Source organism: Nocardia thraciensis (assembly GCF_054782435.1).
In genome coordinates, this window is the sequence record NZ_BAAGSM010000051.1 from 1 (window position 1) to 111,638 (window position 111,638).

The window sequence follows — 111,638 nt, forward strand, 5'->3', positions numbered from 1 at the left end:
CCGGATTGCCCTCGACCTTCCAGCCCGCCTTGGCCACCCAGCCGAGATGGGTTTCCAGGATCTGGCCGATGTTCATACGACGCGGCACACCATGGGTGTTCAAAATAATGTCCACCGGCGTGCCGTCGGGCATGAACGGCATGTCCTCCTTCGGCAGGATCTTCCCGATCACACCCTTGTTACCGTGCCGACCGGCGAGCTTGTCACCATCCTGGATCTTGCGCTTCTGCGCCACATACACACGCACCAACTCGTTCACACCCGGCGGCAGATCATCGTCGTCCTCGCGGGAGAACACGCGGATACCGATGACCTTGCCCGACTCACCGTGCGGCACCTTCAACGACGTATCACGCACCTCGCGCGCCTTCTCACCGAAGATCGCGCGCAGCAGCCGCTCCTCCGGGGTCAGCTCGGTCTCACCCTTCGGAGTGACCTTGCCGACCAGGATGTCACCGTCGCGGACCTCCGCACCGATACGCACAATGCCCCGCTCGTCGAGGTCGGCGAGGACCTCGTCGGAGACGTTCGGGATATCCCGGGTGATCTCCTCGGCACCGAGCTTCGTATCGCGAGCATCGATCTCGTGCTCCTCGATATGGATCGAGGTGAGGACATCCTCCTCCACGAGACGCTGCGACAGAATGATCGCGTCCTCGTAGTTGTGGCCCTCCCACGGCATCACCGCGACGAGGAGGTTCTTACCGAGGGCCATCTCACCGTTGTCGGTGGACGGACCATCGGCCAACACCTGACCGACCTCGACCCGCTGCCCCTCGTCCACGATCGGACGCTGGTTGGCGCAGGTGCCCTGATTGGAACGCGAGAACTTACGCATCCGATAAGACTTACGAGTACCATCATCGTGCATCACAGTGATGTAGTCAGCCGAAACCTCCTCCACCACACCAGCTTTCTCGTTCACGACCATATCGCCCGCGTCCACGGCGGCGCGCAGCTCCATGCCCGTGCCGACCAGCGGCGACTCCGCGCGGATCAGCGGCACCGCCTGCTTCTGCATATTCGCACCCATGAGCGCGCGGTTGGCATCATCGTGCTCGAGGAACGGGATCATGGCCGTCGCCGCCGACACCATCTGGCGCGGCGAGACGTCCATGTAGTCGACCTCGTTCGGGAAGACGAACTCCATCTCCTCGTTGCCGCGGCGAGCCAGCACGCGTTCATCGATGAAGTTGCCGTCGTCGTCGATCGGCGAGTTCGCCTGGGCGCGGACGTGGCGGTCTTCCTCGTCGGCGGTCAGGTAGACAACCTCGTCGGTGACCCGGCCGTTCGCGACCTTGCGGTACGGCGTCTCGATGAAGCCGAACGGGTTGACCCGCGCGAACACCGACAGCGTGCCGATCAGGCCGATGTTCGGGCCTTCCGGCGTCTCGATCGGGCACATGCGGCCGTAGTGCGACGGGTGCACGTCGCGGACCTCCAGGCCCGCGCGCTCACGCGACAGACCACCCGGGCCCAGCGCCGACAGGCGGCGCTTGTGGGTCAGGCCCGACAGCGGGTTGTTCTGGTCCAGGAACTGCGACAGCTGCGAGGTGCCGAAGAACTCCTTGATCGCGGCCACGACGGGACGGATGTTGATCAGGGTCTGCGGCGTGATGGCCTCGACGTCCTGGGTCGTCATGCGCTCGCGCACGACGCGCTCCATGCGGGACAGGCCGACCCGGATCTGGTTCTGGATCAGCTCGCCGACGGTGCGCAGGCGACGGTTGCCGAAGTGGTCGATATCGTCCACCTCGACCCCGACCTCGACGCCGCCCGGAGCCGTCATGACCCGGTCGCCCTGGTGCAGGCGCACCAGGTACTCGATGGTCGCGACGATGTCCTCGCGGGTCAGCACCGAACCGGTGACCGGCTCGCCGGCATTCAGCCCCAGCTTCTTGTTGACCTTGTAGCGGCCGACGCGGGCCAGGTCGTAGCGCTTCTCCTTGAAGAACAGGTTCTCCAGCAGGGTCTGCGCCGACTCCTTCGTCGGCGGCTCGCCCGGACGCAGCTTGCGGTAGATGTCGAGCAGCGCCTCGTCCTGCCCGGCGGTGTTGTCCTTCTCCAGGGTGGACATCATGATCTCGGAGAAGCCGAAGCGCTCGGCGATCTCCTCGGTCGTCATGCCCAGCGCCTTCAGCAGCACGGTGACCGGCTGACGGCGCTTGCGGTCGATGCGCACACCCACGGTGTCGCGCTTGTCGACGTCGAACTCCAGCCACGCGCCCCGGCTCGGGATCACGCGGACGCTGTGCAGCAGCTTCTCCGTGCCCTTGTCGATGGACTCGTCGAAGTACACACCGGGCGAGCGGACCAGCTGCGAGACCACGACGCGCTCGGTGCCGTTGATGATGAACGTGCCCTTGTCGGTCATCATCGGGAAATCGCCCATGAAGACCGTCTGAGACTTGATCTCACCGGTGTTGTTGTTGATGAACTCCGCGGTCACGAACAACGGCGCCGCGTAGGTCATGTCCTTGTCCTTGCACTCCTCGATGGAGGCCTTGACCTCTTCGAAGCGCGGGTCGGAGAAGGACAGAGACATCGAACCCGAGAAATCCTCGATCGGCGAGAGCTCCTCGAGCACCTCCTCGAGGCCACCGACGGGGGTGACGTCGCCGCGGGCACCGGCCCGTTCCCGCCAATCCGGTGCGCCGACCAGCCAATCGAACGATTCGGTTTGTAGATCGAGAAGATCCGGAACCTCCAAGGGTTCGCGGATCTTCGCGAAAGACACCCGCTTCGGGGCTCCGGGGATACCGGCCTTGGTCTGGGTGGAGACTGCCAAGATGCGTCCTTCCAGCACCTCACGCGGGCCGCTGTAGTGCCTGTACGTACGAGGCACCACAACGACCGTCGCTTGTCTTTGCTACGAATTCCGCTGGTCGCGCCCCGAACGAAACCCGAACAGCAAAAGACGGAAGTAACACCAGGACGGTGGAACTCTCGTTGTGCGATCGAGGTATGGACAGGAGGCAGCCAGCGCAACGTCCAAAACTACACCCCTACAGAGGGGGTGTCAAAGTACCATCCGAACCGCGTTTCGGACGGCTGGCGCGCCGGACCCGTTTCCCGCTGGCTGCGTTCGGGCCTTCGGCGGCGAATCCACCCGGGCCCCAAGCCCTGTGACAGCTGCCGCTGTTGTGAATAGCGTGACGGGTCGGACGAAACTCGTCAAGTGTGCACGGGGGCAAATCCGCTGCTGGCCCCGCCGCGAGATCGCCTGCAGCCCTGGTTAATCACCCACTGAGCTGTAGCGATTGCCAGTCGTTTGCTCAGCGGTCGGAGATTTCGGCGGCCAGCCAGGCGCCGTTGACCTTCTCCATGTGCAGCACGATCGGACCCGACGCGCTTTCCTGTGGAACGTTGTTCTTGGTGGAGCTCACGGTCAGGTTGACCAGCAACTCGGCGCGATCCTCGGTGAGCAACGTCACACCGATCGGGTCGGCGGTCGCCTGTGCGGTCGACTGCGCCTGCTGCACGGCCGAGACGGTGGTGTCGGCGAATTTGTCGAAATCGGTGAGCATCTTGCCGGTGACGACCTTGTGCACGGCGTCCTTGTATCCGCCGATGCTCTTCGCGTCGTAGGAGTAGACCGTCTTCAGCGCGTGGTCCGCCGCGGCCGACACCTCCTGGGTCGCCCCGGTGTCCACGAACGCCTCGTTGCCGTCGGCCACGCCGGGCCGGAACGCCGCGATCGCCGCGAAGGCGGTGAGCACCGCGGCGGCCACCAGCATGCCGAGCGCGAGGCCCCACGACGAGCGATTCCGGCCAAAAGCATGCCGGAAAAAAGTAGTGGCGGACCCGCCCGAAGAAGTGTCGGCGGCGGACCGGGACGACGTACCAACAGCAGACCGGGACGACCTACCAGCAGCGGACCCGGACGACGTACCAGCAGCGGACCGGGGCGAGGAACCAGCGGCCGACCGGGGCGAGGAACCAGCGGCCGACCGGGGCGAGGAACCAGCGGCCGACCGGGGCGAGGAACCAGCGGCCGACCGGGGCGAGGAACCAGCGGCCGACCGGGGCGAGGGACCGGCGGCCGACCGAGAGGGCGTATCGGCGGCAGGCAGGGACGAGGTCGCGGCGGACCGGGATGTGGTCCCACTCGTCCGCGCCCCCGGGCGAGCGGTGGTGGAGCGCTTGCGGGCCGGGCGCTCGGCGGGCTCGGACGATTTCGGAGTGCCCTCCGAGGGCTTCATCCGCGGCGAGATCTTGTTGACGGGGCGGCGCGAGTTCATGGCGAATACCTCCTACGATCCGGGCTGGCCCTGCGGCGCGTCACCGGCGGGAGGCGCGGGGGTGTCTCCGGGGGCGGGCTGACCTGGGCCGGACTGTCCGGGAGCGCCCGCGAGATCGGGCGCGTTCAGCGGGACCATCTGACCCAGCGAATTCGCCTGCTCGGTCTTCCAGGTGTCGCCCGCCTCGGCCATGTCCAGCGTCCAGGTGGCCCGGAACGACTGCGCCGGGACGTTCGGCGCGGTCTGGGTCAGCTGCAGCACCACGATCGCGGTGGCCTTGTCGCGTTCGCTGTTGAGCGAGCTCAGCGAGGCGCCGACGACCTTGGCCTCGATCTTGGTCTTGGAGTTCTCGGCGGCCTGCTTGATGCGGTCGCGGTTCTGGTCGAGCTGGGTGAGCATATCGCCGGTCATCGATGACTTCATCAGATCGATCGAGCCGTCGACATTGTCGGGATTCATCGACGACAGGTTGATCGCGGCCTGCCGCGCCGAGTCCAGCGCGGTGTCGCGGGCATCGGCGCGGGGGCCGTCGGTGAACCAGGCCGCGCGCGCCCAGCCGATGCCGAACCAGGCGGTGGCGACCACGGCGACAACCAGCCACACGGCAGCTACCGCGGTGGCCACCGTGCGCAGCGTCGTGGACGGTGCGGCATCGGCCGAGCGCCCGGCCTTCGCCGGCGCGGCTTCGGCGGAAGGCTCCGCCGCGGCTTGCGACGACTCGTCGGTCAGGTCAGAACTCACAGCGACACCCTAGCGTCGTAATTTTCCCAGGCTCATCCGCCCGGGTCGGAGCTGTACCCCCGTCACCGCTTCGGAGTCACCCCGATGAGGGGAGCCAGCTGGGCGGCGACCGGGTTCAGGTTCAGCTTGTCGGGGTCGGTCTTGGGCGTGGCATCCCATGGCTGCGGGATGCTCGGATCGGCCAGGTCGGCGCGTTCGCCGCCGCGCACGGCGGTCGGATTCCCGAACGGCACAGCGCATTTCGCATCCGTATTGAACGGGAAATCGTCGCGGTTGTCGTCGAAGTTCGGGTTCTGCGCCTTCATCTCCTCGAGAATCCGCTGGGTGCCCTCGTAGCCGACGGTGCAGGCGGGCGGATTGTTGGTCTCGAGCACCAGCCCGAAGTGGCTGGTGCTGTCGCCGGGCGCGGTGGCCGAGCCGCCGATCGACAGCAGCGGCAGCATCTGCACCAGCGGCGCCAGCGCGTAGTACTTCGGCGAGACCGCCAGCAGCAGCGACCGCAGGTTGCTCAGATCCTTGGTCAGCGGCTCGGCGGTCTGCGTCAGCAGGTCCCCGATCGATCTGCCCGCGTCGGCGCCCGTGCCGATCAGGCGGCGGATGTCGGGATCGTTGGCGCGCAGCTGCAGCGACAGCTTGTCCAGGCCGTCGCTGAAGCGGCGGATCGACGGCGACTGCTCCGCCTGGGTGCCGAGCACGGTCTGCGCGTCGCGGATCAGGTCGACGGTCTGCGGCAGCGCCTCCACGCCGGTCTGGCTGAACTTGTTCAGCGAGTCGACCAGGATGCGCAGGTTGTCGCCCTGGCCGTCGAAGGCCTTGCCCAGCTCGGTGACGGTGGTGGACAGCGCCTGCAGGTCGGTGGTGCCGGCGAAGCTGTTGACGCTGGCCAGCAGGTCCTCCACGCGGATCGGCACCTCGGCGCCGTCGATCACCGAACCGTCCTTCAGGTACGGGCCGCCGGAGGTGGTGGGCACCAGGTCGACGTACTGCTCGCCGATGGCGGATCGGTTGGCCACCACGGCCTTCGCGGTCTGCGGCACCTTGGGCTTGCCCGAGTCCATCTCCAGGTTGACGACCACGCCGTCGGGGGTGATGTCCTGCGTGCCGACGCGCCCGACCGGCACACCGCGATAGGTGACCTCGGCGCCCTTGGACAGGTTGCCGGTCTCCTTCATCGTCACCCGCACCTGGTACTGGCCGATGCCGAGCATGTGGTCGAGCTTGACGTACTTCGCGCCGACGAAGACGACGCCGAGCACCGCGATCAGCCCGAAGGCGATCAGCTGGTAGCGCACCAACTTACTCATCGCGGCTTCACTCCCAACTGCTCCAGGATCGAGCCGATCGGATCACCCGGGCGACCCGTGGCCGGGGCGACCACGGTGGGCGGCAGCGGCAGCAGCGAGACCGTCGGCCAGCCCGGTCGCGGTCCGTTGCCGTTGTAGTACGGGTTGCTCGGGTTCACCGGCACCGGCGGCCCGTACTTCGGCGGGATGTACACCGGATCGGGCTTGCCCACACCGAGATTCGACAGCGTGGTGCCGATCTGCAGGTCCACCGACAGCCAGGTGTTGACCGAGCCGCCGATCGCGGAATGGATCGCCTCGTCCGGGAACGGGTAGGTCGGGATGAGCGGGAAGGCGGTCACCAGATCCGGCGCCGCGCGGCCCAGCTCCTGCAGCGTCGGCTGCAGGGCCCGCAGGTCGCGGATGAGATTGTCCTTGGACTTGTCGAGCACGTCGAACCCGGCCTGGCCGACCCGGTCCAGCTGTTGCAGCAATCCGATCAGCTGCGGGCGCTGCTCGTCGAGCACCTTGATGCCCGCGGGCAGTTCGTCGAGGATCTTGCCGATCTGCTCGGTCTGCTGGCCGACCCGGGTCGACAGCGTGCCGAGACTGTCCAGCGCCCGCTGGATGTCGTCGACCTGCTGGTTCAATCCGTCGATGAGGGTGTTGGCCTGCTCCAGCAGCGAGCGCGCCTTGTCCTCGCGGCCGCCGAGCGCCTTGTTCAGTTCCACCACGATCGGCTGCAATTGCGCGACACCGCCGCCGTTGAGCAGCAGCGACAGCGCGCCGAGCACCTGCTCGACCTCGGTGGCGTGGCGCGTCCGGTCCACCGGGATGACCGATCCGTCCTTCAGCTTCGAGGTCTCCGGATCCTGCCTGGGCGCGGACAGTTCCACGAACTTCTCGCCCAGCAGATTCGACTGCTTCACCTCGGCGTGCGCGTTGGCGGGCAGCTGTACCGACGAATTGACCAGGGTGCGCACGCTCGCGGTCCAGCCGTCGGGCGCCATCTCGATCTTGTCGACCCGGCCCACGGCGACGCCGTCCACCTTCACCGCCGACTGCGGCACCAGGTCCAGCACGTCGTCGAAGTGCACGTCGATGTGCATCGGATGCGCACCGATATCCGCGCCGCCGGGCAGCGGGACGCTGTAGATGCCGTCGGAGGAGCAGGAAGTCACGAGCGCGGCGGAGAGGCCGATGATCGTTGCGGCGACGAATCCACGTGCGGTGCTACGCGTTCCGCGGCGCGACGTATACACACTGTCATTCCGGCGTGCTTTTGGCCGGAATCCGCTGCGAGATCCCGGCAAAAAGCACGCCGGGATGACGGACGAGGCCCTCATCGCTGCCCACCTTATGGACGAGGCCCTCATCGCTGCCCACCTTCCTGCTGCGACGGCGGCTGCTGATCCGACGGCGTGCCCGGAACGGTGCCCGGGACGGGGGCGCGCTGTTGGTTCTCGCCGCTGAGGATGCCGAACGGCAGGATCAGCGAGGGCGTCACCACGCCCTCTTTCACCTGATCCGTGATCGTCTTGCACTGATCCAGGATCGGGCGGAGCTGGCGGCTGATCGCGTCGAATTTCGGGTCCCCGGGCCGCAATTGACCGAGGTCGAGCATCTTGCAGACGACGCCGAACGGGTTCTGCAGATCGGTGAAATTGGCGCGCATGTCCAGCGTGCCGGACTCGCCGTTGTGCACGTTGATCAGGTTGCTCAGCGCCAGCGGCAGTACGGGCAGCAGGTTCGCGACGTCTTGGCGCTGATCGGCCAGGGTCTGGGTGAGCGTCGTGAGCGCCTCGGCGTTCTGCGCCACCAGCTCTCGGTTGTCATCGATGAACCGGGCCACGTCGCCGAGCCCGATCGACAGCAGGTTCAGCGCCTGGCCCAGATTCTGGCGCTCGTCGGCGAGGAAGCCCGCCAGATCCGCCAGCTGCGCGTTGAATTGCCGCACCTGCTGATCGTTCTCGGCGAGCGTGCGCACGAAGACCTGCAGGTTCTTGATGGTGTCGAAGATGTCGCCGCGCGCGTCGGACAGGTAGCGCGCCGCATGCGACAGCTGCGCCAGGCTGTTCTGCAACGCCTCGCCGTTGCCCGCGAAGTTGGCCGCACCCGTGCGCACCAGCTCGTTCAGGGCGCCGTCCTTGTTGGCGCCGTTGGGGCCCAACGCATCCGAGAGCTGAGTGATCGACTTGTACAGCCGATCGACCTCGACCGGAGTCGCGGTGCGCTCCTTCGGGATGGTCGCGGTGCGGGGCATCTTCGGCCCGCCCTTGTACACCGGGGTGAGCTGGATGTAGCGGTCCGACACCACCGACGGCGTGATCTGGGCGGCCTTCGCATCGGCCGGAATGTCGTACTCGCGACCCACCGACATGGTGACCTTGACCTGGTCACCGACCGGTTCGACGGAATCCACCTTGCCCACCGGCACACCGATGACGCGCACGTCCGAGCCCTGGTAGATGCCGATCGACTTGTCGAAGTACGCGGTGATCTTGGTGGTGTTGAAGTTGTCGAACAACCACCACAGCACACCGGCCAGCACGACCACCACGGCCATGCCACCGGCCACGAGCATCTTGGTGCCGCGCCCGGACTTCCGGAACGCATTCATCCCCATCAGTTGCCTCCCAGGTTCCGGATCGGCGGGCGATCGCCCGGGATCTCCGGCAGCGCGGGCGGCATCAGATTGACGATCACCGCGTCGAACCAGCGGCCGGTGCCCAGCACGTTGGCGTACAGCCCGTAGAACGGTGCCGCGAGCGTCAGCGTCTTGGAGATGTTCTGCTGGTTGTCGTTCAGCATGTCGATGGACGTCTTCAGGTTCGTCAGCGCCGGGCCGATCTGCTCCTCGTTGTCGTGGACCAGCGCGGTCAGCTCGGCGGCCACGGTCTTGGCGCCCGTCAGCAGCTGCGAGATCGCCTGCTGGCGCACGTTCAGCTCGGCCAGCAGCTGCCCGCCGCTGGCGAGCAGCCGCTCGAATTCGGCATTGCGGTCGGCGAGCACCTTGGTGGTCTTGTTGGTCGCCGCGAACAGCTTCTTCAGCTCCTCGTCGCGCTTGGCCAGGGTCTCCGAGAGCCTGCCGATGCCGTCGATGGAGCCGCGGATCTCCGGCGGCGTTCCGGAGAACGCCTCCGACAGCACCCGCATGCTGGTGGCCAGCTGGGCGGTGTCGGTCTGCTCGATATCCGCGGCGACGTCGCTGAACGCCTCCACCACGTCGTAGGGAGAGACGGTGCGCGACAACGGAATCGGCTTACCCGGATCGGCGGGGCCGCTGCCCTTGGGATCGAGCGCCAGGTACTTCTGGCCGAGCAGCGTCTTGATCTGGATCGACGCGGTGGTCGCATCCCCGACCCAGGCGTCCTTGGTGCGGAAATCCACCACGGCCTTGTCGCCGTCGAGATACACGTCCGACACCGTGCCGACCTTGACGCCCGCGATGCGGACCTCGTTGCCCTTCTTCAGCCCGGCGGCCTCGGAGAACTCCGCGGAGTAGTGGGTTCCGGCGCCGATGATCGGCAGCCGGTCCAGGAAGAACACCGATACGGTGATCAGCAGCACCAGGAACAGGCCCAGCCCGCCCATGAACGCCGGGCTGCGCGTACCCATCAGTTGACGGTCGTCCATCAGCGGCCACCCTTCCCGTGACAACGCGGGGCCGGGTTGGTGTACATCGGCTGGTTCACCGTCGGCAGGTCCGCGATGGCGGGCGGGATGTTCAGCTGCGGCGCGTCCTTGGTGCCCGGTCCGGCGACGATGTCGATGCCGCACAGATAGAACTGGAACCACGAGCCGTAGCTGGCGGCGCGGCCCAGCTTCTCCATCTTGATCGGCAGATTCGTCAGCGCCTCGTTCACCTCGGGGGAACGGTCGTTGAGAGTGCCGGTGAGCTGGTTCAAACCGGCGATCGAGCCCTGCAGCGTCGGGCGGACGGGCACCAGCAGGTCGGCCGTGGCCGAGGCCAGGTCACCCAGCGACTGCACCGCGGACCCGATGGTGCCGCGCTCGGCGTTGAGGCCGGTGATCAGCGCCTCGGTGTTGACGATCAGCTCGTTGAGCTGGCCGTCGCGCGAATTGACCGAGTCCAGCACGGCATTGAGGTTCTTCACGATCTCACCGATCACCGCATCCTTGTCGGCGATCTTGTTGGTCAGACCGGCGGTGTTGGACACCAGCTCCTTGATGGTCCCCGACTCGCCCTGGAACACCTGGATGATCTCGTAGGACAGTTTGTTCACGTCGTCGGCGGTGAGCGTCTGGAACAGCGGACGGAATCCGTTGAACAGCGTGGTCAGGTTCAGCGCCGGCGTGGTGCGGTCGAGCGGGATGGTGCCGCCCTTGTTCAGCTTCCGGCCCTGCTGTCCGGTCCCCTGCTCCAGCGCGATGTAGCGCTGGCCGACCAGGTTCCGGTAGCGGATGGTGGCGGTGGTGGAGGCCGGGAGCCAATCCCGGTCGGTCAGCTCGAATTTCACCTCGGCCTGGTTGCGATCGATCACCGCCACCTTGGTCACCTTGCCGACCCGGACGCCCGCGATGCGCACCTCGTCGCCCGGGTTCAGCGACGTCACATCGGTGAACCGGGCCTTGAACGCGGTGCCGCCGCCGGAGTAGTTGGCGATGGTGAGGCCCAACACCGCGGTCGCGAGCAGCGTCACCACGATGAAGATGACGAGTTTGGTCAGCGGGCCGCCGAGGCCGCGTAAACGGCCGCTCATTTCACGCTCACCTCACTTCCACGCATGGCCGGGGCGCCGATCCGGGTTACCCAGCTCGGTACCTGATCTGGCGAAACACCGTTGGCCGCACCATAGATCGCGCCCAGCGTCTGCTGTTCCGCCGGGGAGCCCACCGATGTCGCGGGCTGCGCGCCGTACACCGAGAACTGGGCGGGCGGCAGCTGTCCGATGTTCGGGTCGCCCGGATTGCGGGTCGGCGGCTGATAGGAGCCGTCGTTGGCGGAACCGGTCGGATACTGCCCGGAATCCACACCGGTCGGGAACTCGGGGAAGCACACCGGCGGACGCTGGTCGAACCAGCGCGGCTCGTCCTGATTGGGCAGATACCTGCCGCGGGTGTTGGTCAGCAGGATCGACACCCGCGAACCTGGCATATCCGTGTCCTTGCCGAAGATCTGGTCGATGCGCGGCTTGAGCTGAGCGAAGTTCTTCATCGTGCAGGGGAAGGTGGGCGAATAGGTGCCCAGCAGTTCCAGCGCGGTGCGCGAGTCCGCGGCGACATCGATGATGTTGTCGTGGTTGGCGATCAGGAAGTCGGCCGTCTGCGCCGAGGTGGGCGTCAGCACCGAGTACAGCGTGTCGAGCTGCGACCGCTTCTGCACGATCGTGGCATTGAGCGTGCGCAGATTGTCGAAGGTGTCGACCAGTTGCGGCAGCGCGTCCGAATAGGTGTCGGCCACGGTCGCGAACTGGCGGATGTCCTCCTGCAGCGTCGGCAGCACGCCGTTCAGATCGCGGAAGACGGTGTCCAGCCGGTCGATGGTGTGGCCGAGTTCCTCGCCCTGCCCGCCCAGCGCCTGCGACAGCGCGCCGAGGGTCGAGGCCAGGTACTGCGGCGGAATCGCCTGCAGCAGCGGCAGCACCTTGTCCAGCAACTGACTGACCTCCACGGCATTGCCGCTGGCGTCCTGCTGCAGGGTCATACCTGCCCGCAGCGGCTGTCCGCTCGGCTGTTCGGGCCACACCAGTTCGACGTAGCGCTCACCGAACAGCGTCTTCGGCAGCAGCCGCGCGGTCACATTGGACGGGATCTCCTCGGCCTTGTCCGGGCTCAGCGCCAGGTGCAGCGTCACCTTGCCGCCGGTGGACTCGCTGGAGCGGACCTCACCCACGGTGACGCCGCGAACCTTCACATCCGCGTTGCGCGTCAACGCGTTTCCGACGGTGTCGGTGATCAGGTCGACCTTCGTCGTCTTCACCCACACCTTGTTGTAGGCCGCGATGGTGGTCGCCAGGAACACCGCCATCACCACGAAGAACAGCACGCCGAGCGTCCGCACGCGCAACTTCTCCGTGGAGCGCCAGAACTGCACCCCGTTCATGCTGCGCCTCCCGGGGCTGACCGGAAGCCCTCCGTGGTCACGCAAGCTGCCGCCTCCGGGCCTCGACCGATCATCCCGCCACCCGCACCGTCGTGGTCGTTCCCCAAATCGCAAGGCTGAGGAAGAAGTCCAAGATATTGATCAGCACGATCGACGCGCGCACCGCGCGCCCCACCGCCACGCCGACCCCGGCCGGGCCGCCGGTGGCGGTGAACCCGTAGTAGCAGTGGATCAGGATGATCACGAACGCGAAGACCAGCACCTTGAGGAACGAATACAACACGTCCTCGGGTGGCAGGAACAAACTGAAATAGTGGTCGTAGGACCCCGTCGATTGCCCGTTGAACCACACACTGATCTGCCGTGATGCCAGGAACGTGCCCAGCAGGCCGACGATGTAGAGCGGGATCACCGCGGTGAACCCCGCGATCACGCGCGTGGTCACCAGGAACGGCACGCCCGGCACCGCCATCACCTCGAGCGCGTCGATCTCCTCCGAGATCCGCATCGCACCCAACTGGGCGGTGAAACCGCAGCCCACCGTCGCCGACAGCGCCAGCGCCGCCACCAGCGGGGCCAGCTCGCGGGTGTTGATGTAGCCGGTGAGGAAGCCGGTCAGCACACCGCTGCCCAGCGCGTCGAGGGCTTTGAAGCCCTGCAGGCCGACGACCACACCCACCGAGGCCGACATCATGACGACCACGCCGATGGTGCCGCCGATCACCGCCAGGGCGCCGGAACCGAAGGTGACCTCGGCCAGCAGCCGCATGACCTCCTTGCGGTAGTGCACCGCGGTGCGCGGGATCCACGCGATCGCCTTGGAGTAGAACGACATCTGGTCGCCCGCGCGATCGATGACGTTTACCGGGGCACGCATGGCCCTGCCGACCCGGCGCAGCTGCTTGGCGAAGGCTGGGGAACGCTGTGACACCACCATGATCAGGAGCCCTTGGCGGGGACGACCTGCAGGTACACCAGCGTCAAGATGAGATTGACGAAGAAGAGCACCAGGAAGGTGATCACCACGGACTGGTTCACCGCGTCACCCACTCCTTTCGGCCCCCCTTTCGGATGCAAACCCTTGTAGGCGGCGATCACTCCCGCGATCAGCCCGAAGATGGCCGCCTTGATCTCGCCGATCCACAGGTCCGGCAGTTGGGCCAGCGCGGAGAACGAGGCCAGGTAGGAACCCGGGGTCCCGCCCTGCAGCAGCACGTTGAAACCGTAACCGCCGCAGATGCCCACGACCGACACCAGGCCGTTGAGCAACAGCGCGACCAGGATCATGCCGAGCACCCGCGGCACCACCAGCCGCTGCACCGGATCGATGCCGAGCACCTCCATCGCGTCGATCTCCTCGCGGATGGTCCGGGAGCCGAGATCGGCGGCCACGGCGGAGCCCGCCGCACCGGCGATGATCAACGCGGTCACGACGGGCGCGGCCTGCTGGACGGTAGCCAGCACGCTGGTCGCGCCGGTGAACGACTCGGCGCCGAGCTGCTTGATGAGTGAACCGGTCTGCAACGCCACGACGGCACCGAACGGGATCGCCACCAGCGCGGCGGGCAGCACCGAGACACTCGCGATGAACCACGACTGCTCGACGAACTCACGCCACTGGAACGGCCGCTGGAATGTCTTGCGCGCCACGCTGATGAGCAGCGCAAAGATATTCCCGGCCTGTGCAAACCCCGACTCGACCGGGGTGCGCAGTCGCGTCAGGGTTTGATTCACGGTGGCGTATGTTACCCGTTGGTTGGGTTGTGACGCACGGTGGTGTCGTACGCGCCGCCCTGATATTCCGGCGGGTTGCCGGTGTAGGCGGGCAGAACTTGTGTATCGCCGTTCTCTTCCATGGATTCACGGATGGCGACCTGGGCCGCATGCGGCAGGGTGTGCATGATCTCGCGCACCCGGCGACGGCGGCGCTCCACGGCCTGGCGCACGGGCATGCCGGGGTTGACCTTCACCTGCGGCGGGATGCCCTGGATCTCGTCGATCCCGTTGTCGTAGTGGCCCGCGTCGGCGAGCGCCTGCTCGCGCGCCATCTGCGCCTCGTCCTTCTCCTCGGTCATGCCGATCGGGCCGACCATGCGGCCGTTGAGGAACTGCTTGACGACCGGCTCCTCCGACGTCAGCAGCACCTCGCGCGGGCCGAACATGACCAGCTGGCGGCGGAACAGCATGCCGATGTTGTCGGGGATGGTGCGGGCCACCTGGATGTTGTGGGTCACGATCAGGATCGTGGCGTCGATCTGGGCGTTGATGTCGAGCAGCAGCTGGCTGATGTAGGTGGTGCGCACCGGGTCGAGGCCGGAGTCCGGCTCGTCGACGAGGATGATCTGCGGGTCCAGCACCAGGGCGCGGGCCAGGCCGGCGCGCTTGCGCATACCGCCGGAGATCTCGCCGGGCAGCTTGCCCTCGGCGCCGAGCAGACCGGTCAGCTCGAGCTTCTCCATGACGATCTTCTTGATCTCGGATTCGCTCTTCTTGGTGTGCTCGCGCAGCGGGAAGGCCACATTGTCGAACAGGTTCATCGAGCCGAACAGGGCGCCGTCCTGGAACAGCACGCCGAACAGCTTGCGGATCTCGTAGAGCTCCTTGTTGGAGCAGGTGGTGATGTCGGTGCCGTCGATGTAGATCGAGCCGCGCTCCGGGCGCAGCAAACCGATCAGCGACTTCAGAAATACGGACTTACCGGTACCGGAGGGGCCGAGCAGCGCACTGACTTCCCCCGGGGGCAGGGTCAGGGTGACATCCTGCCAAATACGCTGCGAACCGAAAGACTTGGTTACAGCTTCGGTCCTGACCTCGACGCCCACGCCAACCTCCACAATTCCTACTGACGAGCGCCCATTCGGCCACGCCTGCACCGTTGCAGCGCAATGTGACGCGGCACACTGGGGTGCGGCCACTGTATCGTATGCCGCTGGCCTGGGACACCCTACCTGACTCGCCAGTAGAAACTTTGTCGCACACCACCAAACAAGAGCGACGGGCGGCCCCCGCAGGGAACCGCCCGTCGCGATACGGCGTAAACCGAATTACTTGACCGAGACCTTCGCGCCGGCCTCTTCCAGCTTGGTCTTGGCGGCGTCGGCGGCCTCCTTGGCGACCTTCTCCAGGATCGGCTTCGGGGCGCCCTCGACCAGATCCTTGGCCTCCTTCAGGCCCAGGCCGGAGACGATCTCGCGCACGACCTTGATGACCTGGATCTTCTTGTCGCCGGCGCCCTCGAGGATGACGTCGAACTCGTCCTGCTCCTCGGCGGCCTCGGCCGGGGCACCGGCAGCGGCGCCACCGACGGCGGCGACGGCGACCGGAGCGGCGGCGGTGACCTCGAACTTCTCCTCGAACTTCTTCACGAAGTCCGACAGCTCGAGCAGGGTCATGTTGCCGATGGTCTCGAGCAGCTCGTCAACGTTGGCCATTGTTGTTTCCTTTCGATGGATGTCTGTGGGGTGGGGAAATGGCTTATTCGGCCGGAGCGGCCTCGGCGCCGCCTTCGGCGCGCTTCTTGTCCTCGAGCGCGGCGAACAGGCGGGCAACCTGGCCGGCGGGCGCGGCGAACAGCCCGGCCGCCTTGGTCATGTTGCCCTTCATGGCACCGGCCAGCTTGGACAGCAGGACCTCGCGGGACTCCAGGTCGGCGATGCGCTCGACCTCGGACACGGACAGCGCGGCGCCGTCCATGTAGCCGCCCTTGATGACCAGGGCCTTGTTGTCCTTGGCGAAGGTCTTCAGCGCCTTCGCGGCCTCGACCGGCTCGCCCTTGATGAAGGTGATGGCGGTCGGGCCGACGAACAAGTCATCCAGGCCTTCCACGCCCGCCTCGGCGGCGGCACGCTTGACCAGGGTGTTCTTGGCGACGGTATAGGTCGCACCAGCGCCCAGCGCTCGGCGCAGCTCGGTGAGCTTGCCGACCGACAGACCACGGTATTCCGTGATCACAGTGGCGGTCGATTCCTTGAAATGCTCGGTGATCTGGTCGACCTGGGTGTGCTTCCACTGAATTGCCATACATCGCCTCCTCTCTGGATGTCGGTTCTCATGTACTACCGATTCCGGTGGAGACGCCCCGGCGACAAAGCTGACGCCCCGGACGCAGAGTGTCCCGGGGCGCAGAAGAATCAGCGCAGACTCACGCCGAATACTCGGACTCGGCGGGACTGCGGGTTCCGTCCTCGGTTCTCCCTGCGTGGGCCGCCGGCAATATCGCCGGACCTTCGACTGCCTCGCGGCAGCGACCAACGGTCTTCGGTAGAACTATTGGGGTGGCCATCGAACAGGTCGACGACCGCAGTACAGAATAGCGGACCCCTCCCCCATCTGCCAAAACGCCCCGGCGAAGAGCATGCCGGGGAACGATGGGCGACGCGACGCCGCAGAACGATAGCGACGCGACGCCGGGAACGATAGCGACGCGACGCCGGGGAACGATGGGCGACGCGACCCCGGGAACGATGGGCGACGCGACCCCGGGAACGATGGGCGACGCGACCCCGGGAACGATGGGCGATGCGACGCCGCGGAACGATAGCGACGCGACGCCGCGGAACGATGGGCGGCGCGATGCCGGGAACGATGGGCGGCGGGATTCCGGGGCGAAATACGAAGGGCCGGTACGAATCTCGTACCGGCCCTTCGTTAAACCTCTTGCGCTACTACGCGTCCTCTTCGGTGAGGTTGCGGGTGCGGTTCGGGTCCACCGGGATGCCCGGGCCGGTGTTCGTCGAAATCGTCACCTTCTTGACGTAGCGGCCCTTCGCGGTCGAGGGCTTCAGGCGGAGGATCTCCTCCAGCGCGGCGCTGTAGTTCTCCACCAGGTTCTTCTCGTCGAAGGAGGCCTTGCCGATCACGAAGTGCAGGTTGGCCTGCTTGTCGACGCGGAAGTTGATCTTGCCGCCCTTGATGTCGTTGACGGCCTTGGTCACGTCGGTGGTGACCGTGCCCGTCTTCGGGTTCGGCATCAGGCCGCGGGGGCCCAGCACGCGCGCGATGCGGCCGACCTTGGCCATCTGGTCGGGGGTGGCGATCGCGGCGTCGAAGTCCAGCCAACCACCCTGGATCCGCTCGATCAGATCCTCGGCGCCCACGGCGTCGGCGCCGGCGGCCTCGGCCTCGGCGGCCTTCTCACCGGCGGCGAACACGATGACGCGGGCGGTCTTACCGGTGCCGTGCGGCAGGTTGACGGTGCCGCGGACCATCTGGTCGGCCTTGCGGGGATCGACACCCAGACGGACGGCAACCTCGACGGTCGCGTCGGTCTTCTTGGTGGAGGTGTCCTTCGCCAGCCGGGTGGCGGCCAGCGGGGAGTACAGCTGAGCGCGGTCGACCTTGGCGGCCGCCTCGAGATAAGCCTTGCTTCGTTTTGCCATGATTCTCTGTCCTGTTCGTAGTTCAGACGTGGTTTACGGGACTGGCCGTCCCTCCCACATGAGCTCTTACTCGGAGATGGTGATACCCATCGAGCGAGCGGTGCCCGCGATGATCTTCGCCGCCTGATCGATGTCGTTGGCGTTCAGATCTTCTTGCTTGGTCTTCGCGATTTCCTTGATCTGGTCCATCGTGACCGTGGCGACCTTGTTGCGGTGCGGCTCGGGCGAACCCTTCTGCACACCGGCGGCCTTCAGCAGCAGCTTGGCGGCGGGCGGAGTCTTCAGCTTGAAGTCGAACGAGCGGTCCTCGTAGACCGTGATCTCGACCGGAATGACGTTGCCACGCTGCGACTCGGTCGCGGCGTTGTACGCCTTGCAGAACTCCATGATGTTGACGCCGTGCTGACCCAGCGCGGGACCCACGGGCGGGGCGGGGTTGGCCGCACCGGCCTGGATCTGGAGCTTGATGAGCCCAGCGACCTTCTTCTTCTTGGGGGGCATCTTTCTTCCTTGGTTGGTTTCTTGCCTTATTGCAAGTCTCAGAGTTTCGCGACCTGGGTGAAGGCCAGCTCCACCGGGGTCTCGCGACCGAAGATCGACACCAGCACCTTGAGCTTCTGCTGCTCGGCGTTGATCTCGGAGATGCTGGCCGGCAGCGTCGCGAACGGGCCGTCCATCACGGTCACCGACTCGCCGACCTCGAAGTCGACCTCGAGGGCCGGCTTCGGCGCGGCCTCGCCGGCACCGCTCTCCGCGGTCGCCGCGGCGCTCGCGGCGGCGGGCTTCTTCTGCTGCTGCTCGGCGGGGACCAGGAACTTCACCACGTCGTTGATCGACAGCGGCGACGGCCGGGAGGTGGCGCCGACGAAACCGGTGACGCCCGGGGTGTTGCGCACCGCGCCCCACGACTCGTCGTTGAGGTCCATCCGGACCAGGATGTAACCCGGCAGGATCTTCTGCTGAACCGTCTTGCGCTGGTTGTTCTTGAACTGCGTGACCTGCTCGGTCGGCACCTCGACCTGGAAGATGTAGTCCTCCAGGCCCAGGTTCTGCACGCGGGTCTCGAGGTTGGCCTTCACCTTGTTCTCGTAGCCCGCGTAGGAGTGGACGACATACCAGTCGCCGGGAGCGCGCCGCAGTGCGGCCTTCATCTCCGCGACCGGATCGGCGGGCTCCTCCGCTGCGGGCTCCGCGTCCGGATCCGACGGTGTGTCCGCGGACTCTGCGGGCGCGTCTGTGGGCTCCGCGGTCGGCGCGGAGTCCGCCGAGTCCTCCACGGTCTGCTCGGCGGCGGACTGCTCCGCCGCGTCGTCGACCGGGAACTCTTCGGTTGTGCCGTTCTCCGGGGTGCTCACTGGGCACTCGCTTCCTGTGTCGTCACTAACTTCCTCTGCGTGCCGGAAGGCATCCGGCGGATGGCGCCGCCCTGCCCGGCCGAAATCCGGCCTGCTCCGGGACGGTTACCAGCGCGGGGTCAGCTAGCCGAACAGCCAGTCGACACCCTTGATGAACGCCAGATCCATCCCGTAGATGTACGCGACCAGCACGACCACGAACACCAAGACCACGCTCGTATAGGTGACCATCTGCTTGCGGTTGGGCCAGATCACCTTGCGCAGTTCCGCGATTACCTCGCGCAGGAACTTCACCAGGCGCTTGAACGGATTCGCCGAACCGCGCGCGGACTTCTTGTCTGCCTTGGACGCCTTCGCCGATACCGAGGCGCCGCCTGCCCGCTCGATGGTGGCGATGGCACCCGTATCGGTCGGCGAGGATGCTCCGCGAGCACGCCGAGACGACCGCTTGCCGCTCGGCCGACTCACCGCGGTGTCATCGTCATCGGACGCATCCGCGTCGTGGCGACGGTCCCGCTGCTCGCTCACGTCGATCCTCTCTCGTCGCTGGCATGCTGGTCCTTTCGAGCGACCTGCAAGCAGTCACTACGGAAGGCAGGGGCGACAGGACTTGAACCTGCAACCTGCGGTTTTGGAGACCGCTGCTCTGCCAATTGAGCTACGCCCCTTCGGCTGGACGTTATCCAGCACCGTTTCTATTCAGTTGTACCTGGCCTGTCACACGACACGCGCGCCACTCCGGCGACGGCGGCCCCGACGGTTTCCCGTCCGGAACCAGCCCCTTCAGAGCAGCGCGCAGCGGCTGGCGACCCCAGAATCCCGAGTGTACGTTACCGGCACTGCGGGCCGCCAATCGGGTCCGGCCGCCTCACACCAGTTGCACCGTGGCGGTGGCGCGCCCGAAGATCTTACGCCCCTCGGACTTCGCGACGATCGCCACGACGGCCGTGCGGGTCTCCGGATCCATCGACTTGACCTTGCCGGTGTACTCGATCTCGGCCGGGCGGTCGGCGGGCACGTAGACCGGGCTGGTGAACCGGACGTTGTACTCCTTGACCGCGCCCGGATCGCCCAGCCAGGAGGTGACGAAGCCGCCGCCCAGGCCCATCGTGAGCATGCCGTGCGCCACCACGTTGTCCAGGCCGACGAGTTCGACCACGTCGTCGCTCCAGTGGATCGGGTTGGCGTCGCCGGAAACGCCGGCGTAGTTGACCAGGTCGCCGCGGGTGAGGCGGACGGTGCGCGAGGGCAGCTCGTCGCCGATGGCGACGTCGTCGAATCGGATCGCGTGCTTGCTGGGGGCCGCGGCGGGAACCGTGCCGGCCGGAGCCGGCGCCGCGGCCGTCGACGCGGCGGTGCGCGGATGGTGGCCGGGCGCCTCCCCGATGCCGTGCATGAGCACATTGCGGACGGCGTCACCGATGTTCGGATCGATCTCGGCGCCGCTGCGGCCGACCAGGGTGGTGTAGGTGGTGAGCACCAGCTCGTCGTTCTGGGCCGTGACGATGTTCTTGGTCACGATCATGTCGGCGCCGCCCGGGGCCTGCCGGAACGAGTGCAGGTGCACGTCGCAGATGAGCTGGTCGCCGACCCGGATCGGGCGGTGGAACTCCAGGATCTGATCGGTCTGCATGATCTGGCTCAGGTCGTAGCCGGTGACGACCTGCTCGAACAGCTTGCTCTGCGCCAGGATTCCGACCAGGGAGATGAACGTCAGCGGCGCGACGAGGCTGTCGTGGCCGTACTCCTGGGCGACGTCCTCGTCCCAGTGCACCGGGTGGTAGTCCTGCACGGCGCGCGCGTACTCGCGCACCTTCTCGCGGCCGACCTCGTAGTAGTCGTCGACGCGGTAGTGATGACCGACCATCGCCGCCGCGTGGGCCGCCGGATCTAACGACTTACCGTTCGAATCGGCGAGCTGGTCCATCTCGACTTCGGTACCGGTGTTGATTGTCACGGAAGGCTGTCCCTATCTGACCCCGCTACCGGGAGTCGGCGGAGCGCTCACTACCGCACTTACACCAAGTGCCGGAGCGGGTGAATCCTGCTCCGGCACTTTAGACCAACGCGGCAGCGTGCACGCGTGGAGAAACTAGCGAGACTCGCGGTGGGCCCGATGAGTGCCGCAGTTCGGGCAGAACTTCTTCAGCTCGAGGCGGTCCGGGTCGTTGCGCCGGTTCTTCTTGGTGATGTAGTTGCGGTGCTTGCACTCTTCGCAGGCCAAGGTGATCTTTGGCCGGACATCGGTGGACTTCGCGGCCACGATATGCCTTCTTTCCGGTCAACCTACAAGAGGAGTTGAACAGTATGGGTAGCGATGGCCGGACTCGAACCGGCGACACAACGATTATGAGTCGTTTGCTCTACCGCCTGAGCTACACCGCCATATGCGCGGTAATGCGGAGGTGTTGCCCGGCTCTCGGTTCTACGCCTTCAGAGTGCCGAGTCGGTCACCACCGGCAATCCGGCGAGCCCCCTAACGGAATCGAACCGTTGACCTTTTCCTTACCATGGAAACGCTCTGCCGACTGAGCTAAGGGGGCACAGCTACTCACGCTCCCGTGTCGATCGCTCGCACCGGGGGCGCCGAAGCCTTGAACGAGGTTACACACCCGACCGCGTGGTTACCAAACCGGCTGTTCAGGGCAGTTTTGAGGAACCGAGCAACAGTGAACGGCCTTCGGTTCAGCGACTACACCTCAGAAAGGGGGTCCGGTGGGCGAAGCCCGAACATGACTCAGGCCCTCCCTGAGTAAGGGAGGGCCTGAGGGGGTGGCGGATGAAGGATTCGAACCTCCGAAGCTTTCGCGGCTGATTTACAGTCAGCTCCCTTTGGCCGCTCGGGCAATCCGCCAGGCATGCGCTGTCACAGCGCGCTGAGAAGAATACAACGAGCCTGGCCCTCCCATGCAAACCGGCTGGCCAAGCCCGTGTGCGGCGGACTAGCTTCGAGGCTCCGGGGTACGTAGGGTCCCGACAGTCCGGCAACGATCTCAGACAGGAGCGCAGGGTGGCCGATTCGTCATTCGATGTCGTGAGCAAGGTCGACCGACAGGAGGTCGACAACGCGCTGAATCAGGCGGCGAAGGAGCTCAGCACCCGGTATGACTTCCGCGGCACCGGCGCGGGCATCGAGTGGTCCGGCGAGGAGAAGATCGTCGTGCAGGCCGATTCGGAGGACCGGGTCAAGGCCGCGCTGGAGGTCTTCAAGGAGAAGCTGATCCGCCGCGACATCTCGCTGAAGGCCTTCGACGCCGGGGAGCCGCAGGCCTCCGGAAAGGTGTACAAGATCACAGGCACCCTGGTGCAGGGCATCTCGACGGAGAATGCGAAGAAGATCGCCAAGAAGATCCGCGACGAGGGCCCCAAGGGCGTCAAGGCCCAGATCCAGGGCGACGAGCTGCGCGTGAGCGGCAAGAAGCGCGACGATCTGCAGGCGGTTATCGCGCTGCTCGGGAAGGCGGACCTGGATGTCGCGCTGCAGTTCGTGAATTACCGGTAGAACCCGGCCCACAGCATACCGGCAATGCGGGCGAGGCTCAGCGACCCGCCATCTGCTCCAGGCGGGAGATGCGCTCGTCCATCGGTGGGTGGGTCGAGAACCAGCGGGCCATGCGGTCTCCGGCGCGGAACGGGTTGGCGATCATCAGGTGCGACTGGGAGGTCAGTTGCGGCTCCGGCGGCAGGGGGGCCGCCTGGGTGCCGCGCTCCAGCTTGCGCAGCGCCGAGGCCAGGGCCAGCGGGTCGCCGGTCAGGGCGGCGCCGTCCTGGTCGGCCTGGTACTCGCGGGAGCGCGAGACCGCCAGCTTGATGAGCGTCGCCGCGATCGGACCGAGCAGCGAGACCAGCAGCACGCCGAAGACGTTCGGGCCCTCGCCGTCGCGGTTGCCGCCGAACATGCTCGCGAAGAAGGCCAGGTTGGCCAGGCCGGAGATGACCGCGGCGAGCGCGCCCGCGACCGACGAGATCAGGATGTCGCGGTTGTAGACGTGGGACAGCTCGTGCCCCAGTACCGCCCGCAGCTCCCGTTCGTCGAGGATCTGCAGGATGCCGCTGGTGCAGCAGACCGCCGCGTGCCGCGGATCGCGGCCGGTGGCGAACGCGTTGGGGGCGTTGGTCGGGCTGATGTACAGCCGCGGCATGGGCTGGCGCGCCGCGGTCGCCAGTTCGCGCACGATCTTGTAGATCACCGGCGCCTCCAGCTCGGAGACCGGCTGCGCGTGCATCGCCTTGAGCGCCAGCTTGTCGCTGTTGAAATAGGCGTAGGCATTCATCCCCACGGCCAGCAGGATCGCGATCACCAGGATGGTCGGACTACGGAACATCGCCCCGGCGAACACGATCAACGCCGACATCCCGACCATCAGGCCGAACGTCTTCAGACCGTTCCCGAAACCACCGTGCCCGTGCATCGCACTCCTTTACGCCCCCGTCCAGATAGCGTTACACCAGGTCAACGATAGAAGCCGCGATAAAGGTTCCTGGTTGAGATGTGAGGTTGCATTCAGCCGACGCGCTCGATGGTGTAGCGGACCAGGCGCTCCAGGGCCTCGTTGGCGGGGCCGCCGGGCAGCGCCGACAGTTCGGCGTGGGCTATGTCGGCGTACCCCTGCAGCTTCTCCTTCGCCAGCACCATGCCGCGCGAGCGGGACAGCAGGTCCAGGGCCTCGGTGACCTCGGCGTCGAACTCCAGCGGGCGGGCCAGCAGCTTGCGCAGCCGGTCGCCCTCGTCGCCCTCGTCGCGCAGCGCGTACAGCACCGGCAGCGTGTGCACGCCCTCGCGCAGGTCGGTGCCCGGCGTCTTGCCGGACTGCTCGGAGACCGAGGAGATGTCGATGATGTCGTCGGAGATCTGGAAGGCGGTGCCCACCGCGTCACCGAGTCGCGCCAGCCGCTCCACATGCTCGGGATCGGCGCCGGAGAAGGCGCCGCCGAACCGGCCCGAGGCCGCGATCAGCGATCCGGTCTTCTCCCACACAACCCGCAGATAGTGCTCGACCGGGTCCTGGGATTGCCTGGCGCCCAAGGTTTCTCGCATCTGGCCGGTCACCAGTTCGGCGAACGTCTCGGCGATGATGCGCACCGCGTCGGGACCCAGCGTGGACACCAGCCGGGAGGCGTGGGCGAACAGGTAGTCGCCCGCGAGGATCGCGATGCTGTTTCCCCAGCGGGAATTCACGCTCGGGGCGCCGCGCCGCATCGACGCCTCGTCCATCACGTCGTCGTGGTAGAGCGTGGCCAGGTGCACCAGCTCGATGACGGTCCCGGCGGTGACCAGGTCCGGATCGGTCGGGCGCGGGCCCAGTTGCCCGGTGAGGATGGTGAACAGCGGGCGGAAACGTTTGCCACCGGCCTTGGCCAGGTGTAGCGCCGCCTCCTGCAGGAACTCCTCGCCGTCGGACAGCTCGCTGATCAGCAGCTTCTCGACCTCGTCCAGACCGCTGCGCACGGTCGAGGCGAGCTCGGAATCGCCGAGGTCCACCCCGGCGACCACGGTGGTCTCATCGCTGACAGCCGATGCGCTCATGCCATCTCCCAAAGCCGGTTCCGTCCCCACACCCAAGAACCTAGCGTGTCGGGGATGACCTGCCCATGAACGGAGTCACTCTGGGACTGATCAGACAGTCGGAACGGCAACCTGCGATGCGCATCGACGCGTCTCAGCCAGCATTTCCGCTCGCGCGAGCCGCCCGAACCGGCGGCACCGTCGACACTCCCGGACCGGTGCTGCGAGTATTGAGCCCATGGGTGCAGCGGATGCCAGTACCGCGAGCGGTGATTCAGCAGCGGACGCGCGGGGGCGCTCCCCGGACGCGTTGCCCCGGCATGCCGACGTGCTGGTGGTCGGCGCGGGTCCGGCGGGGTCGGCGGCGGCCGCCTGGGCGGCGCGGTCCGGACGCGACGTACTGCTGATCGACGCCGCGGTGTTCCCGCGCGACAAGACCTGCGGGGACGGTCTGACGCCGCGGGCGACGGCCGAGATGGAACACCTGGGATTGGGCGAATGGGTGCGCGCGCACACGGTCAATCGCGGGCTGCGGATGACCGGATTCGGCCGCGAGGCCCTGCTGACCTGGCCGGACGGCTCGTTTCCGAGCTACGGAAGTGCCGTCGCCCGAACCGAACTCGACGACAAGCTGCGCGAGACCGCGGTGAAGTGGGGTGCCCGGATGGTCGACGGGGTGCGCGTGGTCGACGTGGCGCGCGCCGGGGACCGGGTCACGGGCGTCACCGTGCGCACCGATGCGGGCGCCCGCGAGATCGGCTGCCGGATCCTGATCGTGGCCGACGGGGTCCGCTCCCCCGTCGGCAAGCTGTTGGGACGCACCTGGCATCGCCGATTCGCCTACGGCGTCGCCGCCCGCGCGTACATCAAGTCGGCCCGCAGCGACGACGAATGGATCACCTCCCATCTGGAACTGCGCGACGCCGAGAACACCCTGGTGCCCGGGTACGGATGGGTGTTCCCGCTCGGCAACGGGGAGGTCAATATCGGTGTCGGGTCGCTGGCCACCGAGCGGCGGCCCTCGCGCGTCGCGCTGAAACCGCTGCTGCAACATTATGTTTCGCTGCGGCGCGCGGAGTGGGAGTTCGAGGGCGAGACCCGCGCGGTGGCCTCTGCGCTGCTGCCGATGGGCGGCGCGGTGTCGACGGTCGCCGGTCGCAACTGGGCGCTGGTGGGCGATGCCGCCGGTTGCGTGAACCCGCTCAACGGCGAGGGCATCGACTACGGCCTGGAGGGCGGGCACCTGCTGGCCGGGCTGCTCGACGAGCCGGACCTGACCACCCTGTGGCCGGATCTGCTGCGGGCCCGCTACGGCCGCACGTTCTCGGTCGCGCGCCGGATCGCCGCGCTGGCCACCCATCCGCGCATGGTGCCGACCGGCGGCCCGCCGGTCATGCGGTCGAAGTACCTGCAGCGCACCGCGGTCCGGGTGATGGGCAACCTGGTCACCGAGGAGGACGCCGATCTCACCGCGCGGGCGTGGCGGGCGGCGGGCCGGGCCTCGATGCGCGCCGACGAGTTGCCGCCCTTCACCTGACGGATGCGTGCCGACCAGCGGATTCCGCACACGGGGGCGAAATCTGTCGGCACCTCGAGGGATGATCGAACAGTGACCGATCGTCGGCATTCGGAGACGCCGCCGCTGGATCTGCTGCCGCATCTGCGGCGGGCGCGCGACCTGGCGGACCGCAACTATGCCGAGCCGCTGGATCTGGAGGCGCTGGCCACCGCGGCCGGGGTGTCGAAGTACTACTTCCTGCGCAGTTTCGCGGCCACCTACGGCAAGACCCCGGCGCTGTATCTGGCCGAGCGGCGCATCGAGCGTGCCCAGGACCTGCTGCGCGCCACCAATGTCACCGTCACCGAGGCCTGCATGCTGGTCGGATACACCAGCCTGGGCTCGTTCAGCCGCAAATTCACCGAGCTGGTGGGCATGTCCCCCTCGGCCTACCAGGCCAAGTTCGCCGCAGCGGGCGCACCCCGAATTCCGGGCTGCTACGTCTTCATGCACGGGTTGTCGGACCGCAAGTTCCCGGATTGAGCAATTTCGGAGAAGCGCCCGCCGCATGCCTTCCATAGCCTTACCGCATGGCAACCATCAAGAACGTTTCGCTGGTCACCGTGTACGTGACCGATCAGACCGCGGCCAAGCAGTGGTACATCGACAAGCTGGGATTCGTGGAGTCCGCCGATGTGTCCATGGGCGACAGCGGCTTTCGCTGGGTCACCGTGACGCAGCCGGAGCATCCGGAGTTGGAGGTGACGCTCATGGTGCCGGGCCCGCCGCTGGACGAGACCATGGCCGATGCCATCCGCCGATCGCTCGGCAACGGCACCATGGGCGCGCTCGGCCTGAACACCGACGACTGTCAAAAGGCCTATGAGGAGTTGTCGGCCAAGGGCGTGGAATTCGTGCAGCCGCCGTCCGAGCGTCCCTACGGAGTCGAGGCGGTCATGCGTGACAACTCCGGGAACTGGCTGGTGCTGGTGGAGAAGCGGGAGTTCGATCCCGCGGCGGTGGATTGGTCCCAGGAGTAGGACCCGTGCGGGCCGCGAGCTTCCGCGGGCGATGCCAGCAGCGAGGTTCGCGGCCCTGTTCGTAGGTGCGCTCAGGCGTCGGTCTTGGCTCCGAGCCACTGCTCGATGAACTTGCGCTCGCTGTTGACCACCCGCTGCTGCAGCTGCTCGGCCAGCGGTTCGATGGCGCCGCCGACCAGCGGAACCTTGACCGATACCGTGCCGGAGACCTCGATCTGCGAGCCCTCCGCGGTGGGCCGCAGCTCGTAGGCGCCCGCCATCTCGGTGGTGACGCCCTTCGAGGCGCCGGTGAAGCTGCCCTTGGCGGTGTCGCCCTCGAGCGGGCCCCAGTTGTCGATGCGCTCGAGCTCGAGCTCGCTCTTGAGGACCTTGCGGACGATGGCCGGAATCTTGTCCTGACGTGCGCGTTCGGTCATGTGCACGCGGATGGTGCCCGGACCGTCGGGGTGGGACAGGTCCAGTGTGGCGGTCTCGGCGCCGTCGAACCTGGCCTGCCACATCTCGTCGCTGGTGATCGCCCGGTGAAGCTCTTCTACCGGAACGCTGTAGGACACGGTGAAGCTGAATTTACGGGACATGGGGCACACGCTATCCGAGCCATGCCATAGCCTTGTGCGGTGTCGGAAACCACCCAGTCTGATCAGCGCATCGGGCGTCGCCCGATGCGCTTGCGGCGCACCAGGATCGGCGTCCTGGTGGCCGCGACGGCGGTGAGTGTGCTGGCGGTGCTGCTGGTGCTGGCGGCCTGGCGCGACGACTTGCTGATCAATTCCGACAAGGGCGTCACCAGCGCCGAGGTGTTGTCGGCGGGGCGGCTGCGCTCGGCGGTCACGTACGTGACGCCCGACGGCGTGACGCGCAATCCGAAGGTGGGCGTGCTGTATCCGACGAAGTTGACCGCGGGCGAACGCATCAACGTCGAATACAGCAGGCAGGATCCGGAACTGGTGCGCGTCGCCGGTCGCGACGCGCGGGTCGCGATCATTCCCGCGCTGTCGGTGATCGTGGTGGCCTGGGCCTTGGCGCTGCCGACGCTATGGCTGCTGCGCCGGATGGAGCGCCGCGATCAGGAGTGATCCGGCCGCGCGTCGTGCACTGTTTGCTCGAACTTCGGGTGCGTGTCATGTCGGCGTGGCGGCTCTGCGTCCTGAGGTGATCACACTCGAGGTGTGCGTGTAGCGATTGTCGCGGAGTCGTTTCTGCCGAATATGAACGGCGTCGTCAACTCCGTGCTGCAGGTGCTCGAGCACCTGGATCGCCACGGTCACGAGGCGCTCGTGATCGCGCCGGACACTCCGGGCGGGTTGCCGCCCGCGCCGCGTGAGCACGGGCGGTTCCCGGTGCTGCGGGTCCCGGCGGTGATGGTGCCGAAGGTCAGCTCGCTGCCGGTGGGCCTGCCGCAACCCGGGATCACCGCGGCCATCGACGAATTCGACGCGGATGTCGTGCATCTGGCGTCGCCGTTCCTGCTCGGCGCCGGGGGCCTCGCGGCGGCGCTGCGGCTGGATCTGCCCGCCGTGGCGGTTTTTCAGACCGATGTCGCCGGATTCGCCGCCAGCTATGGGCTCGGTCCCGCGCGGCGGGCGGCGTGGGCATGGACGCGGCGCATCCACACGCGGGCGGCGCGCACCCTGGCGCCGTCCACTGCCGCCGCGGAAGATCTTGCGCGGCATGGCATTCCGCGGGTGCACCGCTGGGCACGCGGGGTGGACACGGTGCGGTTCACCCCGTCCGCGCGGCGCGCGGCATTGCGACGGGAGTGGTCGCCGGACGGCCGGTTGATCGTCGGCTTCGTCGGGCGCCTGGCACCGGAGAAGCATGTGGACCGGCTGGCGGTGCTCGCCGACGATCCGGATATCCGGTTGGTCGTGGTGGGCGACGGACCGGAGCGCGCCCGGCTGGCCCGGCGGCTGCCGTCGGCGGTGTTCACCGGCGAACTCGACGGCGCGGAACTCGCCCAGGCCTACGCCAGCCTCGACGTGATGGTGCATCCCGGCGAGCACGAGACGTTCTGCCAGGGTGTGCAGGAGGCGCTGGCGTGCGGGCTGCCGGTAGTCGGTCCGGACGCGGGCGGCCCCCGGGACCTGATTTCGCACTGCCGCAACGGATATCTGCTGCCGGTGGACCGGTTCACCGAGTTGCTGCCCAGCGCGGTGGCGGCCCTGCGGGATCCGGCGCTGCGATCGCGCTTCTCCGGCTCCGCCCGCAAATCCGTACTGCACCGCACCTGGCCCGCGATCTGCACGGAACTCCTGGGCCACTACGCGGATGTACTCGGCACGGACACGGACAGCCTCTACCGCACCGCCTGACCACTCCCGCCCGGGCACACCGTGTTTCCGGCATGCCGGAAATTCGGTGGCGAGCGGGCGTGGCGCTGTCTAACCTGTCCGGCATGGGAGGTTCAGGCGTGAGCGGCGCATGCGCGGTCGGCGCGTACTTCGTGCGGCTGCGTGATGCGGCCTGGACCCTGCCCGCGCATCGCATCGTTCTCCGCATCCGATAGTCCGGAGAACTCACCGACGGCCGCTCGGCCGATTCTCGTGCGCCTCGGCGTGGGTCCGGGCGAATCAACTCTTCCTGATTCGACCGCTCCGTTCGGAGGACACCCATGTCCCGCCCACTGTCGCGCGTCCGTAGCGCGCGCAAGACGCTGTCCCAGAATTTCCTGATCGACGCCCGCGCCGCGGCGATGATCGTGCGCACCTCCGGCGCCGCGCCCGGCGACCTGATCCTCGAGATCGGTCCCGGCGACGGCATGCTGACCCGGCACATCCTCGCGGCCGGTGCTCGCGTGCTGGCCTACGAGAAGGACGCCCACTACGCCGGGCGACTGCGCCGGCGCTACGCGTCGAACGATCGAACCAGCTTCCACCACGCGGATTTCCGGACCGTGCGCCCGCCGCGCGAACCCTTCGCGGTGGTTGCCAATGTGCCGTTCGGCAGCACCACCGATATCGTCCGCTGGTGCCTGGCCGCGCGCGGCCTCACCGCCGCCACCCTGCTGACCCAGCGTGAGTTCGCTCGCAAGCACTCCGGCGCCTACGGCCGCTGGTCCAAACTCACCGTCGAGCATTGGCCCTGGGTGTCGATGGTGTTGGGAGACGAGGTCGCCCGCACCAGTTTTCATCCGGTGCCCCGGGTCGACGCCGCCGTGCTGCACCTGCGCCGCCGCACCGAGCCGCTGCTCCCCCGCGCCGCCGCCGGGGAGTATCGCCGCATGGTGGAGCTCGGCTTCTCCGGTGTGGGCGGCTCGCTCGCCGCCTCGCTGCGCCGGGAGCACCCGGCAGGCGCCGTTCGAAGGGCTTGCGCCGCAGCGAAAGTCGACCCTGGCCAGGTGGTGGGTCATGTGCCCCCGAACGCCTGGGCCACTCTGTTCCGCGTGCTGTCTCGCTAGCCGGGTGCGACGGAGGTCTCGTGCGGGGGGCGGCCCCTGCACGTTAGTGTCTGAGATCGTGGCGAAAACAGAGTCGTTTCGGGCATCGCTGGACAAGCAGCCGCACGAGGTCGCGTCCATGTTCGACGGGGTGGCGAAGCGGTACGACCTGACCAACACGGTGATGACCGGCGGCCTGGACCGCTACTGGCGCTGGGCGACCCGCCGGGCGCTGGAGCTGCGGCCGGGTGAGCGGGTGCTGGACCTGGCGGCCGGGACGGGCGTGTCCACACTGGAACTGGCCAAGTCCGGCGCCTGGTGCGTCGCCACCGACTTCTCCCAGGGCATGCTCGCCGCGGGACGATTTCGCGAGGTGCCGATGGTGGCGGGCGACGGCACCGCGCTGCCGTTCGCGAACGATTCGTTCGACGCCGTCACCATCTCCTATGGGCTGCGCAATATCGCCGACACCGACGAGGCCCTGCGCGAGCTGCTGCGCGTCACCAAGCCGGGCGGCCGACTGGTGATCGCGGAATTCTCCACACCGGTGTTCGCGCCGTTCCGCACGATCTACATGGAATTCGTGATGCGGGCGCTGCCGCGCGTGGCGCGGACGGTGAGCAGCAATCCGGATGCCTACGTCTATCTCGCCGAGTCGATCCGCGCGTGGCCGAACCAGCCGCAGCTGGCCATGCGGATCGCCGACGCGGGGTGGTCGGCGGTGAAGTGGCGCAACCTCACCAACGGGATCGTCGCGCTGCACCGGGCGTACAAATTGGGGTGACACTGCTCACCCTGCGTCGACAGCTGCCGCCCGGCGCGCCGGAATCGGTGTTCTACCAGGCATTTCGCCGACCTCACAAGCACGGTGGCGACGAGTGAGAACTTTCGTCACCTGGCGATAACCTTCGGTAAATTCGCCGCAATCCCGGCTGGACATCATCGGACACATGTCGGAGGCAGCGGCGGGCAGCTCGAGCACGACCCGAACGGCGTGCTCGTACTGCGGGGTGGGCTGCGGCATCGTCGTCGAGACCACGGCCGACGGCCAGGGCGCCCCGGTGATCGCCAAGGTTCAGGGCGACAAGCTGCATCCGGTCAATGCCGGGCGGCTGTGCACGAAGGGCGCCACGCACGCCGACCTGATGCGAGCGCCGGGCCGGATGACCACGGCCCACCGGCGGCCCGAACGCGGGGAGTCCCCCGTGCCGGTGCCGGTCGACGACGCGATCCGCGAGGCCGCCGCGCGACTGCGCTCGATACTCGACGAGCACGGCCCCGACGCCATCGCGCTGTACGTCTCGGGCCAGATGTCGCTGGAGGCGCAGTACCTGGCGAACAAGCTCGCGAAGGGTTATCTGCGCACCGTGCACATCGAGGCGAACTCGCGGCTGTGCATGGCCAGCGCAGGCACCGGATACAAACAGTCGCTCGGCGCGGACGGCCCGCCCGGGTCCTACGACGATATCGACCGGGCCGATCTGTTCTTCGTGATCGGCGCCAATATGGCCGACTGCCATCCGATCCTGTATCTGCGCATGGCCGACCGCCGCAAGGCCGGTGCCAAGGTGATCGTCGTCGACCCGCGGCGCACCGAAACCGCCGCGCACGCAGACCTTTTCCTCCAGATCGCGCCCGGCGCCGACCTCGCGCTGCTGAACGGCCTGCTGCATCTGCTGGTCGAGAACGGCGACATCGACAAGGATTTCATCGCCGAGCACACCGAGGGCTGGACGGCGATGGAGGAGTTCCTGGCCGACTATCCACCGCACCGGGTCGCCGAGATCACCGGCCTGGCCGAGGACGACATCCGCACGGCCGCACGGTGGATCGGCGCCGCGGGCGAGTGGATGTCGCTGTGGACGATGGGGCTCAACCAGTCCACGCACGGCACCTGGAACACCAACGCGCTGTGCAATCTGCACCTGGCCACCGGCGCCATCTGCCGTCCGGGCAGCGGGCCGTTCTCGCTGACCGGACAGCCGAATGCCATGGGCGGCAGGGAAATGGGCTATATGGGCCCGGGGCTGCCCGGCCAGCGCAGCGTGCTTTCGGCGGCCGACCGGACCTTCGTCGAGACCGAATGGGGGGTCGAGCCCGGCACGATCCGCGACCGGTCCGGCCCCGGGACCATCGAGATGTTCCGCGGGATCGCCGAGGGCCGGATCAAGGCGTGCTGGATCGTCTGCAGCAATCCCGTTGCGTCGGTGGCGAATCGCAAGACCGTGATCGCGGGGCTGGAGGCCGCGGACCTGGTGATCGCGCAGGACGTCTACACCGAGACGGCCAGCAACGCCTACGCCGACCTGCTGCTGCCGGCCACGCTGTGGGCCGAATCCGATGCCACGATGGTGAATTCGGAGCGCACCGTCACCCTGCTGCGGCGCTCGATCGATCCGCCCGGTGACGCCCGGCCGGACTGGTTGCTGATCGCCCAGGTCGCCACGGCCATGGGCTTCGAGGGGTTCGACTACTCCGCGAGTTCCGAGGTCTTCGACGAGATCCGCCGATTCGCCAATCCCGCAACGGGTTACGACCTGCGCGGGATCAGTTACGACACGCTGCGCGAAGGGCCCGCGCAGTGGCCGTGTCCCGATCCGGCGCGGCCCCGCAACCCGATCCGCTACATCAACGACGGGGTCAGCCAGGAGCTGTTCACCGACGCCGACGGGCGGCGGCCCGCGCTGGCCTTCGCCACCCCGAGCCGCCGCGCGGTGTTCTGGCCGCGGCCGCATATGGCGCCGGACGAGATGCCCGACGACGACTACCCGTTCGTGCTCAACACCGGCCGTCTGCCGCACCAGTGGCACACCATGACCAAGACCGGCCGGATCGCGAAGCTGAACAAGCTGAACGGAAAGCCGTTCGTGGAGGTGCATCCCGACGATGCCGAGCGGATCGGGCTGGCCGCCGGGGACCAGGTCGAGATCGCCTCCCGCCGCGGGCGGGCCGTGCTGCCCGTGCAGATCAGCGACCGGGTGCGGCCCGGCGACTGCTTCGCGCCCTTCCACTGGAACGACGAACAGGGCGAGTACCTCACCGTCAACGCCGTGACCAACGACGCCGTCGACGCGGATTCGCTGCAACCGGAATTCAAGGCGTGCGCGGTCGCCCTGCGGCGGGTCGCGACGGTGCCGGAACCCGCCGACTCGGCCGACACCGGCCGACCCGCGCTCCCGGTCGCCGACGGGTCCGGACATCCCCTCGCCGCCATACTGGGCCTGGACACCTCGACGCCACCGACGCTGTCCGAGACCGAACGCGTCTATCTCGGCGGATACCTGGCCGCGCTGCACACGCTGCCGGTGCAGGGCCAGCCGGTGCTGCCCGAGACCGCACCGCTGTCCTCGCACAGCCGAGTGTGGATCAACGGGCTGCTCGCCGGGATGTACTCCCGGGCCGGAGGATTCGACACGGCCGAAAACAGTTCGGCGCCACGGCCGATCACGGTGCTGTGGGCGTCGCAGACCGGCACGGCCGAAGAGCTGGCCGCATCGGCCGCGGCGCGGCTGGCCGAATCAGGTTATGCCCCGAGGCTGCTCGACATGGACTCCTGCGAGCTGACCGACCTCACCGGCGACGCGCTGGTGATCACCAGCACCTTCGGCGACGGCGGACCGCCGGACAACGGAGCGGACTTCTGGGATCGCCTGCACGACAGCGCGATCCGGTTGAACGGACTGCGGTTCGCGGTCTTCGCCCTGGGCGACTCCTCCTACGACGACTTCTGCGGCCACGGCCGCACGCTGGACCGGACGCTGTCCGAGCGCGGCGCCACCCGCCTGCTGCCGCGCGTCGACAGCGAGCCCGACCACGACGAGGCATCGGAGCGCTGGCTCGACGAGGTGCTGACCACGCTCGGCGACGACACCGAGGATGGTTCCACCGCAACGGGTCCCGCTTCCAGATCGGGCACCGGCCCGGGCACCCCGGCCGCGGGATCAAGTCTCCCGGCTACGGCGTCAAGTGCCGCGGCTGTGGCGCTGGCGCCCGCCGACGCGCCCGCTTCCGGACATGCTCGGCGGACCGTCGCACCGTTCACGCGCAACGCTCCGCTGGCGGCACCGCTGGTCCGCAATACCCTGCTGTCGCGGCCCGGGGCTGGGAAAGAGGTGCGGCAGGTCGGATTCGATCTGCGCGGACTCGATGCCTCCTACGAGGTCGGCGACTCGCTGGGCGTGTGGCCCACCGTGGGCGACGAGTTGGTGGGCGAATGGCTCGAGGTCACCGGGCTGGACGGGCGGCGCGTTATCGAGCTGGACGACCGGGAAGTGCCGCTGGCACAGGCGCTGCGCTCGCACTACGACATCGCCAAGGTCAGCCGCGACCTGCTGGCCTTCGTCGCCGAACACAATCCCAGCCCCCGGCTGGCCAAGCTGTTGCGCCGCGACAATCGCAACGAGCTGGAGGGCTACCTGTGGGACCGGCAGGCGGTCGACGTCCTGCGTGACTTCCCGGTCCGGGCCGATCTCGTGGAATGGCTGGGCGCGCTGAAAAAGCTGCAGCCGCGCCAGTATTCGATCTCCTCCAGTCCGCTGATCGATCGGCACGAGGTGCAGCTGACCGTCGGCGTACTGCGCTACGGCGACCGCGGCGGCGTCTGCTCGACCTTCCTCGCCGACCGCTGCCAGGATGCCGTCGTACCCGTATTCCTACAGCGCGCACCGCATTTCCGCCCGCCGCTGGACCCGAACATGGCGATGATCATGGTCGGGCCGGGCACCGGCATCGCACCGTTCCGCGGATTTCTGCACGAGCGCCGGGCCCTCGGCTGCCGCGGCGCCAACTGGCTGTTCTTCGGCGACCAGCACGCGGCGGACAACTTCTACTACCGCGACGAACTCGAGGACATGTTCCGCACCGGCTTCCTGACCCGGCTGGACCTGGCCTTCTCCCGCGATCAACGGGAGCGGATCTACGTGCAGCACAGGATGATCGAGCACGGCGCGGAGCTGTGGGCCTGGCTCTCCGACGGCGCACACCTCTACGTCTGCGGCGACGCCAGCCGCATGGCCCGCGATGTCGACGAGGCCCTGCTGACCATCGCCCAGATCCACGGCAAGCTGGACGAGCAGCAAGCCCTGGCCTTCCGCAAGCGCCTCGTGGCGGAAAAGCGATACGTGCGCGACGTGTATTGAGAGCGCTGCCGGGATGGCGAGGTCGCTGCTCCTTCGGTCAGACGATCGGCGGGTTGAGGCGGGTGAAGTCGGGCAGGCGGTAGTACGGGTAGTAGGGGTAGGGCGGGGTGACGGCGCTGGCCTTGTCCAGGCGGGCGATCTGGTCGGCGGTCAGCTGCCAGCCGACGGCGCCGAGGTTCTGGCGCAGTTGGTCCTCGTTGCGGGCGCCGACGAGGACCGTGGCGACGGTCGGGCGCGAGAGCAGCCAGTTCAGAGCGATCTGCGGGATGGTCCGCCCCGTCTCGGCGGCGACCTCGTCTAGGACATCGACGACGTCGTAGAGCAGTTCGTCGTCCACCGGCGGACCGGCGTCGGCGGTCTTGTGCAGGCGGCTGCCCTCCGGGAGCGGCTGCCCGCGACGAATCCTGCCGGTCAGCCGACCCCAGCCCAGCGGACTCCAGACCATCGCGCCGACGCCCTGATCGCGACCGAGCGGCATCAGCTCCCACTCGTAGTCGCGGCCGACGAGCGAGTAGTACACCTGATGCGCGATGTAGCGGGGCAGGCCGTGCGCATCCGCGGCCGCGAGCGATTTCATCAGCTGCCAGCCCGCGAAGTTGGACGCGCCGACGTAGCGGATCTTCCCTGCCCGGACCAGATCGTCCAAGGCGTGCAGCACCTCCTCGACCGGGGTGGCGGCGTCGAAGGCGTGCAACTGGAAGAGGTCGATGTACTCGGTACCCAGTCGCCGCATCGAGGCCTCCACCGCACGGATCAGCCGGGCGCGCCCGGATCCGGCATCGTAGGGTCCGGGACCCATGGGCAGCGTGGACTTGGTGGACAGCAGGACCTCGTCGCGCCGACCCTCGATCGCCGCACCCAGCACCTCCTCCGAGGCGCCGTTCGAATACACGTCCGCGGTGTCGAACATGGTCACGCCCGCCTCCAGACTGATGTCGACCAGCCTGCGGGCCTGCCGCGCATCGGTGTCGCCCCACGCCCCGAACAGCTCGCCCCGACCACCGAAGGTGCCCGCGCCGAAGCTCAACGCCGGTACCAGCAGACCCGAATCACCCAGCCGCCGATATTCCATGACCCTCTCCTAACGGAACCTGTGTTTCATTAACTATACTGACGGTACACGGGATCTGCCGCTAATGGAACTGGAGACCTATTATGACCTCCGACACCCCCGGTTCGCTGCGTCCCGGCGGCCGCACAGCCCGCGTCCGCGAGGCCGTCCTCCGCGCCGCGGGCGACCTGCTGGCCGAACGCGGCTTCGCCGACCTGGACCTGGCCGAGGTGGCAGCGCGGGCCGGGGTCGGCAAGACCACGGTCTATCGGCGCTGGCGCACGCCCGCGGGCTTGGTCGCGGACGTCCTGACGGAAATGGCGGAAACCTCGCTCCCCCATGCCGATACCGGTTCGCTGCGCGGCGACCTGCTCGCCAACGCCCGCCTCGTAGCCGCGACCCTCACCGATCCCCGCCAGGGCCTGCTGTTCAAATCCCTTGTCGCCGCGGCGACCTCCGACCCGGAGACCGCCGAGGCCCTGCGCCGCTTCTACGACGCCCGCCTCACCGAGTGGTCACCATGCGTGCACGCCGCGATCGAGCGCGGCGAACTCCCCGCCGAAACCAACCCCCGCGCAGTCCTTTCCGCCGTCTCCGCGCCCCTCTACTACCGTCTCCTGGCCAGCGGCGACCCGATAGACGACAATGCCGCGACCGCGGCGGCCGACGCCGCTGCGGTCGCGGCCCGCGCCGGACTGTTCACCACAACATCCCGCTAGCGAGGCGAAGCCGGCCCGGCAGGCGAGGTCCGCAGGTGGTAGATCCCTCACACGCCGTCCAGAGCAATCCGGACGGTGAGCAGATCGGTGCCCAGCATTCGCACGTTCCAGCTGTTGAACTTCGGGAGCCGCCACAACGTTGTCGAGGCCATGCTGCTACCACTCCTATAGGTACCGATGGTCTCGACAACCATTCTTGTGGGTACCAATAGTTCCGTCAACCATTACGCTGGCCGCATGCCGACCCCATCCCCCCGCACGCATACCGGCCGCCGCCGCAACGATGCCGCCCGCCGGGCCATCCTGGACGCGGCGACGGAATTGCTGACCCGATCGGACGGCACCGCGGTGACCACGGCCGAGATCGCGACGGCGGCGGGAGTGAGCAAGCAGACGATCTACCGCTGGTGGCCCTCGAAAGGAGCGGTGCTGCTGGAGGCGATGACCGAGTGGGCTCGCAGCAGCGCCCCCGACCGCGACACCGGCGCCCTGCGCGAGGATCTGACGACCTTCCTGACCGCCACATTCACCGCGGCGGCGACACCGACGGCCGCCGCCCTGCTGCGCGCCGTGCTCGCCGAGGCCCAGACCGACCCGGCGACAACGGATCTGCTCGCAGACTTCGCCCGCGACCGCCGCGCGATCCTGCGCCGCATCTTCGACCGCGCCGGCACGCGCGGCGAGCTGCGCGCGGGCACCGATCCGGAACTACTGGTCGATCAAGCGTACGGCGTCCTGTGGTACCGCCTGGCCGTCGCCCGGCTGCCGCTGACCGCGGACGTCGCCGCGCGCCTGGCGGATTCCCTGCTGGGCCCGCACGAATCGCCGTACCAGGGCCCGGCCCGCGCGACGGCGGGACGGCTCAGGCGGCGGTCCACGCCGGATCGCGGCCGGTGAGTCCGAGCACGCGGTCCCACAGCGGCGCATCATCAGGCACCTCGACGGTCGGGCCGAACAGGCCGGGCGTGCCCTCGGCAGGGGTGTCGCGCAGCATGTCCAGTAGGACCGTCAGGTCCTGCTCGGCGGGCTGATAGGCCTGGCCGGTGGCACGGGCGAGATCCCAACCGTGGATGACGAGTTCGTCGAGCGCGACCACGGCCATCACGGCGGCGGGCATCTCCACCCCGCCCGCCTCGGTGTTCCCGTCCCGGGCGCCCGGCTCTCGCCAGGCCGCCACCAGTGCCTTCAACTGTGCCGGAACCCGGGTCCGCCAGTCGTCCGCCAGCACCCGGTGCGACCCGGTCTCCGGCGGTGCCGAACGGCCGATCGACTCCTTGGTCGCCGCCTGCCGGAACGCCTCGGTGAGGTCGATCACGTGGATCAGCAACTCGCGCACGGCAAGATCGGACGGCGTCGGGGCGTCCAGTTGATCATCGGCTATACCTGCGAGGACCGCCTCCAGCCCCGTCACGGCCGCCTCCAGATCGAATGCTGGCTGGGTCATGATCGCCTCCTGCTCGCATGACATCCCGCTGTGCGGGCACTCGCACGAAGAGACGACGTGAGTCACCGGAATTCATCGCTCCGACGCTCGCGACCTTGCGCCTGCATGTGCGGACCGATGTCGCAACCCACTCGTTAGCTGCGAAAGCCGCTGGTAGCGAGGATAATTGGAGGATGAAGGGTGATCGAGTAGAAATCGTCGTCGACACCGGCGACGGGTCGCGTCAATACGAGGTGACCGCGACCCGGGCCGGGCGGCGGGTCGAGGTCCGCATCGCGCGCGGGGTCGTGGAGGTCAGCGAGATCACGCGCTCCGGCACGGCCGTGCGGACCGCGCGGTTCATGGCCGGGCGCACGCTGGCGCTGGTCGAGTATCCGGCCGACGGCGGACCGCGCCCCGGCGAGTGACCGAGGACAATTGGCGGTAAGGTTGCCAGTCCCGTCCGGTCGGCGCATCCTCGATGGTGCCGACCACACGGCCTGGCATATCGGACCGCCAGCGGAAAGGAGCATCCGATGACCGATCGCACCCTCGATGCCGACGCCATCGATACAGTTCCGGAAGCCGATTACATGGAACAGACGGTCCCCGCGTATCCCGATGCCGAGGACGACGACACCGACACCCCGGTCGGCACGGCCGAACGGGAGGCCGCCGAGGCCGACGTGATCGACCAGTCCATCCCGGTACCGATCGAGGACGACTACGAGAACGGCGACGAGGACGCCGCCTACTGACGGCGGCCTGGGGTCAACCGTCGATCCCCGCGCGCACCGCGGCGTGCAGCTCGCGGAGGCTGGACCGTTCGGTCGCCACCTCCAGCACGCGGATGCCGTGCGCATGCCCGGCGAGATCCACGGCCAGTTCGTCCGGGTCGATCTGCCGATGCGGGATGCGGTAGGCGGCGCACAGCGCCGCGAGATCCATGCCGTGCGGCGTACCGAACACGCGCTCGAACACCCCCGCGTACTGCGGGTCGCCCTGTTCCAGGAGTTCGAAGATGCCGCCGCCGTCGTCGTTGGCGACGACGATCGTCAGATCGGCCGGGCGCGGCTCCCCGGGGCCGAGCAGCAGCCCGGACGCGTCGTGCAGGAAGGTGAGGTCGCCGATCAGCGCGACGGTCCGCCCCGGGTGGCTCAGCGCGGCGCCCACCGCGGTCGACACGGTGCCGTCGATACCGGCCACGCCCCGGTTGGACAGCACCCTCACGCCCGGCCGCGGATATGACACCAGCGCGGCGTCGCGCACCGGATTCGACGCGCCCAGCAGCAGCTGGTCACCCTCCAGCAGCGAGTCCATGACCACGGCCGCGACGTGCAGCCCCGTCGGCTTGGGATGGTTGGCCAACTCGGACCGCACCACCTGGCAGGCCTTCGCGTTCATCTCGGCGCAGCGGTCGATCCACTCGCGGCGCGGCGCACCGCTGGTGGTGGCGCGCGTCCCGGTACCGACCACATTGCCGGACACATCGGGCCAGCGCGGACCGGTCGTCAGCGCGAAGACCGTCACATCCGGGTCTGCGAGCACCTTCGACACCTGCCGGTGCAGGGTGGGGCGCCCGGTGATGATGGCCTGGCGCGGCCGCAGCAGCGACAGCGCCATCGGATGCAGCGCGGGGCCGTGCATCGGCGCGGTGGGCTCGGCGACCGTCGGCAGCTGCGCCAGCTCGGGCCGGTGCCCAGCGCCGTGACCCGATACGACCACCGTGTCCGGCGTCAGGTCGATCTCCAGCGGCACGTCCAGCGTCGCATACTGCGTCGCGGTCCAGGGCCTGCCCTCGGCACGCCCGTCCGGGAACGCCTCGTCCGGGAGCGCGTCGGGAACCAGCGGCTCCCGCAACGGGATATCGAAGTGCACGGGACCGGCGTTTCCGGACCGGGTGCCGCGGGCGGCGGCCAGCACGCGGCACACGGCCGCCCGCCACACGCTGTTCTGCCGCCGGTAGCCGTCCTCGACCTCCGCCAGGCCCAGGCTGATAGCGGCGCGGACCTGGCTGCCGAACAGGCCGAACTGCTCGACGGTCTGATTGGCCCCGCTGCCCAGCATCTCGTAGGGTCGGTTCGCGCTCAGCACGATCAGCGGCTGGCGGGCGTAGTTGGCCTCCAGCACGGCGGGCCCGAGATTCGCCACGGCCGTGCCCGAGGTCATCACCACCGGCACCGGGCGGTCGCTGGAGACGGCCAGGCCGATCGCCAGGAATCCCGCGGTGCGCTCGTCGACGCGCATATGCAGCCGCAGCCGACCGGCGGCGTCGGCGGCCTGTAAGGCGAAGGCCAGCGGGGCATTTCGCGAACCGGGACACAGCACGACATCCCGCACACCCCCGCGCGCCAGTTCGTCCACGACGACCTGCGCCTGTGCTGTCGAAGGATTCACGCCCCCAGCCTCCCAGACAGTGAGTCGCCGTGGGGAGTCGACCCGCTCACACGTGACCCCGCAAGTTAGGGTTTGCTAACCTAACAACCATGGCCAAGCGCACCAAATACCTCAAGCCCGAGAATCGGGAAATTCTCACCGCCGAGGTCCTCGCGAGTAAGCGGGTCAGCCCGAATTTCGTCCGCGTCACCCTGGGTGGCGCGGGGCTGGGCGGGTTCGCCCCGATGGGGTTCGACCAGTGGTTCCGGCTGTTCCTGCCGGGCCGCAACGGCCTGCGGCTGCCGACCGCGGCCAGCAATCTCTGGTACGCGCAGTATCTGGCGATGCGCAAGGAACACCGGCCGGTGGTGCGCAACTACACGGTGCGCGAGTTCCGCCCGGCCGGGCAGGGCCAGTTCGGCGAGACCGCCGAGCTGGATATCGATTTCGCCATGCACGGCGAGGACACACCCGCCTGCGAGTGGGCGAGCACCGCCGCCGTCGGCAGCCCGGCGGGCCTGCTCGACGAGGGCATCATGTACCAAGCGCCACAGCACAGTTCGTGGTCGCTGCTGGTCGGTGACGAGACCGCGCTACCCGCCATCGCGGGCGTGCTGCGGTCGGCGCCCCGGGATCTGCGCGGGGCGGCGTTCCTCGAGATCGCCCACCCGGACGACGCGCAGGAACTGGGCGAACCCGAAGGCGTGCAGGTGCATTGGCTGGCGCGCACCGATCCCACCACCGAGATCGGCGGACCGGCCCTCGCGGCCGTGCGCGCCGCGGAGGTGCCCGCGCAGGGCGTCTACGCCTTCGTGGCGGGGGAGCAGAAGCTGGCCGCGGGAATGCGTCGGCACCTGGCCAACGAACGCGGAGTTCCCAAGGCGGACATCACGTTCACCGGCTACTGGCGCATCGGCAAGGCCGCGGGCGAAATGTAGGCGCCCCGCCGCCCCTCCGGGACGACGGGGCAACCACGTGACAGGACCGCGGCCGAATCAGCCAGCGTGGCGCTGGACCAGATCTCCCACGCGCGGAAGTGCCTCGGTCACGTGCTTTTTCGCCGAGGAGCGCACGGCGGAGTACGCCTTCTTGAGGGCCGGGCGCGACGAGCTCTCTGCCCGGGCGTCGGTGACCGAGAGCAGCGCCTCGGCGACCTCGTCCTGCTTGCTGACCAGCAGGTCCGCGAACTGGCCGTTACCCGAGGCCTGGTATTCGGCCCAGTACGGCTCGAGCTGCTCGACGAACTTCGGCGCGAACGACTCCAGCGCGTCCGACACGATGGTCGGGCTGACCTTCTTCGCCGCCGCGTACGCACCCTTCACGGCCAAGCCGGACGCGCCGCCCTTGCCCGACACCTCCGCTTCCAGAACCTCCTGGGCATCGGCGATGAAGGCCGGACGCTTGGCGTCATCGAGCAGGGATTCAGACAGTGCTGCAACCACTTTCAGGTTCCTCCGGATAGTTTTTCGATGAGCGAGCGCACGCAACTATACGCATCGGACGAACCTGACACACGGGTCCGACCCACTAGGGCTGCCACGGCAGCAACTGCACCATGAGCCCTTCACAGTCGGCCAGCAATGTTTCAGATTCGTCCAGCAGGCGGGCGGAGACGAAGGTCTTGCGCCCCTCGATACGGTCCACGGTGCCCTCGACCTGGAGCGGCGTCTCCAACGGAGTGACTTTTCGGTAGTTCACATGAAGGAACGCGGTGCGGCTGATCGGGCGTCCGGCGTAGTGCACCAGCGAGCCGAAGAGGTCGTCGAACAACAGCGGCAACACGCCGCCGTGCACCGCGTTGTTGCCGCCGAGGTGAAACCGGCGGAACTGCCCGCGCATCCGGACACCGGCGGGTCCCGCCTCGACCACCCGCCACGGCGGCATGAGCAGGCTGCCGCGCCCGGGCAGCTTCGTGACACGCCCGGCCGGGCCCTGCAGCTCGGGCGCCCGATACGGCTCCAGGAAGTCGATCAGCTGCCGCGCCTGCGCCAGCGCCAGCCCGTACGCCTCGTCGGTGCAGTCCACCGAGACCGCCAGGTCCTGCAGCGTGCGCATGGCCTCCACGAACGCGCCGAAGTTGGGCCCCGGCTGCGCCTCGGCGATCTTGGGAAATCCGCCGTGTTTCTCGTAGCGATCATCATCGACCGCGCTCCGGTCTATAACCGGTTCTACCCGCTCACTCATACCTGCACGGTAACCCGCGTTCTTACACCGTCCAACCGAACTGGCCAGTAGGAGACGCACCTAACCCCCGGCGCCCGCATCCCGCTGCGGGAAGCCGACGCCCGACGGCCCCTGCCAAGATGGCAGCTGTGACGTTCAATCCGAAGCTGTGGGAGCCCGTCGCCGGGTTCGAAGACCTCACCGATATCACCTATCACCGGCACGTGGATCAGGGCACCGTGCGCGTGGCGTTCGACCGGCCGGAGGTGCGCAACGCGTTCCGCCCGCACACCGTCGACGAGCTGTACCGCGCGCTCGACCACGCACGGATGACCTCGGACGTCGGCGCCGTGCTGCTCACCGGGAACGGCCCCAGCCCCAAGGACGGCGGGTGGGCGTTCTGCTCCGGCGGCGATCAGCGCATCCGGGGCCGCAGCGGCTACCGGTACGCCAGCGGCGAGACCGCCGAGACGGTGGACAAGGCCCGCGCCGGGCGGCTGCACATCCTCGAGGTGCAGCGCCTGATCCGCTTCATGCCGAAGGTGGTCATCGCGCTGGTGAACGGCTGGGCCGCGGGCGGCGGGCACAGCCTGCACGTGGTGTGCGACCTCACGCTGGCCAGCCGCGAGCACGCCCGGTTCAAGCAGACCGACGCCGATGTGGGCAGCTTCGACGCCGGGTACGGCAGCGCGTACCTGGCGAAGCTGGTGGGCCAGAAGTTCGCCCGCGAGATCTTCTTCCTCGGCCGCCCCTACACCGCCGAGCAGATGCATCGGATGGGCGCGGTGAACGCCGTCGTCGACCACGACCGGCTCGAGGACGAGGCGCTGGAGTGGACCGCCGACATCCTCGGCAAGTCGCCGCAGGCGCAGCGGATGCTGAAGTACGCGTTCAACCTCACCGACGACGGGCTGGTCGGCCAGCAACTGTTCGCGGGCGAGGCCACCCGGCTCGGATACATGACCGACGAGGCGGTCGAGGGCCGCGACGCGTTCCTGGAGAAGCGGAAGCCGGATTGGTCTCCGTACCCCTGGTACTTCTGAGTACGCAGGTCAGTGGGTTATTTGTCGGCCACAGTACGCAGTGGGTACGCAGTAGCCCCGAACACCTGCCGATGCAGGCTCGCCGATGCCGTACGGGCGCGGTCGTTCGAGTTCGGCCACAAGTGCGCGTAGGTGTTCAACGTCTCCGTCGCTGACTTGTGGCCGAGCATCTTCTGCACGGTCACTACGTCGCAGCCGTCCGCGATCAGGCCGGAGGCGTAGAAGTGCCGGAGGTCGTGCAAGGTCCATTCGGCGTCGGCCTGCCCGGACTTCTTCTTGGCCTTACGTATCCGGTAGTCCACCCAGTTCTGGTGCACCGGGTTACCGGTGTCGCCGTTCAGGAACAGCCAGCGGCCCGGCCCCTCCCCCGCGCAGTGCTCTGCGATGTGCTGAGACAGGATCGTGGTCATAGCACCCCCGGCCATGCGTGCGCACTTCTCCGCGTTTTTTCGTCCTGCGCCACCATGCGCGGCTGGGACGAGACCGTCACCGTGAAGGTCACCTCCGCGAGGGGCATGACGGTTTGTCACTCGCTTGCGAGCCGAGGGTGTCTGCGGCACTGCGCAATAGGGGTAGGGGCCGAACATCATCACGCTGGCCTTGCCGCCGGGCGCGGGTAATCCTGTGCGCAGGGGGCAGCGCGTACAGCCGTCCACCGACAGTGAAGCTGGATCCACGACCCCGGAGTGACCTCCCTGCCCAACCGGGCGAGATACCCGCTGCGCGCTGCCGCCCGCCAACCACGAGCGACCGAGGCAACCCACAGGAAAGCAACACACGCCGAACGCTCAAGGGAGACATGTCCTACCGGGCCGTAAATATCCGACCCCCCACCCCATGACTCCGGCGGCAGTCATGGAATTTTTTGTACGGGGCCGAATCTCTGGCACGTGGAGAGAGAAATCTCCTGACTGCCGCAGACGAGTCAGGGCCCCGGGGGTCCGAATTTTTTCGGGCCGATACCCGAGGGCATACCGAATGTTCGTGCGTGGTGCTCCGGGGACCTCCCCGGGGCAGGCAACATCTCTCCCCCCGCCGTACGCCGGGGTCGCGCGCGACCCCCCGCGGGGGGAAGGAACCCCAGGCACCCTCCGCACGCCACCCCAGCCGAGGCTGCTCGATGGTGCGGAGAGTTCAGATGTTCCGTATCGGCGGGCCTCACCGCTCGGCGTTCGTCGGTTCAGGTGCGCTCAACCCCGGGTGACCGCGGGCAACCCACAGGAACGCAACACGGGCCGCCCCGAAAGTCGCCCGCATGCAGGGGTAGGGGGTCGGAATCGCTGGGGCGTATGCGAGGACACCGACGGTGCAGCTTTCCTTCTCCACGCTCAACTTGGCGCACATGGGGGTGCCGCCGGGCCTACCGCTCGCGCTGTTCGGTACTGGCCTCTAGTGCGGACGGTGTCTTGCTCGTGCTGCGCCAGGCCGTGGTCCGGTGGAGGTATCCGTGGTCTGCGAGCCACCGCGTTGTGATGGTGATCGAGGTTCGGGTACGGCCGGACCGGTACACCAGATCGTCGGTGGTGCGTGGCCACCCGGCCCGCAGCAGGTCTCGCAGGGTGCGCAGCTGTGACCCGGTGAACCCCTTGCCGTCTCGTTCGAGCACGGTCATGCCGGTGCGTGTCAGCTGCCATGCGGTATCGGGTTGGGCGTAGTCGCGGGCCTCGAGCCAGTTCAAGGCGTGCTCGACCAGTTCGGCCGGGCGGTCGATTCGTCGCGCGATTTCGGCGGCTCCACGCGCGCCCCGGTGGGCGGCCAGTTCCCGCAGTATCTCCAGATGTAGTGGCGTCAGCGCGTCGCCAGAGGTCAGCCTGGTGGTGAATCGTGGTGTGTCGCTCTGCATTTGAGTGTGGGACTCTCAGGGTTGGTGTGGTGTCGGTGTCAGTCGCTCAGTGCCGGGTCCGTGGCCCGATCTCGCGTTCCCGGCCGCGTTCCTCTCGACCGGCGCGGGTGCGAGCTGCCTCTATTTCGTCGCGAGTTAGTGGTTCGACACCCGGTGTCGGCTGAGTGACGTGCAAGATGTCGGCTACCTCGCGTCCCATCTCGCCAGGCCGATGCTGTGCTGCCGCTTCCCGTGCCCGCTGAGCGTGCTCGCCGGTGCGGTCGGCTGCCTCGCGTTGCTGGTGCCGCGCAACGGCGTCGGCCGCCTCGCGGGCCTTCTTGGCCTTCTCGGTCGCAGCGTCGGCGGCCTCTCGCTGGCGGGCATTCTCGGCGGCGTCCGGGACGTCGCGGCCACGGCCGGTGTCGTCGCTGTCGCCCTGACTGCGTGACAACAGTTCACCCAGAGTCGGGAACTCCCGGGCCGCTTCCCGCGCCGCTTTCTGTTGCACTCGTGTCCGTTCGGCCCGGTCTCTGGCTTCCTTGGCCTCGCGCTCTTTCCTCGCCCGCTCAGCCTGCTCTCTGGCCTGTCTGGCGCGTTCCTCTTTCGCCTTGGCTTCGGCTTCCCGTCTGCGAACGATCTCACGGATATTGGCCAGACGTTTCCGGGCCCGCTCGGCGCGATCCAGTGCGTACGCCTGGACCAACTCGAGTTGTCGGGAGGCGCGGGCCTTCCCGACCTCGATAGCCCTCGCAGCGTCTTTGCGGGATATCTCGGCGTGCTCGAATCGGCCGGGGAAGTCGCGGCCCATCGCTTCGATTTCCGCGCGGACACGCGGCGAGATCTTCTCTCCGGCGACTGTTTCCCATCGTGAGTGGGTCAATTTCCCGGTTTCGAGTCCCGCGCGTTCCTTTCTCAGTTGTTGCAGCGTTTCCTGCTCACGGACCTGTCCGGACTTGCGTTCTACACCGCGCACTCCCTTGCCTTCGGTGCGGGCGTTGTCCAATACTCGCGGCCGAAACCCAGGTAGCCGGATCTCGAATTGCCGGACCCAGCCTCTTTCTGGCGTTTCGCCGCGCAGGTGCGCACGTCCGAGTTCGAAGTACAGGCCGCGCTCGTAGTTGCTCAGATCTCGCCGTACGGCGTCGTATTCGTCGGGCACGGCTGTACCCACCCCCGCATCATGTACAGGTCTTCTTTAGTTGCTGCTCATCCGGCGAATATCGCGAGCCGTCGTGTCGATTTCGTATTCAGCCATGTCGGGCCCGTAGTTCTCGCGGAGGAGAAGGTCAGCGACTGCCACAATGCCGAGAACTACCTCACCAGTCGTGTCCTGCACCGACGGCGTGAAATCCGGATACAGAGGGTTATCCCACTCAGGACGGTTCGTCCACTCCGTCCCGGCGCGACGCACGAAACACTCACCATAGAACCGAACGAATTGGTCGGAAGCGTCACGGTTCTCCGGCGTGAGGAACCCGTCATAGTCCCGGAACAGTTCCTTGGACGCTTCCATGACTCGCGTCGACACGGGCGGGGTCCACCAAATATCTGCGTCGTAATCCGCGATACCGCTCAGCGTCTCACCGAGGAGTTTCCGAACACCGGATTCCATGGCTTCCGGCTTGACCCAATCGAGGAATGCCTGGGTCTTGTCATCGAACTCGATATCGAAACCGATCTGTTCGTCATCACTCACGTCTGGCTCCCCTCAGCGGTTGGTTGGCTGTCACTGTATCGGCGGCTGTCGGCGCGGCCGGAGTCGTCGCCGCTATCCGCTGTCACGCTGGGGCTGGGTGTGGCGTACCGGGTCACGTTGGCGGGGTCGAGTGCCAGGGCGGCCACCCACAGATGCCGCAGTGCTCCCGGCGGTGGCATCGGGTTGTCAGTGCCCGGTATGTGCACCGCTTGCGGGGCCTGGCGCTGGATGCGGAACAGGTCTCGCCGGTCGCCGGAGAAGTCGAACAGCATCGTGCCGCACATCGGTTTCGACTCCGGCCACGGGTTGCACTTGTCGATGTCGATGAACAACCGCTTGCCGTCGCTGCCTTCGGCATCGGTGAGTTCGGCGTGTCCGTCGTAGGCCATGCCGAACCCCCACAACGGAATCGGGGCGGTCGCGCGCAGGGCCTTGGTGGCGCGGACGAACGGGTGCAGGTCGGTGGCGGTGGGCGGCATCTTGTCGATGGGGCACATCTTGATGCCGAGGGTGCCGTCGTCGCCGGTGCCGAACGAGTAGATCACCGTGCCCTCGGTGCAGCGGTGCGCGGCCAGCATGTACGCCAACGCGGCCTCGATAAGCGTGACCGGGGGCAGCGGTGCCGGGTCGGTCGCGGTATCCGGTACGGGGCTGCTCATAGGGATTACGGTCTCCTGTCCGATCATGGGGATTGATGTACCGGGGCCTCCACGAGCACCGGTCACGGTTCGATAGCCGCCCCCGCTGTCGTGAGGTCGGTGTAGGCCGACCGGGCGCGGATCAGGTCACGGGCCTCGGGGCAGTCGTCGGCCATATCGCAACTGTTCGTCTCGTAGTGCCAAGTGCGCCAGGCCAGCGTGAACGCCACCACGGCATCACCGATACCGGACACCTCCGGCACCGCCTCATCGATACGGGCGGCCAGCTGGGCACGCATCCACCTATCGCCGAGACCGAGCCGGTTGAGGATCTCCGACCCCGGCTCGCCGCAGATGGTGAACAGATCATCCGGGGTGAACCAGTCGCGGAAGTTCGCGAGCGCGAACGCTGCGCTGAGCACGTCGAGCGCCGGGTGTTCGTCGGGCAGGATGCCGAGCATTGCGTCCGCAAGCTCGGATGCTGTCGGTGCTGTCATCAGTTCTCCCTCTCGACCCAGAGCGGGCCCTTATCTGTCGATGCCGCTGTGCGGCAACCTCTTTCGTGTCCGTGGCCGCATCACCCCGGACTCGACCAACACCCGGCGCGCCTCCCGTTTCCGGGCGCAGTCGCCCGGGGTGCATTCGATGTGCTGCCGCATCACCGTGCGCGCCTCACCCACGGTGAACGGGCGGCCCGGTGCGGTGTGCGTGTACGGCACGACAGCGAGCGTTGGGGGATCGTCGGGCCAGTGCCGTTGTCTCGGGTGCTCGGTCACCCGCGCGTGCCGGGCCGTCTGCACGATCGGCGGGTTGTCCCGCGGCTCCCGGATGTCGGGCCACACGACTATCCAGACCACCACGACGCAGATCACCACGGCGACGGCCATGACGACTCCGCTCATGTTCGCCGCCGGGCCGGATCGCGCAGGTTCACTCCGGGGTCGGGCACCACCCGGTACCCGATGAACGGGCACTCACCAGGTACCAGCCCTGCGTGTGGAGTGATCCGGCCGTACTCATCCAGCGGGACCAAACCGGTAACCGGGCACAACCGCGACGGGCACGCCACCGCGATCAACCTCCCATTCCCGTCGACTCCCGTCGCACCGCACGCCGAGGCGTACATCCACGGCCCATCCGTCGGCGCTGCGCTGGTACTCATATCGAGGCCAACTGCGTTGTCCCGCATCACTTTCCCCTCTCGATGGTGTGGAACGGCACCCACCGCCGGGGAGCCGGACCGGGGGTGTTTTCGGCTACGACTCGGCGGCGGGGCCAGCTTTAGGTTTTCTGCTCAGGCCGATGCGAAGGGACACATCCTGTGGCACTCTCGGCAATATGGACGAGTTCGGAGTCGGCGAACGCACCTCCAGGGCGCGCAAGCTCGCACGGCTCACGCAGCCAGGACTCGCCGCGAAGGCCAACGTCTCACCATCCCTGCTGAAGAAGGTCGAGCAAGGCACGCGGCCCGCCTCACCCGCGTTCATCGCGGCGGTCGCCAAGGCGCTCGGTATCTCGATCGGAGACCTAACCGGCCAGCCATACACCCCGGGGCGAGCAGATGCCCCGGCACATGCCGTCATCCCCGCACTGCGACGCGCAATCGTGGCATTCGATGACGAAACGCCTTCGGTGCCAATGACATTCGAAGATCTACGGGCGGCGCTTGACCGTGTTCGCGAGGGAATGCGCCGCGCTCGATACTCGGATATGGTCGCCGAACTCCCGGACGTGCTGCTGGGTCTCCACCAGCTCGCCGACGTCGAGCGCCCCGGTCAGAAGCTCGAGGAGATTCACTCCACCTTGGCTTATGCCTGTTCGAAGGCGATGCTATTCGCCTACCAGTACGGCTACCTCGACCTCGCAGGGCTAGCCGCAGAACGCTGCCGTTGGGCTGGCGAACGCAGCGGCGATCCGATCTGGCCGATTGCCGCCGAGTACAACCGGGCACTGATCATGCTCTATTCGGGTGCCTACCGTGGCGGATTGCGAACGATCGAACGCGCCCATGAAGCCAGCGAGCAGGTCCCGTCAACTCCGAACCTGCTGGCCGTTCGCGGCTCACTACACCTGCGCGGTTCGATCCTCGCGGCGCGGGCCGCCGACCGCGAGACAGCAGAGTCGCACCTTCAGGAAGCGTGGGGGATCGCCGAGGCGATCGGATCGACGCGGTTCAGTCACTACGGCACGGGCTTCCGACCATCGAACGTAGCAATCCACTCGGTCGCGGTTCCGGTCGAGCTGTCCGACGGGACTACGGCCGTGTCCCGTGCCGCAGATATTCGTCTGCCGTCGTCGGTGGCGCCGTCCCGCGCAGGCCACCACTACATCGACGTATCGCGGGCATGGCTGCTTCACGGCGACAAGCAGCGCGCATTGGTGAGCCTTGAGCAGGCGCGCAAGATCGCCCCCGAGCTGACCCGCAACCATCCCCAGGTTCATGAGACCGTGCGTGCGCTTGCCCGTGCCCGACGTAGCACCGATCCCTTGGCCCGATTCGCGAAGTGGGCAGACGTCAAAATCTGACCAGTCCCGGTACGTAGAGGCCCGCGCTCCACCGGGCGTTGAGCGCGGGCCGGTCTTGTGTCACCTACGTGTCACAATTCGCGTTGTCCAGGGATGTCCGCCGATGGTTGCAGGTGTGTATATCAGCAGGTCGGAGGACGTTGGTGGATGCGGGCACACCCCTGCGGACACCGCCCTGTCATTCCGGCAAGGTGGCCCTGCACGAGACGTGGCTGGCGGAGGCGTACGCCACAAGCGGGAACGTCGACGCAGCGCGCGTGACCATCCAGCGGGCGCATCGGGCGGCCGACGCCGTGAACTCCACCCGGTTGGACCGCCGCGTCAGCGACGTCGAGCGGATCCTCGAATCGGCCTGACGCCGCGCGGGGCCTGACGAATCCGGTACGCAGTCGGTACGCAGTGGGGCCGTAATCCACCGAGTTCAGCCAACACACACAGCGCACTAATTGCCAGGTGGCAACGGTGTCCACAACTCACCAACTCCCCCCAACGCATTATCCGGAGTCCCCCTGGTACTTCTGACGACCTAGGCTCGAGTCCGTGGATATCCTCAGCAGCCGCGTCATCCTGCGACCGGCCGACTACGAGCGGACACTGGCGTTCTATCGGGATGGGCTGGGACTGGCGATCGCCCGGGAGTATCCGGGCGGCACCGTGTTCTTCGCGGGGCAGTCGCTGCTCGAGGTGGCCGCGCACGGCCGCGCGGCCGAGGCGCCCACCGGCTTCGCGGGCGCGATCTGGCTACAGGTGCGCAGCGCCGACGAGACCGCGGCCGAACTCGCGCGGCGCGAGATCGCCATCGACCGCGCGCCCGTGCGGGAGCCGTGGGGGCTGATCGAGATGTGGATAAAGGACCCCGACGGCGTGCCGATCGTGCTGGTGGAAGTGCCGCCGGAGCACCCGATCCGCCGCGATACCCGGCCGCCGCGAGACTGATCCTCGAATTTTCGTGCCGTGCACCCCGCCTTACCATCTGGACCTATCAACTTTCATGGCGACCTGACAAGCGCGTTAACGGATCAATAACGCACACTGGAGGCGTGACCGCCGAACTACTGGTTCTGCTCATCGTCGTCGTCACTGCCCTGGCCTTCGACTTCACCAACGGCTTCCACGACACCGCCAACGCGATGGCCACGTCGATCGCCACCGGTGCGCTGCGGCCGCGCACGGCGGTCCTGCTGTCCGGCGGGCTGAATCTCATCGGCGCCTTCCTCAGCGTCGAGGTCGCTGCCACGGTGGCGGAGGGCATCGTCCGGCTGAACGGGGTCGGCGGTCCAGATCTACTCGAGATCGTCTTCGCCGGGCTGGTCGGCGGGATTCTGTGGAACCTGCTGACCTGGCTGTTCGGCCTGCCGTCGAGTTCCTCGCACGCGCTGTTCGGCGGCCTCATCGGCGCCACGATCGCCGCGCTGGGCTGGAGCGGCGTCATCTGGTCGGCCGGTAAGCAGGGCGTGGTGAGCAAGATCGTGCTGCCCGCGGTGCTGGCCCCGGTGGTGGCGGCGCTGGTCGCGGCGATCGCGACCTGGCTGGTCTATCGCATCACCCGCGGCAGCGACGAGAAGTCGGTGACCCGCGGTTTCCGCTGGGGGCAGGTCGGATCGGCCTCGCTGGTGTCGCTGGCGCACGGCACCAACGACGCGCAGAAGACGATGGGGATCATCTTCCTGGCGCTCATCGCCTACGGCTCGCTGACGCCGTCGGATCCGCTGCCACTGTGGGTGATCGTGGCGTGTGCGGTGGCCATCGCGGCGGGCACCTCCCTGGGTGGCTGGCGCATCATCCGCACGCTCGGCAAGGGCCTGGTGGACATCACGCCGCCGCAGGGCATGGCCGCCGAATCCACCAGCGCCGCGATCATTCTCACCTCCGCCCACTTCGGCCTGCCGCTGTCGACCACCCAGACGGTGACCGGCGCGATCCTCGGCACCGGGCTCGGCCGCCCGGGGGCCGAAGTGCGCTGGCCGGTGCTCGGCCGGATGGTGGTGGCCTGGGTCTTCACCCTGCCGCTGGCCGGGGTGGCCGGTGCGATCTGCTGGGCGCTGGCACACGGCATCGGCGGATTGCCCGGCGTGCTGGCGGTATTCGGGCTGCTGGTGACGCTGGCGGCCCTCATGTGGCTGCGGGCGCGGCGCGCCCCGGTACACGCCGCCAACGTCAACGACGAGTGGTCTCCGCCGCCGCCCGACGGCACGAAACCCACCGCTTCATCCAACGGTTCAGCTACCCACAGCCGCTCGGTCGGCAGGACAGCCGACGCTCTCTCCGGCGGCGCGACGCGGGGCGGTTCGTCCGACGGTGGCGCCGCGCCCGACGACACGGCGGCGCAGCGCGAATCGGCGAGGAGGGCGTGATGCAGACGGTGCTGACGGTGGCGAACGAACTGTGGCAGGTCACCCTGGCCGCGCTCGTCTTCGGTGCGGGCCTGCCCGCGATCTTCGCACTCGGCGTACGATTTCAGTCCCGCACATCCGGCAGCGACGCCGGGACCACGCTGTCCGCGACCCGCCGCCGAACATTCACGGCCGCCGCCGCGCTCTGCTTCGCAGTGGTTTTGGCGGCAGTCTGCGCCGGAGTGCTGTACGTCGCCAAGGCCTTTCTCGCCGCCCGGCTCGGCATCCACCTGTTCGGACAGGGCTGACCGCCGAAAGGACATCCCGTGACCACAGATTCGCATTCGTCCCGAGATCCCGGCCGAAAGCACGCCGGGAAAAAGAAGGACACGTCGCCGGACGGCGGGGAAAGCAGGGACGCGTCGCCGCACGCTGGAAGAAACAGGGACGCGTCGCCGGACGGGGGGACGACAAGGGGAGCGTCCTCGGGCCGGTCGGAGGCCGAGAGGTCGGTGCTGAGCAAGGTCCTCGGCTGGCTGAAGGCCGGTTATCCACAAGGCATTCCGCAGTCGGACTATGTCGCGCTGCTCGCGGTGCTGCACCGCCGCCTCACCGATTACGAGGTCCATCTGATCGTCGAGGAACTGGTGCGCGAGCGCGCGGGCGACGACGAGATCGCCCGGCACGAGATCGAGGACGCGATCGCCCGAGTTGCCAAGGAGCAGCCGGGCGAGGACGATATCGCCCGTGTGGCCTCCCGGTTGGCAGCCGGCGGCTGGCCGCTGGCGACACCGACGTCGGATTGATTCCCTCCCTACTCCAGCGAAGGAAGCGCGGACCCGTTCGCGGGTCGCCGACCATGACATGACACGATCGCGAACGTGAGCACCACCCTGCGGACCCTCCCCATGCCCACCGGAGCCGCGGTCGGGGATGTCCTGCCGCATCTGCGAGAAGCCTTGGAGGGCAGCGGTTCGGCGTGGCTGCCGGTGCCCACCGGCGACCGCCGGGAGTCGCATCGGCTGTCGAGCGCCCTGCGTCCCGGCGAGCCGATCGAGGACGATGTGGCGCTGGTGGTGACGACCTCCGGAACCACGGGCGTCCCGAAGGGCGCGATGCTCACCGCGGCCGCCCTGCGGGCCAGCGGCGATGCCACCCACGAGCGGCTCGGCGGGCCGGGCCAGTGGTTGCTGGCGCTGCCCACCCATCACATCGCCGGGTTGCAGGTGCTGTTGCGCAGCATCCAGGCCGGGACCGATCCGGTGGTGCTGGACGTCTCGGACGGGTTCCTGCCGGGCGGGCTGGCCACCGCGATCGCGGGCATGACCGGTCCGCGGCGCTATACCTCGCTGGTGCCCACGCAACTGATCAAGGCGTTGGACGAACCCGCGGGTGCGGCGGCGCTGGCCTCGCTGGACGCGGTGCTGATCGGCGGGGCGCCGACCCCGAAACCCGTGCTGGACCGCGCTCGCGCCGCGGGCATCACGGTGGTGCGCACGTACGGAATGAGCGAGACCTGCGGCGGCTGCGTCTACGAGGGCGTGCCGCTGACCGGCGCGCAGGTCCGCATCGAGGACGGCCGCGTACTGCTCGGCGGCGCGATGCTGGCCAAGGGGTACCGCGGGCTCCCCGACCATCCCGCCTTCGCCGAACCCGGCTGGTTCCGCACCGAGGACGCCGGGGTGTACGAGAACGGCGTGCTCACCATCCGGGGCCGACTCGACGAGGCCATCATGACCGGCGGCCTGCTGGTGATACCGCAGGTGGTGGAGGCCGTGCTGGCCACCCACCCGGCGGTCGCCGAGGTGGTGGTGCTGGGCCTGCCGGATGAGCGGCTGGGCCAGCGCGTGGCCGTCGCGGTGGTGCCGACCGCCGGATCCGTACCCACCCTCGACGAACTGCGCGAGCACGTCGCGGGCGAGCTGGACGCGATCGCCGCCCCGCGCGAATTGGCCGTCCTGGACGAACTTCCCATGCGCGGCCCCGGCAAGCCCGACCGCGCAAAACTGCGCGAGCATCTGCTCTCGGCCTCCCCGCACTGATTCCGGCCAAAAGCACGCCGGAAATAAGGTAAAGCGCCCGCCACCGGAAATAGGAGGTGGGCAGCACCGCCCGTTACTTCCGGAGCGCGGCACCGACCATCGTCCCCGGAATGCGACACCCACCATCGCCCCCGGAATGCGACACCGACCATCGCCCCCGGAGCGCGGCACCCACCATCGTTCCCGGAGTGCGGCAACGACCCTCTTTTCCGGAGTGGGCCGTCGTCCGTTTTTTCCGGCGGGCTTTTGGCCGGAAACTTCGTGGGGGTGGGCGTGCAAGTGGGGCTTGCGTGGGCGTGCAACTGCGGTGCAAGGGGCGTGCAAGACGCGGGATTCAGAGTATGGGCATGACTTCTTACGCACCTGCTGATGCTCTCGCGATCGAGGCGGACGGGCTGGTCAAGGTCTTCGGGGAGCAGCGGGCCGTCGACGGCGTGAGCCTGGCGGTGCCGCAGGGCGCCGTGTACGGCGTGCTGGGTCCCAACGGAGCCGGTAAGACCACGACCATCCGCATGCTCGCCACGCTACTGCGCCCGGACGGGGGCAACGCCCGGATCTTCGGCCACGACGTGGTGGCCGAACCGACCGCGGTGCGGTCGCTGATCGGTGTCACCGGGCAGTACGCCTCGGTGGACGAGAAGCTGAGCGCCACCGAGAATCTGGTGATCTTCTCCCGCCTGCTCGGCCTGAGCCGGGCCGAGGCCAAGCGCAAGTCGGCCGAGCTGCTCGAGGAGTTCGGGCTGACCGAGGCCGCCGACAAGGCGCTGGAGAACTTCTCCGGCGGTATGCGGCGCCGTCTCGACCTGGCCGCCAGCCTGATCGCCACCCCGCCGCTGCTGTTCCTCGACGAGCCGACCACCGGCCTCGACCCGCGCACCCGCGCCCAGATGTGGGAGACCATCCGGCGGCTGGTCCGCGAGGGCGCGACCGTACTGCTGACCACGCAGTACCTGGACGAGGCCGACCAACTGGCCGACCGGATCGCGGTCATCGACCGCGGCAAGGTCATCGCCGACGGCACCTCCGACGAGCTGAAGGCCTCGGTCGGGCTGTCGGCGCTGCAGGTCACGCTGGCCGACCCGGAGCGAATCGAGCAGGGGCGCACGCTGATCGGCGAGTTCCTGTCGCATTCGGCCGGGCGACTCGTGGAGGCGAGCGTCAGCCCCGAGGCGCGGCGCATCACCGCCCCGCTGGACGATCCCGGCATCACCGCCGACCTACTGATCCGGTTGCGCGACAACGACATCCGCGTCGACGAAATCACCGTCAGCAAGCCGAGCCTGGACGAGGTGTTCTTCGCGATCACCGGGCACGGCGCCGAGGACACCGACAACACCGAAAGGAGTGCGGCATGACCACCACATTAACCGCCCCCACCCAGGCTGGGCGCCACGCGGCACGTGCCGCGATTCCCCCTGTCAGCAACCACATTTCGTTCCGGCAGACCGCGGCGAACTCGTTCACCATGGCCTACCGCGGCATCCTGAAGATCAAGCACAACCCCGAGCAGCTGTTCGACGTCACGATCCAGCCGATCCTGTTCACGGCGCTGTTCGCCTACATCTTCGGCGGCGCCATCGGCGGCAGCGTGCAGGCCTATCTGCCGGTGCTGATTCCGGGCATCCTGGTGCAGACCGTGGTGCTCACCTCGGTCGTCACCGGCACGCAGCTGCGTGAGGATATGGACAAGGGCGTCTTCGACCGGTTCAAATCCCTGCCCATCGCCCGGGTTTCGGCCCTGGCGGGCGCGCTGATCGCCGATATGGTGCGCTACGGCATCGCCACCACCCTCACCATCGTGGTGGGCCTGATCCTGGGCTACCGGCCCGAGGGCGGCGTGCTCGGCGTCGTGGTCGCGGGGCTGGTCGTGGTGGCCTGCTCGTTCGCGATCAGCTGGATCTGGGCGCTCGTCGGCGTCACCGGCAAGAGCGCCGCGTCGGTGCAGGGCATCTCGATGATGATCATGTTCCCGCTGACATTCATGTCCGGCGCCTTCGCGCTGGTCAGCACGATGCCGGGCTGGATGCAGGGCCTGAACAAGGTCAACCCCATCTACTACATGGTCAACGCCTGCCGCGAGCTGATGAACGGCAACGTCTACTCGGCCAACCTGATCTGGTGCCTGGTCGGCTCGGTCGCCGTGATCGCGATCTTCGCGCCGCTGGCCATTCGGGCGTACATGCGCCGGGCGTGAGCCACACCGCATCGAGGCTGTCCGCCGGTCGTGAAAGCGACCGGCGGACAGCCTCATTCGTGCATACCGGAGATTTCGTCGAGCAGCCCCATGACCCGTTCCGCCGCGCGACGCCGATTCATCCCGGCCACCGACTGCCGCGCCGATGCTATCGCCGCGTCCCCCACCACGGGCCGGTGCAGTTCCAGATGTCGCTCCCAGCGCATGGACGGAAAGTCCTGGCGCCCACCGGCCTTCGGGGCCAGCGCGAGCAGGGTCAGTCCCGGCTCGGGAGCCGCCGTGGCGGCGACGAGATACGAACCGACCGCACAGGCGACCGCGCCGATCTGCGGCAGATCGACGTACTGGGCGAGCCGCGACCGCCCGGCCGCGATCAACTGTTCCGGCAACTCGGGGACCAGGTCCAGGCGGCCGTGCAGCAGATGCGCGTCGAGGGCCGCGCTGGCCACCATGATGTCGCCCGGCCCCGGCGACGAGCTCTGGGTCGGCCAGGAGAACAACACCAGCGATCTCCGGAACAGCCGCAGGCCGCGATCGATATCGCCCTCACACAGCTCGAGTTCGCCGAGACCCGCGGCCACGGTGCCGCGGCGCTGGTTGGGCCGCGGCCCGGGATCGTCGAGTTCGGTGCCGTCGTCCACCATGCCCAGCGCCTGCTCCAGCTCCGCGCGGGCCTGCTCCGGCATTCCGGCGCCGATCAGCGAGACCGCGAGGTAGCTACGGATCTCCACGCTCTCCTCGTAGGAGTGCAGCAGTTGCAGCTGATCCACCGCGCGGCGGTAGTAGCCCGCCGAATCCCAATAGTTCGCCGCCTGGGCGGACATCTGCCCCAAGTGCTGGCAGGCCATCGCGGTCCCCCACACGTCGTGGGATTCGACCAGTTTCAGCACCCGGGCCGCGTCCTGCGTCGAGCCGTGGACGTCACTGTTGTTCTCACGCATGTTGGCGCGCAGCATGTACGCCATCGTCCGCACGCCCTCGTCGGCATCGCGGGTGCCCGCCGCCAGCTTGCGGGCCAGCGCGGTGACAGAGACCCGCAGACAGATCAGTTCGCCCAGATACCGGAACATCGGGGTCACCGGCACCCGCGAGCGCAGCACCCGGCGAGCGCGGATGCGCAGGGTCGCGAAGGCGCGCAACTCCGCGTCGATGAACATGAGTTGCGCGCCGATCAGCACGCAGGCCTGCAATTGCAGGTCCGCCTCGCGCTGTGTGCGGACCGCACCGGGCGGCACCGCGAGAATGCGGGGCGCCCAGCTCGTCAGTTCGAGGTGCGCGCCACGCATCACCCACAGGGTGGCCAGCACGGGGAAGACCGTGTAGGCCGTCAGCGGGTCGGCGCGATCGAGCGCGTATCGGAGCACGGCGAGCAGATTGTCCATCTCGGCGGCCACCGACAGCACGGTCCGGACCTGCTCGTCGCCGTGATACCGCTGTGCGGCATGGAGTGCGAATTCCCTTGCCCAGTCACACATCCTGTCCATGACGAGGTCGGTCTCACCGGCGGCGACCAGTTGTTCCTCGCCGAATTCGCGAACGGTCTCCAACATGCGATAGCGCGTCGGCGTCGCACCGTCGTCGGCGAGGACGGTCAGCAGGGACTGACTCACCAAACCCTCGACCGCACCGGCGGAATCGATCGAGTCGGCGCCCCCGGCCACGGATTCCGCTGCGGCCAAGGTGAATCCGGCCGGGAACCGGCACAGCCGCCGCAGCGCGACCTGCTGTTCGGGGTCGAGCAGATTCCAGCTCCACTCGATCACCGCGTGCAGTGTCCGATGCCGTTCGGGCGAGGTGCGATCGCCGCCGCGCAGCAACGTGAACCGATGTTCGAGCCCGGCCTCGATCTCCTCCACACTCATGGTGCGCACCCGCGCCGCCGCCAGCTCGATAGCGAGGGGCAGGCCGTCCAGGGTGCGGCACAACCGCGCCACCACTTCGGAATTCAGGCGCACCGACGGGCGCACCGCGCGAGCGCGGGCGGCGAACAGGTCGGTCGCGGGTGAGCCGTGCGCATCGATGGCCAACGGCGGCAGGGGATACACGGTTTCGGCGGTGATCGCCAACGGCGCCCGACTGGTGGTGAGCACGGTCAGCTGGTCGCAGGCGCCGACCAGATCGGCGACGACCTCGGCTACCGCATCGATCAGGTGCTCGCAGTTATCCAGGATCAGCAGCATCGGCCGCAGCGACAGCGCCTCCCGCAGCCGACGGCGGCCGTCGACGACCTGGTTCGGACGCAGCATATTCGTGTCGCGGGAGTATTCGCTCACCCCGAGCGTCGTGCCGATGACGGCCTCGATCTCGGCGCAGGTGGCGTCCAGTCCCTCCGGAGCGGGACGCTGGGAGGCCAGCTCGACCAGCGCCACCCCCTTGGCCTTGGCCACCCGGGAGCCCAATTCGTTGGCCACCCTTGTCTTTCCGGTGCCGCCGGGCCCGAGGATCGTGGTCACTCGCGAGGTGCGCACCAGATGTTCGAGGGCGTCCAGGTCGTCGCCGCGGCCGAGCAGCGGATTCGGCGCGGCCCGCAGGCCGATCGCCGAAAGCGCCTGGGGAGTGGACGATTCCCGGCCGCCGTCCGGCAGCAGTGCGTGCTGCGCCGTGGAAACCTGCTGTGCGGGATTGCGTTCGGTCCGCGCCGCCCGTCCCGTATCGCCGCCGGGCAACGGATCCCCGCGCAGGATGGCGGTGTTCAGCGCCACCAGGGCGGGCCCCGGATCGGTGCCGAGTTCCTCGCCCAGCCGGGCCCGCAGCGTCGCGAACACGTCCAACGCCTCGTTGGCCCGGCCGTCGACGGCGAGCAATCGCATCAGGGTGGCATGGGCGGGCTCGTCCAGGGGTTCGGCCGCGGCGATCCGCCGGGCCACCCCGACCGCGTCGGAGACGTCACCCGCTGCCTCGCGAGCGGCGAGTTCCACTGCGTCGAGGGCCGCCGACCGCGCCGCCGACACCTCGGCCAATTCGTCCGCCACCGGCCCCGGCGGCAGATCCGATCCCGGTTCGCCTCGCCACAGTGCCCGCGCCCGCGCCACGCGGTCGAGACTGCCCTGCGCATCGCCGTCGTCGAGCAGCTCCGCAGCCCGGCGCTGCAACCGCCGGGCCAGCGTCAGGTCGATCCGATCCTCCGGTAGCACCAGGCGATAGCCCGCCGGGCCGATCTCCAGGGCCCCTTCCGGCAGCGCCGACCGCAATCGGGAAACCTGCGTGTGCAGCGCGTTCATCGGGGCCCGGGGCGGTTGTTCGCCCCAGATGTCGTCGATCAGCGCCTGTGCGCTGCGACTGCGACCCGGCTGCACCGCCAGCGCCGCGACCAGCAACCGCGCCCGCGCACCGGGAATCGGCGCCAGCTCCCCGTCGCGCCGCACCGCGACCTCCCCAAGCAGGGCGACCTGCACCTGATCCGCCGCTGGCAGCCCGGACTCCCGGCCCGTCCCCGGCCGGGTGTGCGCCGACCCGGCGCCTACGGAACCGTTGTGATCAGGAAACATGCCGTCGCAATCGTATGTGACCGGTCGAGGGAATTTCGGGCGCGCGGAATCGACATCGCTCACCTTCATTGTGTGTCACACCCCTGGATCCAGCTTCGATATATCGGCGTAATTCTAACGACGAAGTATCGACAGGTCCACCCCACCGCCACCCTCGACGGAGAGGCTCCGCGTCGCGACTAGGATTCGCACATGGCAAGTGCTGCACAATGGCTGGAAGGCGCCCGCCCGCGCACCCTCCCCAATGCGATCGCCCCGATCCTGGTCGGCACCGGCGCGGCCGCGTCGCTGGACGGCGCGGTGTGGTGGAAGGCGATGCTGAGCCTGCTGGTGTCGCTGGCGCTGATCATCGGGGTCAACTACGCCAACGACTACTCCGACGGCATCCGCGGCACCGACGACGAGCGGGTCGGTCCGCTGCGGCTGGTCGGTTCGGGGCTGGCGAGCCCGGAATCGGTGCGCACCGCCGCGATCGCGAGCCTCACGGTGGCCGCGGCGATCGGCCTGGTGCTGGTGTTCACCACCGCGTGGTGGCTGCTGCTGGTGGGCGCCGCCTGCCTGGCCGGGGCGTGGTTCTACACCGGAGGTGCGAAGCCCTACGGCTACAGCGGTTTCGGCGAGATCGCGGTATTCGTGTTCTTCGGCCTGATCGCGGTGCTCGGCACCCAGTTCGTCCAGGCCGAGCGAATCGACTGGACCGGGCTGGTCGGCGCGGTGGCCGTGGGCACGTTCTCCAGCGCGGTGCTGGTCACCAACAACCTGCGCGATATCCCGACCGATTCGGCGAGCGGCAAGACGACGCTGGCCGTGCGCCTCGGCGATACCCGCACCCGCACACTCCATCTGGTCCTGCTGATGGTTCCGTTCGCGGCGTCGGTGCTGCTGGCGATCCGCTCCCCGTGGGCGCTGGCGGGGTTGCTGGCGCTGCCCCTCGCCGCGCGCTCCAACGCCCCGGTGCGGGGCGGGCAGAACGGGCCGGGACTCATTCCGTCGCTGCGCGACACGGGCCTGGCGATGCTGGCGTGGTCGATCCTCACCGCGATCGCCCTGGCGCTGCCCTAGTCCCTGTCGGGCACCAGAATCCCCAGCACCCAGTTGACCAGGGTGATGATGATGGCGCCCAGCACCGCCGCCCAGAACCCGTGCACCCGCAGGCCGTAGTCCGTGGTCTCGGTGATCTTGGCGGTCAGCCAGAGCATCAGGGCGTTGATCACCAGCAGGAACAGGCCCAGCGTGACGATCACCAGCGGCAGCGACAGCAGCTTCACGATCGGCTTCACCAGGGCGTTGATCAGGCCGAAGATCACGGCCACGACCAGCACCACCACGATCTTGGCGCCGGTGCCCTGATCGTCCGGGCTGACCAGCTCGATGTCGCCGACCCAGGCGGCGGCGAGCCAGATCGCGACCGCGTTGATGATCAGGCGTAGCAAGAGGACCATGGCGACATGCTAATGGCCGCCGCGCCCGAAGACCGGGCGTAGCGGCCACCGGGCACACGCGCATGTCGTCAGGCCGCCCGATCGAGCAGGTCGTGCACCGCGCGGCGCAATCCCGCCATTCCGTCGGCGCCGCCCAGCAGCTCCCGGGTCGTCTCGTTCGGGGCGCGCAGCACGCCGAGCAGGACGTGCCCGGCCTCGATGCGGTCGTCGCCGCGCGAGATCGCCTCGCGCAGAGACAGTTCCAGCACCTTCTTGGCCCCCGAGGTGAACGGGATGTGCCCGAACCTCATGCTCCCGCCCAGCCGGAACCGGCCGCGGCGCGGTTGCTCCGCGGCCGGGACGGCCCGATCGAGCGCGTCCTCGCCGAAGGTGGCCTCCAGACTCTCGCGGACGGCGTCGAGATCGATGCCGATGGAGCGCAGCGCGGCGGCATCCTCCTCGCCGAGCGGTTCGTCGGCCACCTTGCTGTCGCCGGTCAGCCTGTCGTACAAGGTCTCTCGAATGCCTTCCGCGGAGATGCCCTTGGCGGACAGCACTTTTCGCAATGCCTCGTCGGGGCTCGCCGCGAGGCCCAGCAGCACATGCTCGACCTCGATACTCGGCGACCGCAGCTCGCGCGCCTCCTCCTGGGCGTTGACGACCGCGAATTTCGCCGCCTTGTCGAATCTTTCGAACATCAGCTGATCCCGCCTCTCCGGTTGTACTTCTGGTGGACCGCCTGACGGCTGACCTCGAGCGCCTCGGCGATCGCCTGCCAGGACCAGCCCTGGTTTCGGGCGTTGGCCACCTGGATCGCCTCCAGCCGCTCGAGCAACCGGCGCAGCGCGAGCACCGCCCGCAGGCCGACCTTGGGGTCGGGGCTACCGGCGGCTGCCGCCAGCGTTGTCGCTTCACTCATGTACGTCAATTTACGTTGACATCCGAGCGGCGTCAACAAAAATTGACATCGCATCCGTGGTTTCGCCACCAGCGAATTTCGCGGGGTTCGATCCCGACAGCCGATGCTCGAGACCGACTGTGGGATCGGTGAATTCGTTCGTCAGATACAGCTGCAGCCCATTTGCGCGGCCGCGCGCCTCACCGTGGGTCTTCGCCCCGCATACGCGCCCGCAACTGCGCCTTGTCGGTGCGGCGCCTCTCGTCGACAGCCGCGATGTCCTGGTTCACGCGCGCCCGCAGCCGCTTGAACAGCACCAGCGACAGCGGCATGGCGACGATCAACGCGAACAACAGCGCCACGATCAGCGGAATATCCACCGCCAGCAAACGCGCCAGCACGACGATGACCGCGGCGATGACCGCGACCAGCAGCAGCCGGGCGAGGGTGTACAGCACCAGGTTGCGCGCCAGCCGCCCGCCCGCCGAGCCCTGGGCGCGATCGACCGGAGCGTCGTTCGGTAGGGATGGATCACTCACGTCGACCAGCGTAAGCGACGCCCGCGCCGAACCACCGCCCCGCCCGCTGTCCGGCTCGGGCGAAATCACCGCATATTCGCTGGACAGTCGCTGTCGGCACGCTACCAAGCCGTACGCATATCCGATTTGTCTATTACTTCCCCTTTACCAACGTTAGATCGTTCGAGTACCTGGGGGTGTCAGTGCAACGATGTCGCTATCTGATGAGGGACTGTCGATTACGGAAAGGTTTGCGAATGACTGCGATCACCGCGGCGAGCCGCACGTTGGGTTCCGTCAACGGCCAGGAGAGCCTCCTGACCCCCGGCCAGGTAGCGGCACTGTTCCACGTAGATCCGAAGACCGTCACCCGCTGGGCGCACGCCGGGCGACTCGGCTCGCTGCGCACCCCGGGCGGCCACCGTCGTTTCCGTGAGTCCGAGGTGATGCAGCTGCTGAGGTCCCTGACCACGGAGGCGAGCCACTCCTAAGCTCCTATTTCGCGTGAGTGCGGTGCCGCAGGTACGGACACGGATTACTCTCGATGACAGGAGGTGAGTGACGTGACGTACCTGTTGGCACTCATCGCGGTCGTAGCTGTCGCGGTGCTGTGCTGGAAGGCGTTCGGACCCGAGCGTTCGCATCGACTCGGCGCCGGTCCCACGCAGCGAAAGGTCATCGGCCCGGACGACGACCCCGAATTTCTCTGGCGCATCGACCATCGGCATCGAGATGGGGAATCTGGCACCGATCGCTGATCTCATTCCTTGCGCGAGATCTCTGCGCGGCGTATTCGCGGCGCTGGCGGTGACGAATCAGATCGGAGCCGCATAGCTGCGGTCCAGTGCGGCCAGCGCCGCATCGACGGCCACATCGGTCGCGGGCAACAGCGGTAGCCTGACCACCGGGCTCGGTATACGGCCCTGCGCGGCTAGAACGCCTTTCATGACAACCGGATTCGGCTCGGCGAACAATGTCTCCGACACGGCGGCCAGCAGATTACCGAGAGATCGAGCCCGCTCCAGCGGGCCGTGCCGCCACGCGGCGGTCATCTCGACATAGGCGGCGGGCGCGACATTGGCGCTGGCCAGGATCGCCCCGGAGGCGCCCATGGCCAGCAGCGGGGCGGCGTACAGATCGTCACCACCGAGAACGGCCACGTCGGCGGGGCATCTGCTCATGAATCCGACCGTGGCCGCGTCGATGCCGCCGACGGCGTGCTTGAAACCGATGACACCGGGCAATTCGGCCAGGCGGCACAGGGTTTCGACGCCGAGCGGGCGACCGGTGCGGTACGGGATGTTGTAGATCAGCAGCGGCACCGGGCTGGACGCGGCGAGCCTGCGGAAGTGCTCGACCACGCCCTCCTCGGAGGGTCGCGTGTAGTAGGGCACCACCACCAGCGCGGCGGTGACGCGCCCGTCCAGCGCAGCGAACGCCCGCACCGAATCTGCCGTGCAATTCGATCCAGTCCCGGCGACCAGTGGCACCTGCCGCTCCCGGCTGACGGTGGCGCACACGTCGACGACGCGCCGGCGCTCGTCCGCGGTAAGGGTCGCGGGTTCACCGGTCGTCCCCAGCGCGACCAGCCCCGCGGCGCCCGCGTCGATCGCCTCGTGCGCCAGTCGCTCCAGTGCGTCGGTCGCCAGGTCACCGGTGGCGGTGAACGGCGTGATCAGCGGAACGAACAGACCGGAAAGCGTCATACCTCCAGACTGGCCGATCCTAGGATTCACGTCTATTTCAGGTTTCTGCGGCCGAGCGTAAGATGAACTGATGCTCGAGGTCCGGCGGCTCCGCCTGCTGCGCGAACTCTCCCAGCGCGGCACCATCGCGGCCGTCGCCGAGGCCCTCGCCTACACTCCATCGGCGGTATCGCAGCAGCTGGCCGCCCTCGAGCGCGAGGCCGGGGTCGCGCTGCTGGAGCGGACCGGGCGCAGCGTCGCCCTCACTCCCGCGGCGCTCCGCCTGGTCGAGCATTCGGAAACCATTCTCGCGGTGCTGGAACAGGCCTCCGCCGAACTCGCCACGGCCCGAACGGAACTCACCGGAATCCTGCGCATCGGGGCCTTCCCGACCGCGGTCCGCGCGCTGCTGTCGCCCGCGCTCGTGGCGTTGAGCAGCGATCATCCGCGCCTGGAACTACTCGTCTCCGAGCTGGATCCGGTGAGCGCACCGGCCGCGCTGCGCGCCGAGGCTCTCGATATCGCCCTGGTGCAGGAGTACGACTATGTGCCCACCGCGCCCGAAACCGGCTTGGACACCGAGCCATTCCTGGAAGAGACCGTCTACCTGGCTTCCCTGTCCACCGAACCGCTTGCGGCACATCGAGATTCACTGTGGATCGCCAGCACGCCGGGCACCCTCTGCCATCTTATGACCGTACGAGCCTGCGAGGCAGCGGGTTTCACGCCGCACATCCGCCACCAGGCCGACGACTTCGGCACGGTGCTCGCTCTGGTCGCCGCGGGCCAGGGCGTGGCGCTCGTCCCGGAACTGGGCGCGCTGGAATCGCCCGGCGGCGTCACGCTCACCCCGCTGCCGACCCGCCGCCGCACCCGGCTGGCCTACCGCCGCGGCACCGGCGCGCATCCGGCCATCGCGGCCGCCCGCGCCGCCCTGCACACCGCCTGTGCGACGTTTCCCCACGCCAGGGCGGTAATTCCGCCGCACGGTCCTGCGGTCGGCCGATCCGGCGCATACTGAACCGGTCCCCCACGCGACCGGAGGTGACCGATGCACGAGCAGGAGCACATGTCGCAGGACGCACGCCGAAAGCGGGGCGGCCAGCAGGCGGCGGCCCGCCGGGACCGCGACACCGCGCGCGAGGCGGCGCGGGCGGCCTCCGGCACCGGCCCGGCGACCTCGCCGCACACCGAGCGCATGCAGGGCAGGGTCGACCGCGAGCGGGAGGCCACCCCGAACCGGGACCGCCGCGACGCCAAGGCCGCGGGCGCCGACGCCGTCCGCATCGCCAACAGCGAACTCACACGGGTGCGTGAGCCTGGGGAGGGCGGTTAGCGCCGTTGGAGGTGGAAGAGGATTACGGCGGGGACACCGGTGTTCGCCGCGTGGGTGGCGGCGGGGACCAGGGCGGCGAGTGACCAGGGCCAGGCCTCCCACGGGCCGGGGTCGGCGGTGGGTTCGGGCAGGTCGGGCGATGACGGCAGCGAGGGTTCCTCGCAGCGGAGCACACTCAGCCCGGCGGCGAGTGCGGCGCGTACATAGTCGCCGGTCCGGTGCTGGTGGACGCGTACGCGGGCGGCCGATCCGTCCGGACGGCGAACCGTCGGGACGTGGGTGCGGGCAATCTGCTCGGGGTGCATGTCCGTGAGCAGCACGTGGCCGCCGGGCCGGAGCACCCGGGCGAACTCGCGCAGCACCGGATCCAGGTCGGGGACGTGCGATAGTGCGAGCGCGCAGGTCACCACGTCCACCGCGTTGTCCTCGACCGGCAGTCGATCCAGCCCACCGACCCGAAAATCCACGTCCGCCAACCGCTTTCGCGCGTGGTCGAGCATGTCCGGCGAGCTGTCGACGCCGATGACACGGTGCCCGCAGTCGGCCAATACCGCCGCCACTCGGCCGGTTCCGCAGGCCGCGTCCAGCGCCGTACCGGGCGGCAGGCTCCCCGCGACCTCGCGCACCATCGGCTCGTCGAATCCGAAGGCCGGATTGGGCCCGTCGTAGGTCTCGGCCCAGATGCCGTAGCCCTCGACGGTCTCTACGTGGTCGACGGCAAGTCCCTGCCCCAACGTCTCGTCGTCGAGCAACCGGCGAATCTCGGCGATCCGCTCCTGCGTGAATTCCCGCCCGTACTCCCCGCCGAAAGCGCGAAGCAGCGCAACGCCTTCCAGACCCAGGGCATATGCCAGCGGCTGTTCGTAGGCCATGGCCGCGACGCTAAACGAGTCCGCCGGATCGAGGCCAATGAATTTCCGGCCGCTCAGAGACGAATGTGCCCGAGCGCCACCCGTGCCCGGGACAACCGGCCACGCAGCCGCCCCTGGGTGTTCGGCTCGAGCTCGATTCCGGCGCTCGCCGCGATGCGCTCGGCGACCGCGGGGATGTCCGCGTCGTCGGTCCACAGGTGCTCGGTGAATTCCGGGCCGCGCAGCCGATCCAGGCAGCGATCGAGTTTGCCGAGGGCGAATTCCTCGGGACGCAATCCGAACAGCGCGCGGCGGCGCAATCGGCGCACCACCGTGTCCCGCTCGGCCAGGAGGGCGAAATGTCTTACGTCATGGCCATTTTCACGCAACCGGCCGACCGTCTCTGCGAAGTACTCGGGCTCCACGACGGTCATGGGCGCGATCACGACACCCTCGTGGCCGCGCAGCACCCGGTCAAGCACCTCGAACACACCCTGCCGCCACGCCGGGATGTCCTGGAAGTCCCCGCGCAGCGCCGCGGGCATCGTCCGGTGCAGCCCGTAACCGACGTTCTCCGGATCGCACACCACGCTGCCCGGCAGCCGCCGGCGCATCTCGAACGCCGTCTGGGTCTTCCCGCCGCCGAACGGCCCGTTGATCCACACCAGCACGCGCCCACGATAGCCGTGACCGGTCGTTCGGCCGCACGCGGCGGCCAGGGGAATTACCAGCGCGAACGGACTGTTGGGCTGACATGTGAAAGCGATCCTTGCCGACAGCTACGGCGAACCCGGAGTGTTGGAGTTCGGTGAACTGCCGACCCCCAAGGTGGGTCCGGATCAGGTGCTGATCCGGGTGAAAGCCGCCGGAGTGAACCCGGTGGACTGGAAGGTGCTGGCCGGATATCTCGACCCGATGATGTATGCGCATTTCCCGCTGATTCCGGGCTGGGATGTGGCGGGGGTCGTCGAGCAGCTGGGCGAGGACGTGCCCGAGTATCAGGTCGGCGACGAGGTGATGGGATACGTCCGTCGCGATGAGGTGCAGCACGGCACCTATGCCGAACTGGTCGCCGCGCCGGTGCGGACGCTGGCCCGCAAACCGGCCGCGCTGAGCTGGCAGCAGGCGGCCGGATTGCCGCTCGCGGGCCTCACGGCGTACCAGTCCTTCGAGCGCGTCGGCCTGTCCGCCGGCGAGACGGTGCTGGTGCACGCCGCGGCCGGTGGCGTGGGGTCGCTGGGCGTGCAGATCGCCGTCGCGCGCGGCGCCCGCGTGATCGGCACCGCCAGCGAACGCAACCACGACTTCCTGCGCTCCCTCGGCGCCGAGCCGGTCACCTACGGCGACGGCCTGGCGGACCTGGTGCGCGCACTCGCTCCCGAAGGCATCGACGCCGCGGTCGATTTCGCGGGTAGCGGAGTCGTCGATGTCTCGCAAGAACTCCTGCGGGACCGCTCGCGTATCGCCTCCGTCGCCGACGGAACGGTCCGCGACAAGGGCGGCCACCTGGTCTGGGTCCGGCCCTCCGCGGCCGACCTCGCCACACTCGCCGACCTGGCCGACGCCGGAAAGCTCACCGTCCCCATCGATACGGCGCTGCCACTCGCCCAGGCCGCCGCGGCGCTGGAACTGAGCAAAAAGGGCAGGGCGCGCGGAAAGATCGTGCTCGAGGTGAGCTGAGCGTCCCTCGCGTGGGGCGCCTTCGATCACGCCCCACGCGAAGCGCCCACTACTTCGGTGAGTTCGCCGAGGCTCCAGAACCCCTGTACGCCAGGCAATTCGGCGAGATATGACAGAATTTTCCCCGACGTCCACCCGTGCGACTCCCGAAGCCCGGCAGCCAGCATGCCGAGATACCGCGCCGTCGGCCTGTTCAACTCCACGGTTTCGGGATCCCATGGCGAGGTGAAGGTCAAGACCGGAAATCCGTCGAGATCCGCTACGTGAAGCAGAGTTTCATACCGCCCATCCCCCAATCCGACCTTGCCGCGCCGCACCACCTCACCCAGATCCAGGCCCGCCGTCGCCCCGGGAACCCGGTACATCTCCTGCGCGAGCAGATCGTCGAACTGCTCGACGGTCAGCAGATACCCCCGCGCGGCAGCAGCCACAGGCCACCCGTCGGCGGGATTGTGGGCATAGAACGCGATCCCGCCCGTCCACACGGGGCTCTCCCACGAGAAGTAGATCGTGCCGGGCAGCGTGATCGGCCGACTCGCCCGCGGCGGCGTCGGATCACGAAAGCCCGGGTACACCCGGCCGGTCCCCGGCGGATTCCCGCCCTCGCGGTAGTAGTCGAACCGCCGCTCGAACAGGTTGGAGCCGTACGCGGCGTACCACACGTGGCGTGACCCGGCCGTCTGCATGAAACGGCAGCGTAGCCGTGGACCCACGCCTTTCGCCCACATCGCATCTTGTCGGCACGCCCGACGCAACGTATAGTCGAATTCGACTAAACGAGTTCGACTATACGGAGGCTTCATGGAGCGGCCGCTGCGGGCGGTGGGGTCGCCGCTGACCTTGGCGGTGTTGGCATTGCTGGCGGAGCAACCGCGCCACCCGTATGAGATGAAGGTGACGATGCGGGAGCGGCGCATTGCCGACACGGTCAAGATGCGCGGCGGGTCGCTGTACGACAGCATCGGTCGACTCGAGCGGGCGGGGCTGCTCACTCCCACGGAGACGTCGCGGGCCGGTGCGCGGCCGGAACGGACAACCTATGCGATCACCGATGCGGGTCGAGACACGCTGCGCGACTTGATGAACGAGTTCATCGGTGAGCCGGTGAACGAATTCCCGCGGTTCGTCGCCGGACTCGCGCACCTGGCGGGGCTGCGCCCGGCCGATGCGGCAGCACTGCTGCGCAAGCGGGCCGAGCACCTGGCGGCCGAGTCGGAGCGGGCGGCAATGGAACTCGAAGCCGTCGAGGGCGGCCTGCCGCGAGTCGTGCTGCTGGAGACCGAGTACCTCCAACGAATGCGCGCCTGCGAGATCGACTGGCTGACACAGACCGCCGCCGACATCGAACACGGCGACGTGCCGTGGCCGGAACCCGAAAGCGCTTCCGGCGCACAAGAATAAGGAGACAAAGCCATGGGAAGAACCGATATCGACCGGATGCGCAGACGGTTGAAGCCGTTCAACAAGGTGATCGTCACCCTGCAGCGGGCCGGACTGGCCCTGGGCACCATGCGGGTGCTCTCGGTCCCGGGCCGCAAGTCCGGCGAACTGCGCACCACCCCGGTGTCACCGCTGACCGTGGACGGAATCACCTATGTCGTAGGCGGTTTCGAGACCGCCGACTGGGTGAAGAACGCCCGCGCCGCAGGCTGGGGCGAACTGGCCAAGGGCCGCAAGCGCCAACGCGTCGCCCTGGTCGAACTCCCCCCGGAACAACGCGCACCGATCCTGCGCGCCTTCCCCCGCGAGGTCCCCCACGGCGTCCAATTCTTCGTCAAGACAGGCGTAGTCGAATCCCCCGACCCGGACGCCTTCGCCGCCGCGGCCCCCCGCTGCCCGGTCTTCCGCATCGACCCGAACGACTGAAACTCAGTTCAACCCCGCGTAGCCGTGCAATCCACTCACCACGATGTTGATGACGAAAACGTATCCCGCAGTTTGCTGCTGACGAAGAGCGATAGATAGCGCATCTACCTGCGGGTTTGAATGTCAGTGGCGTTGAGCAATTGTGGTGGCAGGGTGGACACGACGCTACGACAAGTTGTTGCCAAGTTGATCGAGACCACTCCGCCATGCAAGTGCCGGATCGAGGTTACGGGAGGCCGAGGGCGATGCTCAGGGCGCGGTTCACGGCGAGCATGGATGCCGGTGCGAGTGTGCCGAGGTATTCGCCGAGTTCGCCCTTGCCGAGAGTCTCGATGTTGTCGGCATTGACGAATCCGCCGAGTGGGTCGGACGGGCCGAGTGGAACCCAGGTCGGCAGCTCTCGCTTCGTCGTGGTCAGACGGACGGCGAGCACATCCGCCGTGACTCGGTTGCGGGCGTTGTTCGACACGATCAGCCACGGCTTCGCGCCGTAGCCGAGGTCTGACCGGTATACCTGGCCGCGGACCGGTGCCGCGGTCACGTGGTGGCCTGCCGGGCATTACGGCGGGCCCGGAGCGCGGTGCGCTCGTCCTCGTTCTCGTACGGGTAGGCCGGAGACTCCGCGACCACGGCTTGATAGGCAGCGAGCAGCTTCTCCTCCTGGAGATGCTCCCACGCCTCCCGGATCGCCGCGACGACGGCAGCGGACTGCGACGGTGCGGAGGCCGCAAGGTCCCTGAGTCTCTGGTAGGTCTCTTCGTCCAGCCGGACTGTCATCGCATGTGTCATACATTCATGATACCGGATTCTGCAACCAGATCCGGTTGCATGGAATGGCGTCCCCGAGTACCAACGCACCGTCGGTACGTATTAGGTGCCGAAAAATGAGACCGTCGTACCAAACCTCTCGGACTTTCCGCAGGCAGATGGTTTCAGTTGAGTCCGGCGTACGAGTGCAGCCCGCTCACCACGATGTTGATGATGAACAGGTTGAACAGCATGGCTACGAAGCCTGCCACGTTGATCCATGCGGCCTTGGTGTCGCGCCAGCCCGAGGTAGCGCGGGCGTGCAGGTAGGCGGCGTAGATGACCCACGCGATGAAGGAGACCGTTTCCTTCGGGTCCCAGCCCCAGAAACGGCCCCAGGCCGATTCGGCCCAGATCGCGCCGAGGATGACGCCGGCGCCGAACAGCGGAAAACCGACGATGGTGGTCTTGTAGGCGAGGCGGTCGAGAGTGCGGGCGTCCGGCAGGCGGCGGGCCAGAGCGCCCAGCACGTTATTCGACTCGCCGCCCTCGGGCTGGCGGACCCGCAGCAGGAACAGCAGGCTCGCCACGCCGGACAACATGAAGATGCCGCTGCCGACGCTGACGATGGTGACGTGGATGGGCAGCCAGAACGACTTCAGCGCCGGAACCACCGGGGCCGCCTCGGCGTACAGCACCTGACCGGCCAGGAACATCAGGATCAGCACCGGCGCCAGCAGGAACACCCACATCGAGCGATACCGCCGGTCGTGCATGAAGGCCATGCCGGTCACCACGGCCGCGGCGGTCGCCATGGTGATGAACTCGTACATGTTCCCGAGCGGGAACCGGTGAGTCGCGAAGCCGCGCAACACGATCGACGCCAGATGCAGCCCGATCGCGACGAACAGCACCGAGAACGCCATATTGCCGAACCGCTCCGGCAGCGACCGCGCGGGCGGCGCCGCCACCCGCCCCGGGGCGGCCGGGTCGCTCCCCGAGCCGCCGACCGTGACGAGTTCGCGCTCGGCCGTCTGCTTGCTGCGCGCCGAGGCGTACTGCACGATCAGCATCGCCAGCACCAAGACGTAGATGACGAACGCCGTCTTGAAGGCGAGATTGCTGTATCCGGTGAGAGTCTCGTCGATCGGCATGGTCACTCTCTCGTGCTGTCGGGGGCGTCGCTGTCCAGCAGCCGGATCCGCAAGCGGTCGAATTCGCTGCCCCAGCCCGCCTGGTCGGTCCGAGCCAGGCCGCCCATTTCTACTACAGTACGTCGTTCATCATCGCCGCGGGCGTCCGGATACGCCCGCAACCAGATCCGGCGGCGCTTCACCAGCAGCGATACCAGCAATCCAGCCATCATCGTGAGCGCACTCGCCAGCACCCAGCCCTGCGCCGGATCGTGCGAGACCTGCAGGCTCGCGTACTCCTCGGCGCCGTCGAAGGTCACCTTGGTGCCGTCGGACAGTGTGGCCGATTCACCCGGGCGCAGATTCACCCGCTGCTCCTTGGCCAGCCGACCCTGTTTGATCATCTCCGAGTCCAGTGCGAACAGCGACTGCGCGCGGCCGGTGTCCAGGCCGGTCTCGCCGCGATAGATGTCGATGGCCACCGCCGGATCGGTGAGCCCCGGATACGACGAGGTCAGCAGATTGCCGTGCAGCAGGGCGGTGGGCGCGAACAGGCCCTCGATCGCGATCTGGTGCTTGCGGCGCTCCTGCTCGCTGCCGAACATGCCGCCGGGCGGATCGAACCGCATGACCCCGCTGGACAGGAAGGTCGTCGGATCGTCGGGACGCCACTGCGTCGTCTCCGTGCGCGTCTGGCCGTCCGGATAGGTGACGGTGAAGGTCGGCGCGTACCCGTGCCCGCCCAGATACACGCGGTCGCCCGACACCCGCAGCGGGTGGTTCACCTGGATCGTGGTGTCGCGCCAGGTGTCGTTCGCCAGGTCCGCGCCGGACTGGTAGGAGATGTCGGCGGTGAACATCTCGGCCTGCCCGTTCGACAGGTAGTCGGCCCGGAAGTCCTTGACGCGCACGCATAGTGGCGTGAGTCCCGTGCCGTCGTTGACCCGCCCGGCGCGGAAGGAGTCGAAGGCCGCGGTCGAGGTGGTGCAGAAGCCCGGCCCGTCGTCGGCGACGACGATGACGTTGCCCTCGTAGCCGAACAGCTTCCCGGCCGCGATCGCCACCAGCAGGGCGACCAGTGCCAGGTGGAAGACGATATTGCCGAGCTCGCGAACGTAGCCCTTCTCCGCCGCGAGCGTCCGCTCGCCGTCCTTCGCCCCGTCGCGCTCGACGACCCGCCACCCGCGCAATTGCTTGCGCGCCTCGGCGATCACGTCCTGCGCCGACCCGTCGACGCTGGTGGAGTAGTGGTGCGGCAGCCGGGTCAGGTTGCGCGGCGCCTTGACCGGCTGCGTGCGCCAGGCCTTGTAGTGGTCGAACACCCGCGGCACGATGCAGCCCACCAGCGACACGAACAGCAGCGCGTAGATCGCGGTGAACCAGAAGCTGGAGAACACGTCGAACAGTTGCAGCCGATCCATCCACGGCCCCAGCGCGCCCCGGTCGGCGATGTACTTGTCGACCTTCTGCGCGTTGAGGCTGCGCTGCGGCAGCAGCGCTCCGGGAATGGCCGCGAGTGCCAGCAGGAACAGCAGCATCAGCGCGGTGCGCATGCTGGTCAGCCCGCGCCAGGTATTGCGCAGCAGCGCCCACGCGCGGCGCGGGAGCGACTGGCGGGGCGGGTGGGCCGGGGCGGGAGTCATCGTTGCTGTCATGTCAGATCGGAAGGGTCACCTGGGAGACGAATACATTGCGCACCCACCCGACGAACTGATCCCACAGGCCGGTGACCAGGGCGATCCCGACGGCGACGAGCAGGATCCCGCCGATCACCTGGATGGTGCGCGAATTGCGGCGCAGCCAGCCGACGCCGCGCAGCGCGCTGGCCGACCCGAACGCCAGGATCACGAACGGCAGTCCGAGACCCAGGCAGTAGGCGACGGTCAGCACCACGCCCCGGGCGGCCGTGGCCCCTTCGGTTCCGGCGGAAACGGCCATCACACCGGACAGCGTGGGACCCAGGCAAGGCGTCCAGCCCAGCGCGAACACCGCGCCCAGCAGAGGCGCTCCGACGACGCCGGTCAGCCGCCGCGGATGCATCCGGGTGTCGCGCTGCAGCGCGGGGATCAACCCGAGAAATACCAGCCCCATGACGATGGTGACGACACCGCCGATGCGCTGCAGCAGTTCACGATTCACGTTCAGGGTTTGGATCACCCCGAAGACGGTCACCGAGGCCAGCACGAAGACCACAGTGAATCCGGCCACGAAAAGCCCCGCGGCCCCCGCGACCCGCATCCGCCCGGTCTTCTCGATCAACGTGGTCTGCGCGCCCTTCGCCTCGGCAGCGGTCACCGGCGGCGCCTCGGCGCCCACGAGCCCGGCCAGGTACGACAGGTACCCGGGCACCAACGGCACCACGCAGGGCGACGCGAACGACACCAGCCCCGCGAGCAAGCACGCCCCCAACGCGAGCACCAGCGGCCCCGACGCCGCCGTCTGCTGAAACGAATCCCCCACCCCCGCAAGCACACTCACGCCCGCCACCCCCGGTTCACGCACCCCGCGTTGGTTCGCGCACCCTCTGCGGCGCTTGCAGCGGGTGCGAGAACACGCACGGGGTGCGGCGTGGGCTGGGTTCTCACTGGGAGGCCTCCGCGGCGATGCGGTCGACTACCGGTTGGAGGTCCTCGGCCAGGAGCGGGCGGAGGAAGACCGCGGCCACCCGGTGCTGGCGGTCCAGGACGAGGGTGGTGGGGATGACGCTGGTGGGGAACTTGCCGCCGAGGGCGAGCAGGGTGCGCATCTCGGGGTCGTAGATCGACGGGTAGCCGACGCGGGCGTCGGTCACGAAATCCTGGGCCTTGTCCTGCTGCGGATCACGCACATTGATGCCCAGGAACGCGACGCCCCGGCCCTTGGACTGCTCGTAGACCTGCTCCAGCGCCGGGGCCTCGGAACGGCAGGGGCCGCACCACTGACCCCAGAGATTCAGCACCACAACCTGATTCGGGAAGTCGTCCACGGAGATCTTCTTGTCCGAGGCCAGCAGGTCCGGCCCGGACATCGTGCCGATGGTGCCGCGGCTCGCGGGCGGATCGTAGAAGATCTCGGTCTTGCCGCCCGGCGAAACGAAATCGAAGGTGCCGCCGGAGACCACCGCGTCCGAACCGGTGGAGCATCCGGCCAGCGCGGCCACCAGGGCGGCGCAGGCCAGTAGGACCGGCAGCCCCCGTCTCATGCCCCGGTCACCCGCGGATCCGACTCCCCCGCGGGCTCCGAATAGACGATGTCGATGAGCGTATCGCCCTGGTAGACCAGCGAAGTCAGCGATGCCAGGGAGCACTGCCGATGCCGCGGGTCGTGCCACAGCCGCTTGCCCTCCAGGAAGCGGCGCAGCGTCCACACCGGCAGCTGATGCGAGACCAGCACCGCCTCGTGTCCGGCCGCCTCCACCCGCGCCTTGTTGACCGCCGCCAGCATGCGGTGCGCGATCTGCAGGTAGGGCTCGCCCCACGACGGGGTGAACGGGTCGCGCAGCTTCCACCAGTGCCGCGGCTTGCGCAGCGCGCCGTCGCCGACCGACACGCGCAGGCCCTCGAAGGTGTTGCCCGCCTCGATGAGGTTGTCGTCGGTGCGCACGACCACGCCGTGCTGGACCGCGATGGGTTCCGCGGTCTCCTGGGCACGCTGCAGCGGCGACGCGACGACCAGCGAGATGTCGTGCTCGGACAGGGCCCGCGCCACGCTCGAGGCCTGCGACCGCCCGGCCACCGACAGGCTGAATCCGGGCAGCCGCCCGTACAGGATCCCCTTCGGATTGTGCACCTCGCCGTGCCGCATCACATGCACGATGGTCTCGGTGTCGGCGGCGACATCGCCGGGAAGCGTCACGGCCGCACCGGAATCCGCGCCGGACCGCGCCTCGGTCACCTCGGGGCGCACGGGCTCGGAGTTCGCGTTCGAGTCGGCGCCGGACGCGGCGGGGGTCGATTCGAGCTGTTCGGGTTCGCTCACGCGCTGGATCCTTCGGGAGTGGCCGCCGCCGCGGCCGCGGCGGCGGCAGGCAGGGCGGCGGCGATACGGGAGAATGCGTCCTCGTCGAGCGCGGCGGAGACGAACCATGACTCGAATGCGCTCGGTGGCGCATACACGCCACGATCGAGCAGAGCATGGAAGAACGCCGGGAAGCGCCAGGTCTCGGTGGCCCTGACGGCGGCGTAGTCGGTGGCCGGACGATCGGCGAAGGACACGCTCACCATATTGCCCGCGAACTGCACGACGTGGGCGACGCCCGCGGCGGTCAGGGCCTCGGTGATCAGGGTCCCGAGCCGCCGCGCGTTGCGATCGAGGGAGGCGTACACCGCGTCGTCGGCGTTGCGCAGGGTGGCCAGGCCCGCGGCCACGGCAACCGGGTTCCCGGACAGCGTGCCCGCCTGGTACACCGGGCCGATCGGGGCGAGGTGGTTCATGATGTCGACGCGGCCGCCGAAAGCGGCCGCCGGAAGCCCCCCGCTCATCACCTTGCCGAAGGTGTAGAGGTCGCCCGCGACACCGTCGATGCCGTACCACCCGGCCGGGCTCACCCGGAACCCGGTCATCACCTCGTCCATGATCAGCAGCGCGCCGTGCGCGGAGGTGAGGCCGCGCAGCCCCTCGTTGAATCCCGGCTCCGGCGCGATCGCGCCCATATTCCCGGCCGCGGCCTCGGTGATGACACAGGCGATCTGGTCCGGATATTCGGCGAAGGCCGCGGCCACGGCGTCGAGGTCGTTGTACGGCAGCACGATGGTGTCGGCGGCCTGCGCGCCCGTGACGCCCGGCGAGGTCGGCAGGCCCAGCGTCGCTACCCCCGAACCGGCGTCGGCCAGCAGCGCGTCCACGTGGCCGTGGTAGCACCCGGCGAACTTGACGATCTTGCTGCGGCCGGTGAAGCCGCGCGCCAGCCGGACCGCGCTCATCGTGGCCTCGGTGCCGGAGTTCACCAGCCGCACCCGCTGCACCGGATCGACCCGTGCGGCGATGGCCTCGGCCAGCTCGATCTCCGCCTCGGTCGGCGCGCCGAACGACACCCCGGCGACGGCGGCGCGCCGCACGGCCTCCACCACGGCCGGATGCGCGTGGCCGAGGATCATCGGACCCCAGGAGCACACCAGGTCGACATAGTCGTTGCCGTCGGCATCGGTGAGTGTGCAGCCGCGCGCCGAGGCGATGAATCGCGGTGTGCCGCCGACGGATTTGAAGGCCCGCACGGGCGAGTTCACGCCGCCGGGAATGATCGCGGCGGCGCGTTCGAAGAGGCTGGCGGAGACCGGCACGGGCAGTTGGGTCGCGCGCGGAGAGGAACTCACGGCCCCCAGTGTCGCAGTTGTGCCCGGGCCGGTCGACGACAGGGTGTAGTGGGGTGAGCCACGGCACACCGCCTTCCGGCGTACGCCGAGGCCGAGGACTTGTCTCATGATTTGCTCCCGCCACCTTCATCTCTCGCAAGAAACACCCGAAACCGCAACACGCCGGAGCGTCTTTCTCTCTATATCGGTCGCTGAACGATTGCTGATCCGTAGTCTCGAAGGTACGACTCACCAACGGCCGGGAGGGATTTCATGCGAACCATCCTGCTCAGCACAGCCCTGCTCATCGCCGGGATCACCGCCGCGCTCGGCGGCGCCGCCTCGGCCGCGGCGGGCACCCCGGTCGCCCAGCCCGATCAGGGGCGGATCGGAATGAACCTGTCGCACGACGAGACCGCCGCCCTGGCGGACGGTCCGCTCCCCGCGCTCGTCACCAAGGTGATTCCGCAGAATCGCATGGGTGCGGGGCTGCAGCCCGATACCCAGCTCTATCGCGACGAGAACGGCAATATCCACGCGTCGCTGCGCCAGGTGATCAACGAGGCCGCCGCCCACCCCGACGGCACCGTGTCGATCTACTTCAACGCACCGGGCACCCACGGCTCCCGGGTGCTCGACATCTATCAGCGCTGGGGCTGAGCCCGGCGGATCACGACAGCGGCACGCCGAGGCAGAATACGGCGAAGCCCGTGGTCAGCAGGCAGTTCAACGGGGTCGGCAGCACGTCCAGCGGCGAGACCGCGGGAGCGCTGGGCGGTGCGGGCGCCGGGACCACGGGTGCGGCGGCGGCCGGTACGACGGCGGCAGCGCCGACGGATCCCGTGGCCAGCACGGCGAGGGCGGTCCGTCTCACGAGATCTGTGCGCTTCATACCGCCCATTGTCCGCCGGTTCCGGCGACACTCAACCGCCGCGGGTCGCCGCACCGAGATCGATTCCTGCGGCCGTCAGCGGGTCCGGGCGCCGCGAGCGACCAGGTCGACGATGGCCAGACCGGCCACCGCCACCAGGAATGCGGCCAGGCCCAGCCACGGACCGGAATAGCGCGTGGCCTCGAAGGCGGGCTGCTCCCCCACGGCGGCGAACCACGTGGTGCTGATCCCGTGGCGCCAGCTCCGCACGGCCGCGCCGAGGCACACCACGAGTAGCACCAGGTCGGCCAGGATCCACAATCGGCGCATCACCGGGCATCCTCCTGCGCGCCGGAGTCGGGCAACCGTTGGAGCGCATCGTTCAGTGCCACGCGCAGCCCGCGATGGTCACGCGCCCACGCTTGCACCAGCCCGCCGTCGCGCAGCTTCAACCCGATGCCCTTGCGGCGGCGCGGGACACCGGTCAGCTCACCCAGTGCCCGTGCCGACTGCCAGTCCTCCTCGTCCCAGGACTCCTCGTCGTGCTCGGGGAGGATCGCGGCGATGCTGTCCAGCGGCAGCGTTTCGGTGCCCTCGCGCAGCGTGGTGTCGGTGAGTTCGACGCTGACGTGCCGACGCCCCGCCACGACCTGCAGGGTCACGAATCCGGCCAGCAGTGCGGCGCAGAAGACCAGGCCGAACCAGTGCACCTCCCGTGCCCGCAACCCGAGTTCCAACCCGAGGATGATCAGGCACAGCAGCGGGCCGTAGGCTACCGTGCGCCAGCGGGCACCCGGCTCCGCGAACAGCGCCTCGGGCGCGGTCTGAGCGGCGTTCATGCGAGGGGTTTCAGCCGACCGCTCCCGGCAGCAGCAGGACGGCGAGGGTGAGCAATCCGAACAGGATCAACAGACTCAGTACCAGTACATCTCGCCGAAGGCTTTGCGGCTGCTGTATCACCACGCGCATCGATGCCTCCGCTCCACCGGAGCCCTCCGCGTAACGCGATCCCGGGGACAACGCCCGAGCAACGACATCCGGTTCCCAAATCCTCTGTGACTGCCCTCACGATACATCCTGGCCTTTCGAGGGCAAATTCGGCGCCGACCTCACCGGCCGTTCAACCGGAAGTAGGCCTCGGATTCCTTTCTGCGGCACAGGAACAGCGCGCCACCGGCCAGCACGGCCTGCAGGATGGCGGCCGCGCCCGCGAGCAGCGGCAGCATGCCGTTCGCCGCGCCGAGCCCGACCATCGTCCCGATCGCCCCGAACACCAGTACCGCGGCCGCGATGTCCAGCAGCGTGCGCGCCCACAGCTTGCCGCGACGCAGCTGATGCACCACCGCCAGCACGCCCACGGCCAGCGCCAGGCCGAACACCACGATCAGCACCTGCATCACCGACACGATCAACTCGACCTGGGCGAGCGAGGCCTGCGGCTGCTGGGCGTGCACCTGGTCGTAGAGGTCCTCCGCCAGCTCGCGCCGGTTGGTGAACCGGTCCACGGCACCCGCGACCAGCCGGACCACACCGAATCCGACCACGCCCCACCACAATTGACCGGCGGTGCGGACATCGTCGGGCACCGCCACGGGGCCGGGCCGCCCCGGTGGACTCCACTGATTCACGACAGCCGGTGCGCGACCTCGGTCGCCCCAACAGACGGAGCCACAACGACCCCGCGGGCCCACAGCTTCACGACAACCAATGCGCCGCCTCGGTCGCCCCAACAGACGGAGCCACAACGACCCCGCGGGCCCACAGCTTCACGACAACCAATGCGCCGCCTCGGTCGCCCAGTAGGTGAGCACGATGTCCGCGCCCGCTCGGCGGATGCCCAGCAGCGACTCCAGCACCGCGCCGCGGTGGTCGATCCAGCCGCGCTGGGCGGCGGCGGTGATCATCGCGTACTCACCCGAGATCTGATAGGCCGCGACCGGCACGGTCGAGCGGTCGGCGACGTCGCGCAGGATGTCCAGATACGACATGGCGGGCTTCACCATGACGATGTCCGCGCCCTCCGCCAGATCCAGGTCCAGTTCGCGGATGGCCTCCCGACGGTTGGCCGGATCCTGCTGGTAGGTACGCCGGTCGCCCTGCAGCGAGGAGCCGACGGCCTCGCGGAACGGGCCGTAGAACGCCGAGGAGTACTTCGCGGCATAGGCGAGGATGCCGGTGTCGGTGCGGCCCGCCGCGTCCAGGCCCGCGCGGATCGCGCCGACCTGGCCGTCCATCATGCCGCTGGTGCCGAGCAGGTCGGCACCGGCCTCGGCCTGCGCCAGCGCCATCTCCACATAGCGGGTGAGGGTGGCGTCGTTGTCGACGGCACCGTCGGGCGACAGCACCCCGCAGTGCCCGTGATCGGTGAATTCGTCCAGACAGGTGTCGGCCATGACCACCGTCGAATCGCCGACCTCCTCGGAGAGGGCGCGCAGGCCGCGGTTGAGGATGCCCTCGGGCGCGCTCGCCTGGCTGCCGGTGGGGTCCTTGTCCTCCGGGCGCGGCACGCCGAAGAGCATCAGCCCGCCGACACCGGCGGTGACCGCCTCGACGGCGGCCTTGCGCAGCGAATCCATCGAGTGCTGGTGCACACCGGGCATCGAACCGATCTCGCGCGGCTCGTCCAGGCCGTCGCCGACGAACATCGGCAGCACCAATCGCCTTGGTTCCAGCGTGGTTTCGGCAACGAGGCGCCGCAGGGCAGGAGTACGACGCAACCGCCGCGGGCGGTCCATTCCGGTCATGATCCGCACGATACGCCCCGCTCCGAGGGCGGATTTCAGCAGACCTCGGAATCATTGTGGCCAGCGGTTTTTGTCGGTGCCCGGAGGTAGAATCGAAGATGTGTTCGATGGTTCCGGGCCCGGTGTCACCGCGGTTCGGTTCCGATGGCGAGGGGAGGATCTCGTGGCTACCGCACCGACGATCATCGATCGGCCCTATGTGCCGCTGGTCAAACGACCGCTGCCGCCGGGCAGGCCGCGGTCCTGGTACGTGACGCACAACCGACGCCTGAAGGCGATGCGGCTGGCGATCGCGTTACTCGATTCCGGGGTCTACCGGGCGAGTCTGGCCGATAACGACAGGATCCGGCATACGGCCGCCGTCGTCGGCATCCATCCACCGTCCGACAAGACCTGCCGCCTGGTCCGCGATCTGATGCGGGCTCGCCGCTGACGTTCGTTCGCGTCAGCGGCTGCGGCGGCTCTTCTTGCGCGGCGGGGGCAGCAGGCCCTCGGCGCGCAGGTGGGCGGCGTGCTCGGCGAGCGCATCGACGAGCGGGCCGACCTGCGCCACCTCCGGCTGCACATCCACGCGCAGGCCGAATTCGATTGCCGTCTCGGCGGTCTTGGGGCCGATGCAGGCAACGATGGTGCGCGCGTGCGGTTTTCCGGCGATGCCCACCAGATTCCGCACCGTCGACGAGGAGGTGAACAGCACGGCGTCGAACCCACCGGTCTTGATCATCTCGCGGGTCTCGGCGGGCGGCGGCGAGGCGCGCACCGTGCGGTACGCGGTCACGTCGTCGATCTCCCAGCCGCGGTCGCGCAGCCCCTCGGCCAGCGTCTCGGTGGCAATGTCGGCGCGCGGCAACAGGACTCGGTTGACCGGATCGAAGACGTCGTCGTAGGGCGGGAAGTCGGCCAGCAGGCCCTCCGAGGACTGTTCGCCGCTGGGCACCAGTTCGGGGTTGATGCCGAACGAGCGCACCTTGTCCGCGGTGGCCTCGCCGACACAGGCGATCTTCACGCCGGAGAAGGCGCGGGCGTCCAGGCCGAATTCGCCGAACTTCTCCCACACGGCGCGCACCGCGTTGGTCGAGGTGAACACGACCCACTGGTAGCGGCCGTCGACCAGGCCCTTGACCGCGCGCTCCATCTGCGCGGGGCTGCGGGGCGGCTCGACAGCGATGGTCGGCACCTCCATCGGGATGGCGCCGTGCATGACGAGCTTCTCGCTCATCTCGCCCGCCTGCTCCTTGGTGCGGGGCACGAGCACCGTCCAGCCGTACAGCGCCCGCGACTCCCACCAGGACATCTTCGAGCGCTTCTCGACCTCCTTGCCGACCGTGACCACCAGGGGCCCGACCAGTTCGGAGGCGGCGGAATTCAGCGTGGCCAGCGTGGCCTCGATGGTGCGCTGCTGGCGGGTGGTGCCGCGCACCGTCACCGCCACCGGGGTCTGCGGCGCGGCGCCGTGCTCCACCAGCGCGCTCGCGGTCTCGGCCAGGTGCCCGGAGGTCGCGTGCAGCACCAGCGGTCCCGGAGCCGCCGCGACGGCCGCCCAGTCCACCTCGCCGCGCACGTCCACCTCGGTGTGCTTGGAGCCCAGCGCGATCCCCGCGTAGGCCGGGACGGTGGCGCCCGAGGGCAGGCCCGGCAGCACCTCGAAGGTCATATGGGAACGGGTGACGGCATTGACCTCCGCGATCACCGAATCGGTGGTCAGCGGGTCGCCGGAGACCAAGCGCACGACATCGTGGCCATTGCGCGCCTCCGCGACCAGGGTCTTGGCCACCTCGGACGGTTCGCCGAGCGCCGGGCGCACGTCGACCGGCGACTCCCCGTCCGGGTTCGGCTCCACCGCGGTCCCGACCACGGCGAGCACGCCCTTGTCGACATCGGGATCGGTGAACGCCAGCGTCGCCCGCCCCAGCACCTCGCGGGCCCGGACGGTGAGCAGGGCCGGGTCACCGGGACCCGACCCCACGAACAGGATCCGACCGGGGTGCTTCTTGGTGGCTCGGCTCATTTGGGCTTCTCCATTGGGCTGGGATTACTGAGGTCTGAAGGGGCGCTGTCGTCAGCGCTGAGCAGGTCGCGGGCTCCCAGGTCCAGGAGCTCACGCGCCAACGAGCGGCCCAGCTGCTCCGCGTTCGCGAGCGAGCCGACCACGGATGCTCGGATGACGTCCGAGCCGTCGATCGCCGCCGCGCACCCGCGCAGCGACAGTTCCTCGAACACCCGGCCGTCGTCGTCGAGCGACTCGACCACTTCGGCCAGCGCGCCGACCGGGGCAGTACAACCCGCCTCCAGTTCGGCCAGCAGCGACCGCTCGGCCAGCACGGTAGCCCGGGCGGCGACGTCGTCCTGGGCGGCCAGGATGGTCACGAGATCGGTGTCCTCGGCGCGGCATTCGACCGCGAGCGCGCCCTGTGCCGGGGCGGGCAGCATCTGTACCGGCTCCAGCGCCTCGGTGACCTCGTCGAGCCGGTCGACGCGGGCCAGTCCGGCGCGGGCGAGGATCACGGCGTCGAGCTCGCCGTCGACGACCTTGCGAATTCTGGTGTCGATATTGCCGCGCAGCGGCAGCACCTCCAGGCCGAGGCCCAGCGCACGCAGCTGCGCGACCCGGCGTGGCGCCGAGGTGCCGACCTTCGCCCCGGGCGGCAGCTCGCCGAGCACCATGCCGTCGCGGGCGACCACCGCGTCGCGCGGGTCCTCCCGCGCCGGGACCGCGGCGATGGTGAACCGCGGATCCGGCGCGGTGGGCAGGTCCTTGTAGGAATGCACCGCGATATCGACTGCCCCGCAAGCCAATTCGTCGCGCAGGGCGGTGGTGAACACGCCGACGCCGATCTTCTCCACCGGATCGGAGGACTTGTCACCGGCTGTCTTCACGACGACGAGTTCGGCCTGCTGCCCGGCCGCGATCAGCGCGTCGCGGACCGTGCCCGCCTGGGTCAGCGCGAGATGACTGCCGCGGGTGCCGATCCGCCAGGGCGCCTGGGCCGTGCCGCGGCCGGTCATGGTGTGCTCCTGCACCGTTGCGTTGGTCATGATGCCGTGTGCCCTTGCCCTTCGCTGTGATGACCAGAGGTGAAGTCGTCGGCCAGCTCGCCCAGGGCCGCGATCTCCATCGGCGCCGCCACCGCCTGTGCCGCACCGGGTTCGAGCGCGAACAGTTCGCGCAGCGCCTCGGCGTAGGAATCGCCGCCTGGCGTGGAGGCCAGCTGTTTGACCCGCACCGTCGGCGCGTGCAGCAGTTTGTCGACCACCCGCCGCACGGTGCGCGCCACCTCTTCGCGCTCCGGATCGGCCAGGCCCGGCAGCTTCGACTCCAGCCGCAGCAGTTCGCCCTCGACCACCTCCGCGGCGCGCTGGCGCAGCGCCGCCACCGTCGGCGTCACCTCCGCCATACGTTGGCCCGCAAGGTATTTCGCGAGTTCCTCGGCGACGATGGCGCGCGCGGCGGTGGTGTCGTCGGCGGCCGCCCCGGCCGCCGGATCGCGCTGCAGCGTCTCCATGTCGATGACCGTGACATCGGGCAGCCCGGCCACCGCCGGGTCCACATCGCGCGGCAGACCGAGATCGCAGATGACCATCTGGTGGCCGGTCCGCGCGGCGTTCAGCGCGCGGTGCGCGTCGGCCAGCGTCACCACCGAGCCCACCGCGCCGGTGCTGGTGATCACGATGTCGGCATCGGCCAGCGCGGCGACCAGTCCGGACAGATCCGCCGCCGAGGCCGACGCATCGTGCATGGTGGCCGCGGTGTGGGCGAGCCGCCGCGCCCGCTCCAGGGTCCGGTTGACGACGGTGATGTGGCCGACCCCGGCCCGCGCGAGATGCGCCACCGCCAGACCGCCCATCGCACCCGCGCCGATCACCACGGCGGCGCGGCCGTCGAGCCGACCGAGCACCGTGCGTGCTCGATCCAGCGCGACCGACACCACCGAAGCACCGGCCCGGTCGATTCCGGTCTCGGTGTGCACCCGTTTGCCCACCCGCAACGCGTGCTGGGCCAGTTCGTGCAGCGTGCGCCCGGCCGACTGCTGCGCGTCGGCGGCGGCGTAGGCGGCGCGGATCTGGCTGAGCACCTGCTGCTCGCCCACCACCATCGAATCCAGGCCGCTCGCGACCGCGAACAGATGTTCGGCGGCGGCCTCGCTGTAGCGCACGTAGGCGTGCTTGGTCAGTTCGGGCAGCGGCAGCCCGGAGTGCTTGGCCAGCAGGTCGCCGACCTCGGCCAGGCCGCCGTGGAAGGCGTCGACGACCGCGTAGACCTCGACGCGGTTGCAGGTGGAGACGATCATCGCCTCGGAGATGTGCTGGGACGCGAGCATTCGATCGGTGAGCTTGGGCCGGTCGTCCTCGGTGACGGCGACCTTTTCCAGCACCGCGACCGGTGCGCTGCGATGCGAAATACCGACTAGAAGCACACTCATGGTGCGACCACCGATCCCTTGCTGTTTGGCTCCGTTGCCGAATGCTTCATGCCCACGTGCGAGCGGTCCGCCAGGCGGCGGCCGATCGGGGTGGACACGGCGGTCACGGTCTCGCCCGCGGCCACGTCGTGTGCGTCGTCGTGTGCTTCCGCCTCCGCGCTGCGCGCGCGCTCGAAGGACAGCATCTGCATCTCGACCGCGAGGTCGACCCGGCGGACCTCGACCGACGCGGGGGCGCCCAGCGCGGTCGGGGAGAAGCTGAGGATGCTCTGCACCCCGGCCGCGACCAGTTCGTCGCAGACCTCCTGCGCCGTCGCGTCCGGCACGGTGATGACCGCGATCGTCGGCTCCAGTTCGGCGACGGCGGCATGCAGTTCCGCGACATCGCGCACCGCCAGCCCGTTGACCGCCTCGCCGATGATCTTCGGATCGGAGTCGAAGATGCCGACCATGCTGAACCCGCGCCGCCGGAAGCCGCCGTAGCCGACCAGGGCGCGGCCCAAATTTCCGGCGCCGACCAGGATCACCCGGTGCCCCTCGGACAGGCCGAGCACGTCCTCGATGCGGGCCCGCAGCTTGGCCACGTCGTAGCCGACACCGCGAACGCCGTTGGGTCCGAGGAAGGACAGATCCTTGCGAAGCTTCGCAGAACCGACACCCGCCGCGACAGCCAGTTCTTCACTCGATACGATGAGGACACCCTCGTCGGCGAGCATGGCCAGCACCCGGAGATAGGTGGCCAGCCGAGCTACGGTCGCCTGGGGAATGTCCTTCTGCAGAGCTCTGCCGGAGACGCCACCGTTGGGCGTCTCGTGCTGCTCTGTCACGTCGTTCGGCTCCTCGTCCGGCCGGGGATAGGTGTCCGGTTCGCTATCGACCGCGCCGACGCCGGGGGCAGACGCCGGTATCGGCACATCGGGGGTCGGTCGGGTGCTTCCGCTGCCTGCAGCAGTCGGTTTGCGTGTCACCACCGTAACTGCTTGTGAAGCCCTGCACAAAGTCGGTGAATTCGGTCACTCGGGCACGCCGCCCGCCCCGGACCTCACCCGCCACATTCAACCCGCAATGGCCGGTGGGTTTCCACACAACGCGCCGGGGCCGTAGCCCGGCCGACCGTTCGCGCCGGAGTTCAGCGGCTCAGGTCCGCCCGCAGCCGCGCCTCGTCGACGTCGAAATAGCTGTGCTCGCGCCCGTCGAGCAGCACCACCGGCAGCCGATCCCCGAATTCGGCCCGCAGCCCCGGATCGGTCGCCGCCGCCTCGTCCACGTCCCTGGCCTGCGGTTCGATCCCGAAATCCGCACAGATCCCCCGCAACTGCTCGAGCGCCACGGTGCACATCCCACAGCCCGCCCGCGTCAACAAGATCACCGAATGCGTCGCCTCGCTCATGCCTCCCATTAAATGCCGCAACCCCGCCACGGGCGGCGACCCCGGCCGTCAAACCCGGCTAGGGTTGGAGTGTTCGCGCGGACGGGCGGAGGTAATTGGTGCCGGAACGATCGAAAGATGCGAGGACGGGTTTCATCGCGGGCAGGTTCGGCGAATTCCCGGCGCGCTGGAGTCAGGGCCTGTCCGATCAGATCACCCGCATCGCGCGCAGCCCGTTCGGTCCCAGCGAGGAGGAGGTGCGCGCCAACCTCGCCGGTGAGGCCAGCGCCGACGCCGCGCTCGCGCTGCACGACGCGGAACTGGCGGAAACCGGCGCCGGGCAGGGCTTACCGCCCCATGCCCCGCCGCGTGACCTGACCGCGGCCGCGTTCTTCGACGTCGACAACACCATGGTGCAGGGCGCCTCGATCGTGCACTTCGCCCGCGGGCTGGCCGCGCGCAAGTACTTCAAGTCCTCCGATCTGGTGGACATCGCCTGGAAGCAGGTGAAGTTCCGGGTGACCGGCAAGGAGAGCAAGGGCGATATGGCCAGCGGTAAGGAGAAGGCGCTGTCGTTCATCGCCGGGCGCTCCACCGCGGAGCTGGCCGAACTCGGCGAGGAGATCTACGACGAGATCATCGCCGACAAGATCTGGCCGGGCACCCGGGCGCTGGCACAGATGCATCTGGACGCGGGACAGCAGGTATGGCTCGTGACCGCGACCCCGGTCGAGCTGGCTCAGGTGATCGCGAAGCGGCTGGGGCTGACCGGCGCGCTGGGCACCGTCGCGGAGAGTGTGGACGGCGTGTTCACCGGACGGCTGGTCGGCGACATCCTGCACGGCCTCGGCAAGGCGCACGCGGTGCGCACGCTGGCGATCCGCGAGGGCCTGAACCTCAAGCGCTGCACCGCCTACTCCGACAGCCACAACGACGTCCCGATGCTGTCGCTGGTCGGTACCTCGGTCGCCATCAACCCCGATTCGGACCTGCGTGAGGTGGCCAAGAACCGCGGCTGGGAGGTCCGCGACTTCCGCACCGGCCGCAAGGCGGCCAAGATCGGCGTGCCGACGGCGCTGGCGCTGGGCGCGGCGGGTGGTGCCGCCGCGGCGGCGATTACGAGGAAGCGCGACGCCAGGGGCTGACCGAGGCTAGCCCGTAAAGGGATTGCGGCGCTTCATCAGTAGTGTGTACAAGGTCTGCTGGATGGTCTCGCGGACCTGGTCGGTGACCTCGAACATCGTCATCGGGTCGTCGGCGGACTCGGGCTCGTAGGCGCTCGTGGAGATCGGCTCGCCGAATTCGATGTACCATTTCGACGGCAGCGGGAGCGCGCCGAGCACGCCTAGGTGCGGGAACAGCGGTGTCACCGGGAAGTACGGCAGGCCGAGCAGCCGGGCCAGCGGCTTGAGGTCGGCGAGCTTCGGGTAGATCTCCTCCGAGCCGACGATCGAGCACGGGATGATCGGCACACCCGTCTTCACCGCGGCCGAGACGAAGCCGCCGCGACCGAACCGCTGCAGCTTGTAGCGCTCCGCGTACGGCTTGCCGATGCCCTTGAAACCCTCGGGGAACACGCCCGCCAGCTCACCGGCCCGCAGTAGGCGCTCGGCGTCGGCGGGGCAGGCCAGGGTATGACCGGCCTTGCGCGCCAGCCCGCCCAGCACCGGCATTTCGAAGATCAGGTCCGCGGCCAGGATGCGCAGCGCCCGCTGCTTCGGGTGCCGGTCGTGCACGGCCAGCTGCAGCATCAGGCCGTCGATCGGCACCACCCCGGCATGGTTGGACACGATCAGCGCCCCGCCGGATTCGGGCAGGTTCTCGATGCCGTCGACCTGCACCCGGAACCACAGGTCCGACAGCGGGCGCAGGGCGGGCAGCACCACCGACTCCAGCAGGTGCTCGTCGAGCCCGAACTCGTCCACCTGGTAGTCGCCGGTGAGGCGGCGGCGGGCGAAATCGGCGGTGCCGCGAATGCCGTCGACGAGCGTGCCGCGCACCAGCTCACCGAGGCTCTGCGGCGGCTTGGGCCCGTCGGCGAGCCGTTCGGTCAGCGATGTCACCGTGCTCGGCGACGCCTCGCCGGGCCAGCGGCGACCGGCCGTCGCCCTATGCCGGGACTCGAGGTCCACCTCGTGCAGTTGGATTACCTTGGCCACGTCATTCATCGGTGTGCTCCCGCTCCGGCCCCGACCAGGCCGAGAAGTCTCGTCTCTGCGGCGTCGATCCACCGTGGATCGATGACGGGCCGCAACGCTGCGCCCCCTACGAAGTCGTCGAATGCCTGCACTGTCGTCCAGCGCGGCTGGAATCCCAGTTCGGCGCGCATGCGGGTGGTGTCCAGCCCGCATCCGAAATGGAAATAGTCGATCTGTTCGGCGGTGAACTCCCGCATGACCGGGCCCATGACCGAGCGGCCCACGCTCCGGAACACGGCGAACGGCACCGGCAGCTCGATCCGGCCCGCCCGGCGCAGCGCCTGCGACAGCGCCAGCGCTCCGTCCCCGGCGACATTGAACGTGCCGCCCGGCGCGGCCAGCGCCGCATGCGCCAGCGCCGCGATCGAATCCTCCTCGTGCAGTAGCTGCAGACGCGGATCCCGGCCGAGGATGGTCGGCGTGACCGGGGAGCGGAAATATTGCACACCCCGACGCGCCAATCGCGGACCGACTATCGGCGGAAACCGCAGAATTGCCGTGGCGATATCCGGACGCCGGCGCGCCAGCCCGCGCACGAAACCCTCGACTTCGATCATGTCGCGCGCGAACCAACCACTCGGTGGTGTTCGCGCGCTCATTTCCTCGGTGAATTTCGCCGGATCTTTCGCACTGCATCCGTATACCGCCGAGGACGAACGCACCACCACCCGGCGCACGCTCGGCGCCTTCTGGCAGACCGCGAGCAGCTGCATCGCGCCGAGTACGTTGAAGTCCTTCATCACCGCGCGCCCGCCCCCCGACGGCGGCCGCGACAGGACCGCCGGGTGCACCACGGTGTCGACCTCGTTACCGTCGATTACCTTGCGGATCAACGGGTTTCGAATATCGGCCCGGACGAATTCGGCGCGGCCCATGCGGCGCAGCAACTCCCGCCCCGGCATGCGCGCGTCCACGGCGACGATGCGTTCCACCGTGGGATCGGCGGCCAGCCGCGCGACCACGTTGCCGCCGAAGAACCGGCTCGCACCGGTCACCAGCACAACCTTGGGCGTATGCCCGTCCCGCACGTTCGCACCCACGCCGGATCCCACCTATGCAGCCCCCGTTTCGCCTGATTCCCGGGTTCCAGAGTAGCCGCTGCCGCCCGGGTCGCCGACGGGTTTAACCTGCTTCTTACGATGACTTCGGTCATAGGAAACCACGAGAATTTCAAACTCGGCATTTTCAAATTGAAAAGCCCGCCACCTGATCGGTGACGGGCTTTCAGCTATCGCCCAGCGGCGTTCGCGGGCGGGGGCCACGACGGGCGCCGCACGCGCCGCAAGCGGGTCCGGCGACCTACTTGCCGAGTTTGCGACGCTGCACACGCGTGCGGCGAAGCAGCTTGCGGTGCTTCTTCTTCGACATGCGCTTACGGCGCTTCTTGATCACAGAACCCATAGGGTTGTTCCTCGCGTTCTCTCTCTACCTCGGCGCGCACGCCGGTTTACGTACGCCCATCTTCCCGGTCGCCCGCGGCCTTGCGTCCGGGGCCGCGGTTGCCGACTCAGCGACAAGCCGGTGACACCGCGGGAGGCCGCCATCGACCTCAGCAAGCCTGGCTCCTCGTGTCTACCCGCCTGAACCACACGCGCCGACGGGCGAACACGACGGTGTTTCATCGTACCGGGCCAACCGGCGGCGAACGAAACGGGGATCGAGCACCCCGGACCGGCCGGACCGAGCCCCATGCGGATGCGCACGGAGCTACTCGGTCCGGCCTACGCCGGAACGACGTGTGCGGCGGCCGGGACCGCCCGTCCCGCCCTACCCCGCGTCGAAGTAGGACGTCTGCAGATAATCGTGCACGGCCTTGGCGTGCACCCGGAACGATCGACCCACCCGCACCGCGGGCAGTTCACCCGAATGCACCAGCCGGTAGACCGTCATCTTGGACACCCGCATCAGATTCGCCACCTCGGCGACGGTGAGGAACTGGGTTCCTCCACCGATCACGGGACCCGTACTTGGAGAGCTGTTTCCAGACATCATGCGCCACTGACACCTCCGGCACGTCCGCGCCGCCGGCTTCCCCACCGGCGGAACAGACACGCACGTGCTCCTTGAAGCTTAGCGTGACCAGTGGGATTACTGCGACGGGTGGGAGATAACAGTGTCGATTGCGCGCTACTCGCCCGTCGTTCCCTGTTCCACCGAGCGTCGCTTGGCGGCATGCAGGGCCTCCCAGAATGCCGAGCGCACCCCGCCGCGCTCCAGTTCGCGGATCGCGGCCGCGGTGGTGCCCGCCGGGGAGGTGACGGCCGCGCGCAACTCCGCCGCGTCCTGACCCGACTCGTCCAGCAGCGCCGCCGAGCCGAGCATGGTCTGCGTGACCAGCCGGGTGGCCACGTCCCGGGTCAGCCCGAGGCCCACGCCGGCCTCGACCATCGCCTCCGCCACCAGGAAGAAGTACGCCGGACCCGAACCGGACACCGCGGTCACGGCGTCCATCTGGGACTCGGGGACGGTCACGACCGTGCCGACCGCCTCCAGCAGTTCGGTCACCTGCCGCAGTTGGTCGGCCTTGGCGTACCGGCCCGCCGCGAGCACGCTCATCCCCTGACCGACCAGCATCGGTGTATTGGGCATGACGCGGACGACCGGGAACCCGGCCGGGAGCTTGGCCTCCAGCCTGGCGGTGGTCACACCGGCGGCCAGCGATACCAGCACCTGGTCGCGGTCGTTGTCGAGTTCGGCCTTGCCCAGTGCGGTCAGCACGGCCTCGATGTCGTGCGGTTTCACCGCGATCACAAGCACATCCGCGGTGGCCACCGCGTCGGCGACGGTATCGGTGACCCGGATGGCGAATCGTTCACCGAGGAATTCGGCCCGCGCCGCCACCGGCTCGACGACGACCAGATCCTTGGTCGCCCACCCGGACTCGAGCAGTCCGGCGAGCAACGCCTCGCCGATCCGGCCGCCACCGATCACCGCAATTCTCGTCATGACGGCAAGGCTATCCGCGTGCCGCGACGCGTCGAGCAAAGGGCCGGTGGTGGCTTCCTACCGCGGTTGCGGGATCAGCGCGAGCTGACGGGTCTGCGCGACCACGGCCCCGGTGGAGTCGAGGACGAGCTGATCCTCGTCGAACATCCGCTCGCCGATCTCGTGCGCGGTCGCGATGATCCGCAGCCAGCCCGGGGCCGGGCGGCGGCGCAGGTAGGTGGTCATCTGCACGGTCGGGGCCCAGCCGAAGTGGCCCAAATTGATCGGCACCGGCGGGCTCATATCACCGGCCATCATCGCGAAGTAGGCGGCGATATCGGGATCCTGTCCGTCGGCGTCGCGGGGCCGGATCCACAGCCGCAACCGCGGCTCGCCCTGCTTGCCCTCCAGAAAGGGCGCCCAACTCGGGTCGATCGCCACCGCGGCGGCGCGCGCGACGTGCACGAGACGGCCCATCGGCGAATCGTCCTCGTAGCCGAGCGCGTCGGCCGGTGGCTCGGCGGGCATGTCGGGGTGGTCGTCGTGGTCGTAGACCGGCGGGGTGTCATCGAGGTAGCCGAAGGTGAAGGCGGTGTGCACCAGGGTGCGGCCGTCCTGCACCAGATCGGCGTCGACCAGGCAGATCTGCCTGCCCGTCTTGCGGATGCGGACGAGGTACTCGACCTCGCCGGGATCGGGGGCGCCGAGGAAGTCGCTCGAGCCCGCGATCGGGAACATCTCTTCCATGCTGGGCTCGGCGCCGCGCAGCCAGCGAGCGGCGGCCGCGGCGCTCGTCGCGACCATGGTGCCGCCGTGCACTTTGTTGCCGATGGTCCAGGTCTCATCGATGAATCCGCGGAAGCGTGCGGCACCGGGAACATCCGACGGCAGTTCGGTCAGCGCGCAGACCCGGGTGAAGGGAGCGTCACCGAGATCCACACTCGATCGTTCCGCATCGATGGCCAGTTCCGTCACCGCCGCTCCTTCCTGCCGACATGCTCGTACAGCGTATAAGTCTGCCCGTCCCCGCCGGATTCCCCCACCGGATGTGACGAATTCACCACATGGGGCCGACACGAACGCACACCGGGCGAGGGCGGCGTGTGGCCGCCTCGTATTTCCGGTGCGCTTTCGGCCGGAATCAGTGGGCGCCGGTGGGCTGGGGGGTAGGGGCGGGTTGGAGGTTGTTGAGATGGGCTCGGGCGAAGGTCAGGGCGCGGTGGAGGGTGGCGGCGCGGTTGCCGGTGGTGCGGGCGTTCTGGGTGTTCACCTCGATCACCGCGTGGCCGCGGAAGCCGTTGCGCACCAACGATTCACAGACCTGCGCGCACGGCTGACCGCCGTCGCCCGGGACCAGGTGCTCGTCATGCGCGGCACCGGTGCCGTCGGCCAGATGCAGGTGGGTCAGGTTGGGTCCCATCCGGGCGGCCAGGGCGAGCGGATCCATGCCGGCGGTCGCGGTGTGCGACAGGTCCAGGGTGTAGTGCTGGTAGCCGGTGTCGGTCGGGTCGTAGGACGGGCTGAAGGTGGTCAGCGCCAGGCCGGGCCCGCCGCGGCGCTCCAGTCGCCGCGCCGATCCCGATCTCCGTCCGAGCAGGCTGTCGGCCCGCATCGGGAACATGTTCTCCACGGCCACCACGACCGGACTGTGCTCCTCGAGGCGGGCCACCTGCTCGGCGAACCCCTCGGCGTAGCGGCGCTGCCAGCGGAACGGCGGATGGACCACCACCGTGCTCGCGCCCAGCGCCTCCGCGGTGTGCACACTGCGCGCCAGCTTCGCGATCGGATCGGCTCCCCAGACCCGCTGCGAGATCAGCAGGCACGGCGCGTGCACCGCCAGCACCGGCACCCCGTACCGGCGCGCATAGCCCTGCACGGTGGCGATGCTCTGGCTGGCCGGTTCCGCCCAGACCATCAATTCGACGCCGTCGTAACCGAGTTCGGCCGCGTACCGGAATGCGGCCTCGGTGTTCTCCGGATATACCGATGCCGTCGACAACCCCACCCGGATGTCGTTCCCCTGTGTGATCCCCACTGCCGCTCCCTGCTCAGTTGGTGCTGAGAAGAAAGGCTAGCGGGCCGAGCGTCACGAAGATGCCCACGACGACCGCGATCACGGTGCTGAAGATGTCGTCGGTGCGCCGCAGCACCCGGACGAGCGCCACCAAGCCGAGGATCACCACCATCGCCAGCACCAGGGCGACGAAAGGCATGACGTCCCACATCTTCTCGAAACCCTTGAACAGCAACATGCCCGCGACCGCGGCCCCGGCGACCTGGCCGCCGAGAATCATCCACTGCTGCCGGTTGGGGTCGGCCGCGACCTTGCCGCCGCCCCGGGCCTTGCGGGCCGACGCGGCGAGCCCCGCGACCCGCGCCTTGGCGGCCTGGGTCGCCTGCGCGATGCGGCCCGGTTCCTCGACGTCGTCGTCGGGATCGAGGTCGTCGTCGAGGTCGTCGTCGAATTCGTCGTCGAGGTCGTCGTCGAAATCGTCGTCGGGATCGATCGGCGCGTAGACGTCGGTGCGATCGTCGGGCGGTTCGAGCAGATCGGAAGCACCGGCTCGCCGGGAGTCGCGGCGGTCGTGGCGGTCACGCAGCAGATCACCGGCAACCGTGGACCCGGAGATCAGTTGCTGATCCTGCCCGGCCAGCGACCAGACGGCCGTCGCCTGGTCCGGATCTCCGGGCGGGGTGACGGCGCCGTTACGCGCCGGGTGATCGGAATGCGGAGCCGGAGGCTCGGGCGCCTTACGTCTTCGCGCCGACCACGCGGGTAAACCGGATGCCGGGGGCGCCCCGGCCCCGTTGCGCAGTCCCGGCGGGGGCGGGGGGAGTTCCCGGCCGCGGTGCGGCGGCGGCAGCGGTTCGGCCTCGGGCGCACGCGCGGGCGCCCAGCCCGGGGGCGCGGCGGTCGGGCCGTCGGCGGGCCGGGCGAACGGCCCGCCGAACGGCCGGACCGCGGTGGCTTCCTCGTCCGGGTCGTGGCGACGACGGCGGCCGGGTGCGGGTGGCGCCTGCTCGGGCGCGAACTGCGGGGCCGCCGGGTCGCCCTGCTCGGCCAGCGCCTCCATGGCCTCCATGCGCTCGCGCCGCGCGCGGCGGCCGCCAGGGGTCGGTGGCGCGGGGTCGGCGGCCGGGGGCCAGCCGAAGCTCGTCGGATCGCGCAGCGCGGCATCCGACATGGCGGGCGACTGGTAGGACGGCGGCTGATACGCGGGCGGTTCGTAGGCCGGTGCCTGGTAGCCCGTCGGCTCGTACGACGGCGGCGCCGAGCCGTTCGTACCCGAGCCGTTCAGCTCGGAACCGTTGTAGCCCTGCCCATTGAAACCCGGCTCACCGAATCCCGAACCACCGAATCCCTGGCCGTTGGCCCCCGAACCGTCAAAACCATGCCCGTTGTAACCCGCGCCGTCGAAACCTTGGCCGTTGTAGCCCGAACCGTCGAAACCACGCCCGTTGGCACCAGAACTGTCGAAACCCTGGCCGTTGAAACCCGAACCATCGAAACCACGCCCGTTGGCACCAGAACTGTCGAAACCCTGACCGTTGTAGCCCGAACCATCGAAACCACGCCCGTTGGCACCAGAATCGTCGAAGCCATGCCCGTTGTAACCCGAACCGTGGAAACTCTGACCGTTGGCACCCGAGCTGTCGAAACTCTGGCCGTTGAAGCCCGAGCCCCCGAAACCCTGACCGTCGAAACCCGAACCGTTCGCGCCGGCGCCGTGGACCGCCGAACCGTTGGTCTCACTACCCGAACTGTCCCCCAGCGGGTCGTAGTACGAGATCGGTCCCGACAGCGGCGAATACGCTGGGCCGCCGTCGAAATCGGGCGTAGCGGACGGGAAGTCGGGGGCCGCCTCGGCCGCGGCGTCGGTCTCGGGTTCGGGTGCGGCGTGCGAGGCCGAACCCTCGCGCACGGTCGGCATATCCCCGGTCAGCTCGGTCACCGAGATGCCACGGCCGCTGCGGCGGCGCCGACCGCCCCCGGACGCCGGAACGCCCTGGCCGTTGCGGGCCAGCAGCTCGGCGACCGACAGCTGGGTGGAGTCCTCACTCATGGCGACACCGTTTCGGTCGGGCCCGGTACGCCGTTCGGGCGGCCGATATCGGCACCGGGTTCGCTGTCCAGGTCGGTATCCAGTTTGCGCAGGATCAATCCCTCCCGCAGCGCCCAAGGGCAAATCTCGAGGGTATCCAGCGATAACGCTCGCATACTCGCCTCCGCGACCAATGCGCCAGCCACCAACTGCTGTGACCGATCGGAACTAACGCCGTCCAATTCTGCCCGGTCCGACGCGGTCATCCGAGAGATGAACGCGATCAGCTGCCGTAGATCGGAACTGGAGAGAATACGCCGCTCCCGCGGACCCGCGGCAGAGGGGGCCGCGCCGGTGAGACGGGCCAGCGTGCGGAACGTTTTCGAGGTCGCGACGGCCAGGTCGGGGCGCCCCGGCTCCAGCAGCTGCTTGGCTGGCCCCACCATCTCGGCGTTCAGCCAATCGCGCAGGAAGCGGACCCGCTGTTTACCCGGTGGATCGTCTTCGAACCACTCCCGGGTGAGCCGACCGGCGCCCAGCGGCAGCGACAGCGCCACATCCGGCGCCTCGTCGCATCCGTTGCTCATCTCCAGGGAACCGCCGCCGATGTCGAGGTTGAGGATGCGACCGGCGCTCCAACCGAACCAGCGGCGCACGGCCAGGAAGGTCAGCCGCGCCTCGTCCACGCCCGCCAGCACCCGCAGATCGACGCCGGTGTCGCGGCGGACCAGCGTCAGCACCTCATCGGAGTTGGTGGCATCGCGCACCGCCGACGTCGCGAACGGCATCAGCTCCACGCAGCCGGAAGTCTTTGCGATGCTGGCGAATTCGGCGACCGTCTCGGTGAGCCGGGCGGCGCCGTCGGGAGTGATGCGGCCGTGGTCGTCCATGTTCTCCGACAGCCGCAGCGCCGCCTTCCGCGAGCTCATCGGCATGGGATGGCCACCCCGATGCGCGTCCACCACAAGCAGGTGGACGGTATTGCTTCCCACATCGAGCACACCGAGCCGCACATGAACACGGTACTGGGTCCCGGACATACCTCGGAGTACGAACCGAAACGTGGCTCATTGGTGACGCGGACGAAATGCGTAAATCCCCCGGGACCGAAGGCTCTCCGGCCGCGGCTGTTAGCGTTTGGCGATGTGACGGCAGGAGCTTCCGCGAGCGCCCCGACCGGGCTGCGATCAGCGGCGAAGATCGATCCCACGCCCGAGGTCGATCTCGACTTCCCACGGGAGTGGATCGAGTTCGTCGACCCCGCGAATGCCGAGCACACCGTCGTGGCGGACCTGACCTGGCTGCTGTCGCGCTGGACCTGTGTCTTCGGCACGCCCGCCTGCCAGGGCATCATCGAGGGCCGCCCGGACGACGGGTGTTGCTCGCACGGCGCGTTCCTCTGCGACGACGACGATCGCAAGAAGCTGCAGAAGGCTGTGAAGATGCTCACACCCGAGGATTGGCAGCTCATGGACGAGGCCCGCGACTCCGACGGCAAGGTCCGCAAGAAGCTCTATCTCGAGGAGGACGACCTCGACGACGAGCCCGCGCTGCGCACCCGGCGTTATGACGGCGCGTGCATCTTCCTCAATCGGCCCGGCTTCTCCGGCGGCATCGGGTGCGCCCTGCACAGCATGGCGCTGCGCAAGGGCCTCGAGCCGCTGACGGTGAAGCCCGAGGTGTGCTGGCAGCTGCCGATCCGGCGCACCCAGGACTGGGTGGACCGCCCCGACGGCGTGCAGATCCTGCGCACCACCCTCACCGAATACGACCGCCGCGGCTGGGGTCCCGGCGGGCTCGACCTGCACTGGTACTGCTCGGGTTCGCCCGATGCGCACGTCGGCTCGCGACCGGTCTGGCAGTCCTATGCCCCCGAGCTGATCGAGCTGATCGGCCAGCCCGCGTACGACGAACTGGCGCGGCACTGCAAGCGGCGCGAGGGGCTGGGGATCGTCGCGGTGCATCCGGCGACCGCGGAGGCCGAGCGCGACGCGTGAACGGTAGCTTCCGGGAATACCCAGCGCACCAACCGGATTCGTAGGTATATGGTCGACTCACCGGAGATGCCCGAGACCGAACCGGGCGGCACCGGCCCGCACGTCCGAATTCTGTTGGTATCCGGCAGCACTCGGCCTGGCTCCACCAATACCGCGGCACTGGCGACCTTCGCAGACGTTGCGCCGGAGGATATTTCGACCGAGGTGTATACGGGGCTCGCCGACATTCCCGCCTTCGTCCCCGGCGACGGCCCGTCCCCGGCCGCCGTCGCCGATCTGCGGGAGCGACTTGCGGCGACGGACGCCGTGCTTTTCTGCAGCCCCGAATACGCGGGCCTGATGCCGGGCAACCTGAAGAATCTGCTGGAGTGGACGGTGGGGACCGCCGATCTGCACGAGAAGCCGGTGGCCTGGATCAATGTGGCGGCGGACGGGCGCGGCGACGGCGCGGTCGCCTCGCTGCGCACTGTGCTCGGTTACGTGGGGGCGGAGATCATCGAGTCCGCCTGCCCGCGCATCACCGTGCTCGGCGCGATGGTCGGGCCCGACGGCCTGGTCGCCGATCCGGCGGTCCGGGGGCGGCTGGAGGGGGTCGCGGCGGCGATTGCGGGCCATCTCACATCGCGGCACGGCGACTGAGGTCGCAAGCGGGCAAATACGCGGTGCGCCAACGGAGAACGCGTCCGGCCGAGGTGCCGACACCGCGTCGAATACGCGCGACTCGCGGGTGCGGAGCCTTACAAGACACCGGCTCGCCATGACTGATTCACCGAACGGTGGTAGTCATCAAGGCCATGATGAGGAAAATCATGGCAACCGCCATCCTGGCCGTCGGCGCCGCGCTGACCGTCGCCCCCGCCGCGCAGGCCGACCCGGTCGCCGATCCCGGCAACTACTCGCTGCAGAACGAGAACTTCGTCGTCTACACCGATCCGGCGGCCCTGTCCGCGCAGCAGAACGGCAAGCAGGTGATCGTGAGCCCCTACGGCACGTCCCGCCCCATCGCCTGCCGTGACAACACCACCCCGCTCGACGACTGCTGGCAGCGCGACGACTTCGGCTGGTTCCCCCTCCAGAAACAAGAACTCCCCCAGGTAGGCACCACCTGGGTCCACGTCGTCTGAGATTCCGGCCAAAGCACGCCGGAATGTGCACGCAGGCCACCCACCCCTTGTGCACGCAGGCCACCCATTCCCTGCGCACGCAAGCCACCCATCCCCTGCGCACGCAGAGGCCACCCCATTCCCTGTGCACCCGCCCCCAGGGCGGGTGCACAGGGATCTAAGCCTCCAGCTTGTACCCCAGCCCGCGCACCGTGACCAAATGCTCCGGCTTGGCCGGGTCGGCCTCGATCTTCGAGCGCAGGCGCTTGACGTGGACATCGAGGGTTTTGGTGTCGCCGACGTAGTCCGCGCCCCACACCCGGTCGATGAGCTGGCCACGGGTCAGCACGCGGCCGGAGTTGCGCAGCAGGTACTCCAGCAGGTCGAACTCCTTGAGCGGCAGCGTCACCGGCTTGCCGTTGACCTGCACGGTGTGGCGGTCGACATCCATGCGCACCGGGCCCGCCTCCAGCACGCCGCTCTCACTGGAACCGTCCATCTCCTCCCCCACCCCGCGGCGCAGCACCGCACGGATGCGGGCGATCAGCTCGCGTGAGGAATACGGCTTGGTGACGTAGTCGTCGGCACCCAGCTCCAGGCCGACGACCTTGTCGATCTCGCTGTCGCGGGCGGTCACCATGATCACGGGCACGCTGCTGCGGGTGCGCAGCTGCTTGCAGACGTCGGTGCCACTCATGCCGGGCAGCATGAGATCCAGCAGCACGATGTCGGCGCCGGAGCGGTCGAACTCGGCCAGCGCGGACGGACCGTCGCCGACCAGCGTGACCTCGAACCCCTCCTTGCGCAGCAGGAACGCGAGCGGATCGGCCAGCGACTCCTCGTCCTCGACGATCAGCACACTCGTCATCGGGTTGCCTCCACACCGTTGGGTCTGGCCCGCCCCACGGGGCGCGGGCCGGTTTCCTTCTTACCCACCGCGATTCCGGTGGGAGTCCTTCTGTCCCCCGCGGCCGTGTTCGCGCCGGCCACGCCGTCCCGCTCCGCGGTATCGGTGGTGGGGATGCGCAGCGTGAACGTCGAACCCGTACCCAGCTTGCTCCACAGCGTGATCTCGCCGTTGTGATTGGCGGCGACGTGCTTGACAATAGCCAGCCCGAGCCCGGTCCCGCCGGTGGCGCGCGAGCGGGCCTTGTCCGCACGGAAGAACCGCTCGAACACCCGCTCCTGATCCTCCTTGGCGATACCGATACCGCGATCGGTGACGGCGATATTGACGTGGCCGCCGCGCAGCGAGCGGCTCACCGACACGTGGGAGCCCTTCGGCGAGTAGTTGATCGCGTTCTCGACCAGGTTCGACAGGGCCGTGACCAGCAGCGTTTCGTCGCCGAGTACCTCGAGCCCGCTGTTGGCGTCGGTGCTGACCGTGATCCCGGCGGCCTCGGCGGCGGTGCGGGAGCGCTCGATGGCGGCGTTGACGACGGTGTCGACGTCGACGGCCTCCAACTGCGGCAGCTTCTCCGCGCCCTGCAGCCGCGACAGCGCGATCAGCTCGGTCACCATCTTGCCCATGCGGCCGGATTCGGCGTGCAGCCGCTCGCCGAAGTGCCGCACCGAGTCCGGATCGTCGGCCGATTCCAGCAGCGCCTCCGCCAGCAGGCTCATCGCGCCGACGGGCGTCTTGAGCTCATGGCTGACGTTGGCGACGAAATCGCGCCGGGTCGCCTCCATGCGCGCCTGCTCGGAATCGTCGTCCGCGAACAGCACGACGAAGTTGGAGTTGTCGCGCGACAGCGGTCGGGCCACCCCGCGCACCGCGATGCGGCTGCGGCCGGGCACCGGATTCTTGAGGGTCAGGTCGAAGTCCACGCTGACGCCGGAGGCCAGCACCTTCTCCACCGCCGCCCAGGCGCGCTCGTCGAGCAGCCGGTTGCGGACCAGGCCGAGTTCCTCCGCGCGCGGATTCACCAGCACCACGTCGCGGTACTCGTCGACGACCGCGATGCCGCTCTCGGAGGCCAGCACGATCAGGTCCAGCACCTGCGACATGGTCAGGCCGGATTCGGCCTCGCGGCGCTGTGCCTGCCGGGCGTTCATATACGGAATGAGCAGCCCACCGACGGCCAGTCCTACGACGGCCGCCAGAATTGCCAGCAGCACGGCCTGCGGAACGCTCACAATTGAATCGTACGGTCGCGGGCGCGGCGGCCAAGTCCGGGACCACGAAGTTTCGCGCAGGTCACGGGCACTTACGCCGGTGTTAGCCGGTCGTTTACGCAGTGTTCGACGGGCGTGCCGGGCGGACCGGCCGCCGCGCGTCGAGACACCGACGACGGTGCCGCCCGCACATTTCGTTGTGGCGCCACGCATCTGGAGACCACGCTAAGCCGACGTGAACTGTCGTCCCATGGGCCGGGCCCGGGTGTGCCGGACCGCCCTCGGGCGCGACTGTGATATCCACCTCAACCGTACGCGATCGTGGTGGCCGGGGACCGGGTCTACCCGGCTCGGACATCGTCCGGATCCCCGTCATGGCCGCATGAACGGTGTCGCCGTGCCGGTCTGCCCAGGCGCCCAGGGCAAAGAGCGGGGTCAGCAGATCGCGGCCGGTCGTGGTGAGTTCGTATTCGACGCGGCGCGGAGACTCGGCGTAGCGGTGGCGCTCGAGCAGGGCCAGCCTGCCAGCGTCGTTGCGCACCCGCAGGCTGTAGATGGGGAGGCAGGTGAGCGTTTACCAGCCGGGGTTGCCCTTGATCGGGAGGTGGACGTAGCTGGGGGCGGCGGGGTCTAGTTGCAGATGTTGTGGGCGCAAACCGGTTTCGAGGAGGAGGGGGGTGGGCGGCAGGCCCTTCGGGAAGTTTCCGGCGAATACGTCGACACGCAGGCGATGTCCGGGCTGCAGGACGGCGTCCACCGCCGGGACCGCGATATCGATCGGGGTGGGCTGGCCGGGTACGGTCGGCTGCCGGGTGTCCAGGGACAGGTCGGGCACCGGATTCGTGTAGTCACCGTTGGCCGCCCGAGTGCTGCGTGACTCGTCGATGCTCCGCAGCGAGGCCATGAGCTGGCCGGTAGACAGCGCCGTCGAGCGGCCGTCCGGCGCCACGTCGTTCACCGACACCATCCAGAATCCGTCGGTGCCGTCCTGAACCGTGTTGAGCCGCACCGACATCGGTCCCGCGATCGTGGTCGGCGCGCCGACCGGCGCGCTGGTGAACGTCAGTCCGCCGAGTTCGTGAATCCGGTCGTCCTCCGCGCAGCCGACGATGATCGCCGCCACCCCGACGGTCTGCTGGGCGGCGTCGCGCGAGCAGAGCCCGGTCAATCCCGGTGCCACGGTGAGCCGATCGACACCGGGCCCCGGCTCGGTGAGCAGCGATCCGTCGTGCACGCTGCCGGTCGAGGTACCGCTGGGCGCGGCGGCCAGGTACATGCGCCGATACTCCGACTCCGGCTCCGGCTGCCCGAAGGTGGCCAGCGTGGTCCAGCCGCCGCCCTGCTCCTGCACGGTGACCGGACCGTACCGGTCGATGCCGTTGTCGATTCCCTTGAGCCACTTGTCGAACCACGCCCGCTGCAGCACGTCCATGCGTGGCGGCAGGCCGGGGCGGCCGGATTCGGCACCGTTGTTGATGTGGTAGGTATCGCCCATCAACAACTGTTTGTGCCCGGGCGGCAATGTCATTCGGTCGTAGACCTCGGTCTGGGAATTGACGAAAACGTCGTGCCAGCCACCGGTGACGAAGGTCGGCGCCGTGATCCGCGTCGGATCGTTCTCCCATGCCTGCCGGGTCGGGCTGTCCTTGTCGAGCAGCTCCTGCACCTTCGGGCTCAGCTGCGAGATCTCCGGCGTCACAAAGACATTGACCAGTGCGTCGACGAACGTGAACGGGTCGGCCAAGCGGTCGGCGAGCCATTTGGTGTCGAACCTGCCCTGGAATACCGAGGCCAGATCGGGCACCAGTTTGCCGCCGTTGACCGCGGCCAGCCACATGGGCATGAAGGTGGTCCCGATGGCGCCGCCGGGCGCGACCAGATCGCGGAACGGGTTGCGGCTGGGCACAACCGGGAAGATCGCCTTCAGGGCGGGCGGATTCTTCGCCGCCGCCTGCAACTGGTTGAGGCCGGAGTAGGACACGCCGTTCATGCCGATATCGCCGGTCGACCACGGCTGCCGGGAGGCCCAGTCGATCACCTCGACGCTGTCCTGCTGCTCGCGCTGGCGCAAGATATCCCAGATGCCCTGGGAGAAGCCGGTTCCGCGGACGTCGACGACCACCTGGGTATAACCGCTCTTGATCAGCTGGCGGTCGGCGGTGAAGCTGCGCACCAGGCCGCCGCCGAGAGCCTTTGTCAGGTCGGTGATTCCGGAGAACGGCGTCCCGGAGAAGTCGACCGTGCGCGCGAGTTGCACGATCAGATCCGACACCCACGGGATCGACATCGCCGAATCACCTAGCATCGAGCCCAATTTCGTATAGGGCGTGAGGTTGACGACGGTGGGCGTGGGAGTGGCGATCGGGCGGCCGGTGGCGTCGGCGGGGTGGTACACATTGGCCTTCAAGACCGTGCCGTCGCTCATGGTGATCGGGACGTCCCACTCGATGTAGACGTTCGGGTACTGCTGCGGGCCGTCCTCGGCGGCGGTCCAGGCCGCTCCGGCGGCGCCGCCGTCCGGCCCGACCGGTTCGGGCGCCGCGGACGCCCCGGGAGCCAGGAACGGAATCACGGCCACGGCGCTGGCGGTCACCAGCGCGGCGCGGAGCAGGTGTCTCATCGATATCCATCCACTCGATCGGGAAACGACTGCTCCCTAACGTAGAGCCACGCGATGACGGGAGATACGAATCGGCGCAGAATCATTCGACTGCACAAACCTGGGCCACCGAGACGGCCGAAAAGCCAATCCGATTGGGCATCGGGCAGAAAAGTCCCGGGGCGCACGCCGTTGTGCGCACCCGGGACAGCCGGGGAATCCCCGAGATCTACCAGCCGGAGCGGCCCCGCACCGGGATGTTCACGAAGCTGGGCGCATTCGGATCCAGCTGCACGTGCTGCGGTTTCAGACCGGTATCGATCAGCATCGGCAGAATCGGCAGCCCCTTGGGGAAGTTGCCCGCGAACACGTCCACCCGCAGCCGGTGGCCGGGCCGCAGCACCGCTTCTGTTGCGGGCAGGGCGATATCGAGCGTGGTCGCCTCGCCCGGCACCGTGGGCTGCCGCTTGTCCAGCGAGGTGTAGGCCCGTGGATCGGTGTAGTCGCCGTTGGCCGAGCGGGAGCTGCGCTCCTCGTCGACCTGGCGCAGCGAGGCCATCAGCTGGCCGGACGACAGCACTGTCGACTGCCCGTCGGGCGCGACATCGTTGACGGTCGCCACCCAGTAGCCGTCGGCGGCGTCCTGAACGGTGTTGAGCCGCACCGCGATCGGGCCGGAGATAGTGGTCGGACCGGCCACCGGAGAGCTGGTGAAGGTCAGCCCATTGGTCTCGGCCACGCGCGAATCCTTGGCGCAGCCGTCGATGATCGCCAGCATGCCCGCGGTGGCCTGCGCGGCGTCGTTGGAGCACAGGGTGGTCAGGCCCGGGGCCACGCTCAGCCGGGCGGTGTCGCCGTTGGCATCGGGGGTCAGCGAACCGTCGTAGAGACTGGCGTCGGCGGTGCCACTCCGGTTGGCGGACAGGTACATCCGGCGATAGTCGGCGGCCTGCTGCTCCGGGGCGGATGGCCCGAAGCCGTCCTGGGTGATCCAGCCGCCGCCCTGCTGGCGCAGCGTCACCGGACCGTAGGTGTCGATGCCGTTGTCGATTCCCTTGAGCCACTTGTCGAACCACGCCCGCTGCAGCACGTCCAGCCGCGGCGGCAGGCCCGGCTTGCTGTACTCGTTGCCGGAGCTGACGTGATAGGTGTTGCCCATGAACAGCTGCTTCTGACCGGGCGGCAGCGGAATCTCGTTGTAGATCTTGGATTCCGAGTAGGTGAACAGGTCGTGCCAGCCGCCGGTGACGAAGGTCGGAATGTCGATCTCGCTCGGAACACCCAGCCACGCTTGCCGTTCGGAGCTGAAGTCGTTGAGCATGCCCCGCACTCGCGGATCGAGGTCTTCCATCCGCGTGCTGGTGTAGGCGCTGAGCAACACGTCCATATAGGTCAGCGGGCTGTCGATCCGGTCGGTGAGCCACTGGGTGTCGAACTTGCCGTTCGCGATCGAGGCCAGGTCCGGCACCCACTTCAGCGAGTTGATGGCGGTCAGCCAGAGTGGGATGAAGTTGAAGCCGAAGCCGCCGCCCGGCGCCAGCACGTCGTCCACCAGGTCGCTGCCGGGCACCACCGGGAAGATCGCCCGCAAGGCCGCCGGATGCTTCTCGGCGGCCTGCACCTGGTTGATGCCGGAGTAGGAGATGCCGTTCATGCCGACCTTGCCGTCGGACCACGGTTGGCTCGATGCCCAGTCGATCACTTCGACCGTGTCCTGCTGCTCGCGGTCGCGCAGCATGTCCCACTCGCCCTGGGAGAAACCGGTGCCGCGCACGTCGACCACGACCTGGCTGTAACCGCTCTTGACGAGCTGCCGGTCGACAGTGAAGTTGCGCAGTTCGCCGCCGCCGAATGCCTTGGTGAGGTCGGTGATACCCGAGAGCGGAGTGCCCGACAGGTCGATCTGCCGGAACAGATTCAGCAGCGCATCGGACAGACCGGGAATCGACTGCGCGTGGTCGGCAAGGTTGGAGACCAGCTTGGTGTAGGGGGTGAGATTGACGATGGTGGGCGTCTGCACGTCGGCGGGACGACCGGAGGCATCGGCGGGGCGGTACACATTGCCCTTGAGCACCGTGCCGTCGCTCATCGTGATCGGCACGTCCCAGTCGATGTGGATGTTCGGATACTGCTGCGGCCCCTCCTGAGTGGCGGCCCACGCGGCACCGGCGGCGCCACCGTCCGGACCGGTCGCGATGGGTCCTGCGGCGGCCGTGGCGGTCAGGAAGGGAAACACCACGGTCGCGGCAACCGCCGCCACTGTGGCACGCAGCGCGTACTTCATCGGACGTGAGCCACCTCTCGAAATGGTCGAACGACCGGAAGTGTATCTACCGGCAAGTAAGTTTCAAACCGTCGGTTACGTCAACTGAAGCCGAATTCTCTCACCTACTCACCGCCACCTCCGAAGCGACGACCAGGCCAGAAAGATGAGAACCTGCCTACCGATCGTTATTCGGACCATGCCCTGCCGGCCCGAACTCGACTGCCGCAGCCGCCGCATGCCGCGAGATCCGGTCGGCAGCAATACAATAGCTACGCTTCCGTAGGCGAGACGCAGTTCACAAACCGAGCCGTCGGGAACCATAGCGCGCCGGGTGGGCTCGACCGGGAACGCCACTCCGGCAGCCACCGTTTCGGTGCCACGCCGGAAGTGCCCGCTGTTCGGTGCCGGCCCGAGCGTGCACGCCGTGCATCTGAGTACAGAACGTAAAAGCGCTGCGGCACACGGCCACAGCGCCCTTGCAAGCACTCCTGAACGATGAGAACTACTTGCCGCCCTGACCTGCGACCGCGGCCGCACCTGCTGCGGCTGCCTCCGGATCCAGGTACTCGCCCGGGCCCACCGGGCGCAGGTTCTCGTCCAGCTCGTAGCGGAGCGGGATGCCGGTGGGGATGTTGAGGCCCGCGATATCCTCGTCGGAGATGTTGTCCAGGTGCTTCACCAGCGCGCGCAGCGAATTGCCGTGCGCGGCAACCAGGACCGTCTTACCGGCCACCAACTCCTTGGAGATGGTCGACTCCCAGTACGGGACCATGCGGGCGACGACGTCCTTCAGGCATTCGGTCGGCGGCACCTCGATGTCGGCGTAGCGCGGGTCGCCGTCCTGGCTGTACTCGGTGCCCGCCTCGATCGGCGGCGGGGGCGTGTCGTAGCTGCGGCGCCACAGCATGAACTGCTCGTCGCCGTATTTGTCCCGGACCTGCGCCTTGTTCTTGCCCTGCAGTGCGCCGTAGTGGCGCTCATTGAGCCGCCAGTCGCGCACCACCGGAATCCAGTGCCGGTCGGCGGCGTCCAGCGCGAGGTTGGCGGTGCTGATCGCGCGGCGCAGCAGCGAGGTGTACACGATGTCGGGCAGGATCTCGTGCTCGGCCAGCAGTTCACCGGCGCGCTTGCCCTCGGCCATACCCTTGTCGGTCAGGTGGACGTCCACCCAGCCGGTGAACAGGTTCAGGGCGTTCCATTCGCTCTCGCCGTGGCGCAGCAGCACGAGGGTGTACGTCATGCGGGTCATGCTAACCCGGCTCCCCGCGTGCCCGACCGGACGCCGGTCAGTCGTATTCGTCGGCGGTGGCGTGCCCGGCGGCGAGCACGCCCGCGCCCACCAGGGTGGCGCCGCCCGGAATTCGCGACCGCACCACCTGCAGGTCGCGGGTGAAGTCCAGGCGGGCGTGGGTGGCGACCGCCGCCTGCAGCGGATCCCACAGCGGCGCACCGGATTCGGCGAATCCACCCCCGATCACGACCCGGTCGATGTCCAGTAGCGCGGCGGCCGACGAAATCGCCTGCCCCAGAGCGGTTCCGGCGCGGCTCATGGCGGCCCGCGCGATCGGGTCACCGGCGTGGGCGTCGCGCGACAGCTCCATGCCGGTCGCCCCGGTCCAGCCCTGCTCGCGCGCCCAGCGCGCCGACGACATCCCGCTCGCGACCGCCTCGACGCATCCCACGCCACCGCATTCGCACGGCACATCCCAGCCCGGAACCACGATATGACCGATGTGACCCGCATTTCCGGTGCGGCCCACCGCGACTCGGCCGTCGCTGATAATGCCGCCGCCGATCCCCGACGACACCGTCATGGCGAGCCCGTCGCGCACGCCGCGCAGCCCGCCGACGTGGTGTTCGGCCAGGGCCAGGCAGGCGCCGTCGATGGCGAATCGGATCACGGCCGCCGGGAACAGCTCCTGTACGGACGCGACGATCGGGAAGCCGGTCCGCCATTCCGGAATGTTCAGGGGTGCGGTGATTCCCGAGCGCACGTCCACAGGCCCCGCCGAGCCGATGCCGACGGCGGTCACCCGCGTGTCTCCCGCCACCTCCGACAGCAGGTCGCGGCAGGTGTCCCACACCGACTCCGGCGGCACCGCCGCCCGGCGCACATCACGCACCGTGCGTCCGGCGTGAACCATCCCGGCCGCGAACTTCGTCGCCCCGATATCCAGAGCCAGAACCGTCATGTCTGTGCCGCCTTCTGTCGTACACCCGTCGCTCCGCGCCGGACCCACAGCATTCTCACCCGCTCCGGACCCCACGCACACACCGGCATCGTTCACGCACTCCGCACCTGCACAACCTCCCGGCGGACGACGCCGGGGAATGGGGTATGGAGGTCCGGGCGGGGGATGCGGTCCGGGGTCGTTGAGCGGGTTTAGGTGTCTTCGGTGTCGACGAGGTGTTCGAAGGCGCGCAGGTTCTTGAGGGATTCGCCGCGGGAGACGCGCCACTTCCATTCGCGGCGAATGGATTCGGCGAAACCGAGTTCGAGCAGGACGTTGAAGTCGGCGTCCACGGCCTCGAGGATCTGGCCGAAGATGCGGTCCAGTTCGTCGGGCGTGACGGCGTGCGTGGCGACGCGGCCGACCATGTAGATGTCGCCGACGCGGTCGAGGGTGTAGGCGACGCCGTACAGCCGACGGTTGCGGCGGAGCAGGAACTTGTAGACGCCCTCGAAGTTCTCGTCCGGTTTGCGGCAGACGAAGCACTCCACCCGCATCCCGTGCTTGCCGACGGTCAGCATCACGGTGGTCTTCAGCTTGCGCTCGCCGGGCAGGACCACGATGAAGGTGTCCGCGCCCTCGCGGGTGTAGTCCATCTCGCGCTCGCGCAGGGTGTCCTCGACCAGTTGCGCGGTGTCTCGGATCGGGTTCGGGTCGGTCACCGGCGTACCACTCCCATCCGGCGCCGCCACAGCGCCCGCGACCTGGCCTGATTGCTGTCCGTCTGCAACGTACCCGCCAGTCGCGAACGTATGCCCCGGTACCCCGACAGCGTCTGCGAGTAGCTCTCCAGCAGCCCCTCCGCGGTGTGTTCCCAGGAGAAATTGGCGGCGTGCCCGACCGCGGCGGCACCCATGCGGCGCAGGCCGACCGGATCGTCGAGCAGCGAGCCCAGCGCCGCCGCCCAGTCGTCGGCGCGGTGGCCGGGCACCAGCAGTCCCGAGACGCGGTCGCGCACCGCGGTCCCCAGCCCGCCCACGTGCGCGGCGAGCACCGGCGTGCCGCTGGCCTGCGCCTCGAGAGCGACCAGGCCGAACGATTCGTTGTAGCTGGGCACGGCCACCAGGTCGGCGGCCCGATACACCTGCACCAGGCGGTCCGGCGGCTGCGGGGGCAGGAACGTCACCCGGTCGGCGATGCCGAGCGCGGCGGCCAGCTCGATCAGCGCGTCAGGGCGTTCCAGCCCGGTCCCCGACGGGCCGCCCACGATGAGAACGCGTACGGGGCGGTCGGGTTGGCCGCGCAGCACCTGCGCGGCGGCCTGCACGAGCACGTCGGGGGCCTTCAGCGGCTGAATGCGCCCGACGAACGCCACGATCTGCTCGTTCGGGTCCAGGCCCAGTTCGGCGCGCGCGGCCACTCGATCGCCGGGGTGGTAGCGGGTGAGGTCGGCGCCCGGCAGCACCACGTCGATCCGCTCCGGATCGGCGCCGTACAGCTCGACCAGCTGGCGGGCCTCCTCGCCGGTATTGGCGACCAGCCGATCGGCCTCGGCCGTGATCTGCTTCTCGCCGATCTCTCGGGCGGGCGGCTCCGGGGTGTCGCCCTCGGCGAGGTAGGCGTTCTTGACCGCGGCCAGCGTGTGCGCGGTGTGCACCAGCGGCACCCGCCAGCGGTCCCGGGCCAGCCAGCCGACCTGGCCGGACAGCCAGTAGTGCGAATGGATCAGGTCGTAGTGCCCCGGCAGCTGCCGCGCCTCCTGCCGCAATACCTCCGCGGCGAACGGGCACAGCTGGGTGGGCAGGTCGTGCTTGTCGAGCCCCTCGAACGGCCCGGCGACCACATGCCGCACCAGCACACCGGGCGCCGCCTCCACGACGGGTTCGTCGTTGGAGGACGTGGCGCGGGTGAAAATCTCCACCTCCACGCCGCGACGGGCCAGCTGTACGGCGGTCTGCAGCACGTAGACGTTCATGCCGCCCGCATCGCCGGTGCCCGGCTGGGCCAGTGGCGAGGTATGCACCGACAACACGGCGATCCGATGGGGCCGTAGGTCCGTGCGTTGACTCACCTCTCCAGTGTGCACGTCCGCGCCCACCCGCCGTCGCGCGCTCCAACCCCAAGTGACCGCCGTCACAAGGTGATTCGCCACCTCGCTCATTCGCGCGAAGGCCACGCGGCCCACGGTGAACACCCACCTCCGCAGCCTCAGCGCACCGCGATTCGCTGCCCATCGCGTGCCGCAGCAAGCCCCCACGATCTCCCCCGAGCACT

General features: G+C 68.5%; 118 protein-coding genes and 4 tRNA genes. 38 read left to right on the forward strand and 84 right to left on the reverse strand.

Annotated features, from left to right (window positions below):
- From rpoB to ACYVLQ_RS30820, 24 genes are all read right to left on the reverse strand, one after another.
- The coding region (gene rpoB / locus ACYVLQ_RS30705) for a DNA-directed RNA polymerase subunit beta (RefSeq protein ID WP_460701216.1) at positions 1–2,806 on the reverse strand (2,806 nt) is incomplete at its 3' end.
- Between the two features lie 469 nt (positions 2,807–3,275).
- Positions 3,276–3,737, reverse strand: a complete 462-nt coding sequence (locus tag ACYVLQ_RS30710; protein ID WP_460701037.1) for a hypothetical protein — start codon at positions 3,735–3,737, stop codon at positions 3,276–3,278.
- A gap of 516 nt (positions 3,738–4,253) precedes the next feature.
- Entirely contained in the window at positions 4,254–4,982 is a 729-nt protein-coding gene (locus ACYVLQ_RS30715; protein ID WP_460701038.1) for a hypothetical protein, read from the reverse strand.
- Positions 4,983–5,044: 62 nt separating this feature from the next.
- Entirely contained in the window at positions 5,045–6,286 is a 1,242-nt protein-coding gene (locus ACYVLQ_RS30720) for an MCE family protein (protein WP_460701039.1), read from the reverse strand.
- On the reverse strand, positions 6,283–7,470 hold the full coding sequence (locus ACYVLQ_RS30725) for an MCE family protein (RefSeq protein ID WP_460701217.1): 1,188 nt from the start codon (positions 7,468–7,470) through the stop codon (positions 6,283–6,285). The genes ACYVLQ_RS30720 and ACYVLQ_RS30725 overlap by 4 nt, the downstream gene beginning before the upstream one ends.
- Before the next feature lie 167 nt (positions 7,471–7,637).
- Positions 7,638–8,885, reverse strand: a complete 1,248-nt coding sequence (locus ACYVLQ_RS30730; protein ID WP_460701218.1) for an MCE family protein — start codon at positions 8,883–8,885, stop codon at positions 7,638–7,640.
- A 5-nt stretch (positions 8,886–8,890) separates the two neighbouring features.
- Positions 8,891–9,901: an MCE family protein gene (locus ACYVLQ_RS30735; RefSeq protein ID WP_460701040.1), complete on the reverse strand. Its 1,011-nt coding sequence runs from the start codon at positions 9,899–9,901 to the stop codon at positions 8,891–8,893.
- Positions 9,901–10,989 (reverse strand): MCE family protein, encoded by a 1,089-nt coding sequence (locus ACYVLQ_RS30740; RefSeq protein ID WP_460701041.1) that lies wholly within the window; start codon positions 10,987–10,989, stop codon positions 9,901–9,903. Before ACYVLQ_RS30740 ends, ACYVLQ_RS30735 begins: the two co-directional genes overlap by 1 nt.
- A complete protein-coding gene (locus tag ACYVLQ_RS30745) occupies positions 10,986–12,332 on the reverse strand; it encodes an MCE family protein (RefSeq protein ID WP_460701042.1) in 1,347 nt (448 codons plus the stop codon). The genes ACYVLQ_RS30740 and ACYVLQ_RS30745 overlap by 4 nt, the downstream gene beginning before the upstream one ends.
- Before the next feature lie 70 nt (positions 12,333–12,402).
- Positions 12,403–13,209, reverse strand: a complete 807-nt coding sequence (locus ACYVLQ_RS30750) for an MlaE family ABC transporter permease (protein ID WP_373864080.1) — start codon at positions 13,207–13,209, stop codon at positions 12,403–12,405.
- Between the two features lie 62 nt (positions 13,210–13,271).
- The gene (locus ACYVLQ_RS30755) at positions 13,272–14,066 is read right to left on the reverse strand and encodes an MlaE family ABC transporter permease (RefSeq protein ID WP_068028008.1); all 795 of its coding nucleotides are present in this window, start codon (positions 14,064–14,066) and stop codon (positions 13,272–13,274) included.
- 11 nt (positions 14,067–14,077) lie between these two features.
- On the reverse strand, positions 14,078–15,154 hold the full coding sequence (locus ACYVLQ_RS30760) for an ABC transporter ATP-binding protein (protein WP_460701043.1): 1,077 nt from the start codon (positions 15,152–15,154) through the stop codon (positions 14,078–14,080).
- 222 nt (positions 15,155–15,376) lie between these two features.
- Positions 15,377–15,763 carry a 50S ribosomal protein L7/L12 gene (rplL, locus tag ACYVLQ_RS30765; RefSeq protein WP_460701044.1) on the reverse strand — a complete coding sequence of 129 codons (387 nt, stop codon included), beginning with the start codon at positions 15,761–15,763 and terminating at the stop codon, positions 15,377–15,379.
- Between the two features lie 43 nt (positions 15,764–15,806).
- The gene (gene rplJ / locus ACYVLQ_RS30770) at positions 15,807–16,352 is read right to left on the reverse strand and encodes a 50S ribosomal protein L10 (protein WP_460701045.1); all 546 of its coding nucleotides are present in this window, start codon (positions 16,350–16,352) and stop codon (positions 15,807–15,809) included.
- Positions 16,353–16,996: 644 nt separating this feature from the next.
- Positions 16,997–17,710, reverse strand: a complete 714-nt coding sequence (rplA, locus tag ACYVLQ_RS30775) for a 50S ribosomal protein L1 (protein ID WP_460701046.1) — start codon at positions 17,708–17,710, stop codon at positions 16,997–16,999.
- Positions 17,711–17,776: 66 nt separating this feature from the next.
- Positions 17,777–18,211: a 50S ribosomal protein L11 gene (rplK, locus tag ACYVLQ_RS30780; RefSeq protein ID WP_460701047.1), complete on the reverse strand. Its 435-nt coding sequence runs from the start codon at positions 18,209–18,211 to the stop codon at positions 17,777–17,779.
- Between the two features lie 38 nt (positions 18,212–18,249).
- Complete coding sequence (gene nusG, locus ACYVLQ_RS30785; protein WP_460701048.1) at positions 18,250–19,065, reverse strand: transcription termination/antitermination protein NusG; 816 nt, start codon at positions 19,063–19,065, stop codon at positions 18,250–18,252.
- Positions 19,066–19,188: 123 nt separating this feature from the next.
- A complete protein-coding gene (gene secE, locus ACYVLQ_RS30790) occupies positions 19,189–19,593 on the reverse strand; it encodes a preprotein translocase subunit SecE (RefSeq protein ID WP_460701049.1) in 405 nt (134 codons plus the stop codon).
- A 67-nt stretch (positions 19,594–19,660) separates the two neighbouring features.
- Positions 19,661–19,733, reverse strand: a tRNA-Trp gene (locus tag ACYVLQ_RS30795).
- 200 nt (positions 19,734–19,933) lie between these two features.
- A complete protein-coding gene (locus ACYVLQ_RS30800) occupies positions 19,934–20,992 on the reverse strand; it encodes a fused (3R)-hydroxyacyl-ACP dehydratase subunits HadA/HadB (protein WP_460701219.1) in 1,059 nt (352 codons plus the stop codon).
- A gap of 165 nt (positions 20,993–21,157) precedes the next feature.
- The gene (rpmG, locus tag ACYVLQ_RS30805) at positions 21,158–21,328 is read right to left on the reverse strand and encodes a 50S ribosomal protein L33 (RefSeq protein WP_019049401.1); all 171 of its coding nucleotides are present in this window, start codon (positions 21,326–21,328) and stop codon (positions 21,158–21,160) included.
- A gap of 49 nt (positions 21,329–21,377) precedes the next feature.
- A tRNA-Met gene (locus ACYVLQ_RS30810) sits at positions 21,378–21,450 on the reverse strand.
- Between the two features lie 85 nt (positions 21,451–21,535).
- A tRNA-Thr gene (locus tag ACYVLQ_RS30815) sits at positions 21,536–21,608 on the reverse strand.
- Between the two features lie 230 nt (positions 21,609–21,838).
- Positions 21,839–21,919 (reverse strand) — tRNA-Tyr (locus ACYVLQ_RS30820).
- A gap of 156 nt (positions 21,920–22,075) precedes the next feature.
- On the opposite strand from ACYVLQ_RS30820, the gene ACYVLQ_RS30825 reads away from it, so the two are divergent.
- Positions 22,076–22,567 carry a YajQ family cyclic di-GMP-binding protein gene (locus ACYVLQ_RS30825; protein WP_460701050.1) on the forward strand — a complete coding sequence of 164 codons (492 nt, stop codon included), beginning with the start codon at positions 22,076–22,078 and terminating at the stop codon, positions 22,565–22,567.
- A 37-nt stretch (positions 22,568–22,604) separates the two neighbouring features.
- On the opposite strand, the gene htpX is transcribed toward ACYVLQ_RS30825, so the two are convergent.
- Both htpX and ACYVLQ_RS30835 read right to left on the reverse strand, forming a co-directional pair.
- Positions 22,605–23,477 carry a zinc metalloprotease HtpX gene (gene htpX, locus ACYVLQ_RS30830; RefSeq protein WP_460701051.1) on the reverse strand — a complete coding sequence of 291 codons (873 nt, stop codon included), beginning with the start codon at positions 23,475–23,477 and terminating at the stop codon, positions 22,605–22,607.
- Between the two features lie 92 nt (positions 23,478–23,569).
- Positions 23,570–24,592 carry a polyprenyl synthetase family protein gene (locus tag ACYVLQ_RS30835; protein WP_460701052.1) on the reverse strand — a complete coding sequence of 341 codons (1,023 nt, stop codon included), beginning with the start codon at positions 24,590–24,592 and terminating at the stop codon, positions 23,570–23,572.
- Positions 24,593–24,809: 217 nt separating this feature from the next.
- On the opposite strand from ACYVLQ_RS30835, the gene ACYVLQ_RS30840 reads away from it, so the two are divergent.
- The 3 genes from ACYVLQ_RS30840 to ACYVLQ_RS30850 all read left to right on the forward strand — a co-directional run bounded on the left by ACYVLQ_RS30840 (position 24,810) and on the right by ACYVLQ_RS30850 (position 27,109).
- Positions 24,810–26,108: a geranylgeranyl reductase family protein gene (locus ACYVLQ_RS30840; RefSeq protein WP_460701053.1), complete on the forward strand. Its 1,299-nt coding sequence runs from the start codon at positions 24,810–24,812 to the stop codon at positions 26,106–26,108.
- Positions 26,109–26,180: 72 nt separating this feature from the next.
- Complete coding sequence (locus tag ACYVLQ_RS30845; RefSeq protein ID WP_460701054.1) at positions 26,181–26,612, forward strand: helix-turn-helix domain-containing protein; 432 nt, start codon at positions 26,181–26,183, stop codon at positions 26,610–26,612.
- Positions 26,613–26,659: 47 nt separating this feature from the next.
- Positions 26,660–27,109 (forward strand): VOC family protein, encoded by a 450-nt coding sequence (locus ACYVLQ_RS30850; protein ID WP_460701055.1) that lies wholly within the window; start codon positions 26,660–26,662, stop codon positions 27,107–27,109.
- Positions 27,110–27,180: 71 nt separating this feature from the next.
- On the opposite strand, the gene ACYVLQ_RS30855 is transcribed toward ACYVLQ_RS30850, so the two are convergent.
- Positions 27,181–27,687 carry a DUF2505 domain-containing protein gene (locus ACYVLQ_RS30855; protein ID WP_460701056.1) on the reverse strand — a complete coding sequence of 169 codons (507 nt, stop codon included), beginning with the start codon at positions 27,685–27,687 and terminating at the stop codon, positions 27,181–27,183.
- 84 nt (positions 27,688–27,771) lie between these two features.
- Between ACYVLQ_RS30855 and ACYVLQ_RS30860 the strand changes: the two genes are divergently transcribed.
- The 5 genes from ACYVLQ_RS30860 to ACYVLQ_RS30880 all read left to right on the forward strand — a co-directional run bounded on the left by ACYVLQ_RS30860 (position 27,772) and on the right by ACYVLQ_RS30880 (position 35,623).
- Positions 27,772–28,185, forward strand: coding sequence for a DUF3592 domain-containing protein (locus tag ACYVLQ_RS30860; protein WP_460701220.1), 414 nt, complete (start codon positions 27,772–27,774; stop codon positions 28,183–28,185).
- Positions 28,186–28,278: 93 nt separating this feature from the next.
- Positions 28,279–29,421, forward strand: a complete 1,143-nt coding sequence (locus ACYVLQ_RS30865) for a glycosyltransferase family 4 protein (protein ID WP_460701057.1) — start codon at positions 28,279–28,281, stop codon at positions 29,419–29,421.
- 299 nt (positions 29,422–29,720) lie between these two features.
- Complete coding sequence (gene erm, locus ACYVLQ_RS30870) at positions 29,721–30,506, forward strand: 23S ribosomal RNA methyltransferase Erm (protein ID WP_460701058.1); 786 nt, start codon at positions 29,721–29,723, stop codon at positions 30,504–30,506.
- Positions 30,507–30,564: 58 nt separating this feature from the next.
- The gene (locus ACYVLQ_RS30875; RefSeq protein WP_084520204.1) at positions 30,565–31,269 is read left to right on the forward strand and encodes a demethylmenaquinone methyltransferase; all 705 of its coding nucleotides are present in this window, start codon (positions 30,565–30,567) and stop codon (positions 31,267–31,269) included.
- A gap of 166 nt (positions 31,270–31,435) precedes the next feature.
- Positions 31,436–35,623 carry a molybdopterin-dependent oxidoreductase gene (locus tag ACYVLQ_RS30880; RefSeq protein ID WP_460701059.1) on the forward strand — a complete coding sequence of 1,396 codons (4,188 nt, stop codon included), beginning with the start codon at positions 31,436–31,438 and terminating at the stop codon, positions 35,621–35,623.
- 37 nt (positions 35,624–35,660) lie between these two features.
- On the opposite strand, the gene ACYVLQ_RS30885 is transcribed toward ACYVLQ_RS30880, so the two are convergent.
- Positions 35,661–36,695, reverse strand: a complete 1,035-nt coding sequence (locus ACYVLQ_RS30885) for an aldo/keto reductase (RefSeq protein WP_460701060.1) — start codon at positions 36,693–36,695, stop codon at positions 35,661–35,663.
- An 83-nt stretch (positions 36,696–36,778) separates the two neighbouring features.
- Between ACYVLQ_RS30885 and ACYVLQ_RS30890 the strand changes: the two genes are divergently transcribed.
- Both ACYVLQ_RS30890 and ACYVLQ_RS30895 read left to right on the forward strand, forming a co-directional pair.
- Positions 36,779–37,393 (forward strand): TetR/AcrR family transcriptional regulator, encoded by a 615-nt coding sequence (locus tag ACYVLQ_RS30890; RefSeq protein ID WP_460701061.1) that lies wholly within the window; start codon positions 36,779–36,781, stop codon positions 37,391–37,393.
- A 237-nt stretch (positions 37,394–37,630) separates the two neighbouring features.
- Complete coding sequence (locus ACYVLQ_RS30895) at positions 37,631–38,290, forward strand: TetR/AcrR family transcriptional regulator (protein ID WP_460701062.1); 660 nt, start codon at positions 37,631–37,633, stop codon at positions 38,288–38,290.
- Here ACYVLQ_RS30895 and ACYVLQ_RS30900 read toward each other — a convergent pair.
- Positions 38,256–38,837, reverse strand: coding sequence for a TIGR03086 family metal-binding protein (locus ACYVLQ_RS30900; RefSeq protein ID WP_460701063.1), 582 nt, complete (start codon positions 38,835–38,837; stop codon positions 38,256–38,258). The genes ACYVLQ_RS30895 and ACYVLQ_RS30900 overlap by 35 nt on opposite strands.
- A 173-nt stretch (positions 38,838–39,010) precedes the next feature.
- Between ACYVLQ_RS30900 and ACYVLQ_RS30905 the strand changes: the two genes are divergently transcribed.
- Both ACYVLQ_RS30905 and ACYVLQ_RS30910 read left to right on the forward strand, forming a co-directional pair.
- Positions 39,011–39,244: a hypothetical protein gene (locus tag ACYVLQ_RS30905; protein WP_068027904.1), complete on the forward strand. Its 234-nt coding sequence runs from the start codon at positions 39,011–39,013 to the stop codon at positions 39,242–39,244.
- 108 nt (positions 39,245–39,352) lie between these two features.
- Positions 39,353–39,574 (forward strand): hypothetical protein, encoded by a 222-nt coding sequence (locus tag ACYVLQ_RS30910; RefSeq protein WP_460701064.1) that lies wholly within the window; start codon positions 39,353–39,355, stop codon positions 39,572–39,574.
- 13 nt (positions 39,575–39,587) lie between these two features.
- Here the strand turns inward: ACYVLQ_RS30910 and menD are convergent, their stop codons facing one another.
- On the reverse strand, positions 39,588–41,213 hold the full coding sequence (menD, locus tag ACYVLQ_RS30915; RefSeq protein WP_460701065.1) for a 2-succinyl-5-enolpyruvyl-6-hydroxy-3-cyclohexene-1-carboxylic-acid synthase: 1,626 nt from the start codon (positions 41,211–41,213) through the stop codon (positions 39,588–39,590).
- 89 nt (positions 41,214–41,302) lie between these two features.
- Here menD and ACYVLQ_RS30920 point away from each other — a divergent pair, with 89 nt between their 5' ends.
- Complete coding sequence (locus tag ACYVLQ_RS30920; RefSeq protein WP_460701066.1) at positions 41,303–42,130, forward strand: siderophore-interacting protein; 828 nt, start codon at positions 41,303–41,305, stop codon at positions 42,128–42,130.
- 57 nt (positions 42,131–42,187) lie between these two features.
- On the opposite strand, the gene ACYVLQ_RS30925 is transcribed toward ACYVLQ_RS30920, so the two are convergent.
- Together ACYVLQ_RS30925 and ACYVLQ_RS30930 are read right to left on the reverse strand one after the other, a co-directional pair.
- On the reverse strand, positions 42,188–42,634 hold the full coding sequence (locus ACYVLQ_RS30925; protein WP_068027883.1) for a DUF6918 family protein: 447 nt from the start codon (positions 42,632–42,634) through the stop codon (positions 42,188–42,190).
- Between the two features lie 85 nt (positions 42,635–42,719).
- Positions 42,720–43,376: a PaaI family thioesterase gene (locus ACYVLQ_RS30930; protein WP_460701067.1), complete on the reverse strand. Its 657-nt coding sequence runs from the start codon at positions 43,374–43,376 to the stop codon at positions 42,720–42,722.
- A gap of 119 nt (positions 43,377–43,495) precedes the next feature.
- Here ACYVLQ_RS30930 and ACYVLQ_RS30935 point away from each other — a divergent pair, with 119 nt between their 5' ends.
- Complete coding sequence (locus tag ACYVLQ_RS30935; protein WP_460701068.1) at positions 43,496–44,398, forward strand: 1,4-dihydroxy-2-naphthoyl-CoA synthase; 903 nt, start codon at positions 43,496–43,498, stop codon at positions 44,396–44,398.
- A gap of 17 nt (positions 44,399–44,415) precedes the next feature.
- On the opposite strand, the gene ACYVLQ_RS30940 is transcribed toward ACYVLQ_RS30935, so the two are convergent.
- The 7 genes from ACYVLQ_RS30940 to ACYVLQ_RS30970 form a co-directional block, all read right to left on the reverse strand.
- Positions 44,416–44,808 carry a tyrosine-type recombinase/integrase gene (locus ACYVLQ_RS30940; RefSeq protein WP_460701069.1) on the reverse strand — a complete coding sequence of 131 codons (393 nt, stop codon included), beginning with the start codon at positions 44,806–44,808 and terminating at the stop codon, positions 44,416–44,418.
- 950 nt (positions 44,809–45,758) lie between these two features.
- Positions 45,759–46,241, reverse strand: a complete 483-nt coding sequence (locus tag ACYVLQ_RS30945; protein ID WP_460701070.1) for a hypothetical protein — start codon at positions 46,239–46,241, stop codon at positions 45,759–45,761.
- A 46-nt stretch (positions 46,242–46,287) separates the two neighbouring features.
- Positions 46,288–47,391: a hypothetical protein gene (locus ACYVLQ_RS30950; RefSeq protein ID WP_460701071.1), complete on the reverse strand. Its 1,104-nt coding sequence runs from the start codon at positions 47,389–47,391 to the stop codon at positions 46,288–46,290.
- Positions 47,392–47,415: 24 nt separating this feature from the next.
- On the reverse strand, positions 47,416–47,916 hold the full coding sequence (locus tag ACYVLQ_RS30955) for a hypothetical protein (RefSeq protein WP_460701072.1): 501 nt from the start codon (positions 47,914–47,916) through the stop codon (positions 47,416–47,418).
- On the reverse strand, positions 47,913–48,575 hold the full coding sequence (locus ACYVLQ_RS30960) for a hypothetical protein (RefSeq protein ID WP_460701073.1): 663 nt from the start codon (positions 48,573–48,575) through the stop codon (positions 47,913–47,915). The genes ACYVLQ_RS30955 and ACYVLQ_RS30960 overlap by 4 nt, the downstream gene beginning before the upstream one ends.
- A 62-nt stretch (positions 48,576–48,637) precedes the next feature.
- Positions 48,638–49,051 carry a hypothetical protein gene (locus ACYVLQ_RS30965; protein WP_460701074.1) on the reverse strand — a complete coding sequence of 138 codons (414 nt, stop codon included), beginning with the start codon at positions 49,049–49,051 and terminating at the stop codon, positions 48,638–48,640.
- Between the two features lie 30 nt (positions 49,052–49,081).
- A complete protein-coding gene (locus ACYVLQ_RS30970; protein WP_460701075.1) occupies positions 49,082–49,456 on the reverse strand; it encodes a hypothetical protein in 375 nt (124 codons plus the stop codon).
- Between the two features lie 307 nt (positions 49,457–49,763).
- Between ACYVLQ_RS30970 and ACYVLQ_RS30975 the strand changes: the two genes are divergently transcribed.
- From ACYVLQ_RS30975 to ACYVLQ_RS31015, 9 genes are all read left to right on the forward strand, one after another.
- Complete coding sequence (locus tag ACYVLQ_RS30975; protein ID WP_460701076.1) at positions 49,764–51,080, forward strand: helix-turn-helix domain-containing protein; 1,317 nt, start codon at positions 49,764–49,766, stop codon at positions 51,078–51,080.
- A 143-nt stretch (positions 51,081–51,223) separates the two neighbouring features.
- Positions 51,224–51,436: a hypothetical protein gene (locus ACYVLQ_RS30980; RefSeq protein WP_460701077.1), complete on the forward strand. Its 213-nt coding sequence runs from the start codon at positions 51,224–51,226 to the stop codon at positions 51,434–51,436.
- A gap of 184 nt (positions 51,437–51,620) precedes the next feature.
- Positions 51,621–52,016, forward strand: a complete 396-nt coding sequence (locus ACYVLQ_RS30985) for a VOC family protein (protein ID WP_460701078.1) — start codon at positions 51,621–51,623, stop codon at positions 52,014–52,016.
- Positions 52,017–52,120: 104 nt separating this feature from the next.
- Positions 52,121–53,434 (forward strand): inorganic phosphate transporter, encoded by a 1,314-nt coding sequence (locus tag ACYVLQ_RS30990; protein WP_460701079.1) that lies wholly within the window; start codon positions 52,121–52,123, stop codon positions 53,432–53,434.
- Positions 53,434–53,721 carry a hypothetical protein gene (locus ACYVLQ_RS30995; RefSeq protein ID WP_460701080.1) on the forward strand — a complete coding sequence of 96 codons (288 nt, stop codon included), beginning with the start codon at positions 53,434–53,436 and terminating at the stop codon, positions 53,719–53,721. The genes ACYVLQ_RS30990 and ACYVLQ_RS30995 overlap by 1 nt, the downstream gene beginning before the upstream one ends.
- Before the next feature lie 204 nt (positions 53,722–53,925).
- The gene (locus ACYVLQ_RS31000; RefSeq protein ID WP_068027869.1) at positions 53,926–54,219 is read left to right on the forward strand and encodes a DUF3349 domain-containing protein; all 294 of its coding nucleotides are present in this window, start codon (positions 53,926–53,928) and stop codon (positions 54,217–54,219) included.
- A 102-nt stretch (positions 54,220–54,321) separates the two neighbouring features.
- The gene (gene menE / locus ACYVLQ_RS31005) at positions 54,322–55,455 is read left to right on the forward strand and encodes an o-succinylbenzoate--CoA ligase (protein WP_460701221.1); all 1,134 of its coding nucleotides are present in this window, start codon (positions 54,322–54,324) and stop codon (positions 55,453–55,455) included.
- Positions 55,456–55,802: 347 nt separating this feature from the next.
- Positions 55,803–56,810, forward strand: a complete 1,008-nt coding sequence (locus ACYVLQ_RS31010) for an ATP-binding cassette domain-containing protein (protein WP_460701081.1) — start codon at positions 55,803–55,805, stop codon at positions 56,808–56,810.
- Positions 56,807–57,649: an ABC transporter permease gene (locus tag ACYVLQ_RS31015; RefSeq protein WP_460701082.1), complete on the forward strand. Its 843-nt coding sequence runs from the start codon at positions 56,807–56,809 to the stop codon at positions 57,647–57,649. The genes ACYVLQ_RS31010 and ACYVLQ_RS31015 overlap by 4 nt, the downstream gene beginning before the upstream one ends.
- Before the next feature lie 53 nt (positions 57,650–57,702).
- Here the strand turns inward: ACYVLQ_RS31015 and ACYVLQ_RS31020 are convergent, their stop codons facing one another.
- A complete protein-coding gene (locus ACYVLQ_RS31020; protein ID WP_460701083.1) occupies positions 57,703–61,137 on the reverse strand; it encodes an AfsR/SARP family transcriptional regulator in 3,435 nt (1,144 codons plus the stop codon).
- 192 nt (positions 61,138–61,329) lie between these two features.
- Between ACYVLQ_RS31020 and ACYVLQ_RS31025 the strand changes: the two genes are divergently transcribed.
- Entirely contained in the window at positions 61,330–62,199 is an 870-nt protein-coding gene (locus ACYVLQ_RS31025) for a 1,4-dihydroxy-2-naphthoate polyprenyltransferase (RefSeq protein ID WP_460701084.1), read from the forward strand.
- Here the strand turns inward: ACYVLQ_RS31025 and ACYVLQ_RS31030 are convergent.
- The 4 genes from ACYVLQ_RS31030 to ACYVLQ_RS31045 all read right to left on the reverse strand — a co-directional run bounded on the left by ACYVLQ_RS31030 (position 62,196) and on the right by ACYVLQ_RS31045 (position 63,995).
- Complete coding sequence (locus ACYVLQ_RS31030) at positions 62,196–62,579, reverse strand: phage holin family protein (RefSeq protein ID WP_460701085.1); 384 nt, start codon at positions 62,577–62,579, stop codon at positions 62,196–62,198. The genes ACYVLQ_RS31025 and ACYVLQ_RS31030 overlap by 4 nt on opposite strands.
- A 68-nt stretch (positions 62,580–62,647) precedes the next feature.
- Entirely contained in the window at positions 62,648–63,256 is a 609-nt protein-coding gene (locus ACYVLQ_RS31035) for a Clp protease N-terminal domain-containing protein (RefSeq protein WP_460701086.1), read from the reverse strand.
- Positions 63,256–63,477 (reverse strand): helix-turn-helix domain-containing protein, encoded by a 222-nt coding sequence (locus tag ACYVLQ_RS31040; RefSeq protein WP_460701087.1) that lies wholly within the window; start codon positions 63,475–63,477, stop codon positions 63,256–63,258. The genes ACYVLQ_RS31035 and ACYVLQ_RS31040 overlap by 1 nt, the downstream gene beginning before the upstream one ends.
- 179 nt (positions 63,478–63,656) lie before the next feature.
- Entirely contained in the window at positions 63,657–63,995 is a 339-nt protein-coding gene (locus tag ACYVLQ_RS31045) for a DUF4229 domain-containing protein (protein ID WP_460701088.1), read from the reverse strand.
- 236 nt (positions 63,996–64,231) lie between these two features.
- Between ACYVLQ_RS31045 and ACYVLQ_RS31050 the strand changes: the two genes are divergently transcribed.
- Together ACYVLQ_RS31050 and ACYVLQ_RS31055 are read left to right on the forward strand one after the other, a co-directional pair.
- The gene (locus ACYVLQ_RS31050; protein ID WP_068027847.1) at positions 64,232–64,465 is read left to right on the forward strand and encodes a BldC family transcriptional regulator; all 234 of its coding nucleotides are present in this window, start codon (positions 64,232–64,234) and stop codon (positions 64,463–64,465) included.
- Positions 64,466–64,537: 72 nt separating this feature from the next.
- Positions 64,538–64,732 carry a hypothetical protein gene (locus tag ACYVLQ_RS31055; protein WP_460701089.1) on the forward strand — a complete coding sequence of 65 codons (195 nt, stop codon included), beginning with the start codon at positions 64,538–64,540 and terminating at the stop codon, positions 64,730–64,732.
- 57 nt (positions 64,733–64,789) lie between these two features.
- Here the strand turns inward: ACYVLQ_RS31055 and dapA are convergent, their stop codons facing one another.
- Positions 64,790–65,680: a 4-hydroxy-tetrahydrodipicolinate synthase gene (dapA, locus tag ACYVLQ_RS31060; protein ID WP_460701090.1), complete on the reverse strand. Its 891-nt coding sequence runs from the start codon at positions 65,678–65,680 to the stop codon at positions 64,790–64,792.
- A gap of 70 nt (positions 65,681–65,750) precedes the next feature.
- On the opposite strand from dapA, the gene ACYVLQ_RS31065 reads away from it, so the two are divergent.
- On the forward strand, positions 65,751–66,680 hold the full coding sequence (locus ACYVLQ_RS31065; protein ID WP_460701091.1) for a LysR substrate-binding domain-containing protein: 930 nt from the start codon (positions 65,751–65,753) through the stop codon (positions 66,678–66,680).
- 30 nt (positions 66,681–66,710) lie between these two features.
- Positions 66,711–66,995, forward strand: coding sequence for a hypothetical protein (locus tag ACYVLQ_RS31070; protein WP_460701092.1), 285 nt, complete (start codon positions 66,711–66,713; stop codon positions 66,993–66,995).
- Here ACYVLQ_RS31070 and ACYVLQ_RS31075 read toward each other — a convergent pair.
- Positions 66,992–67,867 (reverse strand): class I SAM-dependent methyltransferase, encoded by an 876-nt coding sequence (locus tag ACYVLQ_RS31075; RefSeq protein WP_460701093.1) that lies wholly within the window; start codon positions 67,865–67,867, stop codon positions 66,992–66,994. The two genes, ACYVLQ_RS31070 and ACYVLQ_RS31075, sit on opposite strands and share 4 nt — an antisense overlap.
- A 53-nt stretch (positions 67,868–67,920) precedes the next feature.
- On the reverse strand, positions 67,921–68,517 hold the full coding sequence (locus ACYVLQ_RS31080; RefSeq protein ID WP_460701094.1) for an AAA family ATPase: 597 nt from the start codon (positions 68,515–68,517) through the stop codon (positions 67,921–67,923).
- 85 nt (positions 68,518–68,602) lie between these two features.
- Between ACYVLQ_RS31080 and ACYVLQ_RS31085 the strand changes: the two genes are divergently transcribed.
- Positions 68,603–69,526 carry an NADP-dependent oxidoreductase gene (locus ACYVLQ_RS31085; protein ID WP_460701095.1) on the forward strand — a complete coding sequence of 308 codons (924 nt, stop codon included), beginning with the start codon at positions 68,603–68,605 and terminating at the stop codon, positions 69,524–69,526.
- 26 nt (positions 69,527–69,552) lie between these two features.
- Here ACYVLQ_RS31085 and ACYVLQ_RS31090 read toward each other — a convergent pair whose 3' ends face one another.
- Complete coding sequence (locus ACYVLQ_RS31090; RefSeq protein WP_460701096.1) at positions 69,553–70,212, reverse strand: histone deacetylase; 660 nt, start codon at positions 70,210–70,212, stop codon at positions 69,553–69,555.
- Positions 70,213–70,327: 115 nt separating this feature from the next.
- Here ACYVLQ_RS31090 and ACYVLQ_RS31095 point away from each other — a divergent pair, with 115 nt between their 5' ends.
- Both ACYVLQ_RS31095 and ACYVLQ_RS31100 read left to right on the forward strand, forming a co-directional pair.
- Positions 70,328–70,927, forward strand: coding sequence for a PadR family transcriptional regulator (locus ACYVLQ_RS31095; protein ID WP_460701097.1), 600 nt, complete (start codon positions 70,328–70,330; stop codon positions 70,925–70,927).
- Positions 70,928–70,939: 12 nt separating this feature from the next.
- Positions 70,940–71,392, forward strand: coding sequence for a nitroreductase/quinone reductase family protein (locus ACYVLQ_RS31100; protein WP_460701098.1), 453 nt, complete (start codon positions 70,940–70,942; stop codon positions 71,390–71,392).
- Between the two features lie 226 nt (positions 71,393–71,618).
- Here the strand turns inward: ACYVLQ_RS31100 and ACYVLQ_RS31105 are convergent, their stop codons facing one another.
- The 8 genes from ACYVLQ_RS31105 to hemL form a co-directional block, all read right to left on the reverse strand.
- Complete coding sequence (locus ACYVLQ_RS31105) at positions 71,619–71,933, reverse strand: type II toxin-antitoxin system PemK/MazF family toxin (RefSeq protein WP_460701099.1); 315 nt, start codon at positions 71,931–71,933, stop codon at positions 71,619–71,621.
- Complete coding sequence (locus ACYVLQ_RS31110) at positions 71,930–72,181, reverse strand: antitoxin (protein WP_460701100.1); 252 nt, start codon at positions 72,179–72,181, stop codon at positions 71,930–71,932. Before ACYVLQ_RS31110 ends, ACYVLQ_RS31105 begins: the two co-directional genes overlap by 4 nt.
- A gap of 143 nt (positions 72,182–72,324) precedes the next feature.
- Positions 72,325–73,293 (reverse strand): c-type cytochrome biogenesis protein CcsB, encoded by a 969-nt coding sequence (gene ccsB / locus ACYVLQ_RS31115; RefSeq protein ID WP_460701222.1) that lies wholly within the window; start codon positions 73,291–73,293, stop codon positions 72,325–72,327.
- A 2-nt stretch (positions 73,294–73,295) separates the two neighbouring features.
- Complete coding sequence (gene resB / locus ACYVLQ_RS31120; RefSeq protein WP_460701101.1) at positions 73,296–74,927, reverse strand: cytochrome c biogenesis protein ResB; 1,632 nt, start codon at positions 74,925–74,927, stop codon at positions 73,296–73,298.
- A gap of 1 nt (position 74,928) precedes the next feature.
- Positions 74,929–75,750: a cytochrome c biogenesis CcdA family protein gene (locus tag ACYVLQ_RS31125; protein WP_460701102.1), complete on the reverse strand. Its 822-nt coding sequence runs from the start codon at positions 75,748–75,750 to the stop codon at positions 74,929–74,931.
- A gap of 103 nt (positions 75,751–75,853) precedes the next feature.
- A complete protein-coding gene (locus tag ACYVLQ_RS31130; RefSeq protein ID WP_460701103.1) occupies positions 75,854–76,453 on the reverse strand; it encodes a TlpA disulfide reductase family protein in 600 nt (199 codons plus the stop codon).
- On the reverse strand, positions 76,450–77,055 hold the full coding sequence (locus tag ACYVLQ_RS31135; RefSeq protein WP_068027959.1) for a histidine phosphatase family protein: 606 nt from the start codon (positions 77,053–77,055) through the stop codon (positions 76,450–76,452). Before ACYVLQ_RS31135 ends, ACYVLQ_RS31130 begins: the two co-directional genes overlap by 4 nt.
- Before the next feature lie 170 nt (positions 77,056–77,225).
- Entirely contained in the window at positions 77,226–78,563 is a 1,338-nt protein-coding gene (gene hemL, locus ACYVLQ_RS31140) for a glutamate-1-semialdehyde 2,1-aminomutase (protein ID WP_460701104.1), read from the reverse strand.
- Between the two features lie 252 nt (positions 78,564–78,815).
- Between hemL and ACYVLQ_RS31145 the strand changes: the two genes are divergently transcribed.
- Complete coding sequence (locus tag ACYVLQ_RS31145; protein ID WP_460701105.1) at positions 78,816–79,202, forward strand: hypothetical protein; 387 nt, start codon at positions 78,816–78,818, stop codon at positions 79,200–79,202.
- A gap of 10 nt (positions 79,203–79,212) precedes the next feature.
- Here ACYVLQ_RS31145 and ACYVLQ_RS31150 read toward each other — a convergent pair whose 3' ends face one another.
- The 5 genes from ACYVLQ_RS31150 to hemB form a co-directional block, all read right to left on the reverse strand.
- Positions 79,213–79,434 carry a hypothetical protein gene (locus tag ACYVLQ_RS31150; RefSeq protein ID WP_460701106.1) on the reverse strand — a complete coding sequence of 74 codons (222 nt, stop codon included), beginning with the start codon at positions 79,432–79,434 and terminating at the stop codon, positions 79,213–79,215.
- A gap of 75 nt (positions 79,435–79,509) precedes the next feature.
- Positions 79,510–79,746 (reverse strand): hypothetical protein, encoded by a 237-nt coding sequence (locus tag ACYVLQ_RS31155; protein ID WP_460701107.1) that lies wholly within the window; start codon positions 79,744–79,746, stop codon positions 79,510–79,512.
- Positions 79,743–80,252 carry a hypothetical protein gene (locus ACYVLQ_RS31160; protein ID WP_460701108.1) on the reverse strand — a complete coding sequence of 170 codons (510 nt, stop codon included), beginning with the start codon at positions 80,250–80,252 and terminating at the stop codon, positions 79,743–79,745. The genes ACYVLQ_RS31155 and ACYVLQ_RS31160 overlap by 4 nt, the downstream gene beginning before the upstream one ends.
- Positions 80,253–80,522: 270 nt before the next feature.
- Positions 80,523–81,041, reverse strand: coding sequence for a hypothetical protein (locus ACYVLQ_RS31165; RefSeq protein ID WP_460701109.1), 519 nt, complete (start codon positions 81,039–81,041; stop codon positions 80,523–80,525).
- Between the two features lie 138 nt (positions 81,042–81,179).
- On the reverse strand, positions 81,180–82,157 hold the full coding sequence (hemB, locus tag ACYVLQ_RS31170) for a porphobilinogen synthase (RefSeq protein WP_460701110.1): 978 nt from the start codon (positions 82,155–82,157) through the stop codon (positions 81,180–81,182).
- Between the two features lie 163 nt (positions 82,158–82,320).
- Here hemB and ACYVLQ_RS31175 point away from each other — a divergent pair, with 163 nt between their 5' ends.
- Positions 82,321–82,590, forward strand: a complete 270-nt coding sequence (locus tag ACYVLQ_RS31175; protein ID WP_460701111.1) for a hypothetical protein — start codon at positions 82,321–82,323, stop codon at positions 82,588–82,590.
- A 12-nt stretch (positions 82,591–82,602) separates the two neighbouring features.
- On the opposite strand, the gene ACYVLQ_RS31180 is transcribed toward ACYVLQ_RS31175, so the two are convergent.
- The 5 genes from ACYVLQ_RS31180 to ACYVLQ_RS31200 form a co-directional block, all read right to left on the reverse strand.
- Positions 82,603–84,165 (reverse strand): bifunctional uroporphyrinogen-III C-methyltransferase/uroporphyrinogen-III synthase, encoded by a 1,563-nt coding sequence (locus ACYVLQ_RS31180; protein ID WP_460701112.1) that lies wholly within the window; start codon positions 84,163–84,165, stop codon positions 82,603–82,605.
- A complete protein-coding gene (gene hemC, locus ACYVLQ_RS31185) occupies positions 84,162–85,163 on the reverse strand; it encodes a hydroxymethylbilane synthase (protein ID WP_460701223.1) in 1,002 nt (333 codons plus the stop codon). The genes ACYVLQ_RS31180 and hemC overlap by 4 nt, the downstream gene beginning before the upstream one ends.
- A 26-nt stretch (positions 85,164–85,189) precedes the next feature.
- Complete coding sequence (locus ACYVLQ_RS31190) at positions 85,190–86,578, reverse strand: glutamyl-tRNA reductase (protein ID WP_460701113.1); 1,389 nt, start codon at positions 86,576–86,578, stop codon at positions 85,190–85,192.
- A complete protein-coding gene (locus tag ACYVLQ_RS31195; RefSeq protein WP_460701114.1) occupies positions 86,575–87,405 on the reverse strand; it encodes a redox-sensing transcriptional repressor Rex in 831 nt (276 codons plus the stop codon). The genes ACYVLQ_RS31190 and ACYVLQ_RS31195 overlap by 4 nt, the downstream gene beginning before the upstream one ends.
- Before the next feature lie 302 nt (positions 87,406–87,707).
- Entirely contained in the window at positions 87,708–87,968 is a 261-nt protein-coding gene (locus ACYVLQ_RS31200) for a glutaredoxin family protein (RefSeq protein WP_460701115.1), read from the reverse strand.
- Between the two features lie 98 nt (positions 87,969–88,066).
- Between ACYVLQ_RS31200 and ACYVLQ_RS31205 the strand changes: the two genes are divergently transcribed.
- A complete protein-coding gene (locus ACYVLQ_RS31205; protein WP_460701116.1) occupies positions 88,067–89,092 on the forward strand; it encodes an HAD family hydrolase in 1,026 nt (341 codons plus the stop codon).
- Positions 89,093–89,098: 6 nt separating this feature from the next.
- Here ACYVLQ_RS31205 and ACYVLQ_RS31210 read toward each other — a convergent pair whose 3' ends face one another.
- The 9 genes from ACYVLQ_RS31210 to ACYVLQ_RS31250 all read right to left on the reverse strand — a co-directional run bounded on the left by ACYVLQ_RS31210 (position 89,099) and on the right by ACYVLQ_RS31250 (position 98,126).
- Positions 89,099–90,115, reverse strand: a complete 1,017-nt coding sequence (locus tag ACYVLQ_RS31210) for a lysophospholipid acyltransferase family protein (protein ID WP_460701117.1) — start codon at positions 90,113–90,115, stop codon at positions 89,099–89,101.
- On the reverse strand, positions 90,112–91,185 hold the full coding sequence (locus ACYVLQ_RS31215) for an NAD-dependent epimerase/dehydratase family protein (protein ID WP_460701118.1): 1,074 nt from the start codon (positions 91,183–91,185) through the stop codon (positions 90,112–90,114). The genes ACYVLQ_RS31210 and ACYVLQ_RS31215 overlap by 4 nt, the downstream gene beginning before the upstream one ends.
- A gap of 259 nt (positions 91,186–91,444) precedes the next feature.
- Positions 91,445–91,546 (reverse strand): 30S ribosomal protein bS22, encoded by a 102-nt coding sequence (locus ACYVLQ_RS31220; protein ID WP_003402602.1) that lies wholly within the window; start codon positions 91,544–91,546, stop codon positions 91,445–91,447.
- A 366-nt stretch (positions 91,547–91,912) separates the two neighbouring features.
- Positions 91,913–92,101 carry a helix-turn-helix domain-containing protein gene (locus ACYVLQ_RS31225; RefSeq protein ID WP_308163356.1) on the reverse strand — a complete coding sequence of 63 codons (189 nt, stop codon included), beginning with the start codon at positions 92,099–92,101 and terminating at the stop codon, positions 91,913–91,915.
- Between the two features lie 171 nt (positions 92,102–92,272).
- Complete coding sequence (gene proC / locus ACYVLQ_RS31230) at positions 92,273–93,091, reverse strand: pyrroline-5-carboxylate reductase (protein WP_460701119.1); 819 nt, start codon at positions 93,089–93,091, stop codon at positions 92,273–92,275.
- Between the two features lie 57 nt (positions 93,092–93,148).
- Positions 93,149–94,045 (reverse strand): thioesterase family protein, encoded by an 897-nt coding sequence (locus ACYVLQ_RS31235; protein WP_460701120.1) that lies wholly within the window; start codon positions 94,043–94,045, stop codon positions 93,149–93,151.
- Positions 94,046–94,211: 166 nt separating this feature from the next.
- Complete coding sequence (locus ACYVLQ_RS31240; protein WP_460701224.1) at positions 94,212–95,075, reverse strand: sugar phosphate isomerase/epimerase family protein; 864 nt, start codon at positions 95,073–95,075, stop codon at positions 94,212–94,214.
- A 43-nt stretch (positions 95,076–95,118) separates the two neighbouring features.
- Positions 95,119–97,134 (reverse strand): hypothetical protein, encoded by a 2,016-nt coding sequence (locus tag ACYVLQ_RS31245; RefSeq protein WP_460701121.1) that lies wholly within the window; start codon positions 97,132–97,134, stop codon positions 95,119–95,121.
- The gene (locus ACYVLQ_RS31250; protein WP_460701122.1) at positions 97,131–98,126 is read right to left on the reverse strand and encodes a Ppx/GppA family phosphatase; all 996 of its coding nucleotides are present in this window, start codon (positions 98,124–98,126) and stop codon (positions 97,131–97,133) included. The genes ACYVLQ_RS31245 and ACYVLQ_RS31250 overlap by 4 nt, the downstream gene beginning before the upstream one ends.
- 132 nt (positions 98,127–98,258) lie before the next feature.
- Here ACYVLQ_RS31250 and ACYVLQ_RS31255 point away from each other — a divergent pair, with 132 nt between their 5' ends.
- The 3 genes from ACYVLQ_RS31255 to ACYVLQ_RS31265 all read left to right on the forward strand — a co-directional run bounded on the left by ACYVLQ_RS31255 (position 98,259) and on the right by ACYVLQ_RS31265 (position 100,234).
- The gene (locus ACYVLQ_RS31255; protein ID WP_460701123.1) at positions 98,259–99,110 is read left to right on the forward strand and encodes a hypothetical protein; all 852 of its coding nucleotides are present in this window, start codon (positions 98,259–98,261) and stop codon (positions 99,108–99,110) included.
- 66 nt (positions 99,111–99,176) lie between these two features.
- Positions 99,177–99,749 (forward strand): NADPH-dependent FMN reductase, encoded by a 573-nt coding sequence (locus tag ACYVLQ_RS31260; protein ID WP_460701124.1) that lies wholly within the window; start codon positions 99,177–99,179, stop codon positions 99,747–99,749.
- A gap of 170 nt (positions 99,750–99,919) precedes the next feature.
- The gene (locus tag ACYVLQ_RS31265) at positions 99,920–100,234 is read left to right on the forward strand and encodes a hypothetical protein (protein ID WP_460701125.1); all 315 of its coding nucleotides are present in this window, start codon (positions 99,920–99,922) and stop codon (positions 100,232–100,234) included.
- A gap of 157 nt (positions 100,235–100,391) precedes the next feature.
- Here the strand turns inward: ACYVLQ_RS31265 and ACYVLQ_RS31270 are convergent, their stop codons facing one another.
- The 9 genes from ACYVLQ_RS31270 to mshA form a co-directional block, all read right to left on the reverse strand.
- Entirely contained in the window at positions 100,392–101,081 is a 690-nt protein-coding gene (locus ACYVLQ_RS31270; protein ID WP_460701126.1) for a response regulator, read from the reverse strand.
- On the reverse strand, positions 101,078–102,349 hold the full coding sequence (locus ACYVLQ_RS31275) for a sensor histidine kinase (RefSeq protein WP_460701127.1): 1,272 nt from the start codon (positions 102,347–102,349) through the stop codon (positions 101,078–101,080). The genes ACYVLQ_RS31270 and ACYVLQ_RS31275 overlap by 4 nt, the downstream gene beginning before the upstream one ends.
- A 94-nt stretch (positions 102,350–102,443) precedes the next feature.
- Positions 102,444–102,869, reverse strand: coding sequence for a winged helix-turn-helix transcriptional regulator (locus tag ACYVLQ_RS31280; RefSeq protein ID WP_460701128.1), 426 nt, complete (start codon positions 102,867–102,869; stop codon positions 102,444–102,446).
- Between the two features lie 33 nt (positions 102,870–102,902).
- Positions 102,903–104,948, reverse strand: coding sequence for a CocE/NonD family hydrolase (locus ACYVLQ_RS31285; protein ID WP_460701129.1), 2,046 nt, complete (start codon positions 104,946–104,948; stop codon positions 102,903–102,905).
- Between the two features lie 208 nt (positions 104,949–105,156).
- Entirely contained in the window at positions 105,157–107,211 is a 2,055-nt protein-coding gene (locus ACYVLQ_RS31290; protein WP_460701130.1) for a CocE/NonD family hydrolase, read from the reverse strand.
- 484 nt (positions 107,212–107,695) lie between these two features.
- Positions 107,696–108,433: a phosphoglyceromutase gene (locus tag ACYVLQ_RS31295; protein ID WP_460701131.1), complete on the reverse strand. Its 738-nt coding sequence runs from the start codon at positions 108,431–108,433 to the stop codon at positions 107,696–107,698.
- 46 nt (positions 108,434–108,479) lie between these two features.
- Positions 108,480–109,385: an ROK family protein gene (locus tag ACYVLQ_RS31300; RefSeq protein WP_460701132.1), complete on the reverse strand. Its 906-nt coding sequence runs from the start codon at positions 109,383–109,385 to the stop codon at positions 108,480–108,482.
- Positions 109,386–109,576: 191 nt separating this feature from the next.
- Positions 109,577–110,086 (reverse strand): type III secretion system chaperone family protein, encoded by a 510-nt coding sequence (locus ACYVLQ_RS31305; protein WP_460701133.1) that lies wholly within the window; start codon positions 110,084–110,086, stop codon positions 109,577–109,579.
- A complete protein-coding gene (gene mshA, locus ACYVLQ_RS31310) occupies positions 110,083–111,435 on the reverse strand; it encodes a D-inositol-3-phosphate glycosyltransferase (RefSeq protein ID WP_460701134.1) in 1,353 nt (450 codons plus the stop codon). Before mshA ends, ACYVLQ_RS31305 begins: the two co-directional genes overlap by 4 nt.
- Positions 111,436–111,638: the final 203 nt, after the last annotated feature.

Excerpts from the sequence above, each read along its gene's own strand:
- ACYVLQ_RS31130 (WP_460701103.1), bottom strand. The coding sequence starts at position 76,453 with ATGAGACGGGGGCTGCCGGTCCTACTGGCCTGCGCCGCCCTGGTGGCC.
- ACYVLQ_RS30895 (WP_460701062.1), top strand. The coding sequence starts at position 37,631 with ATGCCGACCCCATCCCCCCGCACGCATACCGGCCGCCGCCGCAACGAT.
- ACYVLQ_RS31075 (WP_460701093.1), bottom strand. The coding sequence starts at position 67,867 with ATGGCCTACGAACAGCCGCTGGCATATGCCCTGGGTCTGGAAGGCGTT.
- ACYVLQ_RS30710 (WP_460701037.1), bottom strand. The coding sequence starts at position 3,737 with ATGCTGGTGGCCGCCGCGGTGCTCACCGCCTTCGCGGCGATCGCGGCG.
- ACYVLQ_RS31095 (WP_460701097.1), top strand. The coding sequence starts at position 70,328 with ATGGAGCGGCCGCTGCGGGCGGTGGGGTCGCCGCTGACCTTGGCGGTG.
- ACYVLQ_RS31220 (WP_003402602.1), bottom strand. The coding sequence starts at position 91,546 with ATGGGTTCTGTGATCAAGAAGCGCCGTAAGCGCATGTCGAAGAAGAAG.
- ACYVLQ_RS30855 (WP_460701056.1), bottom strand. The coding sequence starts at position 27,687 with ATGTCCCGTAAATTCAGCTTCACCGTGTCCTACAGCGTTCCGGTAGAA.
- ACYVLQ_RS30960 (WP_460701073.1), bottom strand. The coding sequence starts at position 48,575 with ATGAGCAGCCCCGTACCGGATACCGCGACCGACCCGGCACCGCTGCCC.
- ACYVLQ_RS31040 (WP_460701087.1), bottom strand. The coding sequence starts at position 63,477 with ATGAGTGAAGCGACAACGCTGGCGGCAGCCGCCGGTAGCCCCGACCCC.
- ACYVLQ_RS30720 (WP_460701039.1), bottom strand. The coding sequence starts at position 6,286 with ATGAGTAAGTTGGTGCGCTACCAGCTGATCGCCTTCGGGCTGATCGCG.
- ACYVLQ_RS31210 (WP_460701117.1), bottom strand. The coding sequence starts at position 90,115 with ATGAATGACGTGGCCAAGGTAATCCAACTGCACGAGGTGGACCTCGAG.
- ACYVLQ_RS31065 (WP_460701091.1), top strand. The coding sequence starts at position 65,751 with ATGCTCGAGGTCCGGCGGCTCCGCCTGCTGCGCGAACTCTCCCAGCGC.
- ACYVLQ_RS31270 (WP_460701126.1), bottom strand. The coding sequence starts at position 101,081 with ATGACGAGTGTGCTGATCGTCGAGGACGAGGAGTCGCTGGCCGATCCG.
- ACYVLQ_RS30970 (WP_460701075.1), bottom strand. The coding sequence starts at position 49,456 with ATGAGCGGAGTCGTCATGGCCGTCGCCGTGGTGATCTGCGTCGTGGTG.
- ACYVLQ_RS31260 (WP_460701124.1), top strand. The coding sequence starts at position 99,177 with ATGCCCGAGACCGAACCGGGCGGCACCGGCCCGCACGTCCGAATTCTG.
- ACYVLQ_RS30930 (WP_460701067.1), bottom strand. The coding sequence starts at position 43,376 with ATGAGTGAGCGGGTAGAACCGGTTATAGACCGGAGCGCGGTCGATGAT.
- ACYVLQ_RS31110 (WP_460701100.1), bottom strand. The coding sequence starts at position 72,181 with ATGACACATGCGATGACAGTCCGGCTGGACGAAGAGACCTACCAGAGA.
- ACYVLQ_RS31150 (WP_460701106.1), bottom strand. The coding sequence starts at position 79,434 with ATGAAGCGCACAGATCTCGTGAGACGGACCGCCCTCGCCGTGCTGGCC.
- ACYVLQ_RS31180 (WP_460701112.1), bottom strand. The coding sequence starts at position 84,165 with ATGAGCCGAGCCACCAAGAAGCACCCCGGTCGGATCCTGTTCGTGGGG.
- ACYVLQ_RS31245 (WP_460701121.1), bottom strand. The coding sequence starts at position 97,134 with ATGAGTGAGGACTCCACCCAGCTGTCGGTCGCCGAGCTGCTGGCCCGC.
- rplA (WP_460701046.1), bottom strand. The coding sequence starts at position 17,710 with ATGGCAAAACGAAGCAAGGCTTATCTCGAGGCGGCCGCCAAGGTCGAC.
- resB (WP_460701101.1), bottom strand. The coding sequence starts at position 74,927 with ATGACAGCAACGATGACTCCCGCCCCGGCCCACCCGCCCCGCCAGTCG.
- ACYVLQ_RS31070 (WP_460701092.1), top strand. The coding sequence starts at position 66,711 with ATGCACGAGCAGGAGCACATGTCGCAGGACGCACGCCGAAAGCGGGGC.
- ACYVLQ_RS31295 (WP_460701131.1), bottom strand. The coding sequence starts at position 108,433 with ATGACGTACACCCTCGTGCTGCTGCGCCACGGCGAGAGCGAATGGAAC.
- ACYVLQ_RS30800 (WP_460701219.1), bottom strand. The coding sequence starts at position 20,992 with ATGGACCAGCTCGCCGATTCGAACGGTAAGTCGTTAGATCCGGCGGCC.
- ACYVLQ_RS30745 (WP_460701042.1), bottom strand. The coding sequence starts at position 12,332 with ATGAACGGGGTGCAGTTCTGGCGCTCCACGGAGAAGTTGCGCGTGCGG.
- htpX (WP_460701051.1), bottom strand. The coding sequence starts at position 23,477 with ATGCACGGGCACGGTGGTTTCGGGAACGGTCTGAAGACGTTCGGCCTG.
- ACYVLQ_RS30935 (WP_460701068.1), top strand. The coding sequence starts at position 43,496 with ATGGCAGCTGTGACGTTCAATCCGAAGCTGTGGGAGCCCGTCGCCGGG.
- ACYVLQ_RS30965 (WP_460701074.1), bottom strand. The coding sequence starts at position 49,051 with ATGACAGCACCGACAGCATCCGAGCTTGCGGACGCAATGCTCGGCATC.
- ACYVLQ_RS30740 (WP_460701041.1), bottom strand. The coding sequence starts at position 10,989 with ATGAGCGGCCGTTTACGCGGCCTCGGCGGCCCGCTGACCAAACTCGTC.
- ACYVLQ_RS31100 (WP_460701098.1), top strand. The coding sequence starts at position 70,940 with ATGGGAAGAACCGATATCGACCGGATGCGCAGACGGTTGAAGCCGTTC.
- ACYVLQ_RS30940 (WP_460701069.1), bottom strand. The coding sequence starts at position 44,808 with ATGACCACGATCCTGTCTCAGCACATCGCAGAGCACTGCGCGGGGGAG.
- ACYVLQ_RS30890 (WP_460701061.1), top strand. The coding sequence starts at position 36,779 with ATGACCTCCGACACCCCCGGTTCGCTGCGTCCCGGCGGCCGCACAGCC.
- ACYVLQ_RS31035 (WP_460701086.1), bottom strand. The coding sequence starts at position 63,256 with ATGTTCGAAAGATTCGACAAGGCGGCGAAATTCGCGGTCGTCAACGCC.
- hemC (WP_460701223.1), bottom strand. The coding sequence starts at position 85,163 with ATGACCGGCCGCGGCACGGCCCAGGCGCCCTGGCGGATCGGCACCCGC.
- proC (WP_460701119.1), bottom strand. The coding sequence starts at position 93,091 with ATGACGAGAATTGCGGTGATCGGTGGCGGCCGGATCGGCGAGGCGTTG.
- ACYVLQ_RS31090 (WP_460701096.1), bottom strand. The coding sequence starts at position 70,212 with ATGCAGACGGCCGGGTCACGCCACGTGTGGTACGCCGCGTACGGCTCC.
- ACYVLQ_RS31050 (WP_068027847.1), top strand. The coding sequence starts at position 64,232 with ATGACTGCGATCACCGCGGCGAGCCGCACGTTGGGTTCCGTCAACGGC.
- ACYVLQ_RS31145 (WP_460701105.1), top strand. The coding sequence starts at position 78,816 with ATGCGAACCATCCTGCTCAGCACAGCCCTGCTCATCGCCGGGATCACC.
- ACYVLQ_RS31025 (WP_460701084.1), top strand. The coding sequence starts at position 61,330 with ATGGCAAGTGCTGCACAATGGCTGGAAGGCGCCCGCCCGCGCACCCTC.
- ACYVLQ_RS30905 (WP_068027904.1), top strand. The coding sequence starts at position 39,011 with ATGAAGGGTGATCGAGTAGAAATCGTCGTCGACACCGGCGACGGGTCG.
- ACYVLQ_RS31010 (WP_460701081.1), top strand. The coding sequence starts at position 55,803 with ATGACTTCTTACGCACCTGCTGATGCTCTCGCGATCGAGGCGGACGGG.
- ACYVLQ_RS30995 (WP_460701080.1), top strand. The coding sequence starts at position 53,434 with ATGCAGACGGTGCTGACGGTGGCGAACGAACTGTGGCAGGTCACCCTG.
- ACYVLQ_RS31200 (WP_460701115.1), bottom strand. The coding sequence starts at position 87,968 with ATGAGCGAGGCGACGCATTCGGTGATCTTGTTGACGCGGGCGGGCTGT.
- ACYVLQ_RS30885 (WP_460701060.1), bottom strand. The coding sequence starts at position 36,695 with ATGGAATATCGGCGGCTGGGTGATTCGGGTCTGCTGGTACCGGCGTTG.
- ACYVLQ_RS30945 (WP_460701070.1), bottom strand. The coding sequence starts at position 46,241 with ATGCAGAGCGACACACCACGATTCACCACCAGGCTGACCTCTGGCGAC.
- ACYVLQ_RS31015 (WP_460701082.1), top strand. The coding sequence starts at position 56,807 with ATGACCACCACATTAACCGCCCCCACCCAGGCTGGGCGCCACGCGGCA.
- ACYVLQ_RS30920 (WP_460701066.1), top strand. The coding sequence starts at position 41,303 with ATGGCCAAGCGCACCAAATACCTCAAGCCCGAGAATCGGGAAATTCTC.
- ACYVLQ_RS31020 (WP_460701083.1), bottom strand. The coding sequence starts at position 61,137 with ATGTTTCCTGATCACAACGGTTCCGTAGGCGCCGGGTCGGCGCACACC.
- ACYVLQ_RS31265 (WP_460701125.1), top strand. The coding sequence starts at position 99,920 with ATGGCAACCGCCATCCTGGCCGTCGGCGCCGCGCTGACCGTCGCCCCC.
- ACYVLQ_RS30840 (WP_460701053.1), top strand. The coding sequence starts at position 24,810 with ATGGGTGCAGCGGATGCCAGTACCGCGAGCGGTGATTCAGCAGCGGAC.
- ACYVLQ_RS31030 (WP_460701085.1), bottom strand. The coding sequence starts at position 62,579 with ATGGTCCTCTTGCTACGCCTGATCATCAACGCGGTCGCGATCTGGCTC.
- ACYVLQ_RS30735 (WP_460701040.1), bottom strand. The coding sequence starts at position 9,901 with ATGGACGACCGTCAACTGATGGGTACGCGCAGCCCGGCGTTCATGGGC.
- ACYVLQ_RS30750 (WP_373864080.1), bottom strand. The coding sequence starts at position 13,209 with ATGCGTGCCCCGGTAAACGTCATCGATCGCGCGGGCGACCAGATGTCG.
- ACYVLQ_RS30860 (WP_460701220.1), top strand. The coding sequence starts at position 27,772 with ATGCGCTTGCGGCGCACCAGGATCGGCGTCCTGGTGGCCGCGACGGCG.
- ACYVLQ_RS30910 (WP_460701064.1), top strand. The coding sequence starts at position 39,353 with ATGACCGATCGCACCCTCGATGCCGACGCCATCGATACAGTTCCGGAA.
- ACYVLQ_RS30835 (WP_460701052.1), bottom strand. The coding sequence starts at position 24,592 with ATGAGCGCATCGGCTGTCAGCGATGAGACCACCGTGGTCGCCGGGGTG.
- ACYVLQ_RS31285 (WP_460701129.1), bottom strand. The coding sequence starts at position 104,948 with ATGAGACACCTGCTCCGCGCCGCGCTGGTGACCGCCAGCGCCGTGGCC.
- ACYVLQ_RS31135 (WP_068027959.1), bottom strand. The coding sequence starts at position 77,055 with ATGCGGCACGGCGAGGTGCACAATCCGAAGGGGATCCTGTACGGGCGG.
- ACYVLQ_RS31290 (WP_460701130.1), bottom strand. The coding sequence starts at position 107,211 with ATGAAGTACGCGCTGCGTGCCACAGTGGCGGCGGTTGCCGCGACCGTG.
- rplJ (WP_460701045.1), bottom strand. The coding sequence starts at position 16,352 with ATGGCAATTCAGTGGAAGCACACCCAGGTCGACCAGATCACCGAGCAT.
- ACYVLQ_RS31160 (WP_460701108.1), bottom strand. The coding sequence starts at position 80,252 with ATGAACGCCGCTCAGACCGCGCCCGAGGCGCTGTTCGCGGAGCCGGGT.
- ACYVLQ_RS31190 (WP_460701113.1), bottom strand. The coding sequence starts at position 86,578 with ATGAGTGTGCTTCTAGTCGGTATTTCGCATCGCAGCGCACCGGTCGCG.
- ACYVLQ_RS30730 (WP_460701218.1), bottom strand. The coding sequence starts at position 8,885 with ATGAATGCGTTCCGGAAGTCCGGGCGCGGCACCAAGATGCTCGTGGCC.
- rplL (WP_460701044.1), bottom strand. The coding sequence starts at position 15,763 with ATGGCCAACGTTGACGAGCTGCTCGAGACCATCGGCAACATGACCCTG.
- erm (WP_460701058.1), top strand. The coding sequence starts at position 29,721 with ATGTCCCGCCCACTGTCGCGCGTCCGTAGCGCGCGCAAGACGCTGTCC.
- hemB (WP_460701110.1), bottom strand. The coding sequence starts at position 82,157 with ATGACCGGAATGGACCGCCCGCGGCGGTTGCGTCGTACTCCTGCCCTG.
- dapA (WP_460701090.1), bottom strand. The coding sequence starts at position 65,680 with ATGACGCTTTCCGGTCTGTTCGTTCCGCTGATCACGCCGTTCACCGCC.
- ccsB (WP_460701222.1), bottom strand. The coding sequence starts at position 73,293 with ATGCCGATCGACGAGACTCTCACCGGATACAGCAATCTCGCCTTCAAG.
- menE (WP_460701221.1), top strand. The coding sequence starts at position 54,322 with ATGCCCACCGGAGCCGCGGTCGGGGATGTCCTGCCGCATCTGCGAGAA.
- ACYVLQ_RS31300 (WP_460701132.1), bottom strand. The coding sequence starts at position 109,385 with ATGACGGTTCTGGCTCTGGATATCGGGGCGACGAAGTTCGCGGCCGGG.
- ACYVLQ_RS30900 (WP_460701063.1), bottom strand. The coding sequence starts at position 38,837 with ATGACCCAGCCAGCATTCGATCTGGAGGCGGCCGTGACGGGGCTGGAG.
- ACYVLQ_RS30880 (WP_460701059.1), top strand. The coding sequence starts at position 31,436 with ATGTCGGAGGCAGCGGCGGGCAGCTCGAGCACGACCCGAACGGCGTGC.
- rplK (WP_460701047.1), bottom strand. The coding sequence starts at position 18,211 with ATGCCCCCCAAGAAGAAGAAGGTCGCTGGGCTCATCAAGCTCCAGATC.
- ACYVLQ_RS30850 (WP_460701055.1), top strand. The coding sequence starts at position 26,660 with ATGGCAACCATCAAGAACGTTTCGCTGGTCACCGTGTACGTGACCGAT.